67 protein-coding genes, 5 tRNA genes and 8 pseudogenes (2 of these 80 running past the window's edge) are annotated in these 115,343 nt (G+C 60.7%); 26 read left to right on the top strand and 54 right to left on the bottom strand.

All coding sequences use genetic code 11. From position 1 onward, the window contains the following. The 6 genes from AB4O11_RS18580 to leuC all read right to left on the bottom strand — a co-directional run. Positions 1-870: the 5' portion of an aspartate-semialdehyde dehydrogenase gene (locus tag AB4O11_RS18580; protein WP_093432083.1), read on the bottom strand. The gene continues 141 nt to the left of window position 1, outside the view; the window shows 870 of its 1,011 coding nt (coding positions 1-870); the start codon lies at positions 868-870; the stop codon falls past the left edge of the window. Positions 871-1,114: 244 nt separating this feature from the next. After that, complete coding sequence (gene asd, locus AB4O11_RS18575; RefSeq protein WP_007913448.1) at positions 1,115-2,227, bottom strand: aspartate-semialdehyde dehydrogenase; 1,113 nt, start codon at positions 2,225-2,227, stop codon at positions 1,115-1,117. A gap of 66 nt (positions 2,228-2,293) precedes the next feature. Continuing rightward, entirely contained in the window at positions 2,294-3,376 is a 1,083-nt protein-coding gene (gene leuB, locus AB4O11_RS18570) for a 3-isopropylmalate dehydrogenase (RefSeq protein WP_003226430.1), read from the bottom strand. 54 nt (positions 3,377-3,430) lie between these two features. Then, positions 3,431-4,198: a class I SAM-dependent methyltransferase gene (locus AB4O11_RS18565; protein WP_460127795.1), complete on the bottom strand. Its 768-nt coding sequence runs from the start codon at positions 4,196-4,198 to the stop codon at positions 3,431-3,433. A gap of 147 nt (positions 4,199-4,345) precedes the next feature. Continuing rightward, the gene (gene leuD / locus AB4O11_RS18560) at positions 4,346-4,990 is read right to left on the bottom strand and encodes a 3-isopropylmalate dehydratase small subunit (protein ID WP_007913445.1); all 645 of its coding nucleotides are present in this window, start codon (positions 4,988-4,990) and stop codon (positions 4,346-4,348) included. Between the two features lie 11 nt (positions 4,991-5,001). Further along, positions 5,002-6,420 (bottom strand): 3-isopropylmalate dehydratase large subunit, encoded by a 1,419-nt coding sequence (gene leuC / locus AB4O11_RS18555; protein ID WP_186624656.1) that lies wholly within the window; start codon positions 6,418-6,420, stop codon positions 5,002-5,004. Between the two features lie 140 nt (positions 6,421-6,560). Between leuC and AB4O11_RS18550 the strand changes: the two genes are divergently transcribed. From AB4O11_RS18550 to AB4O11_RS18540, 3 genes are all read left to right on the top strand, one after another. Then, positions 6,561-7,445, top strand: a complete 885-nt coding sequence (locus tag AB4O11_RS18550; RefSeq protein ID WP_093432075.1) for a LysR family transcriptional regulator — start codon at positions 6,561-6,563, stop codon at positions 7,443-7,445. A gap of 74 nt (positions 7,446-7,519) precedes the next feature. Further along, positions 7,520-10,798 carry a sensor domain-containing protein gene (locus AB4O11_RS18545; protein ID WP_186624657.1) on the top strand — a complete coding sequence of 1,093 codons (3,279 nt, stop codon included), beginning with the start codon at positions 7,520-7,522 and terminating at the stop codon, positions 10,796-10,798. An 86-nt stretch (positions 10,799-10,884) separates the two neighbouring features. Continuing rightward, on the top strand, positions 10,885-12,576 hold the full coding sequence (locus tag AB4O11_RS18540; protein ID WP_099758530.1) for a molecular chaperone HscC: 1,692 nt from the start codon (positions 10,885-10,887) through the stop codon (positions 12,574-12,576). Here the strand turns inward: AB4O11_RS18540 and AB4O11_RS18535 are convergent. From AB4O11_RS18535 to gltX, 12 genes and pseudogenes are all read right to left on the bottom strand, one after another. Continuing rightward, positions 12,573-15,276: pseudogene (locus AB4O11_RS18535) on the bottom strand (DUF805 domain-containing protein). The gene AB4O11_RS18540 and the pseudogene AB4O11_RS18535 sit on opposite strands and share 4 nt — an antisense overlap. Next, a complete protein-coding gene (locus AB4O11_RS18530; RefSeq protein WP_186624660.1) occupies positions 15,273-15,968 on the bottom strand; it encodes a DUF1266 domain-containing protein in 696 nt (231 codons plus the stop codon). The pseudogene AB4O11_RS18535 and the gene AB4O11_RS18530 overlap by 4 nt, the downstream one beginning before the upstream one ends. 188 nt (positions 15,969-16,156) lie before the next feature. Next, the gene (locus tag AB4O11_RS18525) at positions 16,157-16,603 is read right to left on the bottom strand and encodes an Hsp20 family protein (protein WP_093432063.1); all 447 of its coding nucleotides are present in this window, start codon (positions 16,601-16,603) and stop codon (positions 16,157-16,159) included. A gap of 121 nt (positions 16,604-16,724) precedes the next feature. Further along, positions 16,725-17,684 (bottom strand): tRNA dihydrouridine synthase, encoded by a 960-nt coding sequence (locus tag AB4O11_RS18520; protein WP_414926893.1) that lies wholly within the window; start codon positions 17,682-17,684, stop codon positions 16,725-16,727. Positions 17,685-17,842: 158 nt separating this feature from the next. Beyond that, complete coding sequence (locus AB4O11_RS18515; RefSeq protein ID WP_460090337.1) at positions 17,843-18,292, bottom strand: acyl-CoA thioesterase; 450 nt, start codon at positions 18,290-18,292, stop codon at positions 17,843-17,845. 46 nt (positions 18,293-18,338) lie between these two features. Further along, positions 18,339-19,167 (bottom strand): annotated as a pseudogene (locus tag AB4O11_RS18510) (alpha/beta fold hydrolase). Positions 19,168-19,197: 30 nt separating this feature from the next. After that, entirely contained in the window at positions 19,198-19,737 is a 540-nt protein-coding gene (locus tag AB4O11_RS18505) for a TetR/AcrR family transcriptional regulator (RefSeq protein WP_007913421.1), read from the bottom strand. Between the two features lie 182 nt (positions 19,738-19,919). Beyond that, positions 19,920-19,995: transfer RNA gene (locus AB4O11_RS18500), tRNA-Glu, on the bottom strand. Between the two features lie 78 nt (positions 19,996-20,073). Continuing rightward, positions 20,074-20,149, bottom strand: a tRNA-Ala gene (locus AB4O11_RS18495). 53 nt (positions 20,150-20,202) lie between these two features. Continuing rightward, positions 20,203-20,278, bottom strand: a tRNA-Glu gene (locus AB4O11_RS18490). Positions 20,279-20,357: 79 nt separating this feature from the next. Then, a tRNA-Ala gene (locus AB4O11_RS18485) sits at positions 20,358-20,433 on the bottom strand. 202 nt (positions 20,434-20,635) lie between these two features. Beyond that, positions 20,636-22,117 carry a glutamate--tRNA ligase gene (gene gltX, locus AB4O11_RS18480; protein ID WP_460127791.1) on the bottom strand — a complete coding sequence of 494 codons (1,482 nt, stop codon included), beginning with the start codon at positions 22,115-22,117 and terminating at the stop codon, positions 20,636-20,638. 228 nt (positions 22,118-22,345) lie between these two features. On the opposite strand from gltX, the gene AB4O11_RS18475 reads away from it, so the two are divergent. Both AB4O11_RS18475 and AB4O11_RS18470 read left to right on the top strand, forming a co-directional pair. Continuing rightward, positions 22,346-23,395, top strand: coding sequence for an HlyD family secretion protein (locus tag AB4O11_RS18475; protein ID WP_093432053.1), 1,050 nt, complete (start codon positions 22,346-22,348; stop codon positions 23,393-23,395). After that, positions 23,385-24,934, top strand: a pseudogene (locus tag AB4O11_RS18470) (MDR family MFS transporter). Before AB4O11_RS18475 ends, AB4O11_RS18470 begins: the two are co-directional and overlap by 11 nt. Before the next feature lie 116 nt (positions 24,935-25,050). On the opposite strand, the gene uvrB reads toward AB4O11_RS18470, so the two are convergent. Continuing rightward, positions 25,051-27,066 carry an excinuclease ABC subunit UvrB gene (uvrB, locus tag AB4O11_RS18465; RefSeq protein WP_007913411.1) on the bottom strand — a complete coding sequence of 672 codons (2,016 nt, stop codon included), beginning with the start codon at positions 27,064-27,066 and terminating at the stop codon, positions 25,051-25,053. 337 nt (positions 27,067-27,403) lie between these two features. On the opposite strand from uvrB, the gene AB4O11_RS18460 reads away from it, so the two are divergent. Continuing rightward, entirely contained in the window at positions 27,404-28,600 is a 1,197-nt protein-coding gene (locus AB4O11_RS18460; protein ID WP_099758523.1) for an amino acid aminotransferase, read from the top strand. A gap of 224 nt (positions 28,601-28,824) precedes the next feature. Next, on the top strand, positions 28,825-29,025 hold the full coding sequence (locus AB4O11_RS18455) for a hypothetical protein (RefSeq protein WP_095047664.1): 201 nt from the start codon (positions 28,825-28,827) through the stop codon (positions 29,023-29,025). Here AB4O11_RS18455 and AB4O11_RS18450 read toward each other — a convergent pair. After that, the gene (locus tag AB4O11_RS18450) at positions 29,022-29,252 is read right to left on the bottom strand and encodes a hypothetical protein (RefSeq protein ID WP_093432041.1); all 231 of its coding nucleotides are present in this window, start codon (positions 29,250-29,252) and stop codon (positions 29,022-29,024) included. The genes AB4O11_RS18455 and AB4O11_RS18450 overlap by 4 nt on opposite strands. A gap of 220 nt (positions 29,253-29,472) precedes the next feature. Between AB4O11_RS18450 and AB4O11_RS18445 the strand changes: the two genes are divergently transcribed. Then, positions 29,473-29,548 (top strand) — tRNA-Asn (locus AB4O11_RS18445). Between the two features lie 131 nt (positions 29,549-29,679). On the opposite strand, the gene AB4O11_RS18440 is transcribed toward AB4O11_RS18445, so the two are convergent. After that, a complete protein-coding gene (locus tag AB4O11_RS18440; protein WP_460127788.1) occupies positions 29,680-31,203 on the bottom strand; it encodes a nucleobase:cation symporter-2 family protein in 1,524 nt (507 codons plus the stop codon). 254 nt (positions 31,204-31,457) lie between these two features. On the opposite strand from AB4O11_RS18440, the gene AB4O11_RS18435 reads away from it, so the two are divergent. Beyond that, positions 31,458-31,742, top strand: coding sequence for a BrnT family toxin (locus tag AB4O11_RS18435; RefSeq protein ID WP_093432038.1), 285 nt, complete (start codon positions 31,458-31,460; stop codon positions 31,740-31,742). A gap of 3 nt (positions 31,743-31,745) precedes the next feature. Further along, positions 31,746-32,072, top strand: a complete 327-nt coding sequence (locus tag AB4O11_RS18430) for a BrnA antitoxin family protein (protein ID WP_093432035.1) — start codon at positions 31,746-31,748, stop codon at positions 32,070-32,072. Here the strand turns inward: AB4O11_RS18430 and AB4O11_RS18425 are convergent. Both AB4O11_RS18425 and xth read right to left on the bottom strand, forming a co-directional pair. Continuing rightward, on the bottom strand, positions 32,069-32,902 hold the full coding sequence (locus AB4O11_RS18425) for an arylamine N-acetyltransferase family protein (protein ID WP_460127786.1): 834 nt from the start codon (positions 32,900-32,902) through the stop codon (positions 32,069-32,071). The genes AB4O11_RS18430 and AB4O11_RS18425 overlap by 4 nt on opposite strands. 101 nt (positions 32,903-33,003) lie before the next feature. Beyond that, positions 33,004-33,798: an exodeoxyribonuclease III gene (gene xth / locus AB4O11_RS18420; protein WP_460127784.1), complete on the bottom strand. Its 795-nt coding sequence runs from the start codon at positions 33,796-33,798 to the stop codon at positions 33,004-33,006. Between the two features lie 129 nt (positions 33,799-33,927). Between xth and AB4O11_RS18415 the strand changes: the two genes are divergently transcribed. Further along, positions 33,928-34,503 carry a GNAT family N-acetyltransferase gene (locus tag AB4O11_RS18415; protein WP_320337325.1) on the top strand — a complete coding sequence of 192 codons (576 nt, stop codon included), beginning with the start codon at positions 33,928-33,930 and terminating at the stop codon, positions 34,501-34,503. A gap of 4 nt (positions 34,504-34,507) precedes the next feature. On the opposite strand, the gene AB4O11_RS18410 is transcribed toward AB4O11_RS18415, so the two are convergent. The 3 genes and pseudogenes from AB4O11_RS18410 to AB4O11_RS18400 all read right to left on the bottom strand — a co-directional run bounded on the left by AB4O11_RS18410 (position 34,508) and on the right by AB4O11_RS18400 (position 37,505). Then, on the bottom strand, positions 34,508-35,950 hold the full coding sequence (locus tag AB4O11_RS18410) for a mechanosensitive ion channel family protein (RefSeq protein WP_093432023.1): 1,443 nt from the start codon (positions 35,948-35,950) through the stop codon (positions 34,508-34,510). 222 nt (positions 35,951-36,172) lie between these two features. After that, a pseudogene (locus tag AB4O11_RS18405) lies at positions 36,173-36,544 on the bottom strand (isochorismatase family protein); the annotation flags it as partial. 94 nt (positions 36,545-36,638) lie between these two features. Further along, positions 36,639-37,505 (bottom strand): pirin family protein, encoded by an 867-nt coding sequence (locus AB4O11_RS18400; RefSeq protein WP_257358048.1) that lies wholly within the window; start codon positions 37,503-37,505, stop codon positions 36,639-36,641. A gap of 105 nt (positions 37,506-37,610) precedes the next feature. Here AB4O11_RS18400 and AB4O11_RS18395 point away from each other — a divergent pair. Next, positions 37,611-38,518: pseudogene (locus AB4O11_RS18395) on the top strand (LysR substrate-binding domain-containing protein). A 228-nt stretch (positions 38,519-38,746) separates the two neighbouring features. Next, complete coding sequence (dkgB, locus tag AB4O11_RS18390) at positions 38,747-39,550, top strand: 2,5-didehydrogluconate reductase DkgB (protein WP_460127781.1); 804 nt, start codon at positions 38,747-38,749, stop codon at positions 39,548-39,550. 11 nt (positions 39,551-39,561) lie between these two features. Here the strand turns inward: dkgB and AB4O11_RS18385 are convergent. The 19 genes and pseudogenes from AB4O11_RS18385 to AB4O11_RS18295 all read right to left on the bottom strand — a co-directional run bounded on the left by AB4O11_RS18385 (position 39,562) and on the right by AB4O11_RS18295 (position 66,648). Continuing rightward, positions 39,562-42,792: pseudogene (locus AB4O11_RS18385) on the bottom strand (transporter substrate-binding domain-containing protein). A 10-nt stretch (positions 42,793-42,802) separates the two neighbouring features. Beyond that, entirely contained in the window at positions 42,803-43,429 is a 627-nt protein-coding gene (locus AB4O11_RS18380; RefSeq protein ID WP_460127779.1) for a response regulator, read from the bottom strand. Between the two features lie 135 nt (positions 43,430-43,564). Then, positions 43,565-44,008, bottom strand: coding sequence for a chemotaxis protein CheY (locus tag AB4O11_RS18375; RefSeq protein WP_093432006.1), 444 nt, complete (start codon positions 44,006-44,008; stop codon positions 43,565-43,567). A gap of 89 nt (positions 44,009-44,097) precedes the next feature. Continuing rightward, positions 44,098-45,408 (bottom strand): EAL domain-containing response regulator, encoded by a 1,311-nt coding sequence (locus AB4O11_RS18370; protein ID WP_460127777.1) that lies wholly within the window; start codon positions 45,406-45,408, stop codon positions 44,098-44,100. Next, a complete protein-coding gene (locus AB4O11_RS18365) occupies positions 45,380-45,790 on the bottom strand; it encodes a hypothetical protein (RefSeq protein ID WP_093432000.1) in 411 nt (136 codons plus the stop codon). The genes AB4O11_RS18370 and AB4O11_RS18365 overlap by 29 nt, the downstream gene beginning before the upstream one ends. A 167-nt stretch (positions 45,791-45,957) precedes the next feature. Further along, positions 45,958-48,132, bottom strand: coding sequence for an autotransporter outer membrane beta-barrel domain-containing protein (locus tag AB4O11_RS18360; protein WP_186624673.1), 2,175 nt, complete (start codon positions 48,130-48,132; stop codon positions 45,958-45,960). 230 nt (positions 48,133-48,362) lie between these two features. Further along, complete coding sequence (locus AB4O11_RS18355) at positions 48,363-49,136, bottom strand: OmpA family protein (protein ID WP_460090324.1); 774 nt, start codon at positions 49,134-49,136, stop codon at positions 48,363-48,365. A 10-nt stretch (positions 49,137-49,146) separates the two neighbouring features. Continuing rightward, a complete protein-coding gene (locus tag AB4O11_RS18350) occupies positions 49,147-49,560 on the bottom strand; it encodes a DUF4398 domain-containing protein (RefSeq protein ID WP_245398035.1) in 414 nt (137 codons plus the stop codon). Positions 49,561-49,690: 130 nt separating this feature from the next. Further along, positions 49,691-53,326, bottom strand: a complete 3,636-nt coding sequence (locus AB4O11_RS18345; RefSeq protein ID WP_460127775.1) for a transporter substrate-binding domain-containing protein — start codon at positions 53,324-53,326, stop codon at positions 49,691-49,693. Then, positions 53,327-53,953, bottom strand: a complete 627-nt coding sequence (locus AB4O11_RS18340) for a response regulator transcription factor (protein WP_093431991.1) — start codon at positions 53,951-53,953, stop codon at positions 53,327-53,329. A gap of 150 nt (positions 53,954-54,103) precedes the next feature. After that, positions 54,104-55,291 (bottom strand): EAL domain-containing response regulator, encoded by a 1,188-nt coding sequence (locus tag AB4O11_RS18335; protein ID WP_093431988.1) that lies wholly within the window; start codon positions 55,289-55,291, stop codon positions 54,104-54,106. A 115-nt stretch (positions 55,292-55,406) separates the two neighbouring features. After that, entirely contained in the window at positions 55,407-56,429 is a 1,023-nt protein-coding gene (locus AB4O11_RS18330) for a fimbrial protein (RefSeq protein ID WP_460127772.1), read from the bottom strand. Continuing rightward, positions 56,426-57,160 (bottom strand): fimbrial biogenesis chaperone, encoded by a 735-nt coding sequence (locus AB4O11_RS18325; protein WP_095047683.1) that lies wholly within the window; start codon positions 57,158-57,160, stop codon positions 56,426-56,428. Before AB4O11_RS18325 ends, AB4O11_RS18330 begins: the two co-directional genes overlap by 4 nt. Positions 57,161-57,189: 29 nt before the next feature. Beyond that, positions 57,190-59,571, bottom strand: coding sequence for a fimbria/pilus outer membrane usher protein (locus AB4O11_RS18320; RefSeq protein WP_460127770.1), 2,382 nt, complete (start codon positions 59,569-59,571; stop codon positions 57,190-57,192). 147 nt (positions 59,572-59,718) lie between these two features. Continuing rightward, positions 59,719-60,252, bottom strand: coding sequence for a fimbrial protein (locus AB4O11_RS18315; protein ID WP_093431979.1), 534 nt, complete (start codon positions 60,250-60,252; stop codon positions 59,719-59,721). A gap of 312 nt (positions 60,253-60,564) precedes the next feature. Further along, entirely contained in the window at positions 60,565-61,281 is a 717-nt protein-coding gene (locus tag AB4O11_RS18310) for an MgtC/SapB family protein (RefSeq protein ID WP_007913384.1), read from the bottom strand. Positions 61,282-61,426: 145 nt separating this feature from the next. Then, positions 61,427-64,126 carry a magnesium-translocating P-type ATPase gene (mgtA, locus tag AB4O11_RS18305; protein ID WP_116255271.1) on the bottom strand — a complete coding sequence of 900 codons (2,700 nt, stop codon included), beginning with the start codon at positions 64,124-64,126 and terminating at the stop codon, positions 61,427-61,429. 573 nt (positions 64,127-64,699) lie between these two features. After that, on the bottom strand, positions 64,700-66,034 hold the full coding sequence (locus AB4O11_RS18300) for a lysine N(6)-hydroxylase/L-ornithine N(5)-oxygenase family protein (RefSeq protein ID WP_099758507.1): 1,335 nt from the start codon (positions 66,032-66,034) through the stop codon (positions 64,700-64,702). 131 nt (positions 66,035-66,165) lie between these two features. Then, positions 66,166-66,648, bottom strand: coding sequence for a sigma-70 family RNA polymerase sigma factor (locus AB4O11_RS18295; RefSeq protein WP_460131110.1), 483 nt, complete (start codon positions 66,646-66,648; stop codon positions 66,166-66,168). Between the two features lie 322 nt (positions 66,649-66,970). Between AB4O11_RS18295 and AB4O11_RS18290 the strand changes: the two genes are divergently transcribed. Genes AB4O11_RS18290 through AB4O11_RS18280 form a run of 3 tightly spaced genes read left to right on the top strand, consistent with a single transcriptional unit; the run spans position 66,971 to position 71,510 of the window. Next, entirely contained in the window at positions 66,971-68,134 is a 1,164-nt protein-coding gene (locus AB4O11_RS18290; protein WP_460127767.1) for an efflux RND transporter periplasmic adaptor subunit, read from the top strand. Then, a complete protein-coding gene (locus AB4O11_RS18285) occupies positions 68,135-70,108 on the top strand; it encodes a MacB family efflux pump subunit (protein ID WP_460127766.1) in 1,974 nt (657 codons plus the stop codon). It abuts the gene before it with no gap. Positions 70,109-70,115: 7 nt separating this feature from the next. Continuing rightward, entirely contained in the window at positions 70,116-71,510 is a 1,395-nt protein-coding gene (locus AB4O11_RS18280) for an efflux transporter outer membrane subunit (RefSeq protein ID WP_460090314.1), read from the top strand. A 100-nt stretch (positions 71,511-71,610) separates the two neighbouring features. Here AB4O11_RS18280 and pvdP read toward each other — a convergent pair. Continuing rightward, positions 71,611-73,237: pseudogene (pvdP, locus tag AB4O11_RS18275) on the bottom strand (pyoverdine maturation tyrosinase PvdP). 207 nt (positions 73,238-73,444) lie between these two features. On the opposite strand from pvdP, the gene pvdM reads away from it, so the two are divergent. From pvdM to AB4O11_RS18250, 5 genes are all read left to right on the top strand, one after another. Further along, positions 73,445-74,815, top strand: a complete 1,371-nt coding sequence (gene pvdM / locus AB4O11_RS18270; RefSeq protein ID WP_093431958.1) for a pyoverdine-tailoring dipeptidase-like protein PvdM — start codon at positions 73,445-73,447, stop codon at positions 74,813-74,815. Further along, the gene (gene pvdN, locus AB4O11_RS18265) at positions 74,812-76,098 is read left to right on the top strand and encodes a pyoverdine-tailoring periplasmic protein PvdN (protein WP_460127763.1); all 1,287 of its coding nucleotides are present in this window, start codon (positions 74,812-74,814) and stop codon (positions 76,096-76,098) included. Before pvdM ends, pvdN begins: the two co-directional genes overlap by 4 nt. Before the next feature lie 37 nt (positions 76,099-76,135). Continuing rightward, positions 76,136-77,023 (top strand): dihydropyoverdine dehydrogenase, encoded by an 888-nt coding sequence (gene pvdO, locus AB4O11_RS18260; protein WP_460127761.1) that lies wholly within the window; start codon positions 76,136-76,138, stop codon positions 77,021-77,023. Between the two features lie 109 nt (positions 77,024-77,132). Next, complete coding sequence (locus AB4O11_RS18255) at positions 77,133-78,782, top strand: cyclic peptide export ABC transporter (RefSeq protein WP_093431948.1); 1,650 nt, start codon at positions 77,133-77,135, stop codon at positions 78,780-78,782. A gap of 114 nt (positions 78,783-78,896) precedes the next feature. Beyond that, a complete protein-coding gene (locus tag AB4O11_RS18250) occupies positions 78,897-81,377 on the top strand; it encodes a TonB-dependent siderophore receptor (protein ID WP_460127759.1) in 2,481 nt (826 codons plus the stop codon). Positions 81,378-82,648: 1,271 nt separating this feature from the next. On the opposite strand, the gene AB4O11_RS18245 is transcribed toward AB4O11_RS18250, so the two are convergent. From AB4O11_RS18245 to AB4O11_RS18210, 8 genes and pseudogenes are all read right to left on the bottom strand, one after another. Beyond that, entirely contained in the window at positions 82,649-83,605 is a 957-nt protein-coding gene (locus AB4O11_RS18245) for an alpha/beta hydrolase (protein WP_460090308.1), read from the bottom strand. A gap of 75 nt (positions 83,606-83,680) precedes the next feature. Next, a pseudogene (locus tag AB4O11_RS18240) lies at positions 83,681-96,000 on the bottom strand (non-ribosomal peptide synthase/polyketide synthase). Positions 96,001-96,013: 13 nt separating this feature from the next. Next, positions 96,014-97,774, bottom strand: coding sequence for an amino acid adenylation domain-containing protein (locus tag AB4O11_RS18235; protein ID WP_460131107.1), 1,761 nt, complete (start codon positions 97,772-97,774; stop codon positions 96,014-96,016). A 76-nt stretch (positions 97,775-97,850) separates the two neighbouring features. Continuing rightward, positions 97,851-103,826 (bottom strand): amino acid adenylation domain-containing protein, encoded by a 5,976-nt coding sequence (locus tag AB4O11_RS18230; protein WP_460131105.1) that lies wholly within the window; start codon positions 103,824-103,826, stop codon positions 97,851-97,853. An 8-nt stretch (positions 103,827-103,834) separates the two neighbouring features. Continuing rightward, positions 103,835-107,236, bottom strand: coding sequence for an amino acid adenylation domain-containing protein (locus AB4O11_RS18225; RefSeq protein WP_460127757.1), 3,402 nt, complete (start codon positions 107,234-107,236; stop codon positions 103,835-103,837). A gap of 178 nt (positions 107,237-107,414) precedes the next feature. Next, complete coding sequence (locus tag AB4O11_RS18220) at positions 107,415-108,398, bottom strand: TauD/TfdA family dioxygenase (RefSeq protein ID WP_099758494.1); 984 nt, start codon at positions 108,396-108,398, stop codon at positions 107,415-107,417. Between the two features lie 39 nt (positions 108,399-108,437). Beyond that, positions 108,438-109,178, bottom strand: a complete 741-nt coding sequence (locus AB4O11_RS18215; protein WP_116255258.1) for a thioesterase II family protein — start codon at positions 109,176-109,178, stop codon at positions 108,438-108,440. A 72-nt stretch (positions 109,179-109,250) separates the two neighbouring features. Further along, the gene (locus tag AB4O11_RS18210) at positions 109,251-110,423 is read right to left on the bottom strand and encodes an MFS transporter (protein WP_093431924.1); all 1,173 of its coding nucleotides are present in this window, start codon (positions 110,421-110,423) and stop codon (positions 109,251-109,253) included. Positions 110,424-110,719: 296 nt separating this feature from the next. Here AB4O11_RS18210 and AB4O11_RS18205 point away from each other — a divergent pair, with 296 nt between their 5' ends. From AB4O11_RS18205 to AB4O11_RS18185, 5 genes are all read left to right on the top strand, one after another. Next, positions 110,720-111,688 carry a family 2 encapsulin nanocompartment cargo protein terpene cyclase gene (locus AB4O11_RS18205; RefSeq protein WP_460127754.1) on the top strand — a complete coding sequence of 323 codons (969 nt, stop codon included), beginning with the start codon at positions 110,720-110,722 and terminating at the stop codon, positions 111,686-111,688. A 91-nt stretch (positions 111,689-111,779) separates the two neighbouring features. After that, complete coding sequence (locus AB4O11_RS18200; protein WP_093431918.1) at positions 111,780-112,580, top strand: glucose 1-dehydrogenase; 801 nt, start codon at positions 111,780-111,782, stop codon at positions 112,578-112,580. Then, positions 112,573-114,399, top strand: coding sequence for a glycoside hydrolase family 15 protein (locus AB4O11_RS18195; RefSeq protein ID WP_460127752.1), 1,827 nt, complete (start codon positions 112,573-112,575; stop codon positions 114,397-114,399). The genes AB4O11_RS18200 and AB4O11_RS18195 overlap by 8 nt, the downstream gene beginning before the upstream one ends. A gap of 394 nt (positions 114,400-114,793) precedes the next feature. Next, entirely contained in the window at positions 114,794-115,183 is a 390-nt protein-coding gene (locus AB4O11_RS18190) for a hypothetical protein (protein ID WP_093431912.1), read from the top strand. A gap of 12 nt (positions 115,184-115,195) precedes the next feature. Further along, positions 115,196-115,343 carry the beginning of a BRCT domain-containing protein gene (locus tag AB4O11_RS18185; RefSeq protein WP_099758487.1) on the top strand. 485 nt of this gene lie beyond the right edge of the window, so 148 of the gene's 633 nt are visible here — the first part of the coding sequence; the start codon lies at positions 115,196-115,198; its stop codon lies off the right edge, out of view.

Here is a 115,343-nt window from a genome sequence, read left to right as displayed (position 1 = left end):
ATCCTGCCCTACCGCGTCACCGACTGCAGTCGGGTAATCACCGGCCTCGACCAGCTCGATACCCGGCGCATCTTCGAGTGCAGCGTTGACTTTTGCCAGGTCGACAGCCGACGTTGACTGCAAGGTCACGCTAAGGCTATCGCCAAAAAACACCGGGGCTTGAACGCAAGTTGCGGAAATCTTTAATAAAGGCTTGGCCAGCACTTGACGCAACTCGCGCACCAGACGTTTTTCCAGCAGCGTATGGCCCTGCGCGTCGGGCGTGCCGACCTGAGCCAGCAGGTTGAAGGCCATCTGCCGATCAAAGAACGTCGGCTCCAATGGACGCATGTTCAGCAGCTCGGCGGTCTGCCGCGCCAGCTCGGTCACGGCTTCGCGTCCCTGAGCGGAAACGGCCAGATTGGCGGTGACGTTGACATATTGCAGGTCAAGCAGATCAAGCAGCGGCGCCAGCACCACGGCGAGCGATGTGGCCGACGGGCTTGGGCTGCTGATCTGAAACGGCGCTTTCAAACCAGCGAGCACTTCGGCGTTGGCTTCGGGTACTACTTGCGGCGCCTGATCGGCCGGCAGCGCGCCGGACAAGTCGATCAGCGAGCAACCGGCGGCGTGGGCACGGGCGGCGTAGCTCAGGGTAATCGCCGGGCCTGCGGCGAAAAACACCAGTTTGACCTTGCTGAAATCGAACTCGTCGACTTCGCGAACGCGCACGTTCTTGTTGCGGTACAGCACCGAGCTGCCGGCGGATTCGCTGCTCGCCAGCAGGTGCAGGGTGCCGACCGGGAAGTCGCGTTCTTCGAGAATCTGTACGAGGGTTTCGCCGACAGTACCGGTGGCGCCGATCACGGCAATATCTAGGGTCTGGGTCATGGTGCGAGCCTCTGGCGAAACGGGGGGAGCGGCACTTTACCGGGTGACTGGCGCACAGGCAATTTCTGCCCACCCAGATCATTCCCACGCTCTGCGTGGGAATGCCGCATCGGACGCTCTGCGTTCGGCTTGTAAAGGGACGCGGAGCGTCCCGGGATGCATTCCCACGCAGAGCGTGGGAACGATCGGCATAAAAAAACCCGCACCTCTTTCAAGGCACGGGCTCTTTCATTGCTTCAAGCGATCAACGCTCAAGCAAAATCCGCAGCATGCGACGCAGCGGTTCGGCCGCGCCCCACAGCAGTTGGTCGCCGACGGTGAAGGCACCGACGAACTGCGAACCCATGTTCAGCTTGCGCAGACGACCCACCGGCACATTCAGGGTGCCGGTAACCTTGGTCGGGCTCAGCTCCTGCATGCTGATCTCGCGCTGGTTTGGCACCAGTTTGACCCAAGGGTTGTGCTGGCTGATCAGCCCTTCGATATCGGCGATCGGCACGTCTTTGTTCAGCTTGATGGTCAGCGCCTGGCTGTGGCAACGCATGGCGCCGATGCGCACGCAGATGCCGTCGACCGGGATCGGGCTCTTGAAGCGGCCGAGGATCTTGTTGGTCTCGGCCTGGGCCTTCCACTCTTCGCGGCTCTGGCCATTTGGCAGTTCCTTGTCGATCCACGGGATCAGACTGCCGGCCAGCGGTACGCCGAAGTTTTCGGTCGGGTACGCTTCGCTGCGCATGGCATCGGCCACGCGACGGTCGATGTCGAGGATCGCACTGGCAGGATCGGCCAGTTGATCGGCGACAGCGGCGTGGGTCGCGCCCATTTGCTTGATCAGTTCACGCATGTTCTGCGCGCCGGCACCGGAGGCCGCCTGATAGGTCATGGCGCTCATCCACTCGACCAGACCGGCTTCGAACAGACCGCCCAGGCCCATCAGCATCAGGCTGACGGTGCAGTTGCCGCCGATGTAGTTCTTGGTGCCCGCGTCGAGCTGCTGGTCGATGACCTTGCGGTTGACCGGATCTAGAATGATCACCGCGTCATCGTTCATGCGCAGGCTCGAGGCCGCGTCGATCCAGTAACCCTGCCAGCCGGCTTCGCGCAGCTTGGGGAACACTTCGCTGGTGTAGTCGCCGCCCTGGCAGGTCAGGATCACGTCGAGGGTCTTCAGCTCGTCAATGCTGTAAGCATCCTTGAGCGGAGCAATGTCCTTGCCCACGGACGGGCCTTGGCCACCGACGTTGGACGTGGTGAAAAACACCGGCTCGATTAGATCGAAATCCTGCTCTTCCAGCATCCGCTGCATGAGCACGGAACCGACCATCCCGCGCCAACCGATCAGACCTACACGTTTCATCGCAACTACACCTTCTTGAAAAGTGGGCCGCTGCTTTGTATTGAATTTCGCAGCGGGCCCGAGAGATTACAGATTCCGCAGCGCGGCGACTACTGCGTCGCCCATTTCCTGCGTACCGACTTTGGTGCAACCGGCCGAATAGATGTCGCCAGTACGCAGCCCTTGATCAAGGACAACGCTGACAGCTTTTTCGATAGCATCAGCCGCGTCGTGCAGATTGAAGCTGTAACGCAGCATCATCGACACCGACAGAATGGTCGCCAACGGGTTGGCGATGCCTTTGCCAGCGATGTCCGGCGCCGAACCGTGGCACGGCTCGTACATGCCCTTGTTGTTGGAGTCCAGCGAGGCCGACGGCAGCATGCCGATGGAACCGGTGAGCATCGACGCTTCGTCGGAAAGGATGTCGCCGAACATGTTGTCGGTGACGATCACGTCGAACTGCTTCGGCGCGCGCACCAGTTGCATGGCGGCGTTGTCGACGTACATGTGGCTCAGCTCGACTTCCGGGTAATCCTTGGCCACTTGCTCGACCACTTCACGCCACAGTTGACTGGACGCCAGCACGTTGGCCTTGTCCACCGAGCAGAGCTTCTTGCCGCGAACCATGGCCATGTCGAAACCGACGCGGGCGATGCGGCGGATTTCGCTTTCGCTGTACGGCAGCGTGTCGTAGGACTGACGCTCGCCGTTTTCCAGGGTACGGGTGCCGCGTGGCGCACCGAAGTAAATGCCACCGGTCAGTTCACGGACGATGAGGATGTCCAGGCCAGCAACGATTTCCGGCTTCAGGCTCGAAGCATCGGCCAGTTGCGGGTACAGAATCGCCGGACGCAGGTTGCCAAACAGGCCCAGTTGCGCACGGATTTTCAGCAGGCCACGCTCAGGGCGGATGTCACGCTCGATGGTGTCCCATTTCGGGCCGCCGACGGCGCCCAGCAACACGGCGTCAGCAGCGCGGGCACGGTCGAGGGTTTCATCGGCCAGCGGCACGCCGTGCTTGTCGATGGCGGCGCCACCGATCACGTCATGGCTCAGCTCGAAGCCCAAGCTGTATTTGTCGTTGGCCAATTCCAGCACCTTGACCGCTTCGGCCATGATTTCCGGACCAATACCGTCACCTGGGAGAATCAGAATCTGCTTGCTCATGCTTTCCTCGTGTCTTCAGTCGGTGCGCCTCTACCGGCGCGCCCGGAAAAATTCTTATCGCTCGGCCATCAATACGATTACATCTGTACTGAACGAGCCGTCGGCATCAATCTCAAAATATTCGCGCACTTCATTGCCCATCGACTGCTGCAACTGGCGGATCGCGGCGCGCAGCACTTCAGGCGTGCGCATGCGCTCAACCCAGCTGGTGTACTCCAGACGCAGGCGCTGACGGGTGGTACTGCGTACATGCAAACCGGCCTCGCTGACCTGACGCAGCCATTCGGCGCCTGAATAATCGCGCACATGGCTGGTGTCACGCAGCACCTCGACGCTTTGCAGGTAAGTGTCGAACAACGGACTGCCCGGTGACAACACATCAACGAACGCCGCCACACCGCCCGGCTTCAACACCCGACGCACTTCGCGCAGAGCCACACCGAGATCGCTCCAGTGATGCGCCGAATACCGGCTGAACACGAAGTCGAACTCGCCATCGGCAAACGGCAGACGCTCGGCGGCACCGTTGACCGTGGCAATGTTGGTGAAACCGCGATCAACGGCCGCAGCGGCGACCACGTCGAGCATTTGCTGCGACAGGTCGTAGGCGACCACTTCCCTGACCAGCGGTGCGACGTGAAAACTGACGTGACCGGCGCCGCAGCCCAGATCCAGCACCCGGGCGCTGCCCTGCCCTATCAGCTCAGCCTGTAGCAGGGCGAACTCGGTGCCTTGAGCGTGAACGGCGCTGCTCAGGTAGGCGGCGGCCTGTTCACCGAATTGCTTTTGTACGACCTGGGTGTGCTGGGCGGTGCTGGTCATGGTCACATCCTTCTGGGTTTTAGCCTTTTATTGCCTGGACTAACGCCTTCGCGAGCAAGCTCGCTCCCACACTTGAAATGCATTCCCCTGTGGGAGCGAGCTTGCTCGCGAAGAGGCCAGCCTGAACTGCATCAATTCAAAAGTTGCTTATGCGTCGCGGAACAACCACGGCTGGCTAACCCGATGCTTGGCCTCAAACGTCGCAATCGCATCACCGTCCTGCAAAGTCAGGCCAATATCGTCCAGACCATTCAACAGGCAGTGCTTGCGGAACGCGTCGATCTCGAAGCTGTACACCTTGCCATCCGGACGGGTCACGGTCTGCGCTTGCAGATCGACCTGCAATTGATAACCCGGCTCGGCCTCGACCTGCTTGAACAACTCATCGACTTCAGCGTCGCTCAAGATGATCGGCAACAAGCCGTTCTTGAAGCTGTTGTTGAAGAAAATGTCGGCGTAGCTCGGCGCGATGATGCTGCGGAAACCGTATTCTTCCAGCGCCCATGGCGCGTGTTCACGGCTGGAGCCGCAACCGAAGTTCTCACGGGCCAGCAACACGCTGGCGCCTTGATAACGCTCGGCGTTGAGCACGAAGTCCTTGTTCAACGGGCGCTTGGAGTTGTCCTGATACGGTTGCCCGACATCGAGGTAACGCCACTCGTCAAACAGGTTCGGGCCGAAACCGGTGCGCTTGATCGACTTCAAGAACTGCTTCGGAATGATCTGGTCGGTGTCGACGTTGGCACGATCCAGAGGCGCGACAAGACCAGTGTGCTGGGTAAAAGCTTTCATGCTGCGCTCCTTTAGATCAATTCACGAACGTCGATGAAACGACCGTTCACCGCTGCCGCAGCCGCCATGGCCGGGCTGACGAGGTGGGTACGGCCACCGGCACCCTGACGGCCCTCGAAGTTACGGTTGGAGGTCGAGGCGCAATGCTCGCCGGACTCCAAACGGTCCGGGTTCATCGCCAGGCACATCGAGCAGCCCGGCTCACGCCATTCGAAACCGGCTTCGAGGAAAATCTTGTCCAGACCTTCGGCCTCAGCCTGCGCCTTGACCAGACCCGAGCCCGGCACCACGATCGCTTGCTTGATGGTCGAAGCGACTTTGCGGCCCTTGGCGATCACCGCCGCAGCGCGCAAATCTTCGATCCGCGAGTTGGTGCAGGAACCGATAAACACGCGATCCAGCTGAATGTCGGTGATCGCCTGATTGGCGGTCAAACCCATGTACTTCAAGGCACGGACGATCGAGTCGCGTTTGACCAGATCCATCTCTTGGGCCGGGTCCGGCACGTTCTGATCAACGGCCAAAACCATTTCCGGGGACGTGCCCCAGCTGACTTGCGGCTTGATCTGTGCGGCGTCGAGCTCAACCACGGTGTCGAACTTGGCGTCGTCATCGGAAACCAGGTCTTTCCAGGCTTCGACGGCCATGTCCCATTCGGCGCCTTTCGGTGCGAATGGACGGCCCTTCACGTAATCGACAGTCTTCTGGTCCGCTGCCACCAGGCCAACGCGGGCGCCGGCTTCGATGGACATGTTGCAGATGGTCATGCGGCCTTCGACGGACAAGTCGCGGATCGCGCTGCCAGCGAATTCGATGGCGTGGCCGTTACCGCCGGCGGTGCCGATCTTGCCGATCACCGCGAGGACGATGTCCTTGGCGGTCACGCCGAACGGCAATTGCCCTTCAACGCGCACCAGCATGTTTTTCATTTTCTTCGCGACCAGGCACTGGGTGGCGAGCACGTGCTCGACCTCGGAAGTGCCGATACCGTGCGCCAGAGCACCGAACGCGCCGTGAGTCGAGGTGTGCGAGTCGCCGCAGACCACGGTCATGCCCGGCAAGGTTGCCCCCTGCTCCGGGCTGATCACGTGGACGATGCCCTGGCGAACGTCGTTCATCTTGAACTCGACGATGCCGTATTCATCACAGTTGTCATCGAGGGTCTGAACCTGCAAACGCGAGACCTGATCGGCAATGGCTTCGATGCCGCCCTTGCGCTCCGGGGTCGTCGGTACGTTATGGTCCGGGGTCGCGATGTTGGCATCGATGCGCCAAGGCTTGCGCCCGGCCAGACGCAGGCCTTCGAAGGCTTGCGGCGAGGTCACTTCGTGGATGATGTGACGATCGATGTAGATCAGCGCCGAGCCATCGTCGCGCTGCTTGACCAAATGCGAATCCCAGAGCTTGTCGTAGAGCGTTTTGCCGGCCATCAGACGGTTCCTCATCAGCTTGTTTCTATGCCCTGGGCTTATCAATAACCCTTTGGCTTGTGAGGCCGATCCTATGGGGTTAGATTAAATAACTCAAATTCATATTTTTTATGCTTTGGATAACCAACTGGAATACGAACATGGATCTGGCCAACCTCAACGCTTTTATCGCGATTGCCGAGACCGGCAGCTTCTCCGGCGCCGGCGAACGCCTGCACCTGACACAACCGGCGATCAGCAAACGCATCGCCGGGCTGGAGCAGCAATTGAAGGTGCGCCTGTTCGATCGACTGGGCCGTGAAGTCGGCCTGACCGAGGCTGGCCGCGCCCTGCTGCCACGGGCGTATCAGATTCTCAACGTGCTGGATGACACCCGCCGCGCCCTGACCAACCTCACCGGCGAAGTCAGCGGTCGCCTGACGCTGGCCACCAGTCACCACATTGGCCTGCACCGTTTGCCGCCTCTATTAAGGGAGTTCACCCGCCGTTACCCAGAGGTGGCGCTGGATATTCAGTTCCTTGATTCGGAAGTGGCCTACGAAGAAATTCTCCACGGCCGCGCCGAACTGGCGGTCATCACCCTGGCGCCGGAGCCTCACGCCCTGGTCAAAGCCACGCCGGTCTGGGACGACCCGCTGGATTTCGTGGTCGCCCCGGAGCATTCGCTGATCAGCAATGGCCCCGTCACTCTGGCGGACATTGCCGGTCATCCGGCGGTTTTCCCCGGTGGCAACACCTTCACGCACCACATTGTCCAACGGTTATTCGAGGCCCAGAGCCTGACGCCGAACATCGCCATGAGTACCAACTACCTGGAAACCATCAAGATGATGGTCTCGATCGGCCTGGCCTGGAGCGTTTTGCCGCGAACCATGCTCGACGAGCAGGTGGCAAGCATCGTATTGCCGGGCATACAGCTCAGTCGCCAGCTAGGCTATATCCTGCACACTGAACGGACGCTCTCGAATGCGGCGCGGGCCTTTATGGCCTTACTGGATGCACAAATCGATCTGCCAGGGACCTGAGGCGATCTTGTGCTACTCCTAAAGAGCCGCTGCCCCTGTGCCTAACGTCACCCTCAGCTCAAGGCTTGTCCACGATGCCGAAATCTGTTGACCGAATTCCGCCGATGCCGCGTATTCAGGCGATTGACCCGCGACATTCCGAGCAGAGCTGGGAGAGCGCGCCGCAATTGCTGGCGGCGCTCAACGGCGCGCGGCTCGGCGCCTGGTACTGGGACATCGAGCGCGGGCAGATCAGTTGGTCGCGTGGCACCCAGGCCTTGTTCGGTTTCGACCCGCGCCAGCCGCTGCCGGCAGACCTTGAATACCTTGATCTGCTGCCCCCGGAAGACCGCGCGAAAACGGTTCGCGCCTTCCACGCGGTAATTGCGGGGGCGCCGCTGGAACAAGCGATGCACCACCGCATCCGCTGGCCCGATGGCAGCCTGCACTGGCTGGAGATCAGCGGCAGCCTGCTGCCGGATAAAAACGGCCGCCCCCGAATGATCGGGGTGATTCGCGAAATCACCCACCAGCGCCAGCGCGAGCAGGCGCTGAGCAGTTCGGAAAAACGTTTCGCGACACTTTTTCACCTGTGCCCGAACATGGTCCTGCTGACCCGTCAGGAAGACGGCTTGATCAGCGAGGCCAATCAGTATTTTGAAAGCCTGTTTGGCTGGCCAGTGCAGAGCGCCATCGGCCGTACCACGCTGGAGCTGGGTTTGTGGGTGCACCCGGAGCAACGCGCAGAACTGGTGAAAAAAACCAAAGCCAAAGGCGAGCTGATCGCCATGGAAGTGCAGTTTCGCGCCAGCAACGGGCAAATCCACGACGGCATTCTCAGTGCGCAGAAAGTCGAACTCGAAGGCCAGCCCTATCTGCTCAGCACCTTCCTCGACACCACCGAACGCAAAGCCGCCGAACACGCCTTGAAGGACAGCCAGGAACGTCTCGATCTGGCACTGGACTCGGCACAACTCGGCACCTGGGACTGGCACATTCCCAGCGGCATGCTCTACGGCTCGGCGCGCGCCGCGCAGTTGCACGGGCTGGAGCCGAAACCGTTTCATGAGTCGTTCGAAGAGTTTTTCGAAGGCGTCCCCGGAGAGGAACGCGACAGCATGCGCGACGCCTACCGCAGCCTGCGCGAAGGCCCGGCAGGCAACTATCAACTGACCTATCGCGTGCAATTGCCGGACGGCAGTTCGCGCTATCTGGAAAGCCGCGCCCGCCTCTACCGCGACGACAACGGCGCACCGCTGCGCATGGCCGGCACCCTGCTGGACATCACCGATCAGGTCGAGCGTGAACAGCGGCTGGTGGCCTCGGAAGAGAAATTCGCCACGCTGTTCCAGGTCAGCCCGGACCCGATCTGCGTCACCCGCCAGGACAGTGGCGAGTTCATCGAAATCAATAACAGTTTTACCCAGACCTTCGGCTGGAGCGCCGCCGACGTCATCGGCCATACCGCCGAAGAAATCGGCCTGTGGGATGCCTCGGCAAAAAGCCTGCAACGGATTGAACGGGTGATTCGCGAACAGGGCTTGAGCAATGTCGCAATCATCGTCCAGCACAAGGACGGCCAGTCGCTGACCTGTGTGATTTCCAGCCGGCAGATCAGCGTCGGCGATCAGGCTTGTATCGTCACCACCCTGCGCGACATCACCCAGCAGCAGCGCTCGGAAGCAGCGCTGAAAGCCAGTGAGGAGAAATTCGCCAAGGCGTTCCACTCCAGTCCCGACGCAATCACCATCACCGAGCGCGACACCGGGCGTTATCTGGAGGTCAACGACGGTTTTTGCCGTCTCACTGGCTATCGTGCCGAAGAGGTCGTGGGCAAAACGGTTTATCAGGTAGGTATTTGGGCTGAAGAGAAACAGCGTTCGGCGTTACTCGCCGAGTTGCAGATCAAGGGCCGCGTGCACCATCAGGAAATGCTCGGGCGCAACAAACGCGGGGAAATGCTGACGGTGGAGGTCTCGGTCGAGCCGATCACCCTCAATGAAACCGCGTGCCTGCTGCTAACCGCGCGGGACGTCAGCCTGCTGAAAAACGCCGAAGCACAGATCCGGCATCTGGCCTATCACGACCCGCTGACCAACCTGCCCAACCGCGCCCTGCTGATGGATCGCCTGAGCCAGCAGATCGCCCTGCTCAAGCGCCACAACCTGCGCGGTGCCTTGCTGTTTCTCGACCTCGATCACTTCAAGCACATCAACGACTCTCTCGGCCACCCGGTCGGCGACACCGTGCTGAAAATCATCACGGCGCGGCTCGAAGCCAGTGTGCGCATGGAAGATACCGTCGCGCGCCTTGGTGGCGACGAGTTTGTCGTGCTGCTCAGCGGCCTCGAAGGCTCGCGCAATGAGGTCAGCGCGCAAGTGCGCAATCTGGCCGACACCCTGCGCGAATTGCTCTCGGAACCGATGTTCCTCGACGGCCAGCGCCTGCAAGTCACGCCGAGCATCGGCGTGGCGCTGATTCCCGATCATGGCTCGACGCCGACCGACCTGCTCAAACGCGCCGACATCGCGCTGTACCGGGCCAAGGATTCCGGGCGCAACACCACGCAGATGTATCACAACACCATGCAGAAGGCCGCCAGCGAACGGCTGCGCATGGAAACCGACTTGCGCCTGGCGCTGTCGCGCGGTGAATTCAACGTGCACTTTCAGCCGCAGGTCGACGCCCGCGACAATCGCATCATCGGCGCCGAAGCTCTGGTGCGCTGGAATCACCCGGAGCTGGGCGCGCAGTCACCCACCGAGTTCATCAAAGTACTGGAAGACAGCGGCCTGATTCTCGAAGTCGGCACCTGGATCCTCGACGAAGCCTGCAACGCGTTCAAACAACTGATCGCCCTGAAACTGGTCGACCCGCTGAATTTCAGCCTGTGCGTGAACATCAGTCCACGGCAGTTCCGCCAGAACGATTTTGTCGAACGCATCGAACACAGCATGAGCAGCCATGGCCTGCCCTGCTCGCTACTGAAACTGGAGATCACCGAAGGCATCGTCATCCAGAATCTGGAAGACACCATCAGCAAAATGCGCCGGCTGAAAAAACTCGGCGTGAGCTTTGCGATGGATGATTTCGGCACTGGCTATTCGTCGCTGACTTACCTCAAGCGCCTGCCGGTGGACACGCTGAAAATCGATCAGTCGTTTATCCGCGATGCCACGACCGACCCGAACGATGCCGAGATCATCCGCGCGATTGTCGCCATGGCGCGCAGCCTGGAGCTGGAGGTGATTGCCGAGGGGGTCGAAACCCCGGAACAACTGGCGTTCCTGCAGGGTTTGGGCTGCCATTTGTATCAAGGCTATCTGCATAGCCGACCGGTTGCGCTCGAGGATCTGAAAAAGCTCTTGCCGTAACCGGTGCACGTTGCAACAGACGCGCAATTGCCACGATTTGCAGCAACCTGTAGGGTCGCGTTTTTTGCGCCGTTTCGAGATCTGTCATGCAGGATGCAACCCTCCCCCGCCCAGCCCTGCTGGGCATCGACCTTGGCACCACCAACAGTCTGATCGCCGTCTGGCAGGACGGTCAGGCCAGACTGATTCCCAATGCCCTGGGTGATGTGCTGACGCCCTCGGTGGTCAGCCTCGATGAAGACGACACGATTCTGGTCGGCAAAGCCGCCCGCGCGCGCCTGACCACGCACCCGGATCGCACCGCCGCAGCATTCAAGCGCTTCATGGGCAGCGATAAGCAAGTCCAGCTCGGTACACGCCTGTTCAGTCCGGAAGAGCTGTCGGCGCTGGTACTCGGCTCACTCAAGCAGGACGCCGAAGCCTTTCTCGGCCACGCGGTATCGGAAGCGGTGATTTCCGTCCCGGCCTATTTCAGTGACGAACAACGCAAACGCACGCTGTTTGCCGCCGAACTGGCCGGGCTCTCGGTGACACGCCTGATCAACGAGCCAACCGCCGCCGCGATGGCTTACGGGCTGCATGAACAGAAATTCGAACGCACGCTGATCTTCGATCTGGGCGGCGGCACCTTTGATGTCACGGTGCTGGAATACGCTTTGCCCCTGATCGAAGTGCACGCCTCCACTGGCGACAACTTTCTCGGCGGCGAAGACTTCACCGCTGCGCTGTTGCAGGCCTGCCTGAAACACTGGCAACTGACCGCGGCCATGGTCGATGCGCAAAGCATGGCCAGCCTCGGTGATGCCCTGGAGCAACTGAAATGTAAACTCGCTGAAGGTGTTCAGCCGCTGAGCTGGCGCCATGGCGACAAAACGTTCGAGTGGTCGCTGGACGAAGCTGCTGCGGTGAAAATCTGGGAGCCGCTACTGGCCCGTTTGCGCGCACCGATCGAACAGGCGCTGCGCGATGCTCGCCTCAAGCCGCGCGACCTCGACAGCCTGGTGCTGGTCGGCGGCGCCACGCGCATGCCGGCGGTGCAGCAGATGGTTGCGACGTTGTTCGGGCGCCTGCCTTACCGGCATCTTGATCCGGACACCATTGTTGCGCTCGGGGCGGCGACGCAAGCGGCGTGCAAGGCGCGTGACGGGGCGGTTGAAGAGTTGATTCTGACGGATGTCTGCCCGTATACGCTGGGGATTGCGACCATGCGTGGAGAAGACATCAAAGGTGCCTTCTCGCCCATCATCGAACGCAACACCATCATTCCGACGTCAAGGGTGGAGCGCTATTACACCACCCAACCTAAGCAAACAGTGCTGCGCATCGCCGTCTATCAGGGTGAACGGCCGTGGGTGTGCGACAACATTCTGATTGATGCTTTCGAAGTCACGTTGACGCCTACTCAACACATCCAGGAGCTGGACGTGCGCTTCAGCTATGACATCAACGGTTTGCTCGAAGTCGACGTCACCCTGCTCGAAACCGGCGAGCGTCACAGTCACAGCATCGACCGCAGCCCCACGGGGCTGGATGAGCAAGCACGCCGAGACAGCCATAACCGGCTGTCGACGCTGAAAGTCCATCCACGTGACGCACTGCCCAACCGCACATTGCTGGCCCGTCTGGAGCGGGCATGGATGCAGAGCCTCGGCACACAACGCGAGCACATAGCCGAATGGCTGCACAGCTTCACCACAGTGCTCGGCGGCCAGCAATCAGCGGAGATCGCCAGCCATCGCACAGAGCTGAACAAGGCACTGGATCAACTGCGCCTCTAGCCGTTGAGGCGCCGCAAGGCAGCCTGCAGGCCGCCGGACAGCATCTCGCTATCGCCGCTGTCCGGCGGCACACCATAGCGGTTGGGCAACTTGTCACCGGGAAAGCCGAACAGCAGCAGCGGCAGGAATGGCAACATCGGTGTCAGCGCCATGAAGATCAACAAGGTCGGGATGCCCCGGCCCATGTCGTGCAAGCGACGCAAAATCGCGCCAAATACCAGCAGAACTCCGAGTATCAGGATAAGAATGCCAGCGCCCGTGGTGCCACTGATCAGCCCTGCCACCGGTGCAATCACCACGCAGGCCAAGACCTGAGCGATAAAAGCCTTACGCCCCAACCGCGATCCCAGACGCCAGATCGCTGTCGCCGGTACCGGCTGAGCATCGCTTTTCGCCAGCAGTAATCGTTCCGACCAGGACAATATCGCGCACAGAGCCAGGCGCAGCCCGATGCTGTTCTGCACATCGTCCTTGCCCTGTTGCAGTTGGCGCAGGACGCGCGTTTTCGGCACGCCAGCAGCGCCATAGCGAATCAGGCCCTTGAGCGCATCCAGCGCTTCATACGCCAACAGTTTGTCGACGCCAAAATCGGTCAGCACTTTGCGCGGCGGCCACACCGGCTCGCCTTTGATCAAACCGTCGCGGAAGCCTTCGAACCAATCGTCCTCACAACTGATCGCCGCAATCGACTGCAACAATGCGCGATGCTGCTCAGCACTCAGGCTCGGATCGTGATAGAGCACGCCCCAGAACATCATCAACCCCAGCAAATCATCGCCGCAGGCAGCACGATCGCTTTCGAGGCAGGTGTAAAGCAGGCTATTGGCCGGCAATCGCGCGCTGTCGAGCGCCTGCTGAACGCTGAACAATTGCTGCACCAACAAGCCGTGCACCGGGTCATTGCCTTGCAACCATCCGAGCAAACCGGCGCAATGGCCTTGCTCACGCTGCAAGCGCCGTAACAACGGTTGCAGGCGACTCAACGGATGGGCCGGATTGAAAGGCAGGCGCTCCACGCACTGCGCGTCAATCATTTGCAGCCAGCGTTCGGGTTGTTCCAGCAATGCCAGCAAAAACAGGGTCTGCGCGTGCCACTCCCAAGCGGCCTCACCCAGCCCGACCGGCGGCAACTGAATCCCGCGACGGCTCAACTGGAGCATCAAGTCGAGTTCGGACAAGTCACAGTCGTCTTTGACCGCACCCAGCTTGAACGCCTCGGTCATGCGTTCCAGCGCAGTGTCGTTATAGGGCCGCAAGCGACGCAACCACAGACGACAAACTTTGTGCGACTCACCTTTTGTCAGCACCTGCGGCAATGGCTGAGGACTTGGATGCGCATCGCAGAAAGCGCTCATGGCCAGCGCAATCGGTGCCTCGCCCAACCAGCGCAGGTGTTGCGCAGCCTGATATTTGAATCCGCTCATCACCAGGCTTTCGAGGGCATCGATCGGCAGCGGAGCATCCACAATCTGCTGCAACAACGCCGCATCACCCCGATGCAGCGCCCAGGCGTACCGGTATAGATGCAGCAATCGGCTGTCGGCATTTTCGCCCAGCAATTGCGCGAGCAATGGCAGTTCATCACCGGTCACGCGCCAATCGACAAAGCTTTGCGCAAGGCTCTCAAGCTTTAACCGCCCGACACCCAGCCAACGGTTCAGCGTCTCGGGATGTTGTGACGGAGAGCCATACACCTGGGCGTCATCGGCAAGATCCTCTGGCCAGGCAGAAATGCCCTGCAGACGATCGAATGCCTGAATCAGCAAGGGCAGAAAAGTCGGCTGGCGCTTGGCACACACCTCCAGCAGACGACTTTCCGCCATCGGATGGCGATGCTCGTTCCACAGCCGGATCCAGCACGGCAATGCCTGATCGTCGCGCCCCAGCAGACTGCTCTGACACGCCAACAGGTAAAGCCAGTCGACATCGTCCGGTGCAGCAAGCTGCTCCTCGATACAGCACTGCAAAAACGTCGGCCCGCCAATACCTGCCTGAGTGAACTGCACCAACAGACGCTTGAGGAACACGGCATCATTCGGCAACGGCAGGCAGGTGTGCTGACTGGCGAAGTCGGCGAACTCAGGCAGTGGACGCTGGTTGAAGATGAAGTCGAGACTACGGGCGTACCACAGCGATTCAGTCTGGGCGGCCTCTGACCATGTGCACATCAGATCCGTATCGAACGGGTCCGGCGTTTCGATTCGCTGGAGAAAGAAGCCCACCTGATGCGCGTCGTCGAAGCCCAGATCCAGCAACTGTTGATCCCAGTGCCATACGCTTGGCCAAAAGATTCGCGCAGCGGTACGACAACGGACCGGCGTCGGCCATCCGGTGGTACAGCGGCCAGCTGAGTTCATCGAGCACGTCCAGCGACAGCTCATCCAGCCCTCGAATAAAGGCCTGCCACGCGGCGAAATTGAACCGGCGCGCGGGATCATCCAGCAACGCGCAAAAATCCCCGAACATTGGAGGGACCTCAACGACAGTCTGTTCTGAGGCTTGGGACTCGTACTCGTGCTCAGGCTCCTCTTCCTCATCTTCACGAGCCAGACGCAGGGCGTTTTCGTAGGCCATGCGCAACGCCTGAAATCCCTGTGGATCGGTCTCCGGGTGATGCGCCGGCAAACGTGCGCGATAGGCGTTGCGAATCAGGTTTTCGTCGGTGGTAGGCTCGATGCCCAAGCGGATCCAGCAACTCATGACCAGTCGAACTCCTTGAGCGATGCCGGACGTGGCGGCAAATCGATTTCCATGTGCCACGGCAAATCAGCAAGGAACTGAGGAATGTTCTCGGCAAGGCCGCGGGCAATCCGCACGTTAAGGGCGTTGGCGCCTTGTCGATCGAGTTCGCGCGCAAGCTCATCGTCGCTGGCGCTCAGGCAGGACCAAAACGTCCGACCCACGACAAAGCCATCGAAGTAAGCCATCCAGCTACCGTAGTGAAATTGCGCTCTGAGGGCTAAACGACTGTGCAGCCAGTTGCTTTCGTCCAGGTCGACCCACTGATTGCGCACCGCACAGCGCAAGAGAAAGCCCATGCGCCCATAGTCCCAGGACAGAATCCCCCCCGGCCCACAACTGCCGAAGGTGCGGCTGGCGAATTCATGCAGGATGCGTTCGCGGGGACTCAGGTCGTCGAGCAAGGCCTGCCATTCACTCGGCAGACAACGCTGCCACGCCAGATAGGCCGCGCTGAGGTGTTTGGCATGGCCGTCGTCGGTCATCCGTTCGAGCATGTCGAACAATTGCCCGCGATCATCGATACCCCAGCTGTCTTTCAGGTCGATGTAGTGATCGTCGCAAAACGCGGGGTCGTCGTAGCTGGCGCCGGTATTGATTGCCGCCATTGGCGCAGACAAAGCGCACAGCCAGCGCTGTTGAATCTCGTCCATGAAAAAAGGCTCCAGGCCGACCGGTGAGGAATGGGGGTCGGCAAAACTGCCGCGGATTGTAGAGAAACCACCGCCAGCGGCAAAGTCGAACAACGGTTTTCTTGCGCGCACAAAAAAGGCCCCGACGTATCGGGGCCTTCATTCAACGGCTCATCGTCCGTTCAGACGATTGTGTTGCGGCACATGACTCAGTGCTGCAACGCCGGCTTCTCCACCCCGTTGATCGGGATGCGTTTGGCTTTCGCCTCTTCCGGGATCACCCGCAACAAGTCGATGCTCAGCAGACCGTTTTTCAGATCCGCCGCCTTGATCTCGATGTGATCGGCCAGGCGGAAGGACAGCTTGAAAGCACGCTGGGCAATGCCCTGATGCAGGAAGGTCACGCCTTCGTTGGCATCACGCTTGCCGCCACTGATGGTCAGCACACCTTTTTCGACTTGCAGTTCCAGGTCTTCTTCCTGGAAACCGGCGGCCGCGACGACGATGCGGTATTGGTCATCACCGTGCTTTTCGACGTTGTAAGGTGGGTAGCTGCTGCCTGGCTCGTTGCGCAGGGCGGTTTCGAACAGGTCGTTAAAACGGTCGAAACCTACCGAGGAACGGAACAGTGGGGCGAGGGAAAATGCAGTACTCATGGTTCAAATCTCCTGAAAACAATCAGCAAGGTTTTTTGACTCCGCGACCCGAATTCGGCATCGCGTAACCCTTAGATAGGGACCGCTGAAATGATTTCAAGAGATTATTTGCAGATTTTTTTCAGGCCGCTTCAGCCACTGGCAGACCGAGCAGACGCGAGACATGATCCGGTTCGGTCTCACGGCGCAGCACCGTAAACAGCTCGGTGGCCTCGGGATAATTGCGCGTCAGCATGGCCAACCATTGCTTCAAACGGCCCGGCGATTGGCGTGCGGTCATCTGCGCTTTGGCTTGCAGCCAGAAGTCCTGAATCAGCGGCATCAGCTCGGCCCAGGTCATCTCGACCACTTCTTCGCCAGCGCGAGCGGCAGCAATCTGCCTGGCCAGATCCGGGCGCGAGACCAGACCGCGACCGAGCATGATGTCTTCGACGCCGCTGATTTCGCGGCAGCGGCGCCAGTCTTCGACGCTCCAGATATCGCCATTGGCGAACACCGGGACTTTGACCACCTCTTGCACGCGCGGAATCCACTCCCAATGCGCCGGCGGCTTGTAGCCGTCCATTTTGGTTCGGGCATGAACCACAATGTGCTCGGCACCGCCTTCAGCCAACGCAGTGGCGCAGACCAGCGAACCGTCGGGACTGTCGAAGCCCAGGCGCATTTTTGCGGTGACGGGAATGTGCGCGGGTACAGCGCGGCGCACGTGTTCGACGATCTGGTTGAGCAGTTCCGGTTCTTTGAGCAGCACCGCGCCGCCACGGGACTTGTTCACGGTCTTGGCCGGGCAGCCGAAGTTGAGGTCAATCACTTCAGAGCCGAGTTCGCAGGCCAGTGCAGCGTTTTCCGCCAGACACACCGGGTCGGAACCGAGCAATTGCACGCGCAATGGCACACCGGAGGCGGTGCGGGCACCGTTGAGCAACTCCGGGCCGAACTTGTGGAAATAGGCCGGCGTGAGCAGCTGGTCGTTGACCCGAATGAACTCGGTCACACACCAGTCGATGCCGCCAACGCGGGTCAGCACGTCGCGGAGGATGTCGTCGACCAACCCCTCCATGGGCGCCAGAGCAATTTGCATGGGAAAACACTACTTGAAGAAAAACGTGCGGCAGTTTACTGGATATCGCGCAAATCCGCAGATCCCTTGTAGGAGTGAGCCTGCTCGCGATAGCGGTGTGTCAGTGAGGCATATGTTGGCTGACACACCGCTATCGCGAGCAGGCTCACTCCTACAGTTTAGATATTTACCGACTCGGGAAGCTGGATCGCCGGGCCATAGCCCTCGATAAACTCAGCCGGCATGCGCTTCGGCTTACCGGTCGACAGTTCAATACAGACAAACGTGGTCTGCGCGCGCAACAGCGTGGCATTGTCGCTCGGGCGCTTGAGCTGGAAATGCCGGGTCATTTTCAGGCGCTGATCCCAATCAACGATCCAGGTCGCCAATTGCAGTTCGTCGCCTTCATAGGCCGCTGCCAGATAATCGATCTCGTGACGGACCACGGCCATCGCCCGATCCAGTCGCCGATACTCGACCAGATCCAGACCCAGACGTTGCGAGTGGCGCCAGGCGCAGCGCTCGAGCCAGGTCACGTACACGGCGTTATTCGCGTGGCCCAACCCGTCGATGTCCTCGGCGCCTACTTGCAGATCAATGGTAAACGGCGTTGCCCGATCCCAACCCATGCCCCACTCCCGGTCAAAGTATTCAACCGGAGCAGTGTAACGGAGCTCAGGCCGATTGGCGCGCCTGAAGGCTGCGGCCGGCCAGCAGTGATAACACGCCATCAATCACCCGAGGGTCGGCTAGCACACGCTGGTGCCCGCCGCCTTCAAGGCGCAACAGGCGACTGTCGAACCAGGATTCGTGGATCAGCTGCGATTCCTTGACCGAAACGAAATTGTCGTCTTCGGCATGCACGATCAGGCCGGGCATATCCAGTTGATAGTGAGCGACATCAAGGGTGGCGGCGCGCATACCAACGTCTTGCTCGACTTGGCGAATGAAGGCGGAGCGCGCTCGCGGCGGCATACCGACGTAGCGGGCGAAACCGCGCAGTACGCCAAGAATGCGCGCAGGCGCGGCAATACTGACAAGGGTTTCGGTGCGCAAGCCCAGTTGCACGGCGAGCATGGCGCTGGCGCCGCCCATGGAGTGACCGATCACCGCTTGCAATGGCGGCAACTCGGCAGCGGCTTCGAGCATTGCCCGAGCGAACAACACGACATTGGCTTCACGCCCCGGCGAACGACCGTGAGCCGGACCATCCAACGCGACGACGGTATACCCGGCATCGACCAGTGCGGTGATCAGCGCGGCGAACTGGGTTGGCCGCCCTTCCCAGCCGTGCATCAGCAGCACCGTCGGGCCCTGGCCCCAGCGCAGCGCCGAGAGACCAAAACGCAAAGTGATGCGTTCGGAGCTGACCAGCAGCGGCAATTCCCAATCACGAAGAGGCAGCGAACGTGGCGTCATGAACACGCATTTTGCTCGCCACGCGTTTCGGTGCAATCCAGCCCAAGGTGCCATTAACGCCACGAACCCACTTCAACGTGTTCATCGCTCTCTCCTCAGGCGAGTTGCCTTCAGGTCAACGCACCGCCGACTTGGCAGCGCGCAGCAATCGATCGGATAAGTCTCCCGGGCCGAGCGCTCTTGCGAGTGCCAGACCACCCACCATCAAAGCCACGTCAGCCAAGGCTTTGTCGGTGTCCTCAGGGCTGGACGCCAACTGCGCAATCATCAATTCCAGGTGCTCGTTCAGCGCGATGCGGAACGATTCCGGCAAGCGGCCCAGCTCGCCGATCGACGCTGGAATCGGGCATGCCGCGTCGCTGGAATCACGATGCTTGCGCGACAGGTAAAACGCGGCGACCAAGGCACGACGCTCTTCACCGGTCAACTCGGCATCCATGTCGGCAATCAGGTCGCGGCGGCGGCCGAGAAGCTGCTTGAACGCTTCCAGCATCATCGCGTCCTTGCTTTCGAAGTGCGCATAGAAACCGCCGACGGTCAGGCCGGCTGCGCCCATCACTTCGCCCACGCTAGGGTCGGCCGGGCCACGCTGAATCAGTGCGGCGCTGGCAGCCTTGAGGATGCGTTCGCGGGTTTGAGCTTTTTTATCGTTCATCGTTGCCTCCGAATATTACGACTAGAATATTATTCGCATAATAATATTCTGCAAGTCAAGGATATGACCGCTGGTCTGATGCACAGTGTAAGGAAAAAGGAGAATTGGCCAAACGCCAGACAAACAAAAGGGCCATTCAATAATTGAATGACCCTTATAAAATCCCGCAGAGCGGGTAATCGTGGCGTCCCCTAGGGGACTCGAACCCCTGTTACCGCCGTGAAAGGGCGGTGTCCTAGGCCACTAGACGAAGGGGACACAAACCTTCTATACAACTGATCAGCGCTGAGAACTGATCGATTCAAGGCCGGTGTGGCCAGACCTTGAACTGTAAATTGGTGGAGCTAAGCGGGATCGAACCGCTGACCTCCTGCATGCCATGCAGGCGCTCTCCCAGCTGAGCTATAGCCCCGGATTTTTCGCCTCGCGGCGGAGTGACATCTTGCAACATCACTTCTGTAAAACTGGCGTCCCCTAGGGGACTCGAACCCCTGTTACCGCCGTGAAAGGGCGGTGTCCTAGGCCACTAGACGAAGGGGACGCAAACCCTTCTATACAACTGATCAACGCTGAGTGTTGATCGCTTCGGAGCCGGTGTGGCCAGGCTTCGAAGTGTAAATTGGTGGAGCTAGACGGGATCGAACCGTCGACCTCTTGCATGCCATGCAAGCGCTCTCCCAGCTGAGCTATAGCCCCTCATCGTTGATGTCATCGCTGAGGACGGGGCGAATCTTAAGGGCGTATCGAAAGCCTGTCAAACTTATTTTTGAAAAATTTCAAAGTTTTTCGTCGGCATAACAATCACTTACCGCCCTCCCCCCGTAAATTCGGGAGAAGCGCCGAAGGCACGATCAAAAGATCGCAGCCTTCGGCAACTCCTGCACAAAGCCGCAAGCGCTTAGGCGATAGCGCCCAGCAGCTTTTCCCACTCTTTGTTTTCTTTCTTCGACACGCCGCCCAGCAGGTCAATCGCCTGCCGCAGACGATAACGGGTCAGATCCGGGCCAAGGATTTCCATGGCATCGAGCACCGAGACCGAACTCGCCTGACCGGTGATCGCAGCAAACATCAGCGGCATCGCATCGCGCAGTTTCAACTCCAGCGATTCGACCACAGCCTGAATCGTCGCGGTGATGTTGTCCTTCTCCCACTGACGCAGGCTTTCCAGCTTCCACAGGATCAACTGCATCAATTGGCGAACCTGATCGCCCGAAAGCTTTTTCGATTCAAACAGCTTGGCATCCGGATTGACGCCGCCGGCGAAGAAGAAACCGCCCAGCGGTGCTACCTGGCTGAAGGTTTCAACGCGACCCTGAACGTGCGGCGCGATCTTCATCATGTATTCGGAATTGAACGCCCACTTCTGCACGCGTGCAGCGAACTCTTCCACCGGCAGATCACGCAGCCACTGGCCGTTGAGCCACGACAGCTTCTCGATGTCGAAGATCGGCCCGCCCAGCGAGACACGCTTGAGGTCAAAGTTGTCGACCATTTCCTGAAGCGAGAACTTTTCGCGCTCGTCCGGCATCGACCAGCCCATGCGGCCGAGGTAGTTGAGCATCGCTTCCGGCATGAAGCCCATGCGCTCGTAGAACGTCACCGAGGTAGGGTTCTTGCGCTTGGACAGCTTGCTCTTGTCCGGGTTACGCAGCAGCGGCATGTAGCACAGCTCTGGCTGTTCCCAGCCGAAGTACTCGTAAAGCAGAATCAGTTTCGGTGCCGATGGCAGCCACTCTTCGCCGCGCAGCACGTGGGTGATGCCCATCAGGTGGTCGTCGACGACATTGGCGAGGAAGTACGTCGGCAGGCCGTCGGCCTTCATCAGCACTTGCATGTCCATGCGATCCCACGGGATCTCGACGTCGCCACGGAGCATGTCCGGCACCACGCAAACGCCTTCACTCGGCACTTTCATGCGGATAACGTGGGGTTCGCCAGCGGCCAGACGGGCGGCGACTTCTTCTTTCGACAGCAGCAGCGCGCGGCCGTCATAACGTGGTGTTTCGCCGCGAGCCATTTGCTCGGCGCGCATCTGATCCAGCTCTTCAGCGGTGCAGAAGCACGGGAACGCGTGCCCCATGTCGACCAGTTGCTGGCAGTACTTCTGATAGATGTCGCCGCGCTCACTCTGGCGATACGGGCCGTGCGGGCCGCCAACGTCCGGGCCTTCGCTCCAGTCGATACCCAACCAGCGCAGGGCGTCGAAGATCTGCTGTTCGGACTCGCGGGTCGAACGCAACTGGTCGGTGTCTTCGATCCGCAGGATGAACTCACCGCCATGCTGCTTGGCAAAGCAGTAGTTGAACAATGCGATGTAAGCGGTACCTACGTGGGGGTCCCCGGTAGGCGATGGCGCGATGCGAGTGCGGACGGTGGTCATGGCATGTCTCGAAAAGAATGAAAAGCAAAACAATCAAGCGGCGAATGGTAACAGGCGACACCCGCCCCGCTCCAGCGGGCAGGGCATTTAAGCCAAGTTTGCGTCTGGAACGCCCGTAAGCCTTGGTGAATGGGCAAATATCAGCGGATGGCATTTACCGTTTATCGGCTGTATGCCAGATTCGCCTGCTGATAACTTTCCTTACAATTCATCGACTACAGTTTGCCCATGCCTGCCCAACTCAAGCGTCGCCTGTTGATTTTCCTGCTGCTCGTCCTGCTGATTGCCGGGGGCTTTTTCGCCCATTGGTTCTTCAAGGGACGCTTTTATGAAAGCACCGACAACGCTTATGTCCAGGGCGAAATCACCCGCGTCTCGAGCCAATTGAGCGCGCGCATCGATGAAGTGCTGGTGCAGGACAATCAACACGTGGAAAAAGGCCAGTTGCTGGTGCGCCTCGAACCGAATGATTTCCGTCTGGCCATCGATCGCGCCAATGCCGCCCTTGCCACCCGCGAAGCCGAGCGCCTGCAAGCGCAAAGCAAATTGACTCAGCAAGCCAGTTTGATTGCTTCCAGCGACGCACAAGTGGCAACCACCCAAGCAACGTTGGGCCGCTCGCAAATGGATTTGTCGCGTGCCGAAACCCTGCGCAAGCCCGGTTACGTTTCCGAAGAACGCGTGACCACCCTCTCCGCTGACGCTCATATCGCCCGTTCACAGGTGGCCAAGGCGCAGGCCGATGCGCAAGGCCAGCGTCAGCAGGTCAACGCCCTGAACGCAGAAATCAAACGCCTCGACGCACAAATCGCCAACGCCCGCGCCGATCTCGCGCAAGCCGAACTTAACCTGACCCGCAGCGAAATCCACGCGCCAATCAGCGGCCTGGTCGGCCAGCGCGCCGCGCGTAACGGCCAAGTGGTGCAGGCTGGCGCTTACCTGCTGTCGATCGTCCCGGACGAAGACATCTGGGTGCAGGCCAACTTCAAGGAAACCCAGATCGGCCACATGCAGCCCGGGCAAAAAGCCGAGCTGACCTTCGATGCCTACAGCGACACGCCGATCGAAGCGCGGGTCGACAGCCTGTTCGCCGCCTCCGGCGCGCAATTCAGCCTGCTGCCGCCGGACAACGCCACCGGCAACTTCACCAAAGTCGTGCAGCGGATTCCGGTAAAACTGACCTTCAAGGCCGACAACCCGTTGCACGGCAAGATCCGTCCGGGCATGTCGGTGACCGCCACCGTGAACATCAAAGACGCCCCGGACAATGGCCGGTGATGCGCTGATCCGCCCGGTCGGCGAACCGACCCGGCGCGATTGGATTGCGGTGATGAGCGTGATGCTCGGCGCGTTTATGGCCGTGCTCGACATTCAGATCACCAACTCTTCTCTGAAAGATATTCAGGGCGCCTTATCGGCGACGCTGGAAGAAGGCTCGTGGATTTCCACGTCGTATCTGGTCGCGGAAATCATCATGATTCCGTTGACCGCGTGGCTGGTGCAGTTGCTGTCGGCGCGGCGACTGGCGGTGTGGGTGTCGCTGGGTTTTCTGGTTTCCTCGCTGCTGTGCTCGATGGCGTGGAGCCTGGAGAGCATGATCGTCTTTCGCGCCATGCAGGGTTTCACCGGCGGCGCGCTGATCCCGCTGGCGTTCACCCTGACCCTGATCAAACTCCCCGAACACCACCGCGCCAAAGGCATGGCGATGTTCGCCATGACCGCCACGTTCGCCCCGTCCATCGGCCCGACGCTGGGCGGCTGGCTCACGGAAAACTGGGGTTGGGAATACATCTTCTACATCAACATCCCGCCGGGCCTGATCATGATCGCCGGCCTGATGTACGGGCTGGAAAAGAAAGAAGCGCACTGGGAATTACTGAAAAGCACCGACTACACCGGAATCCTCACGCTGGGGATTGGTCTCGGCTGCTTGCAGGTTTTTCTAGAGGAAGGCCATCGCAAGGATTGGCTCGAATCAAGCCTGATAGTGACGCTGGGCAGCATTGCGCTGGTGAGTCTGATCACCTTTGTGATCGTGCAGATCTCCAAACCGAATCCGCTGATCAATCTGGGCATCCTGCGTAATCGCAATTTCGGTCTGTCGAGTATTTCCAGTCTGGGCATGGGTGTCGGGTTGTACGGTTCGATCTATCTGTTGCCGCTGTATCTGGCGCAGATCCAGAACTACAACGCCCTGCAGATCGGCGAAGTGATCATGTGGATGGGCGTGCCACAGCTGTTCCTGATTCCGCTGGTGCCGAAGCTGATGAAGTTTGTTTCGCCGAAATGGCTGTGCACGATCGGTTTTGGATTGTTCGGGCTAGCGAGTTTTTCTTCGGGGTGCTCAACCCGGATTTCGCCGGGCCGCAGTTCAACCAGATCCAGATTATTCGTGCGCTGGGGCAGCCGTTGATCATGGTGACCATTTCGCTGATCGCCACGGCGTACATCCTGCCGCAGGACGCGGGGTCGGCGTCGAGTCTGTTCAATATCCTGCGAAATCTGGGCGGCGCGATTGGTATTGCCCTGCTCGCGACACTGCTGGATGCGCGCACCAAGACCTACTTCGATTATTTGCGCGAGGCGGTGGTGCCGACCAATCCGCAGGTGGCCGAGCGTTTGGCGTCGATGACTGATCGGTTTGGCAGTGACACGGCGGCGTTGAGCAAGCTGAGCGAGATCGTCCATCAGCAGGCGGCGATCATGGCGTACAACGATGCGTTTCACTTTGTCGGGATTGCGCTGGGAATCAGCATGTTGGCGATTTTGCTGACCAAGAAATTGCCAGAGGGGCTGAAGGCTGGGGAGTCTCATTAAGACCGCGTCGCCCCATTCGCGAGCAAGCTCGCTCCCACAGGGGATTTGTGAACGACACAACTCCAATGTGGGAGCGAGCTTGCTCGCGAAGAGGCCCGACTAAACACTGCAAATTTTCAGACCGCCAAAAGCCGCTCACGCAGTTTGGCAATCTCGTCGCGCATCTGCGCCGCCGCTTCAAATTCCAGATCCCGCGCCAACTGATACATCTTCTCTTCCAGCGCACGAATGCGCTTGGTGATTTCGCTCGGCGAGCGCAGTTCGGCTTCGTACTTGGCGTTCTCTTCGGCAGCCTTGGCCATGCCTTTGCGCTTCTTGCTGCGCGAGCCCGGCACGGTGGCGCCTTCCATGATGTCGGCGACATCCTTGATCACCCCGCGCGGGGTGATGCCGTTTTCCAGGTTGAACGCTATCTGCTTGTCGCGACGCCGCTCGGTCTCGCCAATCGCCCGCTCCATCGAGCCGGTCATGCGATCGGCATAGAGAATCGCCCGGCCATTGAGGTTACGTGCGGCGCGACCAATGGTCTGAATCAGCGAACGCTCGGAACGCAGGAAGCCTTCCTTGTCGGCATCAAGAATCGCCACCAGCGACACTTCCGGCATGTCCAGACCTTCACGCAGCAAGTTGATCCCGACCAGCACATCAAAGGTCCCGAGGCGCAGGTCGCGAATAATTTCCACGCGCTCAACGGTGTCGATGTCCGAGTGCAGATAACGCACGCGCACGCCGTGATCGGCGAGGTAATCGGTAAGGTCTTCGGCCATGCGTTTGGTCAGCGTGGTGACCAGCACCCGCTCCTCGACCGCCACGCGTTTGCTGATTTCCGAGAGCAGATCATCGACCTGAGTCAGCGCCGGACGCACTTCAACCTGTGGGTCGACCAGACCGGTCGGCCGCACCACTTGCTCGACCACCCTTCCGGCGTGTTCGGCCTCGTAGTTGCCCGGCGTCGCCGAGACGAAAATGGTCTGCGGGCTGACCCCTTCCCACTCGTCAAAACGCATCGGTCGGTTATCCAGCGCCGACGGCAAACGGAAGCCGTATTCAACGAGGGTTTCCTTACGCGAACGGTCGCCCTTATACATCGCACCGACCTGCGGCACGCTGACGTGGGACTCGTCGATCACCAGCAAGGCATCGGCCGGCAGGTAATCGTAGAGCGTTGGCGGCGCGGCACCGGCCGGGCGACCGGACAGGTAGCGCGAGTAGTTTTCGATGCCGTTGCAATAACCCAACTCGAGGATCATCTCCAGGTCGAAACGGGTGCGCTGTTCAAGACGCTGGGCTTCGACCAGTTTGTTGTTGCTGCGCAGGTATTCGAGGCGTTCCTGCAATTCGACCTTGATGTGTTCGATGGCGTCGAGCAGGGTTTCCCGTGGCGTTACATAGTGGCTCTTCGGGTAGAAGGTGAAGCGCGGCATCTTGCGGATGACTTCGCCGGTCAGCGGGTCGAACGCGGAAATGCTTTCGACCTCGTCATCGAACAGCTCGATGCGGATCGCTTCCAGATCGGATTCCGCCGGGTAGATGTCGATCACATCGCCGCGCACACGGAAAGTCGCGCGGGCAAAGTCCATATCGTTGCGGGTGTATTGCAGGTCGGCCAGCCGCCGCAACAGCGCACGCTGATCGAGTTTGTCGCCACGATCGACATGCAGCACCATCTTCAAATAGGTTTCCGGGCTACCCAGACCGTAGATGCACGATACCGTGGTGACGATGATCGCGTCTTTACGCTCCAGCAACGCTTTGGTTGCGGACAGGCGCATCTGCTCGATGTGGTCGTTGATCGACGCATCCTTCTCGATGAAGGTGTCGGACGACGGCACATAGGCTTCGGGCTGGTAGTAGTCGTAGTAGGAAACGAAATACTCGACGGCATTATTCGGGAAGAACGCCTTGAACTCACCGTACAGCTGCGCAGCAAGGGTCTTGTTCGGCGCCAGCACCAGGGTCGGGCGCTGAATCTGCGAAATGACATTGGCGATGCTGAAGGTCTTGCCCGAGCCGGTCACACCGAGCAGCGTCTGGTGCGCCAGCCCGGCCTCGATGCCCTCCACCAATTGGCGGATGGCTTCTGGCTGATCGCCGGCGGGCTCGAAGCGGGTGACGAGCTGGAATTCGGACATATACACCTCTGAGATCGCGGCATTCCGAGTAAAGCGGTACACCACGGGGACGACCGCAAACGACCGGTGTCGCGCAAGAAAAAAGCTGGATTGTGCTCAATGTGGTGGCGATTGCCCCACCTTTCAAGGCAAACGTCCTACATCCGGTAAAGACTCTGACACGTGCAGTCGACTAACGGTCAAGAAATAATCGGAAAAACTTACCCTAAAAACCGAATCGCCTGTCGCCATTGTTCCGTAATGGCCTCTATACTAGCTCCCCGTTTGTGCACCGCTCTAGTGCATCCGGCTGGAGCGCGACACGTCCCTCCATTCTCCATTCAGAGCCGCCGCAATAATGAGCCTGTTCTCCGCTGTCGAAATGGCACCCCGCGATCCAATCCTGGGCCTCAACGAAGCATTCAACGCCGATACCCGGACCACCAAGGTCAACCTGGGCGTGGGTGTTTACTGCAACGAAGAGGGGCGAATTCCACTTCTGCGCGCCGTGATCGAAGCCGAAACCGTTCGCGCCGCTCAACACGCTTCGCGCGGCTACCTGCCGATCGATGGCATCGCCGCCTACGACCAGGCCGTGCAAAAGCTGCTGTTCGGCAACGACTCGCCGCTGATCAGCGCCGGTCGCGTCATCACCACTCAGGCCGTCGGCGGGACCGGCGCACTGAAGATCGGTGCCGACTTCCTCAAGCAACTGCTGCCGAACGCCGTTGTGGCGATCAGTGACCCAAGCTGGGAAAACCACCGTGCCCTGTTCGAAACCGCCGGTTTCCCGGTGCAGAACTACCGTTACTACGACGCAGCCAGCCACGATGTGAATCGTGCCGGCATGCTCGACGACCTCAACGCCCTGCCGAACGGCTCGGTCGTTGTCCTGCACGCCTGCTGCCACAACCCGACTGGCGTCGACCTGACCCCGGCGGACTGGAACAACGTGCTGGAAGTGGTTAAAACCAAAGGTCACGTGCCGTTCCTCGACATGGCCTATCAAGGTTTTGGCGACGGCATCGACGAAGACGCCGCAGCTGTGCGCCTGTTCGCTGAGTCCGGTCTGACTTTCTTCGTTTCGAGCTCGTTCTCCAAATCGTTCTCGCTGTACGGCGAGCGCGTTGGTGCGCTGTCGATCATCAGCGAATCGAAAGAAGAAAGCGCGCGCGTGCTGTCGCAGGTCAAGCGCGTGATCCGCACCAACTACTCCAACCCGCCGACCCACGGCGCAAGCATCGTTGCAGCTGTATTGAACAGCCCGGAACTGCGTGCACAATGGGAAGCCGAGCTGGCGGAAATGCGTCTGCGCATTCGCGGCATGCGCGAGCAGATGGTTGCCCTGCTGGCAGAGAAAGCCCCGGGCCGCGACTTCAGCTTCGTCGGTCGTCAGCGCGGCATGTTCTCCTACTCGGGCCTGACCACTGAACAAGTGCATCGCCTGCGTAACGAGTTCGGCATCTACGCCCTGGACACCGGCCGCATCTGCGTGGCTGCGCTGAACCAGAACAACATCAAGGCGGTAACGGATGCGATTGTTCAGGTCATCTGATTTCGCACTGTGATGAAAAACGGGAAGCCTTGGGGCTTCCCGTTTTTTATTGTCACGAAACAATCCCTATCCCCTCTAAACTGCACACATGTCCAAATGTGGGAGCGAGCTTGCTCGCGAAAGCGATCTGTCATTCAACATCGTTGTCGACTGACATGACGCCTTCGCGAGCAAGCTCGCTCCCACAGGTGATGAGTACATTCCAGAATTTTGTGAGATCAGATATGAAAAACGACAACCTGCGCGCCGACCGTGACGACCTGGATGATTTCATCCCTCGTGCCTCGGCCAAACGCGAGAAAAGCCTGGTGCTGCAAGTCGCCGCCGGGGTGTTCCTGGGTGGCCTGGTCCTGTGGCTGGTGCAACTGGCCGCCACCGCGGCTTACGCCAAACTGATGATGGGCACCATCACCTTCGGCAGTTAAGCCAGTTCGATCGCTCGCTGACTCGCGGCGTCGTCATAAACGACGTACAGCGATTCGGCGATCTGACTCTTGATCGCCTTGGTGCTTTCAAGACCCAGGACGAAGCCTTCGGCCTTGCCACCGGCGCGGTTCAATTCCTCAGCGGTACTGGCCTGGGTGATTGCATCGAAGAGTTTTTCGGCGTGAGGGCCAACGCCCTTGGGCAGGCTGATTTGCGCGATGCTCATGCGAACACCTCGCTGTTGCGGGATAAATGGTTCATGACGCAGACCTTTTTCGGCGAATGGCCGGCAGCGCGTGTGACCACTTCCGGGCGCCCATGGTAGACCTCTGCTGCAGTTCTGGTAACCGCCAATCGCTGACAAGTCACCGTTCGTCCCGAGGATTCAGCTAATTTTACAACCGGCGCTTGACTTCTCTTTTTGAATCAGTAACATACGCACCAATTCCGCAATAGCTCAGTTGGTAGAGCAAATGACTGTTAATCATTGGGTCCCTGGTTCGAGTCCAGGTTGTGGAGCCAGATAGCAAAGCCCCTGAATCGAAAGATTCAGGGGCTTTTTTGTCGGCGCTTGAAAAGGTCAAAAGATCTTGAAATGAAAAAGGGCCGATCTGTGCTTACCAGATCGGCCCTTTTCTATTCAGGCACAGCCGTCAGACATGCTCGCTGGGTCTCACCTGCGCTTTCGGGGCACCCTGCCCATGATCGTGATCATCAGGCTCGATGACCGGCACTTCCTTGCCATCGCAGTCATGCAGCTTGCCGTCGCTGAAGTAATCGCCTTCACGCAGCGCCGCCAGGTCGCGATAGCGCAGGGTCCGCTCTTCCGCCGCAGCAAACACCGACTGCTGATCCGAGTTACCGGCGGTGAAGTGGTTGAACGCCAAGTTGAGCAGGATCGCCATGATCGCCGACGAGCTGATGCCCGAATGGAAAATGGTCGCGAACCAGCTTGGGAAGTGGTCGTAGAAGTTCGGTGCGGCAATCGGGATCATGCCGAAACCGATCGAAGTGGCGACGATGATCAGGTTGACGTTGTTGCGATAATCAACCTTGGACAGCGTACGGATACCGCTCGCCGCCACCGTGCCGAACAGCACGATACCGGCGCCGCCGAGTACCGACGTCGGCACTGCTGCGATAACCCGACCCATGAACGGCAGCAGACCAAGAATTACCAGGAAGATACCGCCAGTAGCGACCACGTAACGGCTCTTGATCCCGGTAACCGCCACCAGCCCAACGTTCTGGGCGAAGGCGCTCTGGGTGAACGAACCGAAAATCGGCGCAAACATGCTCGACAGCATGTCTGCCCGCAGGCCATTGCCCAGGCGTTTGGAATCGACCTTGGTGCCGATGATTTCACCGACCGCAAGAATGTCCGCCGAAGTTTCCACCAGGGTCACCATGACCACGATGCACATCGACAGAATTGCGGCGAAGTGGAAGGTCGGCATGCCGAAATGGAACGGCGTCGGGAAGCCAAACATCGGCCCCGTGGTGACGCTGGAGAAGTCCGCCATGCCAAGGAACACCGCCAGCACCGTGCCGATCACCATGGCCAACAGGATCGACAGACGCGAGATGGTCGAGCTGCCGACCTTGCTCAGCAGCAACACCAGCACCAGCGTGACTGCCGCCAGACCGATGTTCTGCATGCTGCCGAAGTCCGGCGCATGGCTGTTGCCGCCCATGGCCCAGCGCGCGGCCACCGGCATCAGCGTCAAGCCGATGGTGGTGATCACGATGCCGGTGACCAGCGGCGGGAAGAACTTGGTGATGCGCGAGAACACCGGTGTGATCAACAAGCCTATCAAGGAAGCCGCAATCACTGCGCCAAGCACGGACTGGAAGCCGCCCTCCCCGCCACTGCTGACGATCGCGACCATGGTCGCCACACCGGAGAACGACACGCCCTGCACCAGCGGCAACTGACAACCAAAAAACGGTAGACCCAGGGTTTGCAGCAGCGTCGCCAGCCCCCCCGCAAACAATGAAGCAGCAATCAGCAAACCAATGTCCGCCGGCGACAGGCCGGCCGCCTGGCCGATGATCAGTGGCACCGCAACGATACCGCCGTACATGGTCAGAACATGTTGCAGGCCGTAAGCCATATTCGCGCCGACCCCGAGATTTTCGTCCTCGGGCCGTTGGTGTGAAACATGGGGCGTTTTCATGGTGGGGGGTTCCCTGGTTTTTGTTATGCGCACACTGTATTCAATACTCGTGACAAATGTCCATAGAGTTGTATACAACTTATCGGTCACATAATGGATAGGTAGCCACCCAAGCTTCTAGCCCGCTGCTCCCATCCCCCACAAATCCGGCAACACTTCCTCTCCAGTGCCCTCGCCTGCCGTCACTACGCTGAAGTGTTCACGGCGACCGACGGTGCGGTCGCGCTCTTTTTTATACATATAAAGTATGCATAATGAAGTCAATTGAAATTCAGTACGACAAAAGCAAGAACGCAGCCAACAAACTCAAGCACAAGGGCGTCAGCCTCGCCGAGACCGAACCGGTCTTTCACGACGAACGAGCACTGACGATCGAGGACAACGACCATGACGAACAGCGCTGGATCACTATTGGCGCCAACGGCAAAGGGCGCTTGTTGGTCGTTGCTTACAGTTACCGGGATGCAAATGTCGTTCGAATCATTTCTGCGCGTGTCGCCACACCCAGCGAACGTAGCGCTTATTTTCTGGAGGCTTGATCGATGCAAGACGAATATGACTTTTCTCAGGGCAAACGCGGTGCGTTGGCTTCAAACAAGGGCAAAACCCGCATCACCATCATGCTGGATGACGCCGTCATCGAAGCGGCGCGAACGGTCGCGGAAAACGAAGGGTTCGGTTATCAGACGGTGATCAATAACACCCTGCGTCATGCCCTGCTCGATGCCGTTGCCAAACCGGAACAAGCCGAATCGAGCGGGCAATTCAAGAAAGGCATCACCGCTGCAGACCTCAAGAGTCTCGAGAAAAAACTGTCGGCAGCGGTCGGAGAAATTCGCCGAGTGCTCGAGCCCGACGCCAAGCCCTAAACGGAAACCGGTACGATCATCCGCGCCAGAGCCTGCCGTATGTGGGGCAGATCCGGCAGGTGCAGAGCAAACTCGCGCGCCAGCAATTCAATCAGCTCATCGACCCGAGTAACCTCGCGTCGCTCACTGCTGGCGCCCATGCGATGAACAGCGAAACTGCCGTTGTTCAGGGTCTTGCGCCAGCCATCCCCGGTGCGCGCCACCATCAGGCGCTGTGCAAACGGTGACTCAGGGTGAGTCGAGACATACCAGTTGCCAATGGTGTAATCGATGTCTTCCTGGCGTTGCAGATCGAACAGGTACATCGGCCGCCATTCACCCGCCACATTGGCACGTAGCATGTAGCCGTCGGCCTGTTTTTCAATGCGATAAGGTTCGTGAGGGGTCGCTTGCTCGGTCTCGGTATCGAGCAGCAGCGGCGCGGTCGGCACCATGCCGCCGAAGCCGACATCTGTGATGTAGCGCACGTCGTCGATGGTCACCAGACTCAAACGGTGTGTGCGCGCTGTCCAGCTGCCTTCGGGCTGATTCATTACCACGCGCCCGCTGATGGCCCGAGCGTCGAAGCCCAGTTCCAGCAACAGGGCAAAGAATAGGTTATTGAGCTCGTAGCAGTAACCACCGCGTCCACCGAGCAGGACTTTCTCTTCAATGGATGGCAGATCGATCAATACCGCCGCGCCGGTAATCGTCGCCAGATTCTCGAAAGGGAACACGCCGGTATGGCGCAGTTGCAGCAGGCGCAGGGTCGCCACTGTCGGTTCCGGTGGCGTTTCAAAACCCAGACGTTGCAGGTACAGCTTCAGATTCGTCAGGCGTGGCTCACTCATTGCTCGATCCTTATGCATGGGGCCGCAGGTCACTGCGTTGATGGTCGCCATGTATACGGGATCAGGCACTGCTTTCGACAATTGATTTCGCCAATCGCCCGCTAGCGTTTCTTGCGGGAACCGATGCGAATCCACGTCGGCGCATGGTCACTGGCGTGCGGTTCGTTGCGCACCCAGGCATCTACACCGGCGTCATGCAAATACGGACTCAGCGCCGGGTTGAGCAATAGATGATCGATGCGCAGACCAGAGTTGGTTTGCCAATGCTGCCGAAAGTAATCCCAAAACGTATAGAGCCGATCCTCGGGATACAGATGCCGCAGCGAATCGGTCCAGCCCTGATCGAGCAAGCGCTGATAACACTCGCGGCTCTCGGGTTGCAGTAGCGCATCCTTGAGCCACGAGCGGGTGTTGTAGATGTCCATGTCGGTTGGCACGACGTTGTAGTCGCCGGCCAGCACCACCGGGTGATCGCTGCTTTGCAGGTCTTTTGCATAGCTGATCAGCCGTTCGAACCACGCTAGTTTGTAGTCAAATTTTGGCCCCGGCTGCGGGTTGCCGTTGGGCAGGTACAGGCAGCCGACCAGCACCCCATGCACTGCCGCTTCCAGATAACGACTGTGCTTGTCATCGGGATCACCCGGCAGACCGCGTCGGCTCTCCAGCGGCTGCGCATCGCGGGCGAGAATTGCTACACCGTTCCAGGAGGCCTGGCCCTGCCAGATCGCGCCGTAACCGGCGGCTTCCAGTTCTGCTGCGGGAAACGCCGTGTCGACGGATTTGAGTTCTTGCAGGCAGGCGATATCCGGCTGCTCGCGCTTGAGCCAGTCCAGCAGGTTCGGCAAACGTGCGCGTAAACCGTTGACGTTGTAAGTGGCGATTCGCAGGTTTTTCATCGGCTGAGGCTCCTGCCCAAGGGCTGTAAAAATTGTGACCCCGTGATCATCGTGCCGGTTGCATCGGATCAGTCTCGTCCGGCGTAATGGGCGCTCGCCATTCGCCCGCACTGCCGAGACCGGAATCCCATGCAAACCACGCTGCAAGGTCAGCGCATTCTCTTGCGCCCGCTTCAGTATTCAGATGCCGACGCCCTGCTCCACGCTGCCGCTGACGGCGAATTGTGGAACCTCACCGTCACCGTGGTGCCTTCGCCCAGCACTGTCGACAGTTATCTGAAAAAAGCCCTCGATGGCCGTGATGCCGGCACGGTAATGCCGTTTGTCATTGTGCTCAAAGACACTGGCGAAGTGCTCGGCTCAACGCGTTTCTGGAAGATCGACCCGCTCAATCGCAAGCTGGAAATCGGCAGCAGCTGGATCGCCGCGAGCTGGCAGAAATCCTTCGTCAACACCGAAGCCAAATACCTGATGCTGCGACACGCCTTCGAAGCGCTCAACTGCGTGCGCGTGCAGTTCACCACCGACGAGAACAACCAGAAATCACGTAATGCGATCTTGCGCCTTGGCGCGCAGCAAGAAGGCATCGTCCGGCATGAGCGGATCATGCCGGACGGGCGCAAGCGCAACTCGGTGCGCTTCAGCATCATCGACGACGAGTGGCCGCAGGTGCGCTTGCATCTGGAGCAGAAACTCGCTACTTGACCCTTCAGGCGCGATTACGCAGCCACTGCAAAAAGCCTCTTTTGGGTACAACCGCCGGCGCTTCCTCGGTCAGGGATTGCGCCTTGTGCAGGCGGAAATCGAGCAGCGTCTGCATCGCGTCGTGGATATCATGACGCGCATCGAGGCACGGTTTGAGGTAGGACTTCTCGATGCGATACAACGCGCAAAAGGTCTTCGCCGAAAAGTCTGCCGGCAATGCGGAATCGGACAAGATCCCTGCCTCGCCAATCACCTCGCCCGGCCCCATGCGCCCGGACTCGAACGGTGTGCCGTGGCGCTTCAACGTCACCGACACCACACCGGACTCGATAATGAACAAATGATCGCTGACCTCCCCACCCGCCAGAATGACTTCGCCGGCACGGAAGGTTTGCAGGCTCATGTTCTGGCTGAAGGTGTCCTTCTCTTCCTGGCGCAGGGTGGAGAAAATCGGCGAGCTGTCGAGCAACGCCCGGGGCCGCGACAGGTTGGTCGGCGCAGCACTTTCATCGCTCGACAGCAGATTGACCCCGGAGGCCTGCAAGTGCCGATAGGCCAGATCGAACAACTGATTGCGCACCACGCGCTTCTCGCCCATCGAGGCGACGAAACCGCTGATCTCGTATTCCGCGCCACTGCTGCCGGAGCTTTTCAGTGCGACGCTCGGCGCAGGTGTGTCGAGCAACTGGCGACAGCCCTGCATCGCCCGCTCCAGCGCATCGATCACCGAACTGGGCCGCGCATGCGGGCTGACTTGCACGCTGACCGCGACGCCGAACATATTGCTCGGCCGACTGAAGTTGATGATCTTGGCCTTGGCCGCCAGCGAGTTGGGGATCACCGCCATGCTGCCCTGACTGGTTTGCAAGCGCGTGGCGCGCCAGTCGATATCGGTGACCCGGCCTTCGGTGCCGTCGATGGAAATCCAGTCATCGAGTTGATAAGGCTTGGTGGTGTTGAGGACGATCCCGGAAAACACATCGCTGAGCGTGCTCTGCAAGGCCAGACCGACAATGATCGCCAACGCCCCGGAGGTCGCCAACACGCCTTTGACCGGCAGATCCAGCACATAGGCCAGCGCCGCGATAATCGCGATGAGGAAAATCACCGCGCCGAGCAAGTCCTGCAACAACCGCCCGGTGTGGCCGACCCGCTGCATCATTACCGCACCGATCAACACCGTCAGGGTGCGCGCACCGAACAGCCACCAGCCAATCTGCAGGCCAGTCGCCGCCAGGTGCAGCGGCACGTTGTCGGCCCACGGCGCCGGCTCCATCGGATTGAGGCCTTCGTTGAACAGCAGCACGCTGAACAGGCTGAAAATCAGCACCCGCACCAGCAGTTTCCACTCGCTGCCATGGGAACTGATCAGACGCCATAAACCCAGATCGAGGAGGATCAGGATCAACGCGCAGAACAACGGATGTTCGGTGAGCAGAGACAGCATCAAACAACTCCGACGGGGGCCAATCGCGAGAAGATCGCACAGATTGAGCAAGTGTAGGAGCAATTGATTTCAGAGGATGAACCCGCCCGCAAAAACACCACAAAACCAAATGTGGGAACGAGCCTGCTCGCGAATGCGGTCGATCAGTCAAAGGTGCATCGACTGACATGACGCCTTCGCGAGCAGGCTCGCTCCCACGGAGGGGACTGCGTGTGGCCTGGGTTATTTACCGTTAGTCAGGGTGCTGTAGCTGGTCATCAGGTTGCGGTAATCCGGGATGTGATTGGAGAACAGCGTGCCCAGCCCTTCAATATCGTTGCGCCAGTCGCGGTGCAGTTCGCAGGCCAGCCCGAACCAGGTCATCAATTGCGCGCCAGCGCTGGACATACGGTTCCACGCCGATTCACGGGTCAGTTCATTGAAGGTGCCGGAGGCGTCCGTCACCACGAACACATCGAAGCCCTCTTCCAGCGCCGGGAACGCCACGCAAACTTCAGTCACCACGCCGGCAATGATCAATTGCTTCTTGCCAGTGGCCTTGATCGCCTTGACGACATCTTCGTTGTCCCAGGCGTTGATCTGGTCCGGACGGGCGTGTTCATGGGCGTTTCCTCTTTTCTATAGGCAACAGCCATCCCTGGCCTGCGAACCGGCCTACGCGTCCTGTGTAGAGCGCAGTGGTTGTGCGTTAAGCGTGCATCTGGCCGAAGCGGCCGGACTGGAAGTCGGCGAAGGCCTGGTGGATTTCCTGCTCGGTGTTCATCACGAACGGGCCGTGGCCGATGATCGGTTCGTCGATCGGCTCACCGCTGAGCAGCAACACCACCGCGTCCTGGCTGGCTTCGAGTGTCAGTTGATGGCCGTCACGTTCGAACAGCGCCAACTGCCCTTCACGCACCGATTCCACACCGTTGACCTGCACCGAGCCTTTGAGCACCACCAGCGCGGTATTGCGGCCTTCGTGCAGATCCAGCGTCAGCAACTTGCCGGCGTTCAGGCGCAGATCCCACACATCAATCGGTGTGAAAGTCCGCGACGGGCCGGTGTGGCCATCGAATTCGCCGGCGATCAGGCGCAGGCGACCGGCGTTGTCCTTGAGCGCAATGCTCGGGATGTCGCTGTCGAGAATGGTCTGGTAGCCCGGCGCGGCCATTTTGTCTTTGGCCGGCAGGTTGACCCACAACTGGACCATTTCCAGTTTGCCCCCGGTTTTGGCGAAGTTTTCCGAATGGAATTCCTCGTGGAGGATCCCGGAAGCGGCGGTCATCCATTGCACATCGCCCGGGCCGATCACGCCGCCACTACCGGTCGAGTCGCGGTGCTGCACTTCGCCTTCATAAACGATAGTCACGGTTTCGAAACCACGGTGCGGATGCTGACCAACGCCACGGCGCTCGGTGGTCGGGGTGAAATCGGCCGGGCCGGCGTGATCGAGCAGCAGGAACGGGCTGATGTGTTTGCCCAGGTTGTCGTAGGAAAACAGCGTGCGAACCGGGAAGCCATCGCCGACCCAATGGCCGCGCGGGCTGGTGTAGATACCGATGATGTTTTTCATGGTTGTCTCCAATTTGGGTGAGTGACGCGATGGATCAAGCTTAAATCCGTAGCCATTAATGCACTAGACTGCAAAAATCAGCCTTAGCGTTCTATATGGAGAACGATGGTGGAAGACCTCAACACCCTCTACTACTTCACCCAAGTGGTCGAACATCATGGTTTTGCCGCCGCCGGGCGCGCACTGGACATGCCCAAATCGAAACTCAGCCGGCGTATTTCCGAACTGGAAGAACGCCTCGGCGTGCGCCTGCTGCACCGCACCAGCCGCCATTGTTCGTTGACCGAAATCGGTCAGGCCTATTACCAGCGCTGCCGGCCATGCGCGTCGAAGCCGAAAGCGCGGCCGAGCTGATCGAACGCAACCGCTCCGAACCGCAGGGGCTGGTGCGCCTGAGTTGCCCGACAGCGCTGCTCAACTCGTGGGTCGGGCCGATGCTCACCCGTTACATGCTCAAATACCCGCTGGTGGAATTGTTTATCGAGAGCACCAACCGCCGCGTCGATCTGCTGCACGAAGGCTTCGACATCGCCCTGCGCGTGCGCTTTCCGCCGTTGGAGAACACCGACATGGTCATGAAGGTGCTGGGCAACAGCACGCAGTCAGTGGTCGGCAGCCCGCAGTTTGTCGAACGCCGGTCTTCACCGCCCTCACCTGCCGACCTCAATGGCTTGCCGAGCCTGCACTGGGGCGCGGCGCAGCGCGAATATCAATGGGAGCTGCTCGGGCCGAATGACAACACGGCACTGATTCGCCATACGCCACGCATGGTCACTGATGATTTGATTGCCTTGCGTCAGGCGGTGATTGCCGGCGTTGGCGTGGCGCATTTGCCGAGTGTAGTGGTGCGTGAGGACATTGCGGCCGGCCGTGTGGTGGAGTTGATTCCCGGTTGGGCGCCGAAGTGCGGGTTGGTGCATGCGATTTTCCCTTCGCGGCGCGGGTTATTGCCGTCGGTGCGCACGTTGATTGATTTTCTCGGCGAGGAATTTTCCCACAGTGACATTGCCTGAATCGGTGGTGCGCCCTTCGCGAGCAGGCTCGCTCCCACAAGGATTTTGTGAACACCACAGATCTCCTGTGGGAGCGAGCCTGCTCGCGAAGAGGCCAGCCCGGACAACACAAATCCTGAAAATGATTCATGACTTCCGGTCAACAGTGCTTTGCCCCACCAGCGGTTTTTCTCAACCATCCGGACGCGGATACTCCTGCCCATTCCCACTGCAACCCTGGAGTTTTTCATGTCTGTTCCCGTTTTTGGTCTGGGTACATTTCGCCTGCAAGGCCAGGTCGTCATTGATTCGGTGAGCACCGCTCTCGAACTCGGCTACCGGGCCATCGACACCGCGCAAATCTACGAAAACGAAGCCGACGTCGGCCATGCCATTACGGCCAGCGGTGTCACCCGCGAAGAGCTGTTCATCACCAGCAAGATCTGGGTCGCCAACTTCGCCCAGGATCGCTTGATCGACAGCCTCAAGGAAAGCCTGCAAAAACTGCAGACCGACTACCTCGACCTGACGCTGATTCACTGGCCGTCGCCGGAAAACCGGGTACCGGTCGAAGAGTTCATGGGCGCCCTGCTCGAAGCCAAGCGTCTGGGCCTGACCCGACAGATCGGTGTTTCCAACTTCACCATCGAGCTGATGCAACAGGCGATCGCGGCGGTCGGTGCCGACAACATCGCTACTAATCAGATTGAACTGCACCCGTACCTGCAAAACCGCAAAGTGGTCGAGTTCGCCCAGAGCCAAGGCATCCACATCACCTCGTACATGACCCTCGCCTACGGCGAAGTGCTGCAAGATCCGCTGATCCGGCAGATCGCCCAGCGCCTGCAAGCCACCCCGGCGCAAGTCACCCTGGCCTGGGCCATGCAGTCTGGCTACGCGGTGATTCCGTCGTCGACCAAACGCGCCAACCTGCAAAGCAACCTTGCCGCTACGGCGCTGACACTGAGCGACGCCGATATGGCGCTGATTGCCACGCTTGATCGCGGCCATCGCCTGACCAGCCCGAAAGGCATCGCGCCGCACTGGGACTGAGCCGGCGCCCGTCAGATTTGCAAGCGTTGCGCGAGTCCGGCCATGGCCTCGCGCAACGTCTCGCTCGCCACATCCAGCGGCGCCGCGTGCGTCTCGCGACACGCCTGCTAGAGCGCTACACATGCCGCCACCACCCGTGCCGCGCCGACCATCTGCGCCCCACCCTTGATGTGATGCGCCAGCTCGCGCAGCCCTGCGCGATCCTGCTCCTGCTGCAAAATCTCCAGACGTTGCAGATCGAGGCGCACGCTGTTCAACACTTCCTTGCGCAACTGTTCGATCAAGGCACGATCATCCCCGGCCATTTGCTCCAGCGTGCTCAGGTCGATTTCCGTCAGCGCGGGCACCTCGCCGGGGTCCACCGTCTTCTCGCAATGACTGGCAGCCGTCAACGCCTGCGCCAGGTCGTGCAAGCGGATCGGTTTGAACAGGCATTCGTCCATGCCGGCATTCAGGCAGCGCGTCCTTTCCTCGGCTTGCGCATTGGCGGTAAAGCCGAGGATCAGACAAGGCTTGCGGCCGGCATGCGACTCGGCATCGCGGATGGCCCGCGCCAGTTGGTAACCGTTGCGCCGCGGCATGTTGCAATCGGTGATCACCACATCGAACGCCTGCGCCCGCCACTGCTTCAGGCCTTCATCACCGTTCTCGGTGTCGACGGTGCGATGGCCGAGTTCACTCAACTGCCAGCACAACAGCAATCGGTTCACCGGATGATCGTCCACCACCAGAACACTCAGTGACGACGTTACCGCAAGCGCTGCTTGCGGAGCACTTGGCGCGCGAGCCAGAGCAGCCAACAACGGCAGTTCAAGACTGACTTCGACGCGTGTGCCTTCACCCGGTGCACTGTCAAGCCGCAGCGTACCGCCCATCATTTCACAGAGGTTGCGACTGATGACCAGCCCCAGCCCGGAACCACTGCGGGCTGATTGCGAGTCATGGCTCGCCTGCACGAAAGGGTTGAACAGCCTTCGTCGGTCGTCGGCGTTGATCCCCACCCCGCTGTCTTCAATAAGCACTTTCACGGTCAGGCGTTCCGCCGTCACGGTGGTTACCGTCAGCCGTAGACTGACCTCGCCCTCCTCGGTGAACTTGATCGCGTTGCTCAACAGATTCGACAGCACTTGTTTGAAGCGCGTCGGATCAATCAGCACGTCAATGTTGCTGCGGGCATCAAGTTCGATGTGCCACAACAAACGCTTCTGCCGCGCCAGCCCTTCAAACACTCGACACACCGACACCACCTGCTCACGCAGGTTGGCACGCTCAGGCACGAGGGACAAATGCCCGGTCTCGATCCGCGCGATGTCGAGGATGTCGCCGATCAACGCCAGCAACTGTTGCCCGGCGTTGGATGCCACCTGGATCGCCAAGCGATCGGTCACGCCCTCCTCGGCGCGCTTCAAGGCCAGTTCGAGCATGCCGATCAAGGCGTTCATTGGCGTGCGGATTTCATGGCTCATGGTCGCCAGAAACGTGGTCTTGGCGCGATTGGCATCGTCTGCCGCGTCCTTGGCTTCCTGCAATTGCTGCAGCCATTGCTGGCGCCGGCGAATCTGTTGGCGCTGAAAAACGATCCAGGCCAGCGCAAGCGCCAGCAACACCGCCGCACCGGCAAAACCGAGGAGAATCTCGCGACGATGGCGTAACCAATAACTGTCTTCCACCACCACATCGTGGCTCCAGCGCTCCACCAGTTCGTCCATCTGTGGCGGGGCGATGCTCAACAGCGCCTTGTTCAGGATCGAATGCAATGCCGGCATCTGCGGTGCCGTCGCCAACGCAATGCGCGCCGGTTGATCGCCGATGGTGCCGGTAATGCGCAGACGCTCACGGTAGTGACGTGCGATCAGAAAGCGCGCCACCAGCAATGAACTCACCGTGGCATCGACCTGACCCTTGGCAATCAACGCCATGCCTTCAGCGGGGCTTTTGACTTCGACCAGACGGATGCGCGGCACGCGGCTCAACAGGTAAGCACGTAACGGATGGCCGCGATAAATCGCCAGCCGTTTATCGGCCAGATCATCGAGGTTGAGCGGTCCCTGCGCGGTGATTGCGCTGACCAGCACAAACGGATTATTCAGGTAGGCGCGTGTAAATTGCAGTTCGGCTTCGCGCTCGCTGCTCGGTGTCACCACCGGCAATACATCCAGTTCACCGGCCTTGAGCTGTTCGATCTGCCGATCCAGCGACGCCCCGCGCACGATCTCGAAGTTCAACCCGCTGCGCTGGCTGATCAGACTCAGCAGTTGCGCCGACAGTCCGCTGAAACGGCCATCGGCATCGAAAAACGTCAGCGGTGCGAAATCTTCGATGGCTCCGACCCGGACCACGGGATGCTGGTCCAGCCACTCCTGCTCATTCGCACTGAGTTGCACCCGCGACTGTTCAGCCATATCGGCGAGGCCGACGCTCCAGCGTAGCTCGATGCGCTGGCGCCGCTCCATGGGGATGGCCGTCAATGCCTTGTCGACGATGCGTTTGAGGCGCCCATCGCTGCGCAACAGCGCGAAGCCGAACGAATTGGCGTCCAGCCCGGCCGGACCGGCCAATTGCAGGTCGTTACGATAATTGGTGTTGATCAGGTAGTTGGCACTGATGAAGTCGCCCAGATAAACATCGTCCGCGCCGAAGGCCACCGCACCGAGCGCATCCATCGCCGACGGGTAACGCTGCACACTTGCCCGGGGATAAAACGCCTGCACGCTGGCCAGAGGCAGATAGTCCTCGACCATGGCCAGGCGCTTGCCGGCCAGATCGGTGGGCAATTGTTCATTGAGTCGAGTCACCAGCATCGGCTGATCTTCGGCGTAGGCACGGGACAGGATGAAGGCCGGGTCGGCGGCTTCAAAACTGTTGGAGGTTCCCAGCAGATCGAGATCGCCGCGTTTGAGTGCCGCCATCACGGCATCGCGGTTGGCGAAACGGCGGACTTCGATGCGCACGCCGAGCAACTGCCCCAGCAGGTCGGCGTAATCGGCGGTCAGCCCTTCGAGTTCCTGTTGATTACGGGTGATCTCGAACGGCGGGTAATCCGGCCCGGAAATGCCCATGCGCAACACCGGGTGCTGACGCAGCCATTGCCGGTCCTGTTCATCCAGGCGCAGCTGGACATTTTCCAGTCCGGTACGGGTCAGCACTTGCAGCACCTGCGGCGTATCGCTTGCCCAACAAGTGGTCATCAGCGTCAGCAACAGCCACAGCCACAGCCAGACAATCCGGCGCCCCTGCCTCATGTCTGTTCGCTCAGATCACATGATTGCGCTTGGCGAAATCGCGCAAGTGTACCGCTGAGTTCACTCCGAGTTTTTTCATCAGACGGGTCTTATAGGTGCTGACGGTTTTGTGACTCAGGTGCATGTCCTCAGCAATCGCCTTGTTGGACTTGCCCTGCCCCAGTTGCGCAAAAATGCTCAACTCACGGTCGGAGAGCTGCTCGATCATCTGTTTTTCCGTGATCTGTACGGCATTCAGCGTACTGAAAGGGTCCGGGAGCGCAGAGAAAAAGGTATGCCCCGACACCACCGCCCGGATGGCATTGCGCAACTGCTCCAGCTGATTGGTTTTGGTCACGTAGGCCATGGCCCCAGCGCGCACACAGCGTTCCTGATAGAACATCGGCTCGTGTGTACTGAACACCAGCACTCGGCAATGAAGATCATTGGCCTTGATCCGGGCCAGCACCTCCAGCCCGCCGAGCACTGGCAAATTCAGGTCGAGGATCACCAATTGAGGCTTGTGTTCACGAATAAGCGAGATCACCTCGTTGCCTTCGGACGCCTCGTATATCTGCTTGAATCCTTCGGCTTGCAACACGATCCGGATGGCGGCACGCACCACCGGATGATCGTCGACGATCAGCGCTAACTTCATGGCCACTCCCGGTGCAAAGGCTGACGGGCAGGCCACCGATGGGGGCTGATCCAGACTCAGTGGCTGCACAGGGACTGTTGCATGGAACGGGGAGCAAAGCACCTGTCAGGTCTGACAGTTGCGGCCGGGGACTTTTTATGCATGCGCAACGTACTGCATCAGCGGGTGTGGCTTGTGAGCGACCGGTTTACCTGGCTTTGCGGGCACATCGACCAGCGCCATCAACTGACTGATCGACTGCTTTGAAGGCAACATCAAATGACTGATCTGCACATTCTCCTGAGCGAACCCCGAGGTCTGTTGCAACGGCGCCGTGCCTTCGTTGTAGATCAACGCCTGACGAATCTGCGGGTTATCAAGGAAAAACCCCAGCAGATCCAGCGAACGCGCCGCCAGCTCGGCGTTGATGACCACCACATCGAACGGCTCACAACCGTAGTCCACCAGCGTCAACAGTTCAGTGAGGCTTTGCACCGGGGCCACGCGGTAGTAATCGAGGCTGTTGAACAGACGCTCGATTTTCATCCGGTGGAAATGCTGCGAGTCTGCAATCAGGATGCGCAGGGCTTTATTGATCATGTTCAATCTCCCGGTGTCACGGTTTCTGGGTGCGGCAAGACTACGCAAGCCACACGACAGGTTCTGTAGGACTTTTCCTAAAAGAAGGTTCACTCATCCGAGTCACGCCGATCACCGTGCTGCTGCAACCAAAGCAACAAATCGGCCCCCGACATCGGCCGCGCATACCAGTAGCCCTGCCCTTGGGAACACCCCAATGCCAACAGTTCACGACGCTGTGCATCGGTCTCGATTCCTTCGATCACCACGCTCATGCCGAGGGTTTCTCCCAACGCCAGTGTGCTGCTGATCGCCGCCCGGCATCGCGGTTCGTGCTCAAGATTGCGGATGAATTCGGCGTCGAGCTTGATCTCGTTGAACGGCAACTGACACAAGCGCTGCAAAGATGAGAAGCCGGCGCCGAAGTCATCGATCGACAGACGACAGCCCATCATTCGCAGGCGGACGAGGCTTTCCAGGCTGGTGGCCGGCGCTTCTAGCAGACCGCTTTCGGTCAGTTCGAAAGTCAGACCTGCACCGCAAGCGCCGTGGTGCGCCAGAAGGTTCTTCAACGTGGTCGTGAGCTGCGCATTGGCCAACTGCACAGCGTGCAGATTGAACGCAACATTCAGGAAAACTCCCTGTGCACGAGCACTTCGTTGCACGCCCAGTGCCTGCTCGATCTGCGCAAACAGTAGCTCGTCGAGCAACCCGCAACGCTCCAGCACAGGCATGAACAAAGCGGGCGAAAGGATGCCGTGGGTTGGATGGAGCCAGCGGCATAGCACCTCTACACCACAGACCTCACCGGTCTGCAGGTTGAATTTGGGCTGATACCAGGCCTGCAATTGCTGCTGCGCCAACGCCTGACGAACCGACGCCTCACTGGCCAGCGTCACGGCAGCGGCCGTGGGTTGCGCCAGAGCCGGCCTGTCGAGGGATTTGCTCAGCAGATTCGCCAGCACTTGCACATGCAAAGGCTTGCCTACATCGCCAAGCAGTTCCAGGCCAAGCAACGCCACCATCTGATGCACCGCACGACGCAGGTCTGCCGACAGCGAACTACTGATGATCACCGACTTGACCTGCCCCGAGGCCCCCACCCGCTGCAGAAACTCCAGCCCGTCCATCCCCTCCATCTGCAAATCGCACAGGGCGACATCGACCGTACCGACTTCCTGCAAGAGCGCCAGCGCCTGAGCTCCGTCACTGGCCTCGAAGATTTCGCGACAACCCAGCGTACGCAGCATGTTGACCGCCACCGAGCGCTGGAACGCATGGTCTTCCAACACCAACACACGCAGCGGCAGAGCAGGCACGGCAATTGAGTCGTCGATGCCGGGAGCATGGTGTGTCGTGGCCAATGGCGTATTCGACTCGCCAGCAGAGGTCTCAACGGTTGTGGGATTGTTCCTGAACATCAAGGTGCTCCAGCAAAGGGCCAAGGGTTTGCCGGTCCGGGGTACGGATCAGCATCAACTGTCGTCGGTGGTTGGCATAAATCGTCTGAGCCTGCGGCTGGCCGCGAACAGTGTCATGAATCACCCCGTGGCGAATCTGTGCATTGCTTGCAAAGAACCGCACCCAATCCACGCCAGTGGCGGCGATCAACCCCGCGTTGATGATCATCAGGTCAAAGTGCTGGAAGGGCTCGCTGGAGTAATGGGTCACGCCCAACAACTCACGAAACGAGTGCACCCGCGTCAGTTCGCGACAGCCCAGTTCTTTAAAGGTCTTGCCGATTCGGGCGTGCAACGCAGGCTCCTCGTCGGCAATCAGAATTCGCCAGCTTTTGTAGGACATTGGTTTCGACAGAGGTAGAAAAGGTCGCCGCTCGCGGCGTAAGAGGCGACACACTAGGCAAAACAGTCGTCAAAGCATGTAGGACGAGTCTGAAAAAATACCAAGAAATCTCCGACGCCCTTTGAAGAACAACGCCACGTCGGAAGGATCCGACGTGGCAACCCGCCTCACCAAAGGTAGCGATACCCCAGGCTCACTCCGAATGGCTGTTCGATGCCATTGCCCTTGGCGTACTCGGCATCCAGCGAGATCTTGCTTTTCTCACTGACCTGCAATACGCCGCCGAAGCCGAGTTCGACGCGGTTGCCCGGCAGCTCGGCATCGAGTTTGTTGCCATTGACGCTGACCTTGCTGCTGCCGGCATGCTCGGTGATGTACGACGCTTTGACATACGGTTGGGCCTTCATGCCATTGCTTAGCTCCAGGCTGCGACCGAACAGCGAACCGACACGGCTTTGCAGTGAATCCAGATCATCGGACTTGACGCGCAGACCGTTGCTGGCGGTGTAACTGGCCCCTTGGGTGCGGGTCGCAGTGATTTCCAGTTGCGGCTCGACGAACCAGCCATCCTTCAGATTGATGCGTTTGCCAACCTCGATATCAGCACCGACACCATTAGTGCTGTAGGAACCTTTTACCGCTTGCCCCAGATTGTTCGGCGTTTTGATGTCCGTATCGAAACGGCTGTACTTCAAGACGCTGTCAACGTAGACGCCATTGTCATTGAGGTAAGTGGCGTAAATGCCGAACATGCGGCTGTCGATATCGCCCGACGCCCCTTCACCGAAATCCAGATCGGAACGCGCAGTACCGACCATGCCACCGACATAAATCTTGCCGCTGTCCACTGCGAAAGCCTTGTCGGCACCGATTTCCAGACCGCTGACGTCCTGGGAATAGGCGCGGCTGGAATGCTCGCTCACATCGAAACGCTTGCCGATGGCGCGGGTCCAGAGCCCCCCGTCATCCTCGCCCATGCGCAACTCGCCGAGGCGCTTGACCAGAGCGTTCATCTGCGCGTTCCACAGGCTGGCGCCGGCGGTGTGCGCGGCGATGGCGGCGTTGGCCCCTTTGGACAGGTTTTCCGGCGCCGGGTCGATCGGGCGCGGCGGTGGCGTCACAGGGCCCACCGGATCCACTGGATTGACCGGATCAACTGGCGTCACTGGCTCCACCGGATTGCCGGGGTCTACTGGCGTCTCTGGATCCACCGGCGTTACCGGATCAACCGGAATCGCTCCCCCGCTCGCCAGTACCCAGTCATCACCCTGTTGGCGCAAGGTATAGCGGAATGCACCCGCATCGACGTGGCCGCCATACAGGGCGAATTTCGCGCTGCCGCCGTTCGTATCGACCAACAGCAAGCGGCCATCGGAGGTCGTCGGTTCATTACCGCTATCGCCGACGATCAGCGTGTGATCACCACTGGCCATGCCGGCGCCTTGCACGATCAGCAAATCATCACGCTGATTGGCGATATCGGTATTCATCAAAATGCTGCCGCTACCGGAAAGAGCATTGACCGTAAGCGTCTTGAACGTACCGTCGCTGCCCGGCGCGAATGCCAGACGCCCGCCATTGAGGGTCAGCGAGTCCACCGTGTTCACGCCGTTCTCCATGACATTCACCGTGCCACCTGCGTCTGCCACAAGGCCATTGGCTTGGGCACCCGTGTAGAGATTGACCTGACCACCGTTGCTGACCGTACTGTTATTGGCCGTGCCAGTGGCGTACACGCTTTGGGTACCACCCTGCACGCGCGTGTCATTGGCCACCGCCCCGCCGACCAAGCCACGGCGCAGGGTTTGCTCACCGCCTGCGTTAATCACGCTGCCGTTAGCCACCGCCATGTTGATCAGGTTTTGCGTACCGCCAGCACCGACCTGACTATCGTTGGCAATCGCCATGATATCCAGCGTCTGTACGCTGCCCGCATTGATCAGCGTGCGGTTGGCCGTGGAACGAGTGACGGTCTGCTGACTGGCATTGAGCACGGTGTCATTGGCAATACCGCTGGTGCCCACCATCTGTGAGCCGCCGTTATTGACCACCGTGCCATGGCTGACGCCACTGAGAACGTTTTGTGTCGCACCATCTACTACGGTGTCGTAGGTCACACCGTTCTGAAATACGCTCTGCGTCCCACTACCGCTGACCGTGGTGCGATGGGCCGTGCCGTTGGTTCCGATCGATTGCACGCCGGTGGTAACGCTTTCGTCATAAATCACTGCCCCGCCATTGACTGAAGAGGTGTAGGCACTGGCGTGCAGTGGCAGCAAAAACGCAATGGCGACGGCCACGGCGACAGGGTTGCGCTGGAACAACGGGGAACGGGTTTTCATCAACAGAACCTCACGTGCGCCCTCTTGGGCAACGGCGTAAATAGAGTTGAGTCAGAACCTTTGAGGGAACCGGTTCGCACTCGGGGAACCGGCAATTTAGAGAATCGAAGGGACTTTCTGAGTAGGATTTTTCCTTGTCTTTGTAGGAAATTTCCCAAGAGCATTGATCGGTCTTGACCCATGCTCAGATGCAAGAAAGCGAGCCCGTTGCAGGCTCGCTTGATCGCTCATCAGCCGCGTGCACCGACCACGCTTGAACCGTAAGAGATGATGACCTCCACCCGACGGTTGAGCTGACGGGAGCGAGCATTGCCGTTATCGGCAATCGGAAATTGCTTGCCGTAGCCTTTGGTGATCAGCCGATCAGCGCCGATGCCCATTTGCTTGAGCGCGAAAGCCACGGCGTCTGCGCGCCGCTCCGACAGACGCTGATTGAAATCGTCACCGCCGACATCGTCGGTAAACCCTTCGATGCGCACCTTGCGTTCAGGGTTGGCCGCCAGATACTGCGCCAGTTGTTCGAAGTTGCGCTGGCTGCCGTACTTGAGATCGGCCTTGCCGGTGTCGAACAGCACATCGCCGAAGGTCACGACTTCCCCGCGCTGGGTTTTCTGCGCTTTCATCGCTTGCAGCGCCTTGAGCTGCTGAGTGCGCACGTCGAGTTGCACCTGGGTACGCTCGGCGTCGATTTTCTTCAGACCCGCCTCTGCTTGGCGACCGGCAATGGTCTGCTCGGCCAGGGCGATTTTCTGGCTGGCCAGATAGGCCAATTGATCGACTTGCGGTGCCTGGCGGTTCTTCTGCGACGCCTGGTCGGCCGCGTTCAACGCCGTAAAGGCAGACTTGGTTTCAATGGCTGCGAGGGTGTTGGCTTCCGGCTTGTTTTGCAGCGCCGCGAACTGTTCGCGGGCTTGCAGCAGTTGCGGGTTTTCAGGCGGTGTGGCGCAACCGGCCAGTGTCAGAGCGATCAGCGAAGCGATGGGCAACAGTTTGAAATTCGACATGAACAAGTCCTTATTGAGCGCTGGCTGGCGGATTGAAACCGGTGACCGGGTCTTGCAGCATTTCCTGCTTGAGCACCTCAATGCCATTGCGCGCGTCAGCCAGTTGTTTCTGCCATTTCACAGCGCGCGATTTACGTTCGGCGAGGTTGGCATCGGCTTCGATCTGTTCGGCCAACAACTTGGCTTGCGGGTAGTTTTTCTCACCGAGGGCGCGTTCCATCTGGAACATCTTGTCTTGCGCTGCCTTCATTTCCAAAGGTGCGTATTGGGTTGCTTCGGCCGACACCGCACGGTTGACCGCGTCCTTGGACAAGCTGATCTGTTGCTCTGGCAGCGGTGCGCTGGCGCAGGCACTCAACGCCGCAGCAACGGCCAGTCCACAGACGGCCAATCGTGCACGGGAAGACATACGTGGAAGGGTCATCAACAGCTCCAAATGTTAACCAGTGAAGTGAGCTCGGCTGTATGCCGAGACCACCGCACGTTAGCGACAGAGAGCCAGTGACGAATGTAGGAAAATTCGCAAGAAACACAGGGAAACTGGAAATAGTTTGTTACGCCAGGCGCTCGTCCAGTTGCTCCGCCAAGCGTTCCATCGATTGCTGCAAGGCATCCACCGCTTCGGTCAGAACCTGCGTGTCGAGACCTTCGCTGGCAACCTCCAGCGCTTCACAAGCCTGGATCAGTGAGTGCGCCTTGATAATGCGTGCGCCGCCCTTGACCCGGTGGGCCAGATTGGCGAGCCCGGGCATGTCGTGCTGGGTAAACAGGCGCATCAGTTTGGCCATGTCCTGCGCATTGCTCGTGGCCAGATCGCTCAACAGACTGTTGATCGACGCGCGGTCGCCACGGGTCAATTGTTCGAGGCTGCCCAGATCAATGTCACCGGTGCCGACATCGCCGGGCTCGTCTTCAGTCGGTGAACGAGGTCGTGGAACGACTGCGGCCAGACGCAGATTCAGATCCCTGAGGCTGATCGGTTTGAACAGGCAATCGTCCATGCCGGCCTCGGCGCAACGATCCTTCTCCTCGGCCAGCGCATTGGCGGTAAACCCCAACACCAGGCTGCGCGCCAATCCTCGCGTCGCCTCTTCATCGCGGATCGCCCGGGCCAGTTCGTAACCATTCATGATCGGCATGTTGCAGTCGGTGATGACCACGTCGAACGTCTGATTGCGCCAGGCACGCAGACCATGGGCGCCGTCCTCGGCATCCGTCACCCGGTGGCCCAGATAACTCAACTGCTGCGACAGCAGCAGACGGTTGGCCGGGTAATCGTCAATCACCAGAATATTCAGACAGTGACTGGCCTGCAGTGCCACGTTTTCCTCGACCGGCGCGGCGTTCAGAGGATCGAGTGTCGGTAGATTCAACCGCACCTCGATCTGCGTGCCCTGCCCCAATTCGCTGGTCAGCGCGAGGCTGCCGCCCATCATTTCGCACAAGGTGCGACTGATCATCAGCCCCAGCCCGGAGCCGCCCTGGGCCGACTGACCATGGTTGGCAGCCTGGGAAAACGGCGTGAACAATTGCGCCTGATCCACAAGCGAGATGCCGCGCCCACTGTCGGTCACGCGCAAGCAAAGGCGCAGTCGATCATCACTGCCGGTCTCGACCTGCACGCTCAATACCACCTTGCCCACATCAGTGAACTTGGTCGCATTGCTCAACAGGTTCGACAACACTTGCTTGAAACGCAGCGGATCGATTAACACGTCGACGTTGCTCAGGGCATCCAGGTCCAGTTGCAGACGCAACTGTTTCTGGCGCGCCAGGCCTTCAAAAATGCGCGCAACCGATTCAATCAGTTCACGCAGATTGGCGCGCTCCGGCGCCAGCGACAGGCGCCCGGACTCGATCCGTGCAATATCGAGAATGTCGCCAATCAGGTCCAGCAAGCCCCGCGCTGCGCCCGAGGCCACTTCAACGGCAAAGCGATCCAGCACACCTTGATCGGCCTTTTTCAGCGCCAGTTCGAGCATGCCGATGATGGCGTTCATCGGCGTCCGAATTTCATGGCTCATGGTTGCCAGGAACGTGGTTTTGGCGCGGTTGGCGTCATCGGCAACATCTTTGGCGATTTGCAGTTCCTGCAACAGATGCTGACGCTCGCTGACATCGATCCAGCCAGCGATCATGCCGTTGACTGCACCGTCGCTGCCACGATACGGCAGCATCCAGTGGTAGATGGTCAGCGCGCGGCCGTCCGCCAGATTCAGGCTACGGTCCTGGATGCTCGGCAAGCCGTCCTCCATCACCCGTAGATAATCATCCTGAAACGTCTGTGCCTGCTGCATATCGCTGAGCACGCCGTCCGTGACCAACTTGCCGATGACCGCTTCGCGCTCGGTACCAAACACTTGCAGATAACCACTGTTGCAGATCACCAGGCGACCTTCGCGATCGCGCACGTAGATCGGATGCGGCGTGCCGTCGATCAGCACGCGCATGAACTCCATCTGATCGTTCAGCGCAATTTCAGCCTGACGGCGCTTGCGCATCAACAGACGCAGATAGGCGATCCAGCCCAGCGCCACCAACAGCAACACGCCGGCGATCACGAAGCCCTGGATGATCATCGCGCGATTGCGCAGCCAGTAACTGTCGTCCACCACCACTTCGCTGCGCCAGCGGTTGGTCAACTCGTCCATTTCTTCCGGACTGATGCTCAACAGTGCCTTGTCGAGGATCGAGTACAACTCCAGCGCACCGCGATTGGTGGCCAGTGCGATGCGTGCAGGCTGGGTGCCGACCGTGCTGGTGACCTGCAATGTGTCGCGGTACTGGCGCGAGATCAAATAGCGCGCGCTGACCAGCGAATTGATCGCGCCGTCGGCCTTACCCAACGCGACCATCTCCATGGCCTCGGCGGCGTTGCCTGCCGTCACAAGTTGCACCTTGGGGAATTGCTCGATGAGGTACTCGCGCAGAATGTTGCCGCTGATCAGCGCCAGGCGCTTGCCGGCCATCTGATCCAGCGTCATCGGTTCGCCGCCACGGCGAGTGACCAGCACGAACGGGTTGATCAGGTACGGCCGGGTAAAGCGCAATTGACCTTCGCGCTCGGTGCTCGGCGTGAACGCCGCCAGCATGTCGGCCTTGCCGCTGGTCACCTCACCGATCAGGTCGCCCACCGACTCAACACGCTGTATATCGAATTGCAGGCCCGTGCGCAGGCTGATCTTGGCCAGCACATCAGCACTGATTCCGCGAAACTTTCCGGCTTCATCGACAAAAGTCAACGGCAGAAAGTTTTCGTTGATCGCGACTTTGATACGCGGATGGTGATCCAGCCAACGCTGTTCGTTCACGCTGAAATGCAGTCGATGCTGGCCGGGAATGGCCACCCCGCCGACACTCCAGCGGCGCCGGATGCTCATACGCTCTTCCGCAGGAATGACCTTCAACGCCGCATCGAGAATGTGCAACAACCGAGTGTTGTCCCGGGTCACGGCAAAACTGAAGGGCTGGGTTTCCATACGCGAAAAATCGCTGAGCTGAACGTTGTTGAGGTAGTTCTTCTTGACCAGGTAATTGGAGCTGAGCAGGTCGCCCAGATAGACGTCAGCCTGACCGAACGCCACGGCACCGATCGCCGTCAGTGTCGAGGGATACAGTTGCACGTCGGCTTTTGGGTAAAACGCCTTGACCGTTTCCGGTGGCAGGTAGTGATAGAGCATCGCCACTCGTTTGCCCGCCAGGTCTTCCGGCAGGTTGTGACTCTCATCGATGCGCGTCACCAGGGTCGGGTTATCGTCAGCGTAAGGCGAAGAAATTGCCAGTTCGGGATCCGCCGCCTCAAAACCGTTAGCGGTGCCGATCATATCGATCTGGCCGTGCTTCAGCGCCGTCAGCAGATCGCCGCGCGAGGCGTAGCGCCGGACCTCGACCGTGACGTGCAGCAATTGTTCGATCAGTTGTGCGTAATCGGCCGTCAGACCTTCGTAATCATTGCCGTTGCCGGTGATCGCAAAAGGCGCGTAATCAGGGCTGCTGTCGCCGAGCAACAGACGCCCCTTGCGGCGCAACCAGCTCCAGTCCGGCTCATCGAGTGGCACGGCATACTCGTCGACATCCGAGCGACCGAGCAATTGCAATGTATCGGGCTGCGTCGCGGCCATGGCCTGCAGCAACGACATTGAGCCGAACAGTGCCAGACCGGCCAGGCAATTTCTGACGAAAATAATCATCTAGAGCAGGTTGTTACGCTTGGCAAAATCGGCGAGGTACACCACCGACTTGACGTTGAGTTTCTCAATCAGCCGCGTCTTGTAAGTGCTGACGGTTTTGTTGCTCAACAGCATGGCTTCGCCGATTTCCTTGTTGCTCAAACCCTTGGCCAGTTGCTGCAGGATCGTCAACTCGCGATCAGACAGACTCTGAATCAGTTCCAGATCGGTGGCCTGCGCATCGCTGCGGCGCACCGAGCTGCTGGCCAGATTGGGGAAGAAGGTATAGCCGTCCATCACCACCTTGATGGCTTTGACCAACTCGTCGAGGTCGTTGGTTTTCGACATGTATCCGGCTGCGCCAGCCTTCATGCAGCGCATGGAATAGAACTGTGCCGACTGCGACGTCAGCACGAGGACCTTGCAAGACAGGTTCAGCGCGCGGATACGCGAGATCACCTCCAGGCCGTCGAGCTTGGGCATGGCGATGTCCAGAATGATCAGGTCGGGGGTATGTTCGCGGGCCAGCTGCACAGCATCGGCGCCATTGTCCGCTTCCGCGACGACTTCGAAATGTTCCTGTTTCAACAGCATCTTGACCGCAGAGCGAATGAACGGGTGATCGTCCACGATGATCGCTTTCAACATAAAAACCCCTGTAAGACGTTGATCAACTACTTGGCAACGCCACAAATAACAATGGGACAGCAGTCCAGATGCTCCACGTGCAGAACATACACGAGCACCACAGAATTGTAGGAAAATTCTTGGAAAACACCGCACAGCACCGCACAACGATCAGCGCTCGCCCTCTGGCTTCTCCAGCCATTGCAGCAAGTCATGTCCGTTCATGGGACGGGCCAGGTAATAACCCTGACCCATTTCGCACTCCAGCTCGCGCACATGCTCAAGCACCTTTGGGCTGCTGATGCCTTCGATCACCAGATCCATTCCTAACGAACGAGCCAGCACCCTCGTACTGGCGACCATCGCCCGGTTGCGTTGACGGTCGAGGTGCTGGACAAAACGGCCATCGAGTTTTATCTGGGTGAACGGCAACTGGCACATCAGCTTCAACGAGGAAAACCCGACACCGAAGTCGTCGACCGCTAATCCGCAGCCGAGCAGGCGCAAACGCAACAAGTTCTCCTGCGTGCCGGGCGGGCAATCGAGCAAACCGTTCTCCGCCAGTTCGAGCATCAGAACCGATCCGTTGAACCCGTGCCGCTCCAGCGCCCGTTTGATGTGTTCCACCAGAGCACTATGGGTCAGTTGCGAGGCATGCAGATTGAACGCCAACTGCAAGGCCACACCACGATGACGCAAAATGCCCAGCAAGTTCAGGCCCTGTTCGAGCAACTGTTTGAACATCTGGTCGGTCAAGTCATACGCCAGCACGGCGGAGAGAAAGTCGCAAGGCAACAGCGTCCCGCGCGCGGGATGCTGCCAACGCACCAGCGCTTCCACGCCGATCACCGCACCGCTGTGTAATTGAAACTGCGGCTGAAACCACGCCCGAAACTCACCCAGCGCCAGCCCGCGGCGCACTTCATCTTCGTGGGGCAACTCTTTGCTCGGTGGCGCCAGCACCGGCGGGATCCGCCCGTGTTTATAGCGATACAGCAGGCGGTTCAAGGCACGCAGCTGCACCGGCCGGCTCAGCACTCCGAGCAATTGCAGACCGCCCAGCGAGGCCATTTGCCCCAAGGTGCGCGCCAGTTCCGGGGGGAGCTCACTGCACAGCAACACCGCGCGCACCATACCGCTGTGGCTGGCAACACGGAGGAATTCCAGGCAATCGAGGCCCCGGTCAGTGAGGTCGCAGATCACGATATCGACCCCGCCCTGCAGGTGCATCTGCACCATGGCCTGCTCGGCATCCGGTGCTTGCAACACGTCACGCACGCTCAGGCGTTGCAACATCCTGACCAGCACGTTGCGGGCAAACTCATGATTTTCCAGCACCAGAATACGTGGGGAGGTCATCTTCCTTTAATCACTCAATTGACCCGGGAGACCGGATAGTGGCCTGCGCCAGCAGGGTTGAACGCAGGACTTATCCTGCGTCAATGTAGGAAATTTCCCAGAGGCTAATGCGTCATCAGTAGTAAACGATCTGCACAACCATGATCGCTTCGAACGGTCCGACTTCGGGATCGCCCAGCGACACCACCGACGCGCTGAACGGCACATCGATATGGCTGACGTCCGCCGGAAAATTCGCCAGAGGGAAAGGCTCGTTGACCTGCACCAGATTGTTGTGGGCATCGCGCACCTGAATGCCGAACTGGCTGCCTGCCGTCGGCAGAATGTTGTAAAGCCCCTGCTGGTTGGCGGTGACAAACGTCGCACCGATGTTGATCGCACTGCTGCACTTCTTTTCCAGCGCGAGGCTGAAGGGCCGGGTCGGATTGGGCGGCGAGAACCCAGTGGTGGTTTTCTGAATCACGCCAAAGTCGACAATGCCCGGCTCCGGCGTCACCGTGACGTCGACCGTGCACGCGGTGCCGACAATGTTCTGCAACCCGGAGAGTTGAAAACGGAAGTTGCCCGCCGGGTTGCTCGGCCCGCCATTCAAGCCATAGAGACCGTCGAACTGGAACACGTCGTAGGTGTCTTGCGAGGGACGCTGCAAGGGCAACAATCCGCGTTTGCGGATCACCACCTGAAACGCAATGCTGGGCGTCACCCGTGAACACGCGAGCATGTCAGCGCCGCTGGTCGCGTCCGGGCAACCACGGGATACGAATCCGCTGTTCACGCCCTGGGTCGGGTTGGAACTCCAGTCGCCGTCCCAGGCTGTCACGCCGCGATACACCAGACCGAATTCGATGCCCCACGGGGTGGCATTGAGTCCTGCCGGGTTGCCATAGAAGTAGATCGGATCGTCTTCCCTGAAGTGCAGATCGAAGAGTTTCCAGCAGTCGGCCGGCACCACATGGGTTTTCGAGCGCCAGATGATCGTGCCATCCGGCACGGTGTCCGGCACCGACACCGGGCCAATGTATTCGCTCAGGTAGCTGCCGCCGTCCAGCGACTTGCAGACCATCGCCGAAGCCAACTGCGACGCGCCCAGCAGCACTGCGGCCGCGACCAGCCGGGTCAGCGTGGAGAACAGGCTCACGGTCTCACGCCTTTGCAGACGTTCGCCACGCAGTTGAACAACGTATCGGACTGGCCACCGAAGTCATTCATGTTCGACACCCGCAAGGTGCTGAACGCGGTGTTGCTCAGGGCAAAGCGCGCATTGCCGCGTGGCGCGATCATCACCGTATCGATCGGCATTCTGGTTTTTTCCGGGCCGGCCAGCAGCCCGACCACAGTGATGTGAAACGGTGTCGGGTTATCGACAATCAGCTGTTTCGCTGCCGGGTCGATTTTCAGGTTCAGGCCCAGCGCGAGGTCTTCGCCACGCTCACGCTTCACCGCTGCCGGGCGATAGAACAATTTGATCTTCGACTGCAAGGCGATCTGCATCGAGTTGACGGCCTGGCTCTTCGGCGGAATCTCGCGAATGTTCAAATAGAACACCGACTCGCGGTCCGCCGGCAGGGCCAGTTCGGGCAATTTCACGATACGCAACACACTGCTTTCGTTCGGCTCGATGCGCTGCAGCGGTGGCAGGACCATGAACGGTGAGGTGACTTTCTGGCCACTCTCGTTTTCGATCCACGACTGCACAATAAATGGCAGCTGCGGGTTTTTGTTGCTGACTGTGACACTGACCGATGGTGCACTTTCCTCGAACACCAGCCGGGTGCGATCCGGCACCACAGCGGCGCTGGCCAACAGCGGCAGACTAAGGCCCGCGGCCAGAAACAGACGGTGAGCAGTAAACAAGGCAAAACGAGACATGATGACTCCGGGTTTATTGGAAGACGCGGTTACAGACACTGGGCAGGCTTGGCGATATTGCTCACCACGTCCTCCTCAGGAAGTTTGGCCAGACTGCATTGGCCGGCGTCATCCCAACGCGCTACCAGTTCAGCCCCAACCTTGATGCCCAACAGATAAGTGACGCCCGCCTCGCCGACGATGCCCACCTCCCGGTTGGTGTTCTTGTCCTGCACCGATGCGCCGAAAGGCACCGGTTTACCGTCGTTGCGGGTCAACACGACAAATGCGTTGCGGCCCTGCCCCGTGGCGAAATTGACGTAGCCGATGGCTCCCTCGGTCAGCGCCAGACGCTGGATCGGGTTGGACACTTCGGTGTTGAGCGGCAGTTTTTCGACGTTGACCCGCGCTTCGTAAGCCTGAAACGAGGGCAAGCCATCCATCACCGCATAGCCGTCCCGGTTGGTGCGGGTCTGCCCGGTGAAGGCCACGTCCGGTACGCCATCGGTGGACACCAGCAGGCGCGTATCGCCATTGGTGCCATTGCCATGGGCCGAGACTCCATAACGGGTGGCGACCAGCGAGCTGTCGAGTTCGCCGGTCAGCGAGCGATAGGTGCTGCCATCGGTGGAGGCCGACGCATTGGCGCGGTAACTCGAAGCGCGTTTACCGACATAGGCGTTGACGTAGCGGTTGTCGCCAACGCCGCCATACACCTGATAGTTCACGCCTTCGCCGTCGTCATGGCTGTAGCCGACACTGGCGGACGAATCGCCGGAGCCCGAGCGCTGCAGGTTACTGGAGGCCATCGAATTGCCCCCCAGTGGCACCGTCACGCCGAGGTAGATCTGCGAGTCATTCTGCCGACTGTTTTGCGTCTGGTAAGCCGACAGGTTTGCGGTGATGTTCTTGACGTTGCCAAGGGAAAAACTGCGCGCCACGGTCATGCCGAAACGATCGGCTGCCGGCGCGTCCCAATAAGTCGAATGGTCGTAGGAAAAACTCGTCGATAACCAGGAAAAATGCTTGGCCAAGGTCACCGAATAACGTTGCTTGCCTGAGTTCATCGCATAGGAATCGGCATCGCCGACAAACTGCGAAAAGTTGGTGAAGGTCTTGTCGGAAAAGCGATAACCCAAAAACCGCAGGTCGGTGCCAATGGCGTCAAAACGCTTGGAATAGTTGATTCTGTAAGAGTTGCCGGCCACGGTTTCGCCGTTCCAGCGCAGCTTCGCCCGAGACGTGGTGACATCACCAGACACTGCGCCGAATACGCCAAGGTCCTTGCCGATACCGATGGCATTCGACTGATAACCCGAGGCCGCCAGCACGCCACCGTAGATCGTCCAGTCCCTTGGCAGACCATAGGCCGCTTCCGAGGCGACAAACTCAGGCTCTGTGCCGCCGTTGCCGGTCAGGCGCGGCTGGCCGGCGGAAACCTTGTAACGCAACTCGCCTTCACGGGACAGAAACGGAACTGCGGCGGTGGCTACGGTAAACGTTTGTTCGCTGCCATCCTCTTCGCGCACGGTCACATCCAGGGTGCCTTGCACGCTGCTGTTGAGATCCTGAAGGCTGAACGCACCCGGGGTCACCGTGGTCGAGTACAACACACGACCCTGCTGGGACACGGTGACGGTCGCGTTGGTACGCGCCACGCCACTGATCAGCGGCGCATAACCGCGCAGGTTCGGCGGCAACATGCGGTCATCGCTGCTCAGGGTCGCACCGCGCAAGGCGAAGGTGTCGAACACATCGGAGTTCAGATAGTCCTCACCGACCGACAGCTTCGAACGTATCGATGGCAACGCGCGATAGGCGTACAAGCGGTTCAACTGGAACGCTTCGCCGTGGGGATCATTATTCTGGCTACCTGATTCTTGCCGCGCCTGATAATCGGCGCGGATGCGCCAGGCATCGAGGTTGACCCCGGCCGTGCCATAGCTTTGCAATGAACGCGAATCGCCGGACGGCGTATTGGTTTCGCGGCTGTTGGCGATCACTCGGTAATCAAGCAACGCGCCGTTGAGCCCGTCGCTCCAGGCGGCAGGCGGAATGTAGTTGGGATCGTCATATTCGAAGGTGGCCTGCGGCAGACTGATCGACAGCCGTCCAAGGTTTTTCATGTACTTGATCGAGGCATTTTCAATGCCACGCAAATCCACACATTGCCCCTCAGCCAGACGCGGCAGGCTTTTGAGCAACGCAGGCTTGAGACCAAAGGTCGCCACCAGGTCTTCGGGCAGACAGGCGTAACTTTCTTGCGGGTTGGCGCCGCTCTTGAACTCGATCGAACGTGAGCCGAAATAACGCTGATTGACGGTGATATCCAGCAAGTAACGACCGGGCACAGTATATTGGGCGTGGGCAAACTGTCCGAGACTGATATCGTCGTTTTTATCGATATTCAGGAACTCCGAATTAAACTCCACAGCGTTTGAATAACGCGCACAGGAGATCAACACGCAAGACACGAAAAGTTTTCGGCCGTACACGGGAAATAGCCTTTATCAGAACTTTGACGGAAAAGAAAAAAGGGGTTTTCACCCCTTTCTCTTACAACGTGCGATACCGAGGTATCAGTTGTAGGCCACGGTGAAGTTCGCAACGCTGTCTGCTTCACCGGTGGTGACGGTCGCAGAGGTGGCTTCATACATGGCGGCGAAGGTCACGGTGTTGTTGCCGTTTTGCAGCACAACCGGAGCGACCTGCTCGGTGCCGTTATCGAGCATTTCGCCAGCGCTGGCCTGCAGACGGATGCCGACGTTCTGCGCCAGACCGGTAGTGGCGAACAGGCCCGGAACCGCTGGATCCTGCACACCGCTGAAGGTGAAGCGGGCGTTCTTCTGGGTGGTGGTGTCGCAGTCGGTCAGGATGATGTCGAACTTGGTCGGCGTCGAACGATCACCGATCGCCTTGAACTGGTTCGATGGCACCTGCCCCAGGGAAACGGTCTGGTCCAGAGAGCTGGCGTCGATACCGCAGGCGCCGGATACGATTTCACCATTGAAACGTACGGTGCCAGGGTTGCCGGAAGCCGGCGTCGCAGCATTGGCGAAAGAAGCGAGACCCATGACAACGGTAGCGGCGGTAACAGCGACGATCTTTTTCATTTTTTACATCTCTTGGGATAGTTGTTTATTCGGCCCAGCGGCCTGGCTCTCCCAATTACTCATCAGCGACAACAGGCTTGCTCGCTGTAGCGAACAACCTTCATCACGGAATCTGCAACGAATGGTTCCCCCCTCTTTCCGGCCATTCCCTGCCGAACTTTCCAGGTATTCATTGCACTTCCGTAATAACGCATCGAGTCATCAGGACGCCGGGCATCTCTGCTCCGGAACAAATAGTGATCGAGACCCAAGGGTGAAAATGTAGGCTCTTTCTTGCCGCCTTGTAGGACAATTCTCAGCAACCGAAAACGATCATTCCGTGGTACTCGGACTCCAGAACGCCTGCACCACCAGCGCCGATGTGGAAATCCGCGCCACCAGCGCATCCAGTTCATCACCATCGACCGACGTCGTCGCCAGCGTCGCTTCGATTTCGATTTCATCGGCGCCGAAGGCATGCACATCAACATCGCTGGCCGGGTAGTTGCTGCGTTCAAGCTCGGCCTCAAGCAAGGCGAACACGGCGGTTTGCTGCGAGCGCCGGGCGATGACGTAAACGATGTTGGTGACTTCCGCCGAGACCACGTCCAGTGGCTGGCGGTTGATGTTGTTGACGATCGGCCGCAGCAAGGTGTTGGCGGCCAGAATGAATAGCGTGCCGAGTACGGCTTCGGCGAGCAGATCGGCCCCGGCACAGGCACCGACCGCTGCGGAGGTCCACAGGGTCGCGGCGGTATTGAGACCGCGCACGTTGCCCTCTTCGCGCATGATCACCCCGGCGCCGAGAAAACCGATGCCGGAGACCACGTAGGCGACCACACGCACCGCACCTTCGGCACCGGCGAGACGGTTGGCCATGTCGACGAAAATCGCCGCGCCGACGGCGACCAGCACATTGGTGCGCAGGCCGGCGGTGCGTTGCCGGTACTGACGCTCGAAGCCGATCAGACCGCCGAGAATGAACGCAGCGCTGAGGCTGACGAGGGTATCGAGCAGCGAATCGAGGTTGAGGTTGTTGATGGCTTGCATGTGTATCTCCCTCTTGAGAACGCATCAACTCCTTGTGGGAGCGAGCTTGCTCGCGAAAGCGGTGTGTCAGCTAACAGATGATTAACTGACTGGACGCCTTCGCGAGCAGGCTCGCTCCCACAGGGGAACGGTGTTGGCCGTGCGGTTATTGCCAGCCGAACCGGCGGATGTAGAACCCTTTCACTGCCTGGGTCAGCGCCATGTACGCCAGCAGAATCACCGGCAGGAACACGAAGTACAGCGACGGCAGCGCCTGCAGTTTGAAGTAGTGCGCCAGCGGCCCCATCGGCAGGAAGATGCCGACCGCCATGATGATCCCGGTCATCACCAGCAGCGGCATGGCCGCGCGGCTTTGCAGGAACGGAATCTTCGGCGTGCGGATCATGTGCACGATCAGCGTCTGGGTCAGCAACCCGACCACGAACCAGCCGGACTGGAACAGGGTCTGGTGATCCGGGGTGTTGGCATCGAATACGTACCACATCAAGGCGAACGTGGTGATGTCAAAGATCGAACTGATCGGGCCGAAGAACAGCATGAAGCGCCCGACGTCACCCGGCTGCCAGCGTTGTGGTTTTTTCAGCATGTCCTCGTCGACGTTATCGAATGGAATGGCGATCTGCGAAATGTCGTAGAGCAGGTTCTGCACCAGCAGGTGCATCGGCAGCATCGGCAGGAACGGAATGAACGCACTGGCGACCAGCACCGAAAAGACGTTGCCGAAGTTGGAGCTGGCGGTCATCTTGATGTACTTGAGCATGTTGGCGAAGGTGCGCCGCCCTTCGAGTACGCCCTCCTCCAGCACCATCAGGCTCTTTTCCAGGAGGATGATGTCGGCCGCTTCCTTGGCGATGTCCACCGCGCTGTCCACGGAAATACCGATGTCGGCGGTGCGCAGCGCGGGCGCATCGTTGATGCCGTCGCCCATGAAGCCGACCACGTGACCGTTGCCTTTGAGGACGCGCACGATGCGCTCCTTGTGCGACGGCGTCAGTTTGGCGAAGACGTTGGTGGTCTCTACGGCAACCGCCAGTTCGGCATCGCTCATGCGTTCAACGTCATTACCCAGCAACAAACCCTGCTGAGCAAGGCCAACTTCGCGGCAGATCTTCGCAGTCACCAGTTCGTTGTCGCCGGTCAGCACTTTCACCGCCACGCCATGTTCGGCCAAGGCTTTGAGCGCCGGCGCGGTGCTTTCCTTAGGTGGATCGAGGAACGCCACATAGCCGATCAGCGTCAGTTCCTGCTCATCGGCCAGGCTGTAAATCTCCCGACCTTCAGGCATCGAGCGTGCGGCCACCGCCACCACGCGCAAGCCTTCAGCGTTGAATGCTGCGGTGACCTGACGAATCCGGGTCAGCAATTCATCGCTCAAGGCTTCATCGACCTCACCGTGACGCACGCGGCTGCACACCGCCAGGACTTCTTCCACGGCACCTTTGCAGATCAGTTGATGTGGTTGGCCACGTCCTTCGACCACCACCGACATACGCCGACGATTGAAGTCGAACGGGATCTCATCGACCTTGCGAAACGTCGTGCCGACTTTCAGTTCACGGTGAATTTCCACGTGTTCCAGCACCGCGACATCGAGCAGGTTTTTCAGACCGGTCTGGTAGTAGCTGTTCAGGTAAGCCATTTCCAGCACGTCATCGGAGTCTTCGCCCCAGACATCGACATTGCGCGCGAGGAAGATCTTGTCCTGGGTCAGCGTGCCAGTCTTGTCGGTGCACAGCACGTCCATCGCGCCAAAGTTCTGGATCGCATCGAGACGTTTGACGATGACTTTTTTACGCGACAGGAACACCGCGCCTTTGGCCAGCGTCGAGGTGACGATCATCGGCAGCATTTCCGGGGTCAGGCCGACGGCAATCGACAGCGCGAACAGCAATGCTTCGGTCCAGTCACCCTTGGTGAAACCGTTGATGAACAGCACCAGCGGCGCCATGACGAACATGAAACGGATCAACAGCCAGCTGACTTTGTTGACGCCTTGCTGGAACGAAGTCACCGCGCGATCGGTTGCGCCGACACGCTGGGCCAGCGCACCGAAATAGGTGCTGTTGCCCGTGGTGAGAATCACGGCCACCGCCGTGCCGGAGACGACGTTGGTGCCCATGAACAGAATGTTGTCCAGCTCCAGAGGATTGCGCGTGTCGCGATCCTGCTGACGCGGAAATTTTTCCACCGGCATCGATTCGCCGGTCATCGCCGCCTGGCTGACGAACAGATCTTTGGCACTGAGCACCCGGCAATCAGCGGGAATCATGTCGCCGGCCGAGAGCACGATCAGATCGCCCGGCACCAGTTGCTTGATCGGCAACTCGCTGCGCGGTGCATCACGGCGCATCACCGTGGCGGTGTTGCTGACCATGGCTTTCAGCGCGTCGGCAGCCTGGTTGGATTTGCTTTCCTGCCAGAAACGCAGCAGCGTCGACAGCACCACCATGGAGAAAATCACCACGGCGGCCTTGAGGTCTTCGGTCAGCCACGAGATCACCGCCAACAACGTCAGCAGCAAGTTGAACGGGTTTTTGTAGCAGTGCCACAGGTGAATCCACCATGGCAGCGGCTGCTCGTGTTCGACTTCGTTGAGACCGTATTGCGCACGCAGCGCATCGACTTCGAAATCGGTGAGGCCATCGGAATGCGTGCCGAGTGACGACAGCAACACACCGCTGTCGCAATGCGCGGCATCGACCAGGGTGTTGGCCAAAGTCGGCGGGACTTCACGGCTGACCGTGGTGTCGTTGATCGATTCCAGCAGCGCCAGACGACGGAAGTGCCGGGCGATGTGGCGGGTCCGCAGAAAACCTGCGAAGAATTCCTTGAGCGTAAGTTTCATGGCTGTTGCCCCTATGGTCAGCCGGGAAACCGTCAAGCAGGTACGGCCGCGCCTCGTCCGCCGGAAAAACCGGCACGGCAAGGCTTGGCGCGCCAGTCAGAAACGACAGGCGTGTCGATAGGGCTGCGATGACGACAATAAAGTCGCAATCACGCTCTGTTCAGCGTCGATGAGAAGGAACGTCCAGACATGGCCCAGGACGGGTCATGCACGGGATGCCGCTGCTCGCTGTTACGGCGAGACAACGGCAGAGAAAGGCTGCGCGTTATCTTGCCGAGAATCTGCCGGTTACCGAGACCGGCCGACAACTGTCACTCGAACAAGTACCCACTGTGGGTCTCCGCTATTGATGAAAACGCGCGAAGCTTACGCCCCGATGTCTGGAGAGTAAACCCGCAAAAGGCAGTGTGTCGGGGAATGTGGGGGATGTTCAGGAAGGGTTCAGGAACGAATTTTTGCGGTGTTCTTGAAGGCCCCTTCGCGAGCAAGCTCGCTCCCACATTTGTCCGGCGTACACAGAACCATTGTGGGAGCGAGCTTGCTCGCGAAAGCGGTATGTGAGGCGCTAAAAAATCAACTGGCCGTCGCCAACAGCAGATCCGCCATCGACCGATGCCCACGGTTCTTGCCATGGTCATACAAAGAACCGGCAATCTCGTCCGCACGAATCGGCAGCACCGACAGCAGCGTATCGCTCAGACCATGGCTGGCCTGGCAGAAGCCCTGCATGTAGATGCCGGCCTGGCAGCGTTCGTCGGTGATCAGTTTGTAATTGCGATCGACCTCGAAATCACCCAGGTATTCTTCCAGCGGTGCCAGCAGTTTGCGGTGCATCTGCCGCTCGTAACCAGTGGCCAGGACCACCGCATCGTAGTTGCGTACGCTGACTTCGCCGGTGGCGTTGTTGCGCACGGCCAGTTCGATACCGTTTTCGGTAGCGGTGGCTTTCTCGACGGTGGTCAGGGTACGGAACGCGTGACGGGCAACTCCGGAAACCTTCTGGCGATAGAAGATGCCGTAGATGCGCTCGATCAGGTCGATGTCGACCACCGAATAGTTGGTGTTGTGGTACTCGTTGACCAGACGCTCACGCTCGACGCTGTTCTGCTGGAACACCAGATCAGTGAACTCAGGCGAGAACACTTCGTTGACGAACGGGCTGTCGTCGGCGGGCTTCAAGGCCGAGCCGCGCAGGATCATGTCGACCTGCACCGAAGGGAACGAATCGTTCAGATCGATAAAGGCCTCCGCCGCGCTCTGCCCGCCACCAATGATCGCGATGCTCATCGGCTGATTGTTCACGCACGGCTGCTTGGCCATTTGCGAGAGGTATTGCGAGTGGTGGAACACGCGGCTATCGCCCTTCAGCGCTTTGAACGCCTCCGGAATACGCGGTGTGCCACCGGCGCTGACCACCACCGAACGGGTGGTGCGTACATGTTGCAGGCCCTGGCTATCGCGGGAAATCACGCGCAGCGCTTCAACCTGGTGGTTGTGCAGCACGGGCTCGATGGTCAGCACTTCTTCGCCGTAACGGCTCTGCTCGGTGAACTGCCCGGCGACCCAGCGCAGGTAGTCGTTGTACTCCATGCGGCACGGATAGAAGGTGCCGAGGTTGATGAAGTCGACCAGACGACCGTGATATTTGAGGTAATTGACGAACGAGTACGGGCTGGTCGGATTACGCAGGGTCACCAGATCCTTGAGGAAGGAAATCTGCAACTCGCTTTGCGTCGACAGGGTGTTGCCGTGCCAGCTGTAGTTGGCCTGCTTGTCGAGGAACAGCACATCCAGTTCGCCCTGAGTCGGGCCGCGCTCTTGCAGAGCGATGGCCAGCGCCAGGTTCGAAGGGCCGAAACCGACGCCGATCAGGTCGTGAACGATGGGCGATGCAATTGCCTGTGTCATTTCCAGTGTCCTCTGGATGAACCCCTCAACGCGGGGATAAAGCCTGGGTGGCCTGACCGGCCTGAATCAGGTCAGCAGGTCGTCTGTTGAGTAGGAACGAGGACGATGAACGGAAATTTAACCAGCAAGGATCAATGGGCGTCCCATTGTTTGATCCGCAAGCGGCAATGTTTCATGGCGTTGACGATGTGCTTTTCCACCAACGCCTTGGAAATCCCCAGGTGCTCGGCAATTTCCGGATGGGACAGACCATCGATCTTGCGCAGCAGAAAACTTTCCCGGCAGCGCGGCGGCAACTCGGCCAACGCGCGCTGAAGCATTTCCAGACGTTGACCGTGGTCGAGGGTGCCGTGGGGCGACGGGGTGAAATAGCGCTCTTCGCTGTCCAGCACATCGAGCGATTCGACCTGGCGCAAGGCGTTGCGCCGATGATCGTCGATGACCAGATTCAATGCCGTGCGATAAAGAAAGGCCCGCGGTTGTTCGATCGGTGTGTCGCTGGAACGCTCCAGTACCCGCACATAAGCGTCATGCACCACATCTTCGGCCACCTGACGGTTGCCCAGCTTGGCGTTAAGGAAACACACCAGCTCGCGATAGTAGTTTTCCAACATGACTCCCGACCGCATCGATGCAGTTCCTGTCCTTGAGCACACTGATCCAGCCGCCGCAAACGCAGTAGCAAGATAGTGGCAACGTGAGGTGCGTAATTTATAGTAATTCTCATATAGATTTAAAGAGTTGTTTCCACATCCGCCCCAAATAGTCGCGCCTGGCTACCTGTTACTTGATGTGTACGGCGCTTAAATTCCCTTGTGCATTCATCGTTTACAGGACAGCTCCCCGTATCTGTCGTGCCATGCGACAGCTTTCAGCGCCTCTGCACGCCTGTGTACTGGCCGAATGACGGGCCGATTCCACTGGCCGGAACCCTGCATGAAACGTCCCCGCCCCGCCCGACGCGCTCTGTTCGCCGCCCTTTGCCTGATTCCCGTGATCGCCGTTGCCGCGTGGCAAGTCCTGCCGCCCGGGCGCGACGCCCTCGCCACGGTGCAGGTGACCCGCAGCAGTATCGAAAACAGCGTGACCGCACTGGGCACGCTGCAGCCACGCCGTTATGTGGACGTCGGTGCGCAGGCGTCCGGGCAGATCCAGAAGATTCATGTCGAGGCTGGCGACACGGTCAAGGAAGGCCAGTTACTGGTAGAGATCGACCCCTCCACGCAAAAGGCCAAACTGGATGCCGGGCGGTTTTCCATCGAAAACCTCAAGGCACAGTTGCAGGAGCAACGCGCCCAGCACGACCTCGCGCAACAGAAATACCAGCGCCAGCAGAAACTCGCCGCCGGTGGCGCCACCCGTGAGGAAGACGTGCAGACCGCCCGCGCCGAAGTCCGCGCCACCCAGGCCCGCATCGACATGTTCCAGGCGCAGATCCGCCAGGCTCAAGCCAGCCTGCGCAGTGACGAAGCGGAGCTCGGCTACACGCGCATTTATGCACCGATGAGCGGCACCGTCGTGGCCGTCGGCGCCCGCGAAGGCCAGACGCTCAATGCGCAGCAGCAAACCCCGCTGATTCTGCGCATCGCCCGGCTCTCACCGATGACCGTGTGGGCCGAGGTTTCCGAAGCAGACATCGGCCACGTCAAACCCGGCATGACCGCCTATTTCACCACGCTCAGCGGCGGCGCTCGGCGCTGGAGCAGCACCGTCCGGCAGATTCTGCCGGTGCCGCCGCGCCCGCTCGAACAGAATCAGGGCGGCAGCCCCACCAGCGGTCGCAGCGGCAGCGAACGCGTGGTGCTCTACACCGTGCTGCTCGACGTCGACAACGCCGACAACAACCTGATGACCGACATGACTGCGCAGGTGTTCTTTGTGGCGCAACAGGCGCAAGACACCCTCACCGTGCCCAGCGCCGCCCTGCAACCCGGCTCACGCCCACAATGGCAGCGGGCGCAGATCGTCGCCGCCAATGGCGAAATCCAGTCCCGCGAAGTGCGCACCGGCATCAGCGACCGCTTGCGCACCCAAGTGCTTGAAGGCCTGGCCGAAGGCGATCACATCCTCAGCGCGCCGGCCACCGGCAGCGGAGGCTGAATGCAAACGCCACTGATTGACTTGCGGCAGATCCGCAAAGCCTATGGCGGCAATGACAGCCCGCTGGTGGAAGTATTACGCGGCATTGATCTGTCGATTCATGCCGGTGAGTTCGTCGCCATCGTCGGGGCGTCCGGCTCCGGCAAGTCGACATTGATGAATATCCTCGGTTGTCTCGACCGCCCTACCAGCGGTGAATATCGCTTCGCCGGAGAAGACGTCGCCCGACTCGACAGCGATGCGCTGGCCTGGCTGCGCCGCGAAGCGTTTGGTTTTGTATTCCAGGGTTATCACCTGATTCCGTCCGGCTCCGCCCAGGAAAACGTCGAAATGCCGGCTATCTACGCCGGTACCCCGGCCGCCGAACGCCACGCCCGGGCCAGTGCTTTGCTGGAGCGGCTCGGCCTGGGCAGCCGCACCGGTAACCGCCCGCATCAGCTTTCCGGCGGTCAACAACAACGGGTGTCGATTGCCCGGGCGTTGATGAACGGCGGCCACATCATCCTCGCCGACGAACCCACCGGCGCCCTCGACAGCCACAGCGGCGCCGAGGTCATGACCCTGCTCGATGAGCTCGCCAGTCAGGGCCATGTGGTGATTCTCATCACCCACGACCGCGAAGTCGCACAACGAGCCAAGCGCATCATTGAAATTCGTGACGGGCTGATCATCAGCGACACCGCCGAACACCCGTCAGCGCCACCGCGCAGCGCCAACCCCGGCGCCCTGCAAGCGGTGGATCTGCGCCAGCGCCTGAGCAGCGGCAGCACCCAGACCGGCGCCTGGAAAGGTGAACTGGTCGACGCCGTGCAAGCGGCGTGGCGGGTCATGTGGATCAATCGTTTTCGTACTGCGCTGACCCTGCTCGGGATCGTCATCGGCGTGGCCTCGGTGGTGGTGATGCTCGCGGTGGGCGAAGGCAGCAAACGCCAGGTGATGGCGCAAATGGGCGCCTTCGGTTCCAACATCATCTACCTCAGCGGCGCCGCACCCAATCCGCGCACACCACCGGGCATCATCACCCTCGACGACGTCGCCGAACTAGCCGCCCTGCCCCGGGTCGAGCGGATCATGCCGGTCAACGGCTCGACCGCTGGCGTGCGTTTCGGCAATGCCGACCACAGCAGTTACGTCGGTGGCAACGACACCAATTTTCCGAGCATCTTCAACTGGCCGGTGGTTCAGGGCAGTTACTTCAGCCAGGCCGATGAAGACAGCGCCGCCGCCGTGGCCGTGATCGGCACCAAGGTGCGCGACAAGCTGCTCAAGGATGTCGCCGACCCGATCGGCCAATACATCCTCATCGAAAACGTGCCGTTTCAGGTGCTCGGTGTTCTGGCGGAAAAGGGCTCGAGCTCCGGCGACTCCGACAGCGACAACCGCATCGCCGTGCCCTACTCGGCGGCCAGCACGCGCCTGTTCGGCAGCCGTAATCCGGAATACGTGGTGATCGCCGCCAAGGACGCACGCAAAGTCAAAGACGCCGAGCAGGCGATCGAACAGGCGATGCTGCGGCGGCACAACGGCAAGAAGGATTTCGAACTGACCAACAACGCCGCAATGATTCAAGCCGAAGCACGCACGCAGGGCACGCTGTCGCTGATGCTCGGCGCCATCGCCGCGATCTCGTTGCTGGTCGGCGGTATCGGGGTGATGAACATCATGCTCATGACCGTGCGCGAACGCACCCGGGAAATCGGTATCCGTATGGCCACGGGCGCGCGCCAGCGCGACATCCTGCGCCAGTTTCTCACCGAAGCGGTGATGCTTTCGGTGGTCGGCGGCTTGGCCGGTATCAGCCTGGCGATGCTGGTCGGCGGCGTGCTGTTGTTCAGCGGCGTGGCGATCGCGTTTCAATGGCTGGCCGTCATCGGCGCTTTCGCCTGCGCGCTGGCCACCGGCGTCCTCTTCGGCTTCATGCCTGCCCGCAAGGCTGCCCGGCTCGACCCGGTCACGGCCCTTACCAGTGAATGATCGACCTATGAAAGCGCCACTGACCATCCTTGCCGCCAGCCTGTTGCTGGCGGCCTGTAACAGCCCTGCGCCACGTCCCGACAGCGGCGTGCTGCCACCGGCCGCGTGGCAATCGCCTGAGCATCCCGGTGCCGTGCAGAGCAACCGCCAATGGTGGACGCAGTTCGGCAGCCCCGAGCTGGATCGTCTGGTCGAACAGGCGCGAGTGGGCAGCCATGACCTCGGCGCCGCCGTCGCCCGGGTCAGGCAGGCCCAGGCCAGTGCGACGATTGCCGGCGCCCCGCTGCTCCCGGAAATCAAGGCCGGTCTCAATGCCAATCGGCAGAAACTGTTGCACGGCAAAGGCTACAGCCAACTCGACGTCAGCCCGGATAATCGCTCGCTGGATTACTACGACGCCGAGCTGAGCGCCAGTTACGAAATCGACTTCTGGGGCGGTAAACGCGCAGCACGCGACAGCGCCGTGTTCGGTGTACAGGCCAGCGAATTCGACCGTGCCACCGTCGAACTGACCCTGCAAAGCGGCGTGGCCAGCAGTTACACCCAAGCCTTGGCGTTGCGCGAACAGGCACGCATTGCCGAGCTCAATCTGGCCAATGCGCAGAACGTTCTGCACCTGGTGCAAACCCGCTTCGACGCCGGCAGCGCCACCGCGCTGGAACTGGCCCAGCAAAAAAGCCTGGTCGCCGAACAGCAGCGCAAATTGCCACTGGTGCAGCAACAGGCCCGCGAAGCCTTGATCACCCTCGCCGCCCTGCTCGGCCAACCGGTGCAGGCAGTGTCGGCACCGCAACAGTCATTCGAACAGTTGCAATGGCCGAACATCGCCAGTGGCGTGCCCAGCGATCTGCTGAGCCGGCGTCCGGACATCGCCAGCGCCGAAGCCAAACTGGCGGCGGCCCAGGCTGACGTCAGCGTGGCCCGCGCCGCCATGCTGCCGAAAATCACCCTGACCGCCAGCCTCGGCACCGGCGCCGATCTGGCGGCGGAGCTGCTGCGCACCACGTTCTACAACCTGTCTTCCGGATTGACCGCGCCAATCTTCAACAACGGCCGCCTGAGCGCCGAGCGCGACAAGGCCAAGGCGCGTCAGGACGAACTGCTGGAAACCTATCGCGGGGCGATCATCAATGGCTTTGCCGACGTGGAGAAAGCCCTGAGCAACATTCGCGGCCTCGATGAACAGCGCCAGTGGCAAAGCGAAGAACTGAGCCAGGCGCAGACCGCGTTCGACATTGCCCAGAGCCGCTATCAGGCCGGTGCCGAAGATTTGCTGACGGTGCTGCAAACCCAGCGCACCTTGTATGCGGCGCAGGATATGAATGTGCAATTGCGCCTTTCGCGCTTGCAGGCCAGCATTGCCCTGTACAAGGCACTGGGCGGGGGCTGGCAGGTTATCTGAGCGAAAACTATCGACTGGACTGACGCCTTCGCGAGCAGGTCAGGCAACCAAGATCCCAGGCAAAAAAAATCGCAGCACCAGGCTGCGATTTTTTTTGCGCTCAGAGTTGCCGCCCTTTCACTTTCAGATGCCGCGCGTACCACGGTCGCTGCGGTACTTTGCGGAACAGGTCGGCCATGTTGTCTTCATCGCCAAAGGTGATGCGCAACGCCAGCTTCATCGTCTCAGGATCCATCTCCACCGAGCGCCCGATCTGCAACCCCGGCACGGTGCTGCAGCCATGGGTGTCTGGCCCCAGCCACGGGTCATCGACCTCAACCCAGCGACCCGGCGCAAACCACGGCACACCGTTGACTTCCAGCCGGCTGACTTCGCCCGGGTGAAAGCGCTCGTGGGCGCGGAACCAGTCTTCGATGCGATCATCGATCCAGCCGTGGAAACGCCAGAACACCGGGTTCACATGGGAGGAAAACGGGTCGCCGAGAAAGTCGTTTTCCGGCGCATACCAACGCGCGGCAAAATCCGCCTGATCGCGCGCCATCGGCACCGGAATGTCGTTGGACGGATCCCGCGCCACCGACGCCCAGCGCATGTGCAACCAGTCGTGCAGGCCCAGTTCGACTTCCGAGCCGAACTGGCCGAGGCTGAGTTTCGCCAGGTAGCGCGGGTCGCGGTACTGCGATTCCCAGACACTGGAAATTACTGTGATAGGTCTCGGCCGCTTTGATATCGCTGACCCACTTGGTGTATTCGTCATCACCTTCGGTCAGCCACGTCGGTGGCAGTGCATCGCCGTCGTGATTGTCGAAGTAGCGGGCGAAGCCCTGGCGGTCGCGTTCCAGCTCCGGCTGCGGCATCGGGAAGGCCTGCCACGACGGCAGATCCTGCATCGAACGGGCCTTGCCGAGCATGTGCCGGTGCATGAAGAAAAAATCGATGCCAGAGCCGTTACGATCCTTGCTGGGCCCACGGGCATCGCGCTCTTTGTCTCGCGGCCCCGGCTGCCAGCCAATACCGCGCAGGGCGTCGCGTTTTTTCTCCGAGAGCTTGTGCCACTTGTCGCGGCTGGCGTGCCAGAGCTGGTGGAACAGGCGATGTTCCGGCGCCACCAGCCACGCCAACAGCGTCGGGTTCAAACCGGTGCGCTCGCGGGCTTCGGGAAAACGCCGTTTGATGGCGATGAAATGATTGTCCAGTTCGGGCAGCGCCAACGGCCGATCGAGGCGCAACACTTGCCCGGTGAACGTACCGCTGCCGGCATTGCCGAACGCCGCCCAGACTTCGTCGAGTTTGACTTTGAATTCGTAGACCGGCGGCGCGTGCGGCGCATCGGTGCGCATCAGCCGCCAGTACATTTCGGCGCCGGTGCCCGGCGCCAGATCGCCGATCACTTGGTAACGCGCAGGCGCTTCTGAGCGCAGGCTGGCACCGGTATCGAGAAACCCGCGCAAACCGCGCCCCCGGTGGGCAATGTCGAGAAACAACTCGAGGCCGTCGCGTGGCAAGCCATCAAGCCCCGCCGCAGATCCGCTGAAACGGATATCCCAGACGCCGCGCAGGTTGTCCGCCAACTGCTGTCCGGCGGTATCGGCCAGATCGACCGTAGCCTCGCCCGGGGTGATCGGAAACTCCTCGCGGGTCAGCTCACGATGTGCATAAAAAGCGGCAGGCAGCGCCGCGCCCGTGAGTGCCATGCCCGCCATGAACCAGCGTCGAGAGATCGTCATTGCCCTACCTGTGTCAGCCATGAAGCAGGCTTTATCCAAGCTAGAACGTTTGCTCGCCGGGGAAATTTACGGCCCCGGCAAAAGATCGCTACGCGCCGTCAGCGCTTTTCCTGCGCGCGACTAAATTACCCGCCCGGCCACTCGTTCCTCCCAGATAGCAAAGGCCCCTGCGCCTGCACCTCGACGGCGAACCTGAATGAGATGGCAATGACAAAACCGCGTTCGAAAAAGGCTCTATTTATCGGCCTGCCGCTGGCCTTGGCGATCAGCGCCGGCGCAGGGTTTCTGGCTTGGGATTACTGGTTTCGGGACAACCCTGGCTACCCGGTAAAAGTGATGAAACAGGCGACCGAGTTGCAGGATCGCATTCTCTCCTTCGACAGCCACATCACCGTACCGCTGAGTTTCGGCGCCCACGGCAATGAAGCCGACAAGGACGGCTCCGGCCAGTTCGACCTGATCAAGGCCAATCGCGGGCGCTTGTCGGGCGCTGCGCTGACGGTGTTCGGCTGGCCGGAAATGTGGAACGGCCCGAACGCCCCGCATCGCCCCACCGAAGGTTTTGTCGAAGAAGCCCGCAACCAACAGGAAGTCCGTTACAAGATCATCACCGGCATGGTCCGCGACTTCCCCAATCAGGTCGGCATCGCCTACACCCCGGATGATTTCCGCCGCCTGCATGGCGAAGGCAAGTTTGCGATTTTCATCAGCATGCTCAACGCTTACCCGCTGGGCAACGACCTGAGCAAACTGGACCTGTGGGCCGGACGCGGCATGCGCATGTTCGGCTTCAGCTACATCGGCAACAACAGTTGGGCGGACTCCTCGCGGCCGCTGCCGTTCTTCAATGACTCACCGGACGCCCTCGACGGTCTCTCCGATATCGGCAAGCAAGCAGTGCAGCGTTTGAACGATCTGGGCGTGATCATCGACGTTTCGCAGATGTCGACCAAAGGCCTGGAACAGGTTGCACAGCTGAGCCGCACACCGCTGGTGGCCTCGCACTCGGCGCCGCGTGCGGCGGTGGATATTCCGCGCAACCTCAGCGACAAGGAATTGCAGCTGATCAAGAACAGCGGCGGCGTGGTTCAGGTGGTCGGCTTCTCGCAGTACCTCAAACCGCTGACTCAGGGCACGCAGGACAAACTCAATGCCCTGCGCGCACGCTTCGATCTGCCGCCACTGCCAAACCTGGCCATGGCGCTGATGCCGGGCGATCCGATCATCACCGCATGGTCGGAACAGAAACTCGGCCAGTACGCCAGCGGCCTCTACGGCATCCTTGAAGAAGAGCCGAAAGCCACCCTCAAGGATCTCGGCGACGCCATCGATTACACCGTGCGCAAAATCGGTATCGACCATGTTGGCATCTCGTCCGACTTCAACGACGGCGGCGGCATCAAGGGTTGGGAAAACGTTGGCGAAATCCGCAACGTCACCGCCGAATTGATACAGCGCGGCTACTCCGAAGCGGACATCGCCAAGCTGTGGGGCGGCAACTTCATGCGCGTCTGGGATCAGGTGCAGAAATCCGCGAAACCGGCACTGATTTCCCGTCAGGACACTGCCAAGCCATGACAGACCGCCGGACTTTTCTGAAACAGGCTGGCGTGGTCGCGGCCGCCCTGCCGCTTGGCGCCAGCCTGACAGCACCGGCCATGGCGACGACCGCTCCCGTGGCCTCCGCGAACAAATGGACGCAATTGCGCCGGTTGTTCGATCAGGATCCACAGGCGATCCACTTCGCCAATTTCCTGATTACCTCTCACCCCAAACCCGTGCGCGAGGCCATCGAACGCCATCGCGCCGCGCTTGACCTGAACCCGGGGCTGGCCATGGACTGGGATTTGGGGAGCGACGAACAATTGCAGGAAAACGTGCGGGTCTGGGCCGGCAAATACCTGCAGGCCAAACCCGGCCAGATCGCCCTCACCGGCAGCACCACCGAAGGGCTGGCGATGATTTATGGCAGCGTGCAGGTGCGCCCTGATCAGGAAATCCTCACCACCGAACACGAGCACTATTCCACCCGCAACATCCTCGATTTCCGCAGCCGCCGCGATGGCACCCGGGTGCGCAAACTCAGGCTGTTCGAAACGCCGCAAAGCATTTCCCTGGATCAAGTGCTCGACACCATCAACCGCAACATCCGCCCTGAGACCCGCGTCCTCGGCATGACCTGGGTGCATTCGGGCAGCGGTGTGAAATTGCCGATCAGCGACATCTCGCGGCTGGTTGATGAACACAACCGTCAACGTGACGACAAGGATCGCCTGATCTACGTGGTCGACGGCGTGCACGGTTTCGGTGTCGATGACCTGAGTTTCCCGCAGATGAACTGCGACTTCTTTATCGCCGGCACCCACAAATGGATGTTCGGCCCGCGCGGCACCGGCATCGTGTGCAGCCGCAGCGAAGAGCTGAAATACGTCAGCCCGAGCGTGCCGACGTTCTCCGAAGCCACCTCTTTCGCCACGATCATGACCCCGGGCGGTTACCACGCTTTCGAGCATCGCTGGGCGGTGGACGAAGCGTTCAAGTTGCACCTGCAACTGGGCAAGGCCGAGGTTCAGGCGCGCATTCATCAGCTCAACAGCTACCTGAAGCAGCGCCTGCGCGAGCAGGCGAATATCGAACTGGTGACCCCGCTCGATCCGCAGTTTTCTGCCGGTTTCACGTTCTTCCGGGTCAAGGGTCAAGACAGTGATGCAGTCGCCACCTACCTGATGCAAAACCGGGTGATCTGCGATGCGGTCAGCCGTGATGTCGGCCCGGTGATTCGCACCGCGCCCGGCCTGCTCAACAACGAAGCCGAAGTGGACCGCTTCATGGCCATCCTCGGCAAAAAACTGCGCGCCTGAACCTTCGCCTCCCGTTTTCCTTTCACAGAGACGACTCATGAAAAAGCCTCACGCCTGTTTCACCTTCAAGGCCTTGCCCGCGCTGGCCCTGACCGCGCTGTGCGCCGGCCTGCTGCCCGGTGCAGCTCAAGCGGCGACAGCGCCGGCGCCGGGCAAAGTGTTCAAGGACTGCAAGGACTGCCCGGAAATGGTCGTGCTGCCGACCGGCACCTTCACCATGGGCACCCCGGACGACGAAGTCGGCCGCGAACCGGACGAAGGCCCGCGCCACGCAGTGACCTTCAGCAAACCCTTCGCCATCAGCCGCTTCCAGGTGCTGGTCGGCGAGTGGGACGCGTACGTGCGCGAAACCGGCAACAAGCCTTACGACTTCGATGATCGCCCGGGTCGCCGCTGCACCGCCGGCAAACCGGAATTCAAACAGAGCGCCCGCGACCCGGCCGTGTGCATGAACGTCGCCGAAGCCCAGGGCTACATCGATTGGTTATCGAAAAAGACCGGCCACGCGTATCGCCTGCAAAGCGAATCGATCCGCGAGTACGCCGCACGCGGCGGCAGCACCGGGCCCTTCCCTTTCCCGTTCGATGAAGGCAACAACTACCAGATCTCCAGACACGCCAACACCTACGGCGCCGCCGACGGCTACAACTTCACCTCCCCTGCCGGGACGTTCCCGGCCAATGCCTTCGGCGTTTACGACGCCCACGGCAACGTCTACGAATGGACCGCCGACTGTTATCACAAGGACTACTCCGGCGTACCCAACGACGGTCGCCCATGGACCCAGGAAAACTGCGAGCGTCAGGTCATGCGCGGTAACGATTGGGGCGAGGCGCCGGTGTTCTCGCGCTCCGGCAACCGCAACAGCAGCTGGCCGACCAGCAAAGGCGACTGGCTCGGGTTTCGCGTAGTGCGCGACCTCTGATCCTGCCCATCCCGACCGCAGCCCCGCCTGCGGTCGTTTAAAGAAAGTCCGTGACCATTCGTTTTCCTTAAGTACCGGCACTCCCTCCGCACCGAAGCAGGAATCCTCCATGACCAAGCCTACGCGTGGGGCGATCAACGAATTGTTCGCCTTGCTCAAGCCCTTCCGCCTGATCGTCTCTGTGTCCATCGTGCTCGGCATGATCGGCGGCCTGAGCGTCACCGTGCTGCTGGCGACCATCAACAATGCCCTGCACTCCGACGACGGCCTGACCCGCACCGTGGTAATGATCTTCGCGGGCCTCTGTGCGTTGGCCTTGTTGACGACGATTTTGTCCGACATCGGCACCAACTACGTCGGCCAGCACATCATCGCCAAATTGCGCAAAGAGCTGGGGGAGAAGGTCCTGTCGGCGCCGATCGACCAGATCGAACGCTACCGCAGCCATCGGTTGATCCCGGTGCTGACCCACGACGTCGACACCATCAGCGACTTCGCCTTCGCCTTCGCCCCGCTGGCAATTTCCATGACCGTCACCCTCGGCTGCCTCGGCTATCTGGCCATGCTGTCCTGGCCGATGTTCCTGATGATGCTGGTGGCCATTGCCATCGGCACGACCATTCAAGCGATTGCCCGGGCCAAGGGCATGCGCGGTTTCTACGCTGCACGCGATTCCGAAGATGAACTGCAAAAGCACTACAACGCGATTGCCGAGGGCGCCAAGGAACTGCGCATTCACCGTCCGCGTCGCCAGCGCATGTTTGTCGCCGGTATTCAGAAAACCGCCGAGAAGATCTGCGACACCCAGATCAAATCCATCAACACTTTTGTGATCGCCAAGTCCTTCGGTTCGATGCTGTTCTTCGTGGTGATCGGCATGGCGCTGGCCCTGCAATCCTTCTGGCCCAGCGGCGACAAAGCGGTGATGAGCGGCTTCGTCCTGGTGCTGCTGTACATGAAGGGGCCGCTGGAGCATCTGGTCAGCACGTTGCCGATCATCAGCCGTGCGCAAATTGCCTTCCGCCGTATCGCCGAACTGAGCGAGCAATTTTCCTCGCCCGAACCGCATCTGTTGCTGGAAGACCAAGGCAAGAAACCCGGTGCGGTCAACAGCCTGGAACTGCACAACGTGCGTTACGCCTTCCCACCCGTGGAAGGCAGCGAACCGTTCCGTCTGGGGCCGGTCAACCTGCGCATCGAACAGGGCGACATCGTGTTTATCGTCGGTGAAAACGGCTGCGGCAAAACCACACTGATCAAACTGCTGCTGGGCTTGTACGCGCCAACCGAAGGCGAAATCCGCGTCAACGATCAGCCGATCACCGCGCTCAATCGCGATGACTACCGGCAGAATTTCACGACGATTTTTGCCGACTACTACCTGTTCGACGATCTGATTCAGGGCGACCGCGAAGTCCCGCAGGACGCGACCCGCTACCTCGAACGTCTGGAGATCGCGCACAAGGTCAGCGTGCGCGACGGCGCGTTCAGCACCACCGATTTGTCCACCGGCCAGCGCAAGCGCCTGGCCCTGGTCAATGCCTGGCTCGAAGAGCGGCCGGTGCTGGTATTCGATGAATGGGCGGCCGATCAGGACCCGACGTTCCGGCGAATTTTCTACACCGAGTTGCTGCCTGACCTCAAACGTCTGGGCAAGACCATCATCGTCATTTCCCACGATGACCGTTACTTCGACGTCGCCGATCAACTGGTGCGCATGGAGGCCGGCAAGGTCAAGAGCGAACTGCAAACCGCTTGATCGACGAGGCCGCGGTCTGGCCGGAAAAATAATTTTCCGGTTTGCCGCGGCTTCCTCGTCTTAATGAGATGAATAAGAACCATTAACAACTATACCTGCCAAGGTCTTAACCTCATGTCCGCATCCCGTTTCATGCTTCGCCCTCTGACTCGAGCCCTGCTGATGCACGGCGCGACACGCACTCGACTGGCCGGCACCGGCCTTGGTCTGGCACTGACACTCACGTCAGCCCCGTATGTCCAGGCCCAGGAATGGACCCTGAACATCCCGTCGCAGCCACTGGCGCAGGCGCTGCAAACCCTCGGCCAGCAAACCAGTCTGCAAATCATCTACAGCCCGGAAAGCCTGCAAGGTCTGCGCTCCAGCGCGCTCAACGGCCGCTACCAGGATGATGAGTCGCTCAAGGCGATGCTCAACGGTACCGGCATCCGCTACCAGCGTGACGGCAACACCGTGACCGTGCTCGGCCCGGCCACCGGCAGCGCGATGGAACTGGCCCCGACCAACGTCAACGCCAGCCGCCTGGGCGCCACCACTGAGGGCAGCAACTCCTACACCACCGGCGGCGTGACCATTGGCAAGGGCGTGCACTCGCTGAAGGAAACCCCGCAGTCGGTCACGGTGATGACCCGCAAGATGCTCGATGACCAGAACCTCAACACCATCGAACAGGTGATGGAGAAGACCCCGGGCATCACCGTGTATGACTCGCCCATGGGCGGCAAGTATTTCTACTCCCGCGGCTTCCGCATGTCCGGTCAGTACCAGTACGACGGCGTGCCGCTGGATATCGGCAGCAGCTACGTGCAGGCCGATAGCTTCAACAGCGACATGGCCATTTATGACCGCGTGGAAGTTCTGCGTGGCGCAGCCGGCATGATGAAAGGCGCAGGCGGCACCGCCGGTGGCGTCAACTTCGTGCGCAAACGCGGCCAGGACACTGCGCACACGCAGCTCTCGCTGTCGGCAGGCACCTGGGACAACTATCGTGGCCAGGTCGATACCGGCGGCCCGCTCAACGATTCCGGCACCATCCGTGGTCGCGCCGTGGTCACCGAACAGACCCGTCAATATTTCTATGACGTGGCCAGCCGCAAGGACCAGATCTACTACGGCGCCCTGGACTTCGACCTCAGCCCCGACACCACCCTGGGGCTGGGTTTCGCCTGGGAAGACGTCGACGCCACGCCATGCTGGGGCGGTCTGCCGCGTTACGCCGACGGCTCCGACCTGCACCTCAAGCGCTCCACCTGCCTGAACACCGCGTGGAACAACCAGCGCAGCAAACGCGCCACCTACTTCGCCGACCTGAAACACCAGTTCAACGACGACTGGTCGCTGAAAGTCGCCGGGGTGTATTCGCGCAACACTCAGGACATGGAATACGCCTTCCCGAGCGGCGCCGTGCCGGTCGGTGCCACCGCCACCAATACCCTGATGCTGGGCAGTATTTACGACTACGACCAGCGCGACTACGGCTTCGATGCCTATGTCGACGGCAAATTCGACGCCTTCGGCCAGCAACACGAACTGACCATCGGCGCCAATGCCAGCCGTTCGCACAAGGATGACTTCTACGCCGTCGCCGCCCTGCCCCAACGGCAGAACGTGCTCGACCCCAACCACCACATCCCGCAACCGGACGAAAGCTACTACCTGGCCAACGCTTCCCGTGGCGGCCCGGTGGACATGCACATCAAGCAATACGGCGCCTACTCGATCGCCCGCCTGAAACTGGCTGATCCGCTGACCCTGGTACTGGGCAGCCGTGTCAGTTGGTACAAGTCCGACACCGACTCGGTGCAGTACTTCCGTGGCGAAGGCACCCAGGTCGACACCAAGTCCACCGAAACCGGCCAGGTCACGCCGTTCGCCGGTGTGCTGTTCGACCTCAACGACAACCTGACCGCCTACGCCAGCTACACCGACATCTTCACCCCGCAAGGCGCTTACAAGACCATCGATGGCAGCACCCTCAAGCCATTGGTTGGCCAGAGCTACGAGCTGGGGATCAAGGGTGAGTGGTTCGACGGTCGTCTGAACAGCTCCTTCAACCTGTTCCGCACCCTTCAGAAAGATGCCGCCCAGGATGACCCGCGTTGCGAAGACAGTTCTTGCTCGATCAACTCCGGCAAGGTTCGCGCGCAGGGCTTCGAAGCTGAAGTCAGTGGTGAGGTGATTGATCGGCTGCAATTGCTCGCCGGTTACACCTACACCCAGACCAAGGTGCTGGAAGATGCCGACGCCACGCAGGATGGCGTGGTCTACAACTCCTACGTGCCGCGCCATTTGCTGCGTGTCTGGGGTGACTACAGCCTGAGCGGGCCGCTGGATCGCGTGACGATCGGTGCGGGTGTCAACGCGCAGACGGGCAACTACCGGACTTCGCCTTTGGGCGGTGACAACATTGATGGCGCCGGTTATGCGGTCTGGAACGGTCGCATTGGCTACCGTATCGATGACACCTGGTCGGTGGCGCTTAACGGGAATAACCTGTTTGACAAGCGTTACTACTCGACCATTGGTACCGAAGGGTTCGGTAATTTCTATGGTGATCCGCGTAACTTCGTGATGTCGGTCAAGGCTGACTTCTGATTGGGTGTGTTGTGAGAGAGCCCCGCTTTGGTGGGGCTTTTTTTCGCCTGTTGGTCTTGGCGGCCTTCGGGCCGACCATGCTCTTTGGGTTTTGGGGGCATATCCGTTGCTGCGGGTGTTGCCGCTGGCGGTTTCGCTCTTACAGCGAGTCACCTTTTCCAAACGCCGAAAAGGTAACCCAAAAGGCTTTGCCCCGGCGTACGGCACTTCGCTGAGGCTCAGTGTTCCCTCGCTACGGTGTCCATCCGGGAGCATCGCCTACGGTTTGCTTCGCTGCACCTCCTCTCGATGTATGCGGCTTCGCCGCACGGCGCTGCGCGCCTAACCCCCGGATGAACACCTCCGCTCGGCCTGCCGATGGGGCAAAAGATCAAGAGCCAAAGCCAAAGCCAAAGCAAGATCACAAGCCAGATCAAAAGCCCCTCACCCTAACCCTCTCCCGGAGGGAGAGGGGACTGATCGAGGTGTTTGGGCGAGCTTCGCCGACGTGCGATACCGCGTTGAACTCAGGCTCTGAAAAGCAAACAAATCAGCCCCTCGCCATGAGGAAAAGGGGACTGATCGAGGTGATTGGGCGAGCTACGCCGACGTGCGATACCGCGTTGAACTCAGGCTCTGAAAAGCAAACAAATCAGCCCCTCGCCCTCCAAGAAAAAGAGAGGAATGATTGAGGTAATTGGGCGAGCTACGCCGACGTGCGATACCGCGCTGAACTCAGGTTTTGAAAAACACACAAATCGGCCCCTCTCCCTCCACTCCCGGATGTAGAGGGGACTGACCAGGGTGTTTGGGAGAGCTTCGCCGACATGCGATACCGAGTCGAACTCAGATTTTGACAAGCCCAAAAATCGGCTCCCTCTCCCTCGGGAGAGGGCTGGGGTGAGGGGAAAATCCACCTCAAATCCAAAGCCGAACACCCGCTCTTCACCACTCAATAGGCCGAGTGTCAGCTCGCCTGCTCTTGATCTTGATCTGTAAGGCGACGTCGGAAGGCTGAGTGGAGGGATTGATCCGGGCGTGGGAGCGCAGCGACCGTTTGGCGCAGCCAAACACAGCGGGAGTAGGTGCAGCGAAGCAAACCGGAGACGCTGCGCCCGGATCGATCCCGCAGCGAAGGAACCCCGAGCCCCAGCGAGCGGGCCGCACGTAGGAGCAAGCGTTTTTGGTTACTTTTTAGGCGTTTGTAAAAAGTGACCCGCCGTAAGGGCGGAACCCCAAGCAGCCATTACCGCAGCAACGGATATTCACCCAAAAACCACCCCCCCAAAAAATCAAACCAACACCCGCGCCAACGCCCGGCTCAGGCGTTCATGCACCCGCAAAACATCAGGCATCACCGAAGCCATCCGCAGCAGATCATGCGTCAGCCCAGGACAATGCTCAACCTCGACACTCACCCCCTGCCCCCGCAACTTATCAGCGTAAGCCTGCCCCTCATCAAGCAACGGATCAAAACCCGCCAACAACATAATCGCCGGCGCCACCCCCTGCAGATCCTCCGCCAACAACGGCGAAAAACGCCAATCCAGATAATCTTCCGGACTGCGAGCGTAATGCTGATAAAACCAGTCAAGCGTATCGCTCTCCAACAAATACCCCTCGCTGAACAACAACCGCGAATCGTGCACGCGCGCAGCATCGGTCACCGGATAGCACAACAACTGTGCCTTCGGCGCGATGGCCACAGTATGCGGTTGCACCACCGCCTGAATCGCCAGCACCGTGGCCAACGTCGCGCCGGCACTATCGCCACCAAACGCCACGCGCGAGGTATCAAGCCCAAGACTCACGGCGTTTTCCGCTAACCACGACAAGGCGTCTTCGCCATCCTCCAGTGCCGTTGGAAAACGATGCTCCGGGGCCAGTCGATAGCCGACCGACAACACCGCACACGGCGTGCGCTGGCAAAACTCGCGGCACACACCGTCGTGAGAGTCGAGGCTACCGACAACAAAACCACCACCATGGAAATACACCAGCACCGGCATCGGCGAAACCGCAGCATTGGGTCGATACAGACGCAGTGCCAGCGGCGCACCATCACGTGCCGACGTGTCGATTTCGCTGACCAACAGGTCTTCAGGCGCCGGCCAGCGCAGTTGCGCCGTGGTCTGTTCGAAAGTCGCGCGGGCTTCGCTCGGGGTCATTTGGTGCATGGCCGGCAGGCCGGCGTCCTGGCTGTCTTGGGCCAGATCGAGGAAGGCTTCCAGATCAGGGTGTAACGACATCGCTAAAATCCTTGTATCGGCAAAAAAAGGGGCGCGCCGCGGCAGCGCCCCCGAAGATGACTGAACGCGTGGCGATCAGCCCGCGCGTGCCATGCAATGTTCGATCAACGCTTCCAGCTCACACTGGTAATCGCTCATCAAGGCATCCATGGTGCCGGCGCGATAACGCTGACTGCTGTAGATGCAACGCAAGGCCAACTGACCGTCATAGACCTGGCCGACAATTTCCAGCCAGTTGCCCAGATTGGCTTTGAGGCTGTAGTTGTCACCGGTTTCTTCCAGCGCCGGCACCAGCAGGGCCTGCTCGTCGAAGCTCTGGTCGAATTGCCCCAGGTAGTTGAACGTCACTCGCGCTTGCGGCAACTCGGCCAGTTGCCTCGACACCTCAGCGCCAGCCAGATGCCGCAACACGCCATAGCCGATGCCTTTCTGCGGGACTGCCGCCAACTGCGCCTGCACGTTGACGATCGACTGACCGATGTCGTCGCTGTCCGGGCGCAAACGCACCGGGAACATGCTGGTGAACCAGCCCAGGCTGCGGCTCAGGTCGATGGCCTCGAACAGGTCTTCACGACCATGGCCTTCGAGCAGGATCAGCGCCGACGGTTGTTGACTCCAACGGCACAGGGCACGGCTGAGCGCCGACAACAGCAGGTCGTTGATCTGCGTGCCGTAAACCGCCGGAGCCTGTTTGAGCAGTTGTTCAGTATGCTCGCGGGACAGTTTGAGCCGCGCCTGCGCCTGCTGACGCACGAGGTTTTTGCCGCGCAGGTTGTCGCAAGGCAGGTCGACGCCCGGCTGATCCAGTTGCTCCAACCAGTACCCCAGTTCCTGCTCGGCAATCACCGGCGCCTGCGCCTGCAAGGCCTCGGCGAATGATCGATAACTGCTGGTGCGAATCGGCAGTTTCGGCTCGAGCCCCTGCACGCACGCCTCGTACGCCACTTTCAAATCATCGAGCAGAATTCGCCACGACACGGTGTCGACCACCAAGTGGTGAATCACCACCAGCAGGCGCGCCTGGCCATCCGGCAAGGCGACGTGCATCACCCGCCACACCGGCCCGTCGTCGAGTTTCAAGCTGCGCTGGGCAAGGTTGGCCAAGGCTTCGACCTGCTCGCTGTTGTCCGCCTCGCGGCGCCAGAGCAACGTCTCGCCCTGTTCACTGAGGCCGCAGTAACGCTGCATCCAGCGCCCGCCTTCGTGGGAGAAACGCAGGCGCAGCGAGTCGTGATGTTGCGCGATCCAGCCCAGTGCCTGCTCCAGCGCATCGAGGTCCAGCGGCTGGCGCGCACTCAACAGCAATGACTGGTTGTAGTGATGCGCCTCGGCCATGCCTTCGGCAAAGAACCACTCCTGAATCGGCAAGAGATTGAACAAGCCCTCGGCGGCCACGTGCGTGACGTCCGTCTGCGGTTGTGCCGTGCCCTCCTTCGCCGCTTCCTGCTCGACGATGCCGGCGATGGTCTGATAACGCATCAGGTCGCGCAGCTTGAGATCCATCTGCAACGTCGGGTGGTTTCTGACGCGGGAGATCACTTGCAAACTCAGAATCGAATCGCCGCCCAGTTCGAAGAAATTGTCGCTGATGCCCACTTGTTCGACCTGCAGCACCTGCGCCCAGATGTCCGCGAGCAGGCTTTCCTGCTCGTTGCGCGGGGCGACGTATTCTTCGGTTTTGAATTCCGGTTCCGGCAGCGCCTTGCGATCGAGCTTGCCGTTTGGCGTTACCGGGAAAGCACTGAGGCAAACGATCTGCGCCGGCACCATGTATTCCGGCAACGCGGCGCGCAGGCCCGCCTTGAGTTCATCGCCGATGTCCTCGCCGCTTGCGGTGACCACATAACCGATCAGTTGCTTGCCGGAGGCATTGTCGCGGGCGATCACCAGTGCATCGGTGACCGACGGCAACTGGCGCAGACTGGCCTCGACTTCACCCAGTTCGATGCGGAAGCCGCGCACCTTGACCTGATGGTCGATGCGGCCGACGTAATCGACCACACCGTCGGCGCGTAAACGCACCAGATCGCCGCTGCGATACAGGCGCTCGCCCGCCGCGAACGGGTTGGGCACGAAGCGCTCGCAGGTCAGGTCCGGACGGCCGTGATAACCCCGGGCGACGCCATAGCCGCCGATGTACAGCTCACCGGCAAAGCCTGGCGGCAGCGGGTTCAGGTCTTCGTCCAGCACGTACAGCGAGCGCGCGCCCACGGCACGGCCGATCGGCGCGTACGCCGCTTCGCAATGCTGGCTGACCGGGACTTTCCAGAGCATCGGCGTGACCACGGTTTCGGTCGGGCCGTAGCCGTTGGTGAAGTACTGCGGACGCAGCGCAGCCTTGACCTGCTCGAAGGTCTGATCCGGCACCGCGTCACCGCCGAAGCAATAGATGCGCACGGGTGGCGGCGCAATGCCGCTGGCCGCCGCGTACTCGGCCAGTTGTTTGAGATAGGCCGGCGGGAAGCAGGCAATGGTGATGCCGTAGTCGTGCAGCGCCTGATAGGTCTGCTCCGGTGTCCACAGGCAACCGTCGCGAATCAGCAGACGACCGCCGCTGTACAAGGTGCTCAACCAGCGCTCATGGGCCCCGTCGAAGGCGAACGACATAAAGTGCAGCTCGCAACTGCTGGCGTCCATTTCGTACAACTCGGCGATGGCCTGACAGTGCATGCTCAGCGGGCCTTGGGTCACCGCGACGCCTTTCGGTCGCCCGGTGGAACCCGAGGTGTAGACCAGATAGGCCAGGCCCTGTTCCTGCACTCGGCAGTCGGGGGTGTGGTCGGCATAACGGCTTTCATCGAGGTGATCGATTTCCGGGCGCAGCAGGCCTTGCGGCGCCGGCAACGTGCTGCGCAGACTGCTCTGGGTCAGCAACAGCGCCACGCCGGAATCTTCGATCATGTAGGCCAGACGCTCCGGCGGATAATCGATGTCCAGCGGCACGTACGCCGCCCCGCTCTTGAGTACGGCGAGGAAGCTCACGACCATTTCCAGCGAACGCGGCAAGGCTACGCCGATCACCACTTCCGGCCCGGCACCGTGTTCGATCAGGCAGTGCGCCAGTCGGTTGGCCCGTTGCTCGAGTTCGGCGTAAGTCAGGTTCATTCCGGCGCATTGCAGGGCGATGGCCTGCGGCTGCTGTTGCGCGTGACGGCTGATCAGTTCCGGCAACAGCGCGGCTTGATGGGTGTGCGTCGGCTCGGCACTCCAGGCTTGCGCCGCTTGCCATTGCTCGCCGCTCAGGCGCTGCAAATTACCGAGGCGCTCGTATGGCGCCGCCAGCATCGCGGCGAGGGTGTTTTCCATGGTCTGGCGAATACCGACAACCGCCTCGGCGCTGAAATGGCTGCGCAGGTACAGGTATTCGATCGACAACTCGTCGCCGAGCATCACCGCGAGGTCCATCGGCACGTTGGTCACGCCATGGCCGATGGATTTGCCAAAGGTCAGGTCGGTGTCGTTGTCTTCCTGCAAGCGATCGTCAATCGGGAAGTTTTCGAACACCACGATGCTGTCGAACAGCGCCTGCCCACCGAGGCTGGACCAGCGCTGTACATCCGCCAGCGGCGCCTGGGAATAATCACGGATGTCGAGGTTGTAGGCCTGCACTTCGCCCAGCCAGTCAGCCAGACGCTGATCGGCTTGCGGGGTCTGAATGATCGGCAAGGTGTTGATAAACAGACCGAGCATGTTGCCGACATTCGCCAGGCTTTCCGGACGCCCCGACACCGTGGCGCCAAAGGTCACCGTCTGCTGCCCGGTGTAGCGTTGCAACAGCAGCAACCATGCACCCTGAATCAGCGTGTTGGGGGTGATCCGCAGGTCGCGGCAGAACTGCAACAGGCGCGCGGTCTGCGCTTTATCCCAGTTCGAATAGATTGCATCGTGACCGGCGACATCGGCGCTGTGGCGCGGGTGCATCGCCTGGCTCAGTGCCGTCGGCTCGTTGACCGCCGCCAGTCGCGCCTTCCAGAACAGCTCCTGGGCGTCCTGATCCTGCGCCTGCAACCAGGCAATAAAGTCGCGGTAACGACCGTTCTCGCCGATGATTTCGCCCTTGGCGTAATAATGCAGCACCTCGCCGAACAGCCGCGAACTGCTCCAGCCGTCCATGAGGATGTGGTGGCTGGTCCAGATCATCTGGTACTGATCGTCGCTCAGGCGCAGCAGGGTCACCCGCAACAAACGCGCATCTGCCAGATTGAAACCGAGCGCACGGTCAGCGCTGGCGAACTCGGCAATCAGTTCTTCACTCGTCTCCCGATCACGCCAATCGAGCACCTGCATTTGCAACGGCGCATGGCGATGCACCACCTGCAACGGTTTGGCCAGGCCGTCCTGCCAATGGAAACTGGTGCGCAGAATCGCCTGACGGGCGATGACGAATTCCCACGCCTGGCGGAAGCGCTCCACGTCCAGGCCCTTGATCGGCAGGCTGACCTGTTGCACGTAAAGGCTGCTGCCGTTATCCGACAGCGTGTGGAAGAGCATGCCTTCCTGCATCGGCGACAGCGGGTAGACATCCTCGATCTGGTCGGCCGGCACCGGCAACGCATCGAGCTGCGCCTGATCGAGTTGCGCCAGCGGATAATCCAACGGCGCCTCGTCGGTCGACGACTCGAGCGCAACCACAGCGGCGAGTTTCTGCACGGTCTGCTGCTGGAACAGGTCTTTGGGGGTGAAGCGAATCCCCTGCTGGCGCGCACGGCTGACCAGTTGGATCGAGATGATCGAATCGCCGCCCAGCGCAAAGTAGTTGTCGGTCACGCCGACCCGTTCGATCTTCAGAATGTCCTGCCAGACCTCGGCCAGTTGCTGCTCCAACGGCGTCGATGGCGCCACGTATTCGCGCTGCGACTGGCTGAGGTCCGCTGCCGGCAAGGCTTTGCGGTCGAGTTTTCCGTTCGGTGTCAGCGGCAACTGTTCGAGGAACAGCCACTGCGCCGGCACCATGTAGTCCGGCAGATGCGCTTTCAACGCGGCCTGTAGCGTTTCACTCAAATCGTCCAATTGTTCGAGGCTGAGGCTGCTGTCACTCGGCACCACATACGCCACCAGTTGCTGACCGCTGTGGCCATCCACCGCCAGCACCACGCCTTCGCGCACGCTGTCCTGAGCGAGCAGACGCGCTTCGATTTCACCCAGTTCGATGCGGAAACCGCGCACCTTGACCTGATGATCGATGCGGCCGACGTATTCGATCCGGCCGTCATCGCTGAAGCGGGTCAGGTCGCCGGTGCGGTACATGCGTTCGCCGCTGCTCGAGAATGGATTGGGCACGAAACGTTCGGCGGTCAGGCCCGGGCGGAACAGGTAGCCACGGGTGATGCCGTCGCCGGCCAAATACAGCTCAGCCGCCACGCCCAGCGGCGCTTGCTGTAATTGACCGTCGAGCATATACGCCGTGGTGTTGACCAGCGGCCGGCCGATGTTCGCCTGACCACCCAGTTCGCGGCGGGTGCAGGTCGAATAGGTAGTGTCTTCCGACGGCCCGTACAGGTCGTAGACGTGCGCCACCGCCGTTTCGCGGTAGAGCGTGTCGACCAGGCTCTGCTTCAGTGGCTCGCCGGCGAGGTTGATAATGCGCACGCCCGGCGGAATTTGCCCGGTGCGTTGTAGCGCGGCAATCGCCGACGGCACGGTGTTGATCAGGCGCACCTGATCGCGCTCCGGCAAGTCCGGCAGTTCCAGGGCATTGCGCGCCATGACGATCGAGCCGCCGCGTGCGAGGGTGACGAAGATCTCCCACACCGACAGGTCGAAGCACACCGACGTCGACGCCAGCACCCCTTGCAGATCGTCTTCGCTGTAGACCTCGGCGGACCAGTGAATCAGCGCCTGCACGTTGCGATGGGCAATGGCCACGCCTTTCGGCTTGCCGGTAGAGCCGGAGGTGTAGATCACGTAGGCCAGATTGGCCGAATCTCCCCGCGCAGGAAGATTGTCCGCAGGCTGCTCGGCAAATGCTGCACCACCCGCCTCGACCAGCACCACCTGCGCATCGGTCTGCGGCAGTTGCGCCAGCAGCGACTGCTGCGTGAGCAAGACTTTCGCCTGACTGTCGTCGAGCATGTAGGCCACGCGATCCGCCGGGTAATCCGGGTCCAGCGGCACATAGGTGCCACCGGCCTTGAGCACCGCCATCAGGGCAATGACCAGCTCCGCCGAACGCGGTATCGCCACGCCGACACGGATTTCCGCGCCGACACCCAGTGCCACAAGATGATGAGCCAACTGGTTGGCGCGTTGATTGAGCTCGGCATAGCTCAGGGCGACGCCGGCATGACTCAGCGCCAGTGCCTGCGGATGCGCCGCGACGCGACGTTCAAAACTTTGCGGGATCAACCGCTCAGCCGGATACGCCGCCCGATGGTCGTTCCATTGCGCCAGGGTCTGGCGTTCGGCGAGTGGCAACAGGCCGATCTCACCGAGCAGACGCTGCGGCGCCTCGATGAACTGACGCAGCACTTCTTCCAGATGCCCCGCCAGACCTAGCACGCTGCGTTCGGCAAAGTGTTCGGTGAGGTAGTTGAAATCCAGGTTCAAGACATCGCTGGCCCCGGCGATCAGGGTCAGACCGTAGTTGGTTTGCTCGCGGTGCTCCAGGCCAGCGAAACGCAGACCGCCCGGGTTGGCTTCCAGCGCTTCGGACACCGGATAGTTTTCAAACACCAGCAAGGTGTCGAACAGCGCTTCGCCACTCAGCTGGGCCAGACGCTGGATGTCCTGCAACGGCGTCTGCTCGTAGTCGCGCAGCAACAGGTTTTTGTCCTGCACGCTGCGCACCCAGTCGCCGACGCTGAGCGTGGCCTGCGGGCTGGCGATCACTGGCAAGGTGTTGATGAACAGGCCCAATTGCTGCTCGATGCCCGGCAGATCCACCGGACGTCCGGACACGGTCGCACCAAAGGCCACCGTGGCCTGACCGGTGTAGCGCTGCAACACCAGCAACCACGCGGCTTGCACCAGACTATTGAGGGTCACTTGCTGCTGACGGGAGAAACCGTTCAGGCGCTGAGTGAAGGCTTGGTCGAAATGCAGGCGATGCATCTGTTTGCCCGGCCCCGGCACGGTACGCCCGTGACACGCCGAAGCCAGTCGGGTCGGTTCGTCCAGTGCGGCCAGTTGTCCGCGCCAGAATGCCTCTGCGCCCGCCTTGTCCTGACCTTGCAGCCAGACGAGGAAGTCGCGATAACGGCCCTGCGCGCTTGGCACCGGCTGACCGGCGTAATCCTGCAACACCTCGCCAAACATCCGCGAGTTGCTCCAGCCATCCATGAGGATGTGGTGGCAGGTGAAAATCAAACGATGGCGGCCATCGCCGGTGCGCAGCAGGCACAGACGCAGCAGCGGCGGATTCTGCAGATCGAAACCGCGTTCGCGATCAGCCTGCGCCCGCGCTTCGAGCACGGCCGGCAAGTCCGCTACACCGCGCACATCGACTTCGGGCATTTCCAGGGTCAACTGGCGATTGATCACTTGCAGCGGCGCATCGAGGCCATCGCGGCCCCAGATAAAACCGGCGCGCAGCACTTCATGGCGATCCACCACGCGCTGCCAGGCCTGCTGGAAACGCGCCACGTCGAGGCCGTCGATATCCAGCAGCATCTGATAGACATAGGCGCTGGCATCGGCGTCGTACAGGCTGTGGAACAGAATGCCTTGCTGCATCGGCGCCAGCGGATAGATGTCCTCGATGCGCTGGGCGGCGATCGGCAAGCTGTCCAGATGCGCCTGGGACAACCCGGCCAACGGCACGTCGGATGGCGTCAAACCGCCGCTCGGATGGCTCAGGCAATGCTCGATCAACTCGCCCAGCGCCACTTCGTAGGCGCGGGCCAACGCGTTGATGGTCGCCTCTTCGAAGACATCACCGCTGTAGGTCCAGGTCAGGCTCAACTGCCCCTGATAAACCCGGCCATCGATGGTCAGCCAGTTGGCCATCGGCGCGTTTTCGTCCTGGCCGGCGCCCTTGTCTTCAGTGGCCGGCACCCACAAGGCGTGTTCATCGAAGTTGTTGTCGAACTGGCCGAGGTAGTTGAACGTCACTTTCGGCTGCGCCAGACCGTTCAATGCCGCTTGCGACTCGGCGCTGCCCAGATGACGCAGCAAGCCATAGCCGAGGCCTTTGTGCGGGATCGCGCGCAGTTGTTCCTTGATGCCTTTGATCGAAGTTTCCAGACTGGCGTCCGGGGTCAGGCGCACCGGGAACATGCTGGTGAACCAACCCACCGTGCGGCTAAGGTCGATGTCATCGAACAGGTCTTCGCGACCGTGCCCCTCAAGCTGCACCAGGGCGCTGTCGGTGTTCGTCCACTGGCACAGCACGCGGGCCAGCGCGGTCAGCAGCAGGTCGTTGACCTGGGTGCGATAAACCGCTGGCGCCTGTTGCAACAACTGACGGGTGCGTTCGGTGTCGAGACGCGTATCGACGCTGCGCTCGAAACGGTTGCTCAATTGGCCCTGCGGGTTGTCCAGCGGCAGCTCGACCGACACATCGCGCAGTTGCCCGCGCCAGTAATCCAGTTCACTTTCCAGTTCAGCGCTACGGGCATGCGCCTGCAGACGCTCGCCCCAATCCTTGAACGCGCTGGTCTTGGCCGGCAGACGCACAGGCTGACCGCTACTCAGTTGTTGATAAGCGCTTTGCAGATCTTCGAGGAGGATCCGCCACGACACGCCATCGACCACCAGGTGGTGGATCACCAGCAACAGACGCTGACTGGCGTCCGGCAAGTCGACCAATGCTGCGCGAATCAGCGGGCCATCGAGCAGATCGAGGCTGCGTTGCAAGTCCAGGCACAGCGCTGGCAATGCTGCGCTGTCGTCCAGCGTGACCGTGCGCAGCAAACCTTGCGCCTGATCCGCCGGCGCGTGGCTCTGCTGCCAGCCATCGTTGGTTTGCCGGTAGCGCAGGCGCAAGGCGTCGTGGTGGCGCTGCAACTGCACCAGCGCCTGCTCCAGCGGCGCCGCGCGCAGCGCGGTGGCCGGGGTCAGCAGGATCGACTGGTTCCAGTGATGCCGCGCCGGAATGTCGCTGTTGAAAAAGTAATGCTGGATCGGTGTCAGCAGCGCGTCGCCGAGTACTTCGCCCTGCTGCATCTGCACCGCGTCACTCTGTTGCGCGACGGTCGCCAGACGCTGCACGGTCTGGTGCTGAAAGATGTCTTTGGGGCTGAAGCGAATGCCGGCCTGACGCGCGCGGCTGACCACTTGAATCGAAATGATCGAGTCGCCGCCCAGCTCGAAGAAGTTGTCGTTTAGGCCGACACGCTCGACCTTCAACACCTCCTGCCAGATCTCGGCCAGACGCTGTTCCAGTTGGTTGCGCGGCGCGGCATAGACTTCCTGCGCCTGCGCGACGTCAGGGTGCGGCAGTTGCTTGCGATCGAGTTTGCCGTTGGCGGTCAGCGGCAGACGCTCAAGGAACGCCCAACTGACCGGAACCATGTAATCCGGCAGGGTCTCGCGCAAATGTGCCTTGATTGAATCGCGCAATGCGCCCTGCCCTTCGCCGTCCAGCACCTCGTTGGCGACGATCCAGGTTGCCAGTTGCTGGCCGCTGATCCCGTCGACCGCCAGCACCACCGCTTCGCGCACATCGGCATGCTTGAGCAGTTGCGCTTCGATTTCGCCCAGCTCGATACGGAAACCGCGAATCTTCACCTGATGGTCGATACGGCCGATGTACTCGATCACCCCGTCGCCGCGCAGCCGCGCCAGGTCGCCGGTGCGATACAGACGCTCGCCGGCCTGCGGATTGAACGGGTCTGGCACAAAACGTGTTGCGGTCATGCCGGCCTGATTCAGATAACCCCGCGCCAGACCGGCACCGGCGATGTACAACTCGCCGATGCAGCCTTGCGGCACCAGGTTCAGCGAGCCATCGAGCAAGTACCACGACAGGTCGACAATCGGCTCGCCAATCGGGCTGCTGTGGCTTTGTTCAAGATCGGCCATCGACAACGGCCGGTAGGTCACGTGCACCGTGGTTTCAGTGATGCCGTACATGTTGATCAGCGTCGGCGCACGGTCGCCGAAGCGTTCGAACCACGGGCGAAGGCTCTGCACTTCCAGCGCCTCGCCGCCGAACACCACGTAGCGTAGAGAGTTATTGCGCGTCGACTCGCTGGCGACCTGCATCAATGGCTTGAACGCCGACGGCGTCTGGTTCAGCACGGTGACGTTTTCATCGCACAGCAGCGTGTAGAAATCTTCCGGAGAACGGCTGATGTCATGGGGCACCACCACCAGTTTGCCGCCATACAACAGCGCGCCGAAAATCTCCCAGACCGAGAAGTCGAAAGCGTAGGAATGGAACAGCGTCCAGCTGTCCTGCGGGCCGAAATCGAACCAGTGTTCGGTGGCGCTGAACAACCGCATGACGTTGCCGTGCGGCAGCAATGCGCCTTTCGGTTTACCGGTGGAACCGGAGGTGTAGATGACGTACGCCAGGCTGTCCGGCGTGGTCAGGCACAGAGGGTTGGTTTCGTTGCCCGGCTCTGGCGCCTGATCCAGATCGAGGCACGCCAGCCCCGACGGTACCGGCAGTTGCGCAAGCAGATGGCCTTGGGTCAGCAGCAGCTCGATCCCGCTGTCTTCGATCATGTAGCTCAAGCGATCATCCGGGTAGCCCGGATCCAGCGGCACATAAGCGCCACCGGCCTTGAGCACGGCAAGGATGGCGACAATCATGTCCAGCGAACGCTCGACCGCCACGCCAACGCGCACGTCCGGGCCGACGCCACGGGCGATCAACACATGCGCCCACTGATTGGCGCGGCAATTGAGTTCGGCGTACGTCAGGCGTTGCCCGTCGTACGTCACGGCGATTGCGTCGGGATGACGCTCGGCCTGCGCTTCAATGGCTTGGTGAATGCACTGCTCGAGCGGTTGCTTGATCCGCTCGGGATTCCACTGCGCCAGCAATTGTTGCTGCTGGCCGGCATCGAGCATCGGCAACTGGCCAATGCGCTGGGTCGGCGCGGCGACGATGGCCTGCAACAGCGCATTCCAGTGTTGTGCCAGACGCTCAATGGTCGCGGCGTCGAACAGATCGGTGGCGTACTTCAGCACGGCTTCGATGCCATGCGCCTGTTCGGTGGTGTTGAGGGTCAGGTCGAACTGCGCGGTCTGGCTCTGCCATTCCAGCGGTTCGATGCTCAGGCCATTCAAACGGGTTTCGACACTCGCGCGGCGCTCGGCCTGATGGTTGAACATCACCTGGAACAGCGGGCTGTGACTGAGGCTGCGGCCCGGTTCCAGTGCTTCGACCAGTTGCTCGAACGGCAAGTCCTGATGGGCCTGCGCTTCTTGCGCGGTCTGTTTGACCTGACGCAGCAGATCGACAAAGGACATCTGCCCATCGATGTCGGCCTTGAGCACCTGAGTGTTGACGAAGAAGCCGATCAGCCGCTCGATCTCTACCCGGCCACGGTTGGCATTTGGCACGCCGACGCGGATGTCGGCCTGACCGCTGTAGCGATGCAACAAGGCCTGGAACGAGGCCAGCAAGACCACGAACAGGGTGACGTTTTCTTGCCGGGCGAAGGCTTTGAGCGCGTTGCTCAGCGCCGGGTCGAGAATCAGGTTATGGCTGGCGCCAGCGAAGCTTTGCTCGATGGTGCGCAGGCGATCCATCGGCAGTTCCAGCACCGGTTGTTCGCCACCGAGTTTCTCTTGCCAGTAGGCCAGTTGCCGCTCCTGTTCACCGGCCTCCATCCACTGCCGCTGCCACAAGGCGTAGTCGGCGTATTGAATCGGCAGCGCCGGCAGACCGGCGTCGTGATCGAGGTTGAAACCGGCGTAGAGCTGCACCAGTTCCTCGATCATCACTTGCAGCGACCAGCCATCGGAGACGATGTGGTGCAGGGTCAGCACCAGCACATGGTCATTGGGGCTGACTTGCAGCAGCGCTGCGCGCAAGAGCGGGCCGTGCTGCAGGTCAAAAGTTTTCTGGCTCTGGGTCTGCACGAACGCCTGGATCGAGGCATCCGCGTCGTTGGCCAGCTCAGCGTTCAGTTGATGAATCTCCAGTGCAAAGGCCCTGCGGGCAGGACCACTTGCAAAGGTTGCGCGGTTTCCTGGGAGAACACCGTGCGCAAGGTTTCGTGTCGTTCGATCAGCGCCTCGACGCTGCGCTCCAGCGCGCTGACATCCAGCGGGCCCTGCAAACGCAGGGCCGTCGGAATGTTGTAGGCCGCACTGTGCGGCGCCCACTGCCAGAGAAACCACTGACGCTGCTGAGCGTAGGACAGCAGCAACGGCTCTTCGGCCGTGCGCTTGAAAACCGGGGCAATGTCAAAGAGGTTGACGCCTTTCTGCTTGAGCAGAACCGCCAGAGCCTTTCTTTGCTTAGCCGAAAGTTGTCCTACCGACTCGATTAACTCTTGCACGCGTTTTTCCCTCTCAAGAAATCAGTTTTTCCAGATCATCGAGGGATAGACGTTTGAGGGCCTCCAGGGATTTAGCCAATTCATCCTGAACGGGCGACATTTCGACGCGCAGAGCCTCGATTCGCGCGCAGAACGCCTTGAGGGTATCGGTTTCGAACAACTCTTTAAGCGGCACCTTGTCGCCCAGACGTTCCTTGATCCGGGTCACCACCAGCGTGGCCAGCAACGAATGCCCACCGAGCTGGAAGAAGTTGTCCGCGAGGCCCACCTGCTCGACCTCCAGCACCTCCTGCCAGATCGTCGCCACAGCCCACTGCAAATCGCTTTGCGGCGCCTGATAGTGCTGCTGCGTCGGGCCGTCGCCCAAGGCCATCAGCGCCTTGCGATCGAGCTTGCCGTTGGGAGTCAGCGGAATGGCGTCGATTAGGTGCAAGTGGCCCGGCACCATGTGCGCCGGCAAGCGACTGGCCAGCGCATTGCGCAAGCGTTCCGCCAACACCGTTTGATCGACCACTGCCTGCGCCACCACCACATAGGCGTGCAGGTGTTTGCCGGCGGCTCCGTCCTGCGCGAGCACCACGGCTTCACGGATCTCATCCTGCTCCAGCAGCCGTGCTTCGATTTCGCTGAGTTCGATACGGAAGCCGCGAATCTTCACCTGATGGTCGGCTCGGCCGATGTACTCGATGTTGTCGTCGCCGCCCTGACGCACCAGATCGCCAGTGCGGTACAGGCGCTCGCCGTTGCTGGCGTAAGGGTTCGGCACAAAGCGCTCGGCGGTCAGTGCCGCGCGCAGCAGATAACCCCGGGTGACACCGGCACCGCCCAGGTACAACTCGGCAGGCACGCCACTCGGCAACACTTGCAACTGGCTGTCGAGCAGATAGGCCACGGTGTTCGGCAACGGCCGGCCGATGTTCGCCTGCCCCTGCGGGATGCGCAGGGTGAAGGTCGAATAGGTGGTGTCTTCCGACGGCCCGTAGAGGTCGTAGACCTGTTGCACCGACGTGCTCGCGTACAACGTGTCGACCAGGCTCTGTTTGAGCGGTTCGCCGGCCAGATTGATGGTCGCCACCGAATGCGGAATCTGCCCGGCCCGTTGCAGCGCGGCAATCGCCGACGGCACCGTGTTGATCAAGGTGACCTGTTCGCGGGCCGGCAAGTCGGCCAGCGCCAGCGCATTGTCCGCCAACACCAGGCAACCCCCGCAAGCCAGAGTGACGAAAATCTCCCAGACCGACAGGTCGAAGCAGATCGACGTCGACGCCAGCACGCCACGCAACTGTTCTTCGCGAAAGACCCCGGCCGACCACTGAATCAGCGCCGACAGGTTGCCGTGGGTGATGGCTACGCCTTTCGGTTTGCCGGTGGAACCGGAGGTGTAGATGACGTACGCAAGATTCTGCGCAGTGACATTCACCAGCGGCGCAGTTGCCGGGAACGAACTCAACGCACCCCCTTCCACCAACAACACCTGCGCACTCAAGTTTTCAGGCAGCAGCGCCAGTGCGGCCGGTTCGGTGATCAGCACGGCGGCGCGGCTGTCATCGAGCATGTGCAGCAAGCGTTCCTGCGGGTAGTCCGGATCCAGCGGCACATACGCGCCACCGGCCTTGAGAATGGCCAACAACGCCACGAGCATATCCGGCGTGCGTCGCATGCACACGCCGACGCGCACCTCCGGTCCGACGGCCAGTGCCTGCAGCTTGTGCGCCAGACGATTGGCCCGAGCATCGAGGCTTTGGTAATCGATCTGTTGTTCGGCGAACAGCACCGCATGCGCTTGCGGTTGGCGCTGCACTTGCGCGGCGAGGTGTTCCAGCACCGTGCGCGCGTCCGTTGCCGTGAGGTCAGCCTTGCCCCAAGCGATGGCTTGTTGACGCTGCGGTTCTGCAAGCAATTGCAAATCGCCCAGCGGCAGAGAAGCATCGGCGAGGAACTGCGTCAGCAGGCTCTCCAGTTGCGCGCTCAAACTGCTGATTGCGGCCGGATCGAAACTGGCCCGGTCGTAACTGATCCCCAGTGCTCAGTTCACGCCCGGTGACCGCCACCAGCGTCAACGGGTAGTTGGTCTGTTCCTGACGACGAATCGCCGAGAACGTCAGACCGGTGGCCGGGCCCTGTTGCAGCGCTTCGGCCATCGGGTAGTTTTCGAACACCAGAATGCTGTCGAACAACGCGCCGTTACCGGCACCGGCCCAACGCTGAATGTCGTAGAGCGGCGTGTGCTCGTGTTCACGCAGGGCCAGATTGACGTCCTGCACCTGTTGCAGCCACTGGCTGACGACGATCTCGGCGGACGGCGCCGCGACCACCGGCAAGGTGTTGATGAACAGACCGATCTGCTGCTCGACACCCGGCAAATCCGTCGGACGCCCGGCCACCGTGGCGCCGAACGCCACATGGTCCTGCCCGGTATAACGCTGCAACAGCACCAGCCACGCCGCTTGCACCAAGGTATTGAGGGTGACTTTCTGCTCGCGGGCGAAGCGGTTCAAGTCCGCCGTCAAGGTTTCACTGAATACATGCTCGTGATCGGCGTAACCGCTGGCTGCGTGCTGCCCGCCCGACAAGGCACCGGCCAGACGCGTCGGTTCATCAAGATCCGCGAGGGCGGTCGTCCAGAAATCCCGACTGGCCTGCTGATCGCGCTGACCCAGCCATTCGATGTAATCGCGATAACGCCCCTGCCCCACCGCCGGGGTCATGCCGGCATAACGCTGCAGCACTTCGCCGAACAACTGCGAGGTGCTCCAGCCGTCCATGAGGATGTGATGGCAGGTGTAGATCAGGTGATGCGTGGCCTCGTCAGTGCGCACCAGCGTCACGCGCAACAGCGGCGCGCCGGTCAGGTCGAAACCGTTGGCCAAGTCCTCGCCGGCCAGTTGCTCCAGCGCCGCGCTGAGGTCAGAACGACCGCGCCAGTCCTGCACGCGCCATGGCATCTGCGCACTCTGACGCACCACTTGTACTGCGGCGGCAGCGTCTTGTGGCCAGACAAATGCCGTGCGCAGGATCTCGTGGGCATCAACGGTTTGCTGCCACGCTAGACGGAAGCGCTCGGCGTCGAGTTGTTGCACATCGACACGCAATTGGTTGGTGTACGCCGGGCTGTCCGGATCGTTGACGCTATGGAACAGAATGCCCTGCTGCATCGGCGACAACGGATAGAGGTCGACGATCTCGCGGGCCGGGATCGGCAGCGCCGAGAGCTGGGCCTGGGTCAGCGTTGCCAGACTGAAGTCCGACGGCGTCACAGCCACCTCGCCACTGTCGCAGCAATGTTCGATCAAACGCTCCAGCTCGCGACGATAGGCTTCGGCCAGCGCCTCGACGGTTTCTGCGCGATACATGCCGCTGCCGAAGGTCCAGGTCAATTCCAGCTCACCGCCGTAGACCTGACCGTCAACGCTCAGCCAGTTACCCAGCGGCGCTGCCGCGTCCTGATTGGCGCCGGTGCTTTCGCCGCTTGGCACGAACAGCGCACCCGCGTCGGCGTTGAATGCGCCGTCGAACTGGCCGAGGTAGTTGAAGGTCACGCGCGGCTGCGGCAATCCCTGCAACTCGGCGGATTGGCTCAGATAACGCAGCACACCAAACCCGATGCCTTTGCCCGGCACCGCCCGCAGTTGCTCCTTGATCGCACAGAGGGACGCACCTGGCGTCGCCGCCGGTGTCAGGCGCACCGGGAACAGGCTGCTGAACCAGCCCACGGTGCGGCTCAGGTCGATGTCGTCGAACAGATCTTCGCGACCATGACCTTCGAGCTGAATCAGTACCGAAGGCTGTTCGCTCCAGTCACACAACACCCGCGCCAGGGCCGTCAGCAACAGGTCGTTGATCTGCGTGCGATACGCCGCTGGCGCCACTTTCAGCAGCTTATGGGTCAGCGCCTGACTCAAGCGCGTGCTGGCCCGGGCCGCTTGTGCGCGGGTCTGGGTGTCCTGCGGGAAATCCCGTGGCAGTTGCGCGTCGCCCGCCGCCAGGGTTTGCCGCCAGTAGGCGCTCTCAGCGGTCAGCGCTGCGCTTTGCCCGTAACGGTGCAAATGCTCGGCCCAGCTGTGCAGCGAGCTGCTTTTGCCCGGCAAGACCAGCGGCGTGCCCGCCGCCAGCGCAGTGTAAGCGTGCTGCAGATCTTCCAGCAGAATGCGCCACGACACACCGTCGACCACCAGGTGATGGATAACCAGCAACAGGCGTTGCTCAGCATTCGGCAGATTCACCAACACCGCCCGCACCAAGTGCCCTTGTTGCAGATTCAGACTGCGCTGGGCGTCGTCGGCGAGTGCCGGCAAAGCGTCCAGGTTATCCAGCTCACGCACCCACAACAGCTGCGGATCACGCTGGGGCTGTGGCATTGCCTGCCACGTGTCAGCGGACGCCTGGAAATTCATCGCCAGCGCATCGTGCTGTTCGATCAACGCCGCCAGCGCTGTGCGCAGATGCACGGCGTCGAGCGGCGTGGTCGGCTGCAACATCACCGACTGGTTCCAGTGCTGACGCTGGGCAATCGCGGTTGCGAAGAAACGTGTCTGAATCGGCAACAGCGGCAACGGTCCGCGAGCGACCGGTGCCGCCGCGACGGCTTTGGCTTCGATCAACTTGGCCACCGCAGCCAGTTGGCCGATGGTCTGTTTTTCGAACAGTTGCTTGGGGCTCAGCTTGATGCCCTGGCGTTTGGCCCGGGCAATGATCTGCAGGCTGAGGATCGAGTCACCGCCCAGTTCGAAGAAGTTGTCGCTGCTGCCCACGCGTTCAAGCTTGAGCACATCGGCCCAGATCGCCGCGAGTTTTTCTTCGACTTCACCCACTGGCGCGACGAAGTGCTGAGTCACCACGCCCGGCACCGGCAAGGCACGTTTGTCGAGCTTGCCGTTGGCGGTCAGCGGCAATGTTTCCAGCAGCACAATCTGCGCCGGCACCATGTAATCCGGCAGGCACGCCTGCAATTGCTCGCGCAGCGCCTGCGCCTGCATGGTCCGCCCCGCCGCCGGCACACACCACGCGACCAGTTGCAGACGCGTCGGGTCGTCATCCAGTGACAGCGCCAGCACCGCCGCTTCACTGATGCCGTCGAGGCCCAGCAACACCCGCGCGACTTCCGCCGGCTCCACGCGATAACCGCGCACCTTGACCTGATCGTCGGCACGGCCGATGAACTCCACCGTTTGCTGACGATTGCGGCGTACCCGGTCACCACTGCGATACACCCGCGCACCCGGCGCGCCAAACGGATCGGGCAGGAAGCGCTCGGCCGTCAGCCCCGGCTGATTCAGGTAGCCCAGCGCCACGCTGTCACCACCGATGTACAACTCGCCAGCCACCTGATCGGCGACGTTGTTCAGCACATCATCGAGCACGTAAACGTGAGCGCCGGCCAGTGCGCTACCGACCGGTACGCTGCGCGTCAGGGTCAGATCACCGACTTCATGGGCCAGCACGCCCACCGTGGTTTCACTCGGCCCGTAGTGGTTGATGAGGCGGCAGCCCGGTTTGAGCTGGCGCACGCGCTCGACCAGCGCCGGCGAGCACGCTTCACCGCCGACAATCAACGCGTGTTCCGGCAGCACGTCGGCAGCCCGCGCGGCCTGCAACAACGCGGCCAGATGGCCGGGAACGATTTTCAGCATGCCCACTTGATGCGCGGCCATGTACTCGGCAAAGCGGTCCGGATCGAAGCCCAACTCTTCCGGCAAGACATGCAACAGGCGCCCGGAACACAGCGCACCGAACAGCACGGTAAAACCAAGATCCGCAGCGATGGTCGAGACCAGCGCCATGCTGCTGTCCGCCGTCGGCGCCATCCGTTCCAGCACTCCGCGCACATAACTGCCCAGCGCACCGTGGCTGACCAGTACGCCTTTCGGTTGCCCGGTGGAACCGGAGGTGTGAATCACGTACGCCGGTGATTGCGCACACCGCGTCACGGCTGGGCAAGTGTCCGGCATTGACTGCCACTGCAACGCTGCAAAGGCGATGCCCTGACAGCCATCGACCGCCAGCGCGCAGACACGCGCATCGCCTTCGGCGCACAACAGCAGCCGTGCTTTCGCAGCGCCGAGCATCTGCTGCAAACGTGCGTCCGGCGCCTTGACGTCCAGCGGCATGTACACCGCGCCCGCCTTGAAGATCGCCAGCACACAGGTCAGCCAGTCCAGCGAACGCTCCATCAGCACTGCCACCGGCTCGCCGTCGCGCACGCCTTGGGCGCGCAAATGATGGGCCAGTCGATTGGCCGCCTGATCCAGCGCCTGAAAACTCAAGGTCTGATTCAAGTCGCGCGCGGCCAATGCTTCGGGCTGGCGCGCGACTTCACGATCCCAGTGCTGCAACACCAACAACGCCGGTTCGGCGTGTGCCGGGAGCGGCGCTGGCGAGATCAACGCAACACGGTGCAACGGTGCCTGCGGCGCTTTCAGCAATTCGCTGAACAGACCGAGCAAGGCCGGCACGAAAGCTTCGACGGTCTGCGGGCGATAGAGGTCGCTGGCATAAGTCATCTGGCCGTGAATCAGCGTGCCGTCATCGGTGATGTCCAGCGCCAGATCGAAGTGAGTGCCGTCCTTGTCCAGCGGATATTCGGCAACCGTCAGCCCCGGCAGAGCCATCGCGCGCTGTTTCTGCATGCCGACGTTCTGGTTGAACTTGGCCTGGAACAGCGGGTTGTGGCCGAGGGTGCGTTCAGCCACCAACTCGTCCACCAGTTGCTCGAACGGCAACTCCTGATGCGCCTGCGCGCCGAACGAAGCTTCACGCACCCGCGCCAGCAAATCCTCGAAACTGCCGCGCTCATCCACCTCGCAACGCAGCACTTGGGTGTTGACGAAAAAGCCGATCAGCCCTTCGACTTCAGCACGGCCACGGTTGGCATTCGGCACGCCGACACGAATGTCGCGCTGCCCGGCCTGCCGCGACAGAAACAACGAGAACCCGGCCAGCACCAGCATGAACAGACTGATGCCCTGGCTGCGGGCAAAGGCATTGAGCTGCAGGGACAGCGGCGCACCGAAATCAAAACTCAGGGTCTGGCCTTCGAAGCTTTGCGTCAGTGGCCGGGCGAAGTCCGGCGCCACTTCCAGCAGCGGATGCTCTTCACCCAACTGCTGACGCCAGTAATCGAGTTGACGCTCGCCCTCGCCGGCTTCCAGCCAGCGGCGCTGCCAGATCGCATAGTCGGCGTATTGCAGCGCCAGCGCCGGCAATTGCGGTTCGCGTTCGAGGCTGAACGCCTGATAGCATTGGACGAATTCCTTGACCATCACGTCCATCGACCAGCCGTCAGAGACGATGTGGTGCATGCTCACCACCAGCACGAATTCCTCGTCGGCCAGGGCAAACAGACTGGCGCGCAGCAGCGGCCCGTGGCGCAAATCGAAAGGCCTTGCAGTGACGGTCTGCACCTGTTGCGCCAACGCTTGCTCGCGTTCTGCTGCCGGCAGGCGGGTCAGGTCGATACGCTCCACGGCCAGCGGTTGCTGTTCAAGGATCACCTGATGCGGCTGATCACCGTCAGTCTGGAACACCGTGCGCAGGACCTCATGGCGCGCCACCAGATGATCGAACGAACGCTGCAGTGCCACTTCGTCCAGACGCCCGCTCAGGCGCAGGCCGGCGGCCATGTTGTAGGCGGCGCTTTGCGGTTCGAGTTGCCAGAGAAACAGCAGGCGCTGCTGAGCGAACGACAACGGAATCGGCGCGACATCGTGACGACTGACCGGCAGCGGCAACAGGCTGAAGTCCTTGCCATCTTCGCGCAACTTGGCCAGAAACAGCCGACGCTGTTCCAGCGGCAAGCCGACGAACCTCTTCGCGATACGTTCCGCCATGGTGCCGCTCATACTTCTTCTCCTTCCAAAGCATTCATGAACTGATCCATGTCGGACCAGTCGTCGTTCGTTGCGCCGTCAGCCAGTTGCGCCAGCACGGCGGCCAGCTCGGTCAGCAGCGGTTTCTCGAACAGGCTGCGCAGCGGCAGCACCACGCCCAATTGAGTTTTGATGCGCGCGATCACCTGCGCCGCCAGCAACGAATGGCCGCCCAGTTCAAAGAAGTGATCGTCCAGACCGACCCGCGAAACTTGCAGGACATCCGTCCAGATCTGCGCCAGTTGTTGTTCGGTGACTGTTTGCGGCGGGCGATAGTCGCCGTGCAGTTGACTCGGATCCGGCGCCGGCAACGCCTTGCGATCGAGCTTGCCGCTGGGTGTCAGCGGCAGGTTCGCCAGCAACAGCAAGTGGCCCGGCACCATGTAGTCCGGCAAATGGGCTTGCAGGGCAGCGCGAATTTGCTGACGGAACGCCGCTTGCGTCGCGGCGTTTTCGAGCGTGGCGTGATCGGCGACTACGTAGGCCACCAGTTGCTGGCCGCCGCTGAGCGGCACCGCCAGCACCACGGCTTCGCGAACGCCAGGGCATTGCTGCAGGCGCGATTCGATTTCGCCCAGCTCGATGCGGAAACCGCGAATCTTCACTTGATGATCGACCCGACCGATGTACTCCACGGCTCCGTCAGGTCGCAAGCGCGCGCGGTCACCGGTGCGGTACAGGCGCTGGCCATCGGCAAACGGGTCGGCGATAAAACGCTCGGCGCTGAGCATCGGCTGGCGGTGATAACCCCGCGCCAGGCCCGGACCACCGATGTACAACTCACCCACCGCGCCTTGCGGCAGCAGGTTCAAATCATCGTCCAGCACGTATAAACGCCGCGCGTCGAGACCGTGGCCGATCGGGATGCCGCGCCACGACACCGCGTCCGCCGTCAATGCCGTGCAATCGTGAATGCTCGACACCACCGTGGCTTCGGTCGGCCCATAGGTATTTAGCAAGCGCACATGGCCCAAACCGGCTTGTTGCCACAGGCGCAAACCGTCCACCGCCATCGCTTCGCCACCGACGTGAATCTGCCGCAGCGCACCGAAGCCGCTCGGTGGATTAGCGGCATATTCCTGCACCAGCCAATACCAATAAGCGGCCGGCAAGTCGGCCAGGGTGATGCCGTGATCGACAATCACTTGATGCAACGCCGCGCTGTCCCACAACCGCGCATCGCGCAGGACGACTGCGGCGCCGTGGCACAGCGGCGGGAAAAACTGCTCGACAAAGCCGTCGAAGCTGCTGGTGGCGAACTGCAGAACGCGATCGCCTTCGCGCAGGTCGCTGTAATCAATGGCACGGGCGATGAACTCGCTCAGCGCGCCGTGGCTGACGGCGACGCCTTTCGGGCGCCCGGTGGAACCGGAGGTGTAAATCACATAGGCGAGGTTTTGTGCGGCGACCGTCACCGGCAGATTGTCGGCCTGATCAGTGTCGGCCAGTTGCTCCAGGCACAGGCAATCGACGCCACCAAGATCCGGCAGGCTGACGAGGCTTTCGCGATCGGTCAGCAGCAGTTTCAAACCACTGTCATCAAGTACATGGCGCAAGCGTTCGGCCGGGGTTTGCGGATCCAGCGGCACGTAGGCGCCGCCGGCCTTGAGCACCGCCAGCAATGCCACCGCCAGTTCCAGCGAGCGCCCCAGCGCCACGCCGACCAGCACGTCAGGGCCGACACCGCGAGCGCGCAACTGATGGGCCAGACGATTACTGCGGCTGTTCAACTCGGCATAGCTGAGTGCCGGCGACGGCTCGGTCGCCAGAATCACTGCCGATACCTGTGGCGTGCGCGCTACTTGCGCTTCGAACAGGGTCTGCACGCTGGCGAAAACAGGTTCTGCTTCGGTGGCCTGAATCAGTTGTGCACGTTCCGCCGCCGCCAGCAGTTCGACTTCGCCGACGACTTGCTGCGGATCGCGACACACGGACGCGAGGATGTTGCGCCAATGCCCGGCCATCGCGGCAATGGTCGCGGCATCAAAAATATCGGTGGCGTAGGTGAAGGCCGCGAACAACTGCTCGCCCTCCTCACGGGTATCGAGCATCAGGTCGCTGGTGGCGGCATGTTGGCGACCGCTGCCGGCCAATTGCTCCTCAGTCAAATAGCCCACCTGCAAACCGGACTCCAGTTGCACATCGCGCAAGTCGGTCACCAGCGGCTGGTGGTTGAACATCACCTGGAACAACGGGTTGTGGCTTTGGCTGCGCGCCGGTTGTAAGGCTTCGATCAAGGCATCGAACGGCAGATCCTGATGAACCTGAGCACCGAGCGCGGCCTGACGCAGGCTCTGCAACAGATCGGCAAAACGGGTTTGTGCGGTGACTTCACTGCGCAGGATCTGCGTGTTGACGAAGAAGCCGATCAGCCCTTCGGTTTCGCTGCGGGTGCGGTTGGCAATCAGCCCGCCGACGCGAATATCGGTCTGGCCGCTATAGCGATGCAGCAACGTTTTGAACGCGGCCAACAGCACCACGAACAGCGTCACGCCCTGACGTTGCGCGAGGCTTTTCAGCGCTTGGCGCAGCGCTGCGTCGATCACCGTTTCCAGACGCGCGCCCTGATGACTGGATTGCGCCGGATAGGCACGATCGGTCGGCAGCTCAAGCAGCGGATGCTCGTCGCCCAATTGTGCACGCCAGTAATCCAGCTGACGCTCGCGCTCTCCGGCCTCCAGCCAACTGCGTTGCCACAGGGCGTAATCTCGGTAGTGCACGGTGAGTGCCGGCAATGACGGCTCGCGCCCCGCCACCAGAGCATCGTAAGTGCGCATGAATTCATCGATGAGAATGTTCATCGACCAGCCATCAGCGATGATGTGGTGCAAGGTCAGCAGCAACACATGCTCCTGCTCGGCCAGACGCAAAAGGCGCAGGCTGAGCAGCGGACCGTTCTCGAGATCGAAGGCCTGAGCGGCCTCCGCCATCATGTGCTGTTGCGCCAGCGGCCAGCGCTGGGCCTCGGGCAGTGCACTGAGATCGGTGATCGGCAGTTTCAACGGCTGCGGTTCGGCGACGCGCTGAAACGCGCGCTCACCTTCCTGACCGAAGGTGGTGCGCAAGCACTCGTGCCGCGCCACCAGTAGACTGAACGCCTGCTCCAGCGCCTGCGCTTGCAGGTCGCCCGTCAGGCGCACCGCCATCGGCAAGTTGTAAGCGGCACTGTGCGGGTCCAGTTGCCAAAGAAACCACATCCGCTGCTGGGCGTACGAAAGCCCGTCGCGCTCGGCGATTCCGTCACAGGCAGTCATGGGAAGCTGCGCAAAATCGATGCCCTCACGGGCCATGCCGGCGAGGAACAAACGGCGTTTGTCCTGTGGCAGTTCGATAAAACGACGGGCTAGTTTCTGGGCGTCTGCGGCATTCATGCATGGGGTCCTTGCTGATCGGCGGCGTGACCAGGAGACCCGGTCGTATCAACAAGAACGAATGACAAACGTGATGATTTAGCGCGCTGGCGCAACAGCGGCCCGACGCTAGGCACACAAACGCCGAAGCCGGTACGAGACCGGCTTCGGCTGCTTTACCACCAGGCGTGGGGATTGCTCAGAGCGGCCCCTGTGAATGCCCTTCCGCCATGGCGACAATCACTTTGCGCGGCCCCTCGAATGGCGAACGCGCGTGCGCCGAGAGCATGTTGTCGAGCATCAGCACATCGCCCTCCTGCCAGGGAAAGCTGATCGCGCACTCGTCGAGCACCGCGCGAATCTGCGCCAGCACCTCGTCTTCAATCGCCGAACCATCGCCGTAATAGACGTTACGCGGCAAGTCCTCTTCGTCGACGATATCGAGCAGGCTTTCGCGCACTTCCGCTTGCAGATTGGAAATGTGGAACAGGTGCGCCTGATTGAACCAGACGTTGTCGCCGGTCACAGGATGCACCGCCACCGCCTGACAAGTCTGGCGAGTACGCAACTCACCGTCGTCCTTCCATTCGCAGACAATGCCGTGGGCCTTGCAGTAGGCCTCGACGACCTCGCGATCGTCGGTGTTGAACACGTCTTCCCAAGCCACATCCAAGCCGTTGCCGAAGTTGCGCACATACATCAGCCCTTTGCTGACGAAGCGCTCGCGAATCGCCAACGGAATGCGCCGATAAACTTCACGGCTGTCGGCAATCGGCGTCTCGCCGCCGGACTTGGCGGCGATCATGCTGTAGAACCAGATCTTCATCGGCCAGTCGCGGGAATAAGCCTGCTCGTTGTGCAGCGGAATGCTCTGGTGCGCCGGGTATTCGGTGGAGGTGTACACGCCCTGCGTCACGTTGGTGCGCGGCGTCGAACCGAATTCATAGTTCAACAACGGATGGCCAAAACTGGCCGCGAACTGCCGGAACTGTTCGGCACCGTTCAGACGGAAGCCGCGAAACAGCACCCCGCCGTCGCGCAGCAGATGCTCGTCCACCAGTTCTTTCAATTCATCGAACACCGCCAACAAGTCAGTGTCCGCATCGGTCGCTTCCACCAACAACGGCAAGCGCCCCCGTTGCGGCAGCAGTGGCCGAACGGAAAATCCCACAGCAACAGCCATGACTGGCCTCCTGTAATCACTCGATAGGTGAACCGCGCGCTAAAACGCCGGTGCCGTAGCCTGCGCATGACGGCGCTGATGGACTTCCAGATGGGTCTTGATCGTGCGGATGACCCGGGCTTCGTGCTCATGAATGAAGAAATGCCCACCGGTCATCATGTCCACGGAAAAACTGCCCAGGGTTTCCTTGCTCCAGCCGATCAGTTGCTCGGTGGTCGCGCGGTCTTCCTTGCCGCCCAGCACGTGCACCGGGCAATTGAGCAACGGCCGCTGCGCCGGCGTGAAACGCCCGCACATCATGAAGTCCGCGCGCAGCACCGGCAGGGTCAGGCTCATCAGTTCTTTGTTAGCCAGCACTTCTTCGCTGGTGCCCTGAAAAGTGCGCAGCTGATCGATCAATTCCTCATCGCTGCGCGCTTCGGCAAAGCCGCGATCGTAGTCACTGCGCATCGTTGGCGCAGCAGTACCGGAAGCGAACAACGCCACCGGTTCCGGTACCCCGAGTTCGCGAAAGGCATGCGCCATCTCGCACGCTAGCAGCGCGCCGAGGCTATGCCCGAACAGTGCGTAAGGCGTCTGCAAGCCAGCCTTGTGCTCGCGGGCCAGTTGCCGGGCCAGCGCACGCATGTCGATTTGCAGGGGTTCGTCGAAACGGGCACCGCGCCCGGGCAGCTCCACCGGTTGCAAGTGCAGCCACGACGGCAGTTGGCGCCGCCAGCGGCTATAGACCATGGCGCTGGCGCCCGAATAGGGCAGGCACAGCAGTGTCAGCTTTGTCACCGCGTTTACCTCAATAGGGTTATCTGTAAAAGAGAACGGATGAGATAGCGCGGGAATTAGTCGGTTAGCCGATCACTTCAGATGACGGAAACTCTGCACCGCCGATGCGAGGACTACCGCCCCGGCTGCAATCGCCAGCCAGAAGCCGCTGCGCGCGCCGAAGGCATCGACCAGCGCACCTGCGCCGGCGGCGCCCACCGCCACGCCGATACTCAAACCGGTCACCAGCCAGGTCAGGCCTTCAGTGAGCTTGGCCGGCGGTACGATGCGCTCGATCAACGCCATCGCCACAATCAGCGTCGGTGAGAAGAACAGCCCGGCGACGAACACCGCCACCGACAATCCAACAATATTGCTCGCCAGCAACAGCGGCAATGTGGTCACCGCCGTCGCCACTCCACCGTACAAAAACAGCTGCGGCAACGGCAGCTTCGAGCGCATCGCACCGAACGCGATACCGGACAGGAAAGAACCGATTCCGTACACCGACAACACGATGCTCGCTGCCGCCGGCTGCCCCTGTTGCTGGGCGAACGCGACGCTGACCACATCGATCACGCCGACGATGACGCCCATGGCGGTCATCAACAACAGCAGCCATTGCATGTCCGTGGAGCGAATGATCGAGCCTTGATGGTGTGGCTCATGCGGATGCACCGAGGGCTCCGTGCTGCGCTGGGCGACAAACGCGGTGACGCCGACCGCCAGCATCAACAGTCCCGCCAGTGGTCCGGCCTCGGGAAACAGCGTCACGCACAGCCCCACCGACAGCGGCGCACCGACGATAAAGCAGACTTCATCGAGTACTGACTCCAACGCATAAGCCGTCTGTAACTGCGGCTGGCCACGATAGATCTCCGTCCAGCGCGCCCGCACCATCGCCGACATGCTCGGCATGCACCCGGCCAGTGCGGCAAAGATAAACAGCGTCCAGTTCGGCGCCTGCAACCGCGTGCACAGCAGCAACAGCAGCAGCGCCCCGCCGCCGATCAATGCCGATACCGGCAGAATGCGTCGCTGCCCATAACGGTCAACCAGACGCGATACCTGCGGCGCGCAAAACGCTGTGGCCAGGGCAAAGGTTGCCGCCACCGCGCCGGCCAGCGCATACCCGCCCTTCAACTGCGAGAGCATGGTGATCACGCCGATACCGGTCATGGAGATCGGCATGCGCGCGATCATTCCGGCCAGGACAAAATTCCGTGCGCCGGGGGCGTTGAACAATTCGCGGTAGGGGTTTGCCATGGACTGCAGCCTCATCAAGGGCCGCCAAGTTGCCATAGGGTCGGGTGGCGTGGAAGCAGGGAATTGTTGGTGGAATGTGAAGGTGCGAAGCCCCGGGTCGTTTCGCTGAACAGATGGCTCAGTCGCCCCTGCCGGACTGCCGCTGGCAACTGACCAGACCGCCAGAAACCTCCGTCAGACTCTGGATCCAGGATGACCATCTGTCGCAAAGCGCGCAGACCTGTCAGGTCTGACAGGTGCCTTTTTTCGCCAATCGGGCTCTGATGACCCTGCGCTCAAACGCGAAGGAATCGCCGATGCAATCGCCCTGGACTGTCCCGCCGCTGTATGGACTTGCCCCTTTTAGAGTCGACCTGTCTCTGGCGGCAGAAGTGGATGATCGCCTCATGCCGTGGATCGAGCAGGTCGGGATTTTTCCAGGCCAGCACAAAAAAGTGCGGGCGATGGGCTTCGGGCGCTTCGCTGTGCTTTGTCATAACGATACGGATGATCCGGACCGCCTGCTGCTGGCGGCGCAATGTTTTGCCGCCCTGTTCGCCGTCGATGATTACTACTGCGATGACGAGAGAACCGGATCTGAACCGAAAATGGTCGGCCCACGCCTGTCCGTGGCGCTGGCAGCGCTGGAACCGGTTTACTTGAGCGAACGGTTCCGCCCCGGCCTTGAGCGGGCATTGAGCGGCGATCCGGTATTGGTCGCTCTGCGCGGGTATCTGGCGCGGGTGGAGTCCTTCGCCACACCGGCACAGGTGGCACGCGTGCGCCATGAAATCATCGCCATGTTCGTGACCATGAGCGCCGAAGCGGCCTGGCGCACCGAAGGTCTCACGCCAGCACTTTGGGAATATCTGGCCCACCGTCAGGTCAACAGTTTCCTGCCGTGCCTGTCGTTGATCGACATCATTGCAGGCTACGAACTACCGGCCAATGTGTATAGCGCACCCGACGTGCGACGCGTGACGGCACTGGCCGCCAGCGCGACGATCATTGCCAATGATCTGTTTTCGGCGCTGAAGGAGCAGCAAGCCGGAATCGGTGACTTCAACCTGCCCTTGCTGTTGATCCGCGAACAGCACTGCTCACCGGAACAAGCAATGGCGCAAAGTGCCGCCATTCACGACGAGATCATGCAATTGTACGAGGCCGCAGAACAGGCCGTACTGCCGCACGCATCAGCGCCGCTCATACGTTACCTGGGCGGAGTCAAGAGCTGGCTGGCCGGCAATGTGGAATGGCATCGCACCAGTGGTCGCTATCAGGTCTGAAGCTGTCGATCTTTTCATGATCGCAAGATGAACTCTCGCCGCCGCCCGTCAGTCAGCTAAATAGGCCCACTGACCCCAGGCGCGATTTTGCATGCATATTTCCCTCGCCCGACAAACAGCCCTGATCACCGGCGCCAGCTCCGGCATCGGCCACGCGTGCGCCAAAGCCCTGGCCGCTGCCGGCGCGGCGGTGGTCATCAACTACAACCGCCAGGCCGAACCTGCCGAAGCACTGGCCCGGCAAATCATCGCTGACGGTGGGCAGGCCATCGCCATTCGCGCTGATGTCTCCAAGGAAGACGAGGTTGAGCGGCTGTTCTCGGCGGCCATCGATGCCTTCGGTTCGCTGGATATTCTGCTGGCCAACTCGGGTATGCAAAAAGATGCCGCCGCTGTGGACATGACCCTCGACGACTGGAACGCGGTGATCGGCGTCAACCTCACCGGGCAGTTCCTCTGCGCCCGCGCTGCCCTGCGGATCTTCAATCGCCAGGGCGTTCGTGAAGGTGTGTCCCGCGCGGCCGGCAAGATCATCCACATGAGTTCGGTGCACCAGCGCATTCCCTGGGCCGGGCACGTCAATTACGCCGCGTCCAAGGGTGGTGTCGATCAGTTGATGCAGACCCTTGCACAGGAAGTCAGCCACCAACGCATTCGCATCAACGGCATCGCGCCGGGGGCGATTCGCACGGCGATCAACAAAGACGCCACCGAAGGCGCTGCCGGCGAAAAGCTGCTTGATCTGATTCCTTACGGGCGTATCGGCGACGCGCAAGACGTCGCCAACGCCGTGGTCTTTCTCGCCTCGGATGCCGCCGATTACATCGTTGGTACCACCCTGTTCATCGACGGCGGCATGAGCCTCTATCCGGAGTTTCGCGGCAATGGCTGAGCATCACCTGGAACGACAAAGCCCGATCGACGCCCACGGCATCATCGGCGACATGCGCAGTGCGGCACTGATCAACGACCGTGGCAGTGTGGATTTTTTCTGCTGGCCGGAATTCGACAGTCCGTCGATTTTCTGTTCGTTGCTGGACACCCCGGACGCGGGGATTTTCCAGTTGGCGCCGGACTTGCCGGACGCGCGCCGCGAACAGATTTACCTGCCCGACACTAACGTTCTGCAAACCCGCTGGTTGAGTGAGCGCGCGGTGGTCGAAGTCACCGATCTGCTGCCAGTGGCGGACAACGCCGATGACCTGCCGCTGTTGATGCGTCGGGTGCGCGTGGTCAGCGGCGAAGCGACTTTCACCATGCGCTGCGCCGTGCGCCACGATTACGCCCGAGCCGACACCCGAGCTCAGATGGATCAACAAGACGTGACATTTAGCGCTTCCGGCCAACCGTCACTGCGCCTGGCTTCGGACCAGCCGATGCAGATCGACGCGCAAGCGGCGGTGGCACAATTCACGCTCAAGCAAGATGAAACGGCGGCGTTCATGCTCGGGGCGACCGATGATCCACGATTCGCCGAAGGCGCCGGACACTTGTGCATGGAACGCACATTGAAGTTCTGGCGCGACTGGATCGGTCAGTCGATTTACCGCGGACGCTGGCGGGAAATGGTCAACCGCTCGGCCCTCGCGTTGAAGCTGCTGACCTCACGCAAACACGGCGCGATTCTCGCCGCCGCCACTTTCGGTCTACCGGAAACGCCGGGCGGCGAACGTAACTGGGACTACCGCTACACATGGATCCGCGATGCCTCGTTCACGGTGTACGCGTTCATGCGCCTGGGCTTTGTCGGCGAGGCCAACGCCTATATGGGCTGGCTGCGCGGACGGGTCAGCGACTGCTGCGGCAAGCCGATGAAGTTGAACATTCTGTACGCCATCGATGGTCGTCAGGAATTGCCGGAAACCGAGCTGTCGCACTTGTCCGGTCACGGCGGTGCGCAACCGGTGCGCATCGGCAACGGCGCTTACGATCAGATTCAGCTGGATATCTTCGGCGAGCTAATGGATGCGGTGTATCTGGTCAACAAATACGGCGACGCAATTTCCCACGAGGGCTGGAAACATGTGCGCGAAGTGGTCGATCAAGTCTGTGAAACGTGGCAGACCGCCGATGTCGGCATTTGGGAAATGCGCGGTGAGCAGCATCACTTCCTGCACTCACGGCTGATGTGCTGGGTAGCGCTGGACCGGGCGATTCGCTTGGCCTCGAAACGCTCGTTACCGGCACCGTTTGCGCAATGGGACTCGACCCGGCAGGCGATCTACGCCGACATCTGGGACAACTTCTGGAATGAGGAGCGCGGGCATTTCGTCCAGTACAAGGGCGGCACCGCGCTGGATGGCTCGATGTTGTTGATGCCGTTGGTGCGTTTCGTCAGCGCCAAGGATCCGCGCTGGCTGTCGACCCTTGCGGCCATCGAAAAGACCTTGGTGCGCGACGGCATGGTTTATCGCTATCGCAATGACGACAGCAATATCGATGGCCTGACCGGCACTGAAGGCGCCTTCGCCGCGTGTTCGTTCTGGTATGTCGAATGCCTGGCTCGCGCGGGGCAGGTTGAAAAAGCCCATCTGGAGTTTGAGCAATTGCTGCGCTATGCCAATCCGCTGGGTCTCTACGCCGAAGAGTTCGACGCCCATGGCCGGCACTTGGGTAATACCCCGCAAGCCTTGACGCATCTGGCGTTGATCAGTGCGGCGAGTTTTCTCGATCGCAAGTTGAGTGGGGAAAAGAGTTACTGGCAGCCGTAATTGTCACCAAAGGCTGTAGGAAATAGTCCGCATCAACAGCCAATTGTAGGACTGACACCTACGCAAAAGCAGGCTCACTCCCACCCCCTATGGCGAGGGAGCTTGCTCCCGCCGGGTCGCGAAGCGGCCCTGAAACCTGCCTCCCCAATCCTACCGAAGCACCGGGTTGCCTGACTTTGCGCCTGCTGCACCGCCGAGCGGGAGCAAGCTCCCTCAGCACAGTTTTCAACTGCCGTAAGACTACAAATGGTCAACATCCTCCGAACCGTGCCTGCCCTGCAACTCGCAGTCACACCCGGAAATACCCTGTTGCCAGCTGTTACATCCACCCCTACCATCCACCGCAACGGGCACAGCGGAGCTGTCCAATAAAACCCGAATTCAAGGAACCAGAATGTCCCAGCACGTCCAGCGCACCATCGACACGCCGCTTCGCAGCGGCCTGACCCGCACCCAACTCTGGGAAGCCGCGGACAAAGGCCTGATCAAGTGCTGGGAAATCGGCCGCCAGCGCGCCACCCGCTTCCCCGACCTCGCGCAAAAATGTCTCGCCGGCGAACTGCCCGTGCTCGGCTGGAAAGGTGGCGTGAGCCGCAGCCTGAAGAAAAACGAGAAATATGGCTCGCTGAAGTATCTGGCGCAGTGGCAAGGCTTGCGCGGTGAGGATCTGGATATTGATCTGAGCGAAGAACGCTCGTTGACCTGCTCGCGAACGAAGATGCGGGTGACGTTTACCCCGGATCGAACGAAGTATTTCAATCAGGTGGCGGAAGCTGAGGTTTAAGGAGAAACAGCGATGGTCGATTTGCATCAGGAATTTCAAAACAGCCGTTTCTTTCACGAAGCGCGGATTGACAGGCGTTCGGCCGACGCACTGGCAGGGGTCGCTGCCGGGCTAGCCGCTGATGGCAAGATCAATCAGCAGGAAGCCGAGTTTCTCAAGA

It is taken from the genome of Pseudomonas sp. H1_D05, assembly GCF_054682705.1.
The sequence above is the reverse complement of the archived record's forward strand: the minus strand, read 5'-3'. Positions and strand labels throughout refer to the sequence as shown.

Excerpts from the sequence above, each read along its gene's own strand:
- asd (WP_007913448.1), bottom strand. The coding sequence starts at position 2,227 with ATGAAACGTGTAGGTCTGATCGGTTGGCGCGGGATGGTCGGTTCCGTG.
- leuB (WP_003226430.1), bottom strand. The coding sequence starts at position 3,376 with ATGAGCAAGCAGATTCTGATTCTCCCAGGTGACGGTATTGGTCCGGAA.
- AB4O11_RS18565 (WP_460127795.1), bottom strand. The coding sequence starts at position 4,198 with ATGACCAGCACCGCCCAGCACACCCAGGTCGTACAAAAGCAATTCGGT.
- leuD (WP_007913445.1), bottom strand. The coding sequence starts at position 4,990 with ATGAAAGCTTTTACCCAGCACACTGGTCTTGTCGCGCCTCTGGATCGT.
- leuC (WP_186624656.1), bottom strand. The coding sequence starts at position 6,420 with ATGGCCGGCAAAACGCTCTACGACAAGCTCTGGGATTCGCATTTGGTC.
- AB4O11_RS18550 (WP_093432075.1), top strand. The coding sequence starts at position 6,561 with ATGGATCTGGCCAACCTCAACGCTTTTATCGCGATTGCCGAGACCGGC.
- AB4O11_RS18545 (WP_186624657.1), top strand. The coding sequence starts at position 7,520 with ATGCCGAAATCTGTTGACCGAATTCCGCCGATGCCGCGTATTCAGGCG.
- AB4O11_RS18540 (WP_099758530.1), top strand. The coding sequence starts at position 10,885 with ATGCAGGATGCAACCCTCCCCCGCCCAGCCCTGCTGGGCATCGACCTT.
- AB4O11_RS18530 (WP_186624660.1), bottom strand. The coding sequence starts at position 15,968 with ATGGACGAGATTCAACAGCGCTGGCTGTGCGCTTTGTCTGCGCCAATG.
- AB4O11_RS18525 (WP_093432063.1), bottom strand. The coding sequence starts at position 16,603 with ATGAGTACTGCATTTTCCCTCGCCCCACTGTTCCGTTCCTCGGTAGGT.
- AB4O11_RS18520 (WP_414926893.1), bottom strand. The coding sequence starts at position 17,684 with ATGCAAATTGCTCTGGCGCCCATGGAGGGGTTGGTCGACGACATCCTC.
- AB4O11_RS18515 (WP_460090337.1), bottom strand. The coding sequence starts at position 18,292 with ATGGGTTGGGATCGGGCAACGCCGTTTACCATTGATCTGCAAGTAGGC.
- AB4O11_RS18505 (WP_007913421.1), bottom strand. The coding sequence starts at position 19,737 with ATGAACGATAAAAAAGCTCAAACCCGCGAACGCATCCTCAAGGCTGCC.
- gltX (WP_460127791.1), bottom strand. The coding sequence starts at position 22,117 with ATGACCACCGTCCGCACTCGCATCGCGCCATCGCCTACCGGGGACCCC.
- AB4O11_RS18475 (WP_093432053.1), top strand. The coding sequence starts at position 22,346 with ATGCCTGCCCAACTCAAGCGTCGCCTGTTGATTTTCCTGCTGCTCGTC.
- uvrB (WP_007913411.1), bottom strand. The coding sequence starts at position 27,066 with ATGTCCGAATTCCAGCTCGTCACCCGCTTCGAGCCCGCCGGCGATCAG.
- AB4O11_RS18460 (WP_099758523.1), top strand. The coding sequence starts at position 27,404 with ATGAGCCTGTTCTCCGCTGTCGAAATGGCACCCCGCGATCCAATCCTG.
- AB4O11_RS18455 (WP_095047664.1), top strand. The coding sequence starts at position 28,825 with ATGAAAAACGACAACCTGCGCGCCGACCGTGACGACCTGGATGATTTC.
- AB4O11_RS18450 (WP_093432041.1), bottom strand. The coding sequence starts at position 29,252 with ATGAGCATCGCGCAAATCAGCCTGCCCAAGGGCGTTGGCCCTCACGCC.
- AB4O11_RS18440 (WP_460127788.1), bottom strand. The coding sequence starts at position 31,203 with ATGAAAACGCCCCATGTTTCACACCAACGGCCCGAGGACGAAAATCTC.
- AB4O11_RS18435 (WP_093432038.1), top strand. The coding sequence starts at position 31,458 with ATGAAGTCAATTGAAATTCAGTACGACAAAAGCAAGAACGCAGCCAAC.
- AB4O11_RS18430 (WP_093432035.1), top strand. The coding sequence starts at position 31,746 with ATGCAAGACGAATATGACTTTTCTCAGGGCAAACGCGGTGCGTTGGCT.
- AB4O11_RS18425 (WP_460127786.1), bottom strand. The coding sequence starts at position 32,902 with ATGAGTGAGCCACGCCTGACGAATCTGAAGCTGTACCTGCAACGTCTG.
- xth (WP_460127784.1), bottom strand. The coding sequence starts at position 33,798 with ATGAAAAACCTGCGAATCGCCACTTACAACGTCAACGGTTTACGCGCA.
- AB4O11_RS18415 (WP_320337325.1), top strand. The coding sequence starts at position 33,928 with ATGCAAACCACGCTGCAAGGTCAGCGCATTCTCTTGCGCCCGCTTCAG.
- AB4O11_RS18410 (WP_093432023.1), bottom strand. The coding sequence starts at position 35,950 with ATGCTGTCTCTGCTCACCGAACATCCGTTGTTCTGCGCGTTGATCCTG.
- AB4O11_RS18400 (WP_257358048.1), bottom strand. The coding sequence starts at position 37,505 with ATGAAAAACATCATCGGTATCTACACCAGCCCGCGCGGCCATTGGGTC.
- dkgB (WP_460127781.1), top strand. The coding sequence starts at position 38,747 with ATGTCTGTTCCCGTTTTTGGTCTGGGTACATTTCGCCTGCAAGGCCAG.
- AB4O11_RS18380 (WP_460127779.1), bottom strand. The coding sequence starts at position 43,429 with ATGAAGTTAGCGCTGATCGTCGACGATCATCCGGTGGTGCGTGCCGCC.
- AB4O11_RS18375 (WP_093432006.1), bottom strand. The coding sequence starts at position 44,008 with ATGATCAATAAAGCCCTGCGCATCCTGATTGCAGACTCGCAGCATTTC.
- AB4O11_RS18370 (WP_460127777.1), bottom strand. The coding sequence starts at position 45,408 with ATGTTCAGGAACAATCCCACAACCGTTGAGACCTCTGCTGGCGAGTCG.
- AB4O11_RS18365 (WP_093432000.1), bottom strand. The coding sequence starts at position 45,790 with ATGTCCTACAAAAGCTGGCGAATTCTGATTGCCGACGAGGAGCCTGCG.
- AB4O11_RS18360 (WP_186624673.1), bottom strand. The coding sequence starts at position 48,132 with ATGAAAACCCGTTCCCCGTTGTTCCAGCGCAACCCTGTCGCCGTGGCC.
- AB4O11_RS18355 (WP_460090324.1), bottom strand. The coding sequence starts at position 49,136 with ATGTCGAATTTCAAACTGTTGCCCATCGCTTCGCTGATCGCTCTGACA.
- AB4O11_RS18350 (WP_245398035.1), bottom strand. The coding sequence starts at position 49,560 with ATGACCCTTCCACGTATGTCTTCCCGTGCACGATTGGCCGTCTGTGGA.
- AB4O11_RS18345 (WP_460127775.1), bottom strand. The coding sequence starts at position 53,326 with ATGATTATTTTCGTCAGAAATTGCCTGGCCGGTCTGGCACTGTTCGGC.
- AB4O11_RS18340 (WP_093431991.1), bottom strand. The coding sequence starts at position 53,953 with ATGTTGAAAGCGATCATCGTGGACGATCACCCGTTCATTCGCTCTGCG.
- AB4O11_RS18335 (WP_093431988.1), bottom strand. The coding sequence starts at position 55,291 with ATGACCTCCCCACGTATTCTGGTGCTGGAAAATCATGAGTTTGCCCGC.
- AB4O11_RS18325 (WP_095047683.1), bottom strand. The coding sequence starts at position 57,160 with ATGTCTCGTTTTGCCTTGTTTACTGCTCACCGTCTGTTTCTGGCCGCG.
- AB4O11_RS18315 (WP_093431979.1), bottom strand. The coding sequence starts at position 60,252 with ATGAAAAAGATCGTCGCTGTTACCGCCGCTACCGTTGTCATGGGTCTC.
- AB4O11_RS18310 (WP_007913384.1), bottom strand. The coding sequence starts at position 61,281 with ATGCAAGCCATCAACAACCTCAACCTCGATTCGCTGCTCGATACCCTC.
- mgtA (WP_116255271.1), bottom strand. The coding sequence starts at position 64,126 with ATGAAACTTACGCTCAAGGAATTCTTCGCAGGTTTTCTGCGGACCCGC.
- AB4O11_RS18300 (WP_099758507.1), bottom strand. The coding sequence starts at position 66,034 with ATGACACAGGCAATTGCATCGCCCATCGTTCACGACCTGATCGGCGTC.
- AB4O11_RS18295 (WP_460131110.1), bottom strand. The coding sequence starts at position 66,648 with ATGTTGGAAAACTACTATCGCGAGCTGGTGTGTTTCCTTAACGCCAAG.
- AB4O11_RS18290 (WP_460127767.1), top strand. The coding sequence starts at position 66,971 with ATGAAACGTCCCCGCCCCGCCCGACGCGCTCTGTTCGCCGCCCTTTGC.
- AB4O11_RS18285 (WP_460127766.1), top strand. The coding sequence starts at position 68,135 with ATGCAAACGCCACTGATTGACTTGCGGCAGATCCGCAAAGCCTATGGC.
- AB4O11_RS18280 (WP_460090314.1), top strand. The coding sequence starts at position 70,116 with ATGAAAGCGCCACTGACCATCCTTGCCGCCAGCCTGTTGCTGGCGGCC.
- pvdM (WP_093431958.1), top strand. The coding sequence starts at position 73,445 with ATGACAAAACCGCGTTCGAAAAAGGCTCTATTTATCGGCCTGCCGCTG.
- pvdN (WP_460127763.1), top strand. The coding sequence starts at position 74,812 with ATGACAGACCGCCGGACTTTTCTGAAACAGGCTGGCGTGGTCGCGGCC.
- pvdO (WP_460127761.1), top strand. The coding sequence starts at position 76,136 with ATGAAAAAGCCTCACGCCTGTTTCACCTTCAAGGCCTTGCCCGCGCTG.
- AB4O11_RS18255 (WP_093431948.1), top strand. The coding sequence starts at position 77,133 with ATGACCAAGCCTACGCGTGGGGCGATCAACGAATTGTTCGCCTTGCTC.
- AB4O11_RS18250 (WP_460127759.1), top strand. The coding sequence starts at position 78,897 with ATGTCCGCATCCCGTTTCATGCTTCGCCCTCTGACTCGAGCCCTGCTG.
- AB4O11_RS18245 (WP_460090308.1), bottom strand. The coding sequence starts at position 83,605 with ATGTCGTTACACCCTGATCTGGAAGCCTTCCTCGATCTGGCCCAAGAC.
- AB4O11_RS18230 (WP_460131105.1), bottom strand. The coding sequence starts at position 103,826 with ATGGCGGAACGTATCGCGAAGAGGTTCGTCGGCTTGCCGCTGGAACAG.
- AB4O11_RS18225 (WP_460127757.1), bottom strand. The coding sequence starts at position 107,236 with ATGAATGCCGCAGACGCCCAGAAACTAGCCCGTCGTTTTATCGAACTG.
- AB4O11_RS18220 (WP_099758494.1), bottom strand. The coding sequence starts at position 108,398 with ATGGCTGTTGCTGTGGGATTTTCCGTTCGGCCACTGCTGCCGCAACGG.
- AB4O11_RS18210 (WP_093431924.1), bottom strand. The coding sequence starts at position 110,423 with ATGGCAAACCCCTACCGCGAATTGTTCAACGCCCCCGGCGCACGGAAT.
- AB4O11_RS18205 (WP_460127754.1), top strand. The coding sequence starts at position 110,720 with ATGCAATCGCCCTGGACTGTCCCGCCGCTGTATGGACTTGCCCCTTTT.
- AB4O11_RS18200 (WP_093431918.1), top strand. The coding sequence starts at position 111,780 with ATGCATATTTCCCTCGCCCGACAAACAGCCCTGATCACCGGCGCCAGC.
- AB4O11_RS18195 (WP_460127752.1), top strand. The coding sequence starts at position 112,573 with ATGGCTGAGCATCACCTGGAACGACAAAGCCCGATCGACGCCCACGGC.
- AB4O11_RS18190 (WP_093431912.1), top strand. The coding sequence starts at position 114,794 with ATGTCCCAGCACGTCCAGCGCACCATCGACACGCCGCTTCGCAGCGGC.